Genomic DNA, 95169 nt, shown 5'->3' with positions numbered 1-95169 from the left:
GAGTGACTAGAGGGTTCAAGTTTATAAAAAGTATCTATATATGAGGAGTGAGAAATTAACGATAGCCGACGAATCTCGATTTTCGACTAACGAATAACGCAAACTTTAATCAAAACGCATCGCTTTAACGGGCGAAATTTTTGTAATCAAATAGGACGGAATCAATAACACCACCAAACAGATCACAACAACCCCTCCATTTAACCACAATACATCGGTAAAACGAAGTAAAACAGGAGCTTCTTTGACATAATACAAATTGGGATCCAACTTAATCAATCCGAAGTATTGCTGTATCAAAAGCAGTCCTATACCAAAGAGATTACCCCAAAACAATCCTATTGCTATAAGGTAAGCGGAATTATAAAGAAAAATTTTACGAATCACCCAGTTATTAGCCCCTAAAGCTTTTAAGACACCTATCATCTGTGTACGTTCTAAAATCAACACCAACAAAGCTACAATCATATTGATTGATGCAACAATAACCATGATCACTAAAATAACAGCAATATTAAAATCAAACATCGCTATCCAATTAAATATGTTACCATATTTCTCTACTATGGTCTGACTATTTAAGGTAGAAGGTAGCTCTTCATAAATAGCCATCCCCTTCTCCTCAATTTTATCAAAGTCCGCTAATACCACTTCAAACCCACCCACTTCATCAGCCTTCCATCGATTTAGACGCTGCACCTGTCGCAAGTCACCTATCACAAAATTGGAATCAAATTCCTGCAATCCTGAATTGTAAATCCCGACGATTTGAAATTGTCGGACATTGGGCAGCTTGTTTCCGGTTTCCTTTATAAAATGTGTGGTTATTTTATCTCCTGCTTTCAAATCCAATCTATTGGCAATTAATTCAGATATCAAGACCTCCTGACTCATTGACTCGCCAAACTTAGGTAATCTACCCGCAACTAAATACTCCTGTAATGCCTTCCAATTATAATCAGCACCAACCCCTTTTAGCAAGATTCCCTCAAACGCATTGGCTGTTCTAATGATCCCGGCTTTAACAGCAAAAGGTTCCACTTTCTTTATTCCCGTTATCGTTTTAAACTTCGGATAAAAATCCTGTTTCAACGAAATGGAATTTAAACTCAAGTCCGTTTCATTGGCATCATAATTAGAAATTACCACATGTCCCGAAAAAGCAGAAATTTTATCTCTAATTTTGTATTTTAATCCCAAACCCGTCGCTACAGAAATCAGCATCATAATCAACCCCAATGCAATTGCCGTGATCGCAATTTTAATTATTGGAGCAGATATGCTACTTTTATAGTTTTTAGTAGTAATTAATCTTTTGGCAATAAAATATTCTAATTTCAAGATCTATATGGTATCAAATTCAATGTTCAAAAATACAGTTTTATTCCTATTAGTGCTATTTGTTTCCTGCGGAAATTCGACAAATCTCATCGGTGGACCTATAAATACATCGGCTGTATCCCCTAAAACGACCGTTCCTATTAAAGTTGGAGCTGAAAGAATAGACGAATACGCCCCCTTATTAAAAGGAAAGAAAGTCGGAATACTGACCAATCAAACTGGTGTTGTACAAAACCCGCAAAACAACAACTTCGAGTCAACTGTCGATTTCCTACTAAAAAAACACATTAATATCATCAAGGTATATGCTCCTGAACACGGATTTAGAGGCACTGCCAATGCCGGTGAACTTGTAAAAGACAGCAAGGATCCAAAAACGAATCTTCCTATTATATCGCTATATGGCTCCAGCAAGAAACCGAGTAAAGAACAACTGAAAGACATCGACATCATGTTGTTTGACCTACAAGACGTAGGGGCACGCTTTTATACGTATATTTCTTCGTTACACTATTTAATGGAAGCTTGCGCTGAAAACAATATCCCGGTAATAATATTAGACCGCCCAAACCCTAATGGCTCTACCGTTGATGGCCCTGTATTAGAAATGGCTCACAAGAGTTTTATAGGCATGCATCCCATTCCCGTTTTACACGGTATGACCATTGGCGAATACGGCCAACTGATCAACGGTGAGAAATGGCTCAACAACGGCATTCAATGCAAACTAACTGTAATTCCATGCAGCAACTATACAACGGATATGCCTTACGATCTGCCTGTAGCTCCCTCTCCCAACCTCCCGAATATGCAATCTATTCGACTGTATGCTAGTTTGTGTTTTTTTGAAGGCACCAATGTCAGCTCAGGCAGAGGTACCGATCTACAATTTCAAATATATGGATCCCCATATTTGAAAAACATGCCTTACTCCTTTACTCCACAACCCAATGCTGCATCTAAGGACCCGATGAATAAAGGAAAGTTGTGTTATGGAGAAAACTTAAGCAACTATGCCGTCAAACGCCCTTTAGATTTACAGTGGTTGCTTAAGGCTTATAAAAACAGTGACAAGCAAAGTACTTTTTTTATACCTTTTTTCACAAAACTTGCAGGAAGCACTACTCTGCAAAAACAAATCGAGATGGGATGGAGTGACTTACAGATTAGAGAAAGTTGGGTTGATGGAATTCAAGCATTTGAAGAACTACGAAAACCTTATTTAATCTATAATAAGTAAGTGTAATTTTCCATTTATAATTTAATTATGTTTAAGATTACATCTCAAAAACCGTTACGACGTCGCACTTTACTACTAATTAGCATCCCCATCCTATTAATAACCGTTGGAGCGTTGTTTGTATTGGGGCATCTGATTACAAAAAACAGCGAGGACTTTAATAAAGATATCGCTAAGAAGGCCTTTTATAAAAAGCAAAAGGCCTTACAAAATGAATTTATTCGATTAGATCAACAACTAGACATTGTACACGATTTAATACAGACAGGAACTACTGAAGAAATCAAGGAAAAATTAAACGTTTTAAACAATATCGACAAAAACGCCCAATTAGTTGATAGCAATTGGTTTTTGGATTACGACACCGAAGCACAGCCTGCCTATTCGTATGGCGATCCTAACGAAATCGACCACGCGGATATATTAGAACAACTGAACAGACAAATTAAACGGCCTCAAAAACTTGAACGCATCATCAGTTTTAACGACAGTTTGCTTTGGGTAGTCATGGGGCAAATCCAATTGGAATCAGGCAGAAAGCGACAGTATGGTTTTACTGTAAATCTACAAAAACTTCATCATTACCTTTCAAATATAGACGAGAGCAATACCAATTATGCTTATATATTCACCGCAGATGGAACGTGTATTTTTCATCCAGAAATTGAAAAAATCGGTAAAAATGTATTTGATTTTGCTGGAATAAGTCCGGCAGACACAGTAATGGATCGCACCTTCAACAATCCCCCTATCATTTTATCTCAATATTTAAAGATGGACGTCATTCACTTCGTCAGTCCATTTAAAACCCAGAATTTCGAAGGTTATATCTGCGTCAACTATCCAAAGATTAATAGCGATGAATTAAACAATGAGGTTAAAAAATACACCTCCTTAATATTTATCACCTCCGTTTCTCTGATTCTCTTTGTTTTTTACCTCTTTAGTCAAGCCAACAAAAAAGCATATAGAGAACGAGAACTACTCGCGGTAGAAAACGAAAAATTCAGCAAGGAGAAAGCACTGACACAATTGCAACAATTGAAAAATCAAATCAATCCGCATTTTTTATTCAACTCCCTGAATTCGTTATACATGCTTATTGATTTAAATAAAAAAGATGCCCAAAACTTTACCTTACATCTTTCAAAAATATACCGCTATTTGATTACTCCGCCGGTCGAAAATATTGTACCAGTTCAAGATGAGCTCAACTTTATACAGGAATACATCAGTCTACAACAAAGTCGTTTTTCAGAGGAACTCCGTTTTGAAATCGAGCAAGAATCCGACGATATTTCTCATGCATGCCTACCGTATTTAGCGCTTCAGATCACTGTCGAAAATGCCTTGAAACACAATATTGCCACTTTAGAAACCCCCTTGCTAATTAGAATTATCATCAAGAGCGACAAGGTATTAGTAATTAATAATTTACAAAAAAAGAACACCCCTTCGGACAGTGAAAGTTTCGGACTTAAATACCTACAGACGATATACCAATTTTACGATTGCCATGACTTTAAAGTTAGTATTGAAAACGAGCATTTCATTTGTATTTTACCGTTGATTAAATGTTAAAAAAACCAGTCACTCCGTTATATATTCCACTCACTCCATAAAACTTTTCAGTTTTAAAAATTGCCCCTAGTTTTAAGGCGTATTAACTTTAACTTAACATTGGAATGAGTAAAAACACGGTAAGACTAAAAATCAAAACATTACTACTTTTATTGTTGGTTATGAATGTTACTGTAACCTTTGCACAGAAGAAAGAGAAAAAAGCGAAAGAGGATAAAACAGAAAAAGATTCTACATCAACAAAAGCAAAAAACTATAACGAGCTGATTAAAAAAGCGACTTATAAAAAGGGCATGTTCAATACCATCCAAGTTAAGACTGATGTGTATTTTGAAATCCCTGATAGCTTGTTTGACCGTCAATTCCTGATTGTCAACAAACTCTCGCAAGTTCCCTTACAAGTCAATGAGGCAGGTATCAATAAAGGAATGAATTATGAAAACAAAGTCATTACATTTCACAAAGACACCTTAGCTAATAAGGTATGGGTGAAAACCGTAGTACCTAGAGTATCTTCACCAGAAGGCGATGCCATAACAGAGTCCGTAAAAAACAATTTTGCAGAGTCTATTATAGAGGTTTTTGATATCGAAGCTAAAAACAACGATTCTACATCGGTTGTCATCAAAGTAAATAAGATTTTTGACGGAAATCAAAAGAGTTTTAATGATGTTTTGAGCAATCTTGGATTGGGTGGTTCGGTAAAGGCTAATTTATCCTATATAGAAGCGGTTAAAACCTTTCCTGAAAACATGGTTATCAAGTCACAGTTGACCACATCAGTAAATGAGGGTGGTACGGATTTGGCTGTAACTTTGGGGATTACTACCAATATCGTTTTACTTTCCAAAACACCGATGCAACCGCGATTCTCGGATAAACGCATTGGCTATTTCACTGAAAAGCATTGGTATTTTAATGACCAACAACATGCGATGGAGGAAAAGGAAATCATCACGCGATGGCGCATGGAACCCAAAACATCAGATATTGAAAAATATCTAAAAGGAGAATTGGTCGAACCTAAAAAACCGATTGTTTATTATATAGATCCTGCGACACCAAAACAATGGCGCCAAAAGATTATTGACGGTGTTCACGATTGGCAAGTTGCCTTTGAACAAGCCGGTTTTAAAAATGCGATCATCGCCAAAGAGCCTACGGAAGCAGATTTAGATTTTGATATAGACGATGTACGTTATTCTGTAATTACTTATGCGGCCTCTCCAAAGGCAAATGCTATGGGGCCATCGGTAGTTGATCCGCGAAGTGGAGAAATCATCGAAGCTGATATTATATGGTGGCACAATGTGATGACGTCCTTACAAAGCTGGATGCGCATACAAACGGGTCCTATTGATCCTAAAGCAAGAGGAAATAAATTTAGTGACGAGCACATGGGTGAAGCCATTCGTTTTGTATCTTCCCACGAAGTAGGCCACACCTTTGGACTAAAACACAATATGGGATCTTCTTATGCTTTTGCTGTGGATTCTCTACGATCTAAAGAATTCACTCAAAAAATGGGTGGTACCGCCCCATCTATCATGGATTATGCTCGTTATAATTACGTGGCTCAACCCGAAGATCAGATTACAGCAATAACTCCTAAAATCGGAATTTATGATAAATACGCCATCGATTGGGGATACCGTTGGTATCCACAAGTAGAACAAGAAAAAGCAGCCTTACGTCAATTACTTGTTCAACATCAAAACGATCCTTTATATTTTTATGGTGAACAACAAAGTTTATCTAATACGATCGACCCAAGATCTCAATCTGAAGATTTGGGTGACGACGCGGTTTTAGCTAGCGAATACGGTGTAAAAAACTTACAACGCGTTATTGCAAACTTAAGTAATTGGACTGCCGAAGATGGAGAGTCTTATTATGAAACAGGAAAACTTTATATCGGGACTATCGGTCAATGGCAGATGTACAACAAACACGTTATGGCTAATATCGGTGGTGTTTATTTAAACAATACTGTCTTCGGTGATGGCAAGAAGGCTTATGAAGCCGTACCTGTTGCCATGCAAAAGAAAGCTACCAAATACTTGATTGACCAAGTAATACACTTGCCTAAATGGTTGTTTTTTAATGAAGTTTTGGAAAACACTTATCCGTTAAAAGATTCCCCTGTTGGACCTTTTGAGTATTCTCCATATACTTTGGCTAGAGAATTGCAGTACTCTGTTATTTATGAACTATTTATGGATGATCGTTTATTGCGGATGACAGAAAACGAATTAATACAAACGGAACTCAGCAAAAACGATTTCTACAGTGTAAGCGACTTATTTAGTTCCATTAATGAAGCCGTATTTAGTGTTACACAACGTGGAAAGTCATTGGGAATTTTGGAGCGTATGACGCAAAAAAATTATGTTGATGCCCTGATCATTTCAACGAACAAATTATTTGAAAAAACATCAAAAAGCGCAATACAAATCGATCAAACGTTGAGAATTCCAGCATTGTGTAATCACCTTGAAGGGGATAATATGTTGAGAAACATCAATTATTCATCGATGAAACGCGTTTCGGAAATCACCACTTATAAAAAAGCAGAACTCGCTAAAATTTTAAAGTTGGTTTCTAAAAAACAAAATACTGGCGACACAGCGACTCGCGCTCATTACCGCGATTTAGCCAGCAGAATTACAGAAGCATTAAACTTATAATAGTATAACAACAATGAAAAACACTCTCTTATTATTCACCCTACTCTGTTTCTCCTTGAGTTTTGCTCAAGAAAAACGAGTGATTACAGGATTTGTCCAAGATGCTGCTGACAAGCTAAGTCTTCCTGGTGCTTCTGTGGTTGTAGAAACGCAATCGGTTTCTAATACAACAGATCAAAAAGGTATCATCCAAAGCACTAGTGTTGGTACAGTATCGGATATAGACGGTAATTTTAGTTTAGAAATTCCAAAAAACACTAAAACTATCCGTGTTAGCTATATGGGATACGAGTCTCGACTCATTACACTGACCTCAAAAACGCATTATATCGTTGGCTTATCTACAGATAGCAACATCATGACCGAGGTTGTGGTAACGGGTTATCAGACTATTGAAAAAAGAAAATTAACTTCGGCTGTAGGTCAAGTTAGCATGGAAGACGTTAAGCAAGTTGGTGTAGCCAGTGTGGATCAGATGTTATCCGGTCAAATTGCTGGTGTTGCAGTATCTACACCAACCGGAGCTCCTGGAGCTCCTGCAAAGATTAGAATCCGTGGAACGGCTTCTCTATCGGGTCCTCAAGATCCACTTTGGGTTGTTGATGGTATGCCCTTGGAAGGAAACGATATTCCGGCTTTCAGTGATAAAGACAATATTGATCAATTACAAAACTTCTCTATCGCAGGCTTAAATCCTGATGATATTTTGGATATCACCATATTAAAAGATGCCGCTGCAACAGCGATTTATGGAGCTAGAGCAGCTAATGGTGTTATATCTGTGACAACCAAGCGCGGTAAAAAAGGCGATATGAAAGTCAATTTCACCGCTAATACCTTTATCACCCAAAAGCCGAATTTCTCCAAATTAAACTTGATGAATGCTTCACAAAAAGTAGACCTCGAACTCATGCTAGCGGGACGTTCTGACTTAAATTACAGAAGCGATAAAGGAGAAATTTCAAGAATATTAAACGCTAGTGGTGAATTGGATCTTTTTAGACAAAATGGATTTGATGCTTTAAGTTCAACTACACAACAAAACATCAATCAACTGAGAAACAATCAGACAGACTGGGCGGATGCCATTTATCAAACGGCCATCAACAAACAGTATGGCTTGAGTTTATCTGGTGGTGGGGACCGTTCGGACTATTACTTCTCTTTAGGATACTATGACGAAGAAGGAGCCACTATAGGAACTGGTTTTGAACGTTTCAATTTGACCCTTAAAAACAATTTTCAAGTTAGCGATAAATTTAAAGTAGGTGTTGCCTTATTCGGTACACAAGTGAATAAAAAATCTTATGTAACCGATGCCGATGCAGCTATCAATCCGTCCAATTACTCTAGAAACGTCAATCCATACCTAACGCCATATAATGAGGACGGAAGTTTTAACTACGACAAAGACATTGATGGTTATAGCGATCGTTATATCCCTTTTAATCTATTTGAAGAAAGAGAAAACACTTCATACGACATGAAGAACAACGCCCTTAAAGCTATTATAGATGCTAACTACGATATTACAGATGAGTTGAAAATATCTTCTCAATTCGGATTGCAACTCGATAATAATGCCACTGAAAAATATACGGGTAAAGAGAGTTATTTCACCAGAAAAGAACGTGAAAAAACACGTCGTTATAAAGACGGTTCATATTACTATTTCTTACCAGATGGAGGTATTATTCAAAACTGGCAACAAGATTTCTTGCAATACAACTGGAAAACTCAACTTACTTACAACACCATCATTAAAGATGTCCATGAAATTGACTTGATGGCTGGAACTGAAATCAGAAAAACAGACAACAAGTTGATTGTAACTAAAGGTTTTGGATATGATCCAAAGACTTTGACTACAAAACCGATTATGTTTCCCAACGAAGAAATCTCGCGCGAGAAAGATTATGAGGCCTATAAAAGAAGTCGTTTAGAAAACTCTTTTGCTTCATTTTTCGCTACAGCAGCTTATACATACGATCGTAGATATACGTTTTTTGGTAGTGTGCGTTATGACGGTTCCAACCTATTTGGAGTTGATCCGAAGTATAAATATTTGCCGTTATGGTCTGCCTCTGCTTCGTGGTTGGTAACCAACGAAAAATTTATGGAAGACGTGCATTTCATCTCTAATTTAAGATTGAGAGCATCTTATGGTCTTCAAGGAAACATCGACAAAAACACCTCTCCATTTGTAGTTGGAGAATATAAATATGTTTCGATACTCCCAGGACAGTCGGAATCCAATATTCAAGTAATAAACCCACCTAACAGCAAATTGAGATGGGAAAAAACAACCAACACCAATTTTGGTTTTGACTTAGGAATGTTTCAAAACAGAGTGAGTATTGCCGTTGACGTATATGACAGAAACAGTACGGATTTAATTGGACTTCGAGAATTGCCTTTGGAGAATGGTTTTGAGTTCACCAATATGAACTGGGCACAAATAACCAACAAGGGTTATGAAATTTCGATTTCAACACGAAACATAGATCGTCCAAATTTCAAATGGACAACCAACTTTAATATTGCGCATAACAAAAGTAAAATTGATCGTGTAGAAACCCGAAACTCCAGTTTCCTTCCATCGGGTGAAGGCAATGCAATTAATGCCGTTTATGGGATTAAAACCGCTGGTTTAGACGATAAGGGAAACATCCTTTTCTGGAAAGATGGAGAAAAAGTAGGCGCTAAAGATTTTTTCCAACTATACGATCCGTATTCGGATTTTATGCCGGGTGAGTTTACCAAATCAAATTTGACTAGTGAAGAATTTAGAAATTTGTTTACTGTTATTGGTGATAAAGATCCTAAATTCACTGGAGGTATCATCAATAATTTTGTCATCAACAATTTTGATATTAATATATCTGCTGCCTTTAACATCAAGCAGACCGTAGTTAGAAATCCGCCTTATAATAGTGCATCGATTGACCGCGGACAAAATTATACTACAGATATATTAAACGCTTGGTCTCCTAGCAACCCTAATGGAAACCTTCCAGCAATCAGCAGTCCAACTTCTGGTACTGGCGACGACTGGATGGCACATCAATGGTTTGCCATTGCCGATGTTTCGAATAGTTATAAGTATTTAGACATTTGGGCAAAAGAAATGAGCTATATCAGAATTAGCAGTATTCGTTTGGGGTATACTTTTCCAAAAGCACTGACAGATGCTTTAAAAATACAGAATGCCAGAATTAGCTTAGAAGGTAGAAATCTATTGGTATTTGGAACAGATTATTCCGGATACTTTGACCCTGAAACCTACGGTAGCATTTATGCTCAACCGATTTCAAAATCATTTACAATAGGAGTAAACTTCACATTTTAATCAACAATTTCCACGATCATGAAAAAAATATTCATACTTATTAGTTGTCTAACTCTCAGCCTTGGTGCTGTGAGTTGTGACAGTTTTTTAGACATAGAACCCGAAGGAATCGTCATTCCTAAGACTCAAGAGGATTTTAGAGGATTGATGACGTCCGCTTATTCTACTTATCCAAGACACAAAGCCCTAACAGCCTTGCGTACCGATGAATTAAATCTCGATTCAGAGTCTTACGATTTTCAAACATATAGAGAGATTTTTATGTGGCAAGATCTATCGGAAGATGCCAACACCACTGCTTTTCCTTGGCAGCAATTTTACACTTCTATATTTTATATCAATCATGTAATCAATGAAGGCGGTACCATACTACCAAGCTCTACGCTTAAAGATCAATTAATCGGAGAAGCCTATGCTTTGAGAGCTTATGCCTTTTTTGACCTGGTTAACTTATATGCGAAACCGTATAATCCAATAACTTCTAAAACTGACAAAGCGATTCCTTTGGCTTTAGAACTGGACTTAGAGCAAGTATTACAGCCCGAAACCACACAAAAGGTTTACGATCAAATCCACAGCGATTTGGAAAAAGCGAAGAGTTTATTGCAATTGAACAGTCAAGAGAAGGGATTGAATTACCGTTTTTCAAAGGCAGCTCTATACGCTTTTGAAGCACGAGTTTATTTGTATCAACGCGAATGGGATAAAGCACTACAAAGCACAGAACAAGCCTTGGCTTTTAAAAGTAGTATACAGGATTTGAATGTTACCAATACGCTACCAAATTTATTTACCTCTGTAGAATCTATTCTAGCATTAGAAGATACCTATTACAGCCAAGTTAAAAACACGACTTTTGCCTCTGTTGAATTATTAGCGGCATTTGATACCGATAACGATTTGAGATACCCCCTATTTTTTGAAAAATCAGACAGTAAAATGATGGTTATTAAAACGGGGCAACAAGAGCAAAAAGTAAGCATAAGAACAGCGGAGCTCTATTTTATTAAAGCGGAAGTCCTGTTAAAATTGAATCGCCTTACCGAAGCAAAAAGCGCTCTAAAACAAGTGGTCAAAAATCGATATAAAACAGCTGCATTTTCTCAAATCGAGAGTAATATAGACCAAATGGATGATGTACAGCTTTTCGAGCTTATCCAAGACGAACGCTATAGAGAGTTCGCTTTGGAAGGACAACGTTGGTTTGACCTCAGAAGATTTAATCAAAAACGAATTGTACATACCGTGGAAGGTAAAGAGTATATTTTACAGGACAACGATCCGAGATATACCATACCTTATCCTCGAAATGCACGACTCAATAACCCCAATTTATAGGTAGCCCCTCGAACCGTCTGAGATTTATTTTTAGACGGTTCTTTTTTTTGTACTTTTACCAAAAAATGAAAGTTGCTATTGTAGAAGACGAACTTTTGGCCGCTACTTATCTAAAATCCCTTTTAGAGAAGCAGACTTTTATTCCCATATCTGAAATTGTGGTTTTAAGATCCGTTCAACAATCCTTAGCCTATTTCAGTGAAAATAGCGTTGACTTAATCTTTATGGATATTCATTTGGGCGATGGAAAAAGTTTGGAAATTTTCGAGCAACTCACCATTAGTGCTCCAATTATCTTCATTACCGCTTATGACTCTTATGCTCTAAAAGTCTTCAAACAGTTTACAGTAGATTATATTTTAAAACCATTTGCTGAAGAGGATTTAAATCGAGCACTTAAAAAATTCAATAGTCTCGTTCACCAATTTGAATTGCTCTCTACCTTAGATTCCTTAGCCGAAATGGGCAACGCGACCGATAGTCTGATCAAAAGTCGGTTTCTCGTAACTCATGGTTATAAATTAAAATCGATAATCAGCAATGACATTGCGTATTTTGAAGGATCGGGAAAACATTTGTTTCTTTATACACGCGATGGAAATAGTTACATTTACAACGATACCATTAAAGATATCATCGGCAAACTCGATGATAAAAAGTTTTTTAAAGTCAATAGAAAATTTGTAATTCACATCGACTCCATACAAGAGATCATCAAACACAGCAGTCAAAAAATAGAAATTCTATTGACACCACCTCCGGTGTCTGCTTCACCAATTTTAGTCAGCAAAAGTCAAATCAACGATTTAAAAAGCTGGTTAAACCAATAAAACATAGCAATTAGTACGCTTCCATTTTAAATATGTTAGTTTTATCTTAAATCAAATTATAAGCCATTATATTTATTATATTTGAAAAAAGAATCCAACCAAAATTGCTAAATTATGAAATACGTTGACAGGATAGCTGCCTTTATAGAGAGAATACTCGATCTTTTTGATATGGTAAAAGGCTATATCGAAGATGCTCTCAGCTTTTTTGAGAAGCTAAAAGAATTGGTACTCGAATTATTAGAGTACATCAAAATACAATTTAATCATTTAACGGATAACGAGGAATCCTTAGATCCAGAAATCGAACAACTTTTAGAACAAGAACATTTCTTTATCTAAAAGCTCACTATATAAAATGCCTCTATTACAGAGGCATTTTCTTTTTTAACTCCTCCACTACTTTATAAGCAGCAGGGCAGATCGCAACATTTTGAAGGGTCAAACTAGCGATTTGTTGAAATTTTTTACGATCAGTATGTGGAAACTCTCGACAGGCTTTAGGGCGTACATCATAGATCATACAGTAATTTTCGTGATCCAAAAAAGTACAGGGTACCGATTTTAGAACGTAGTCCTGATCTTCATCTATTCTGAGATACTGTTCGACAAAGCGCTGTGATTTCATTTTTAGGTGTTTTGAAATACGCTCGATGTCTGCATCGGTAAATAGTGGTCCCGTGGTCTTACAACAATTCGCGCAAGACAGACAATCCGTTTTTTTAAAAACAGCCGTATGTATTTCTTGCATTTGCACATCGAGATTTTTTGGTGTTTTCTTTTTTAGCTTATCAAAATACTTTTTATTCTCGATATGTTTATCTTTGGCAAGCTTTGGGAGCTCTATTAAAAACTGTTTCATGCAATTGTATTAGAGTGCAAATTTAAACAATCTCAAAAGCAACAATCACTTTTATATTTAAAATACATGAAAGATTTATTTGGCCGAGCCATTTTGGATTATCAAACGAACAATGCTCCAGAAAACCTCTATACAGAAACTGATATAACCGAAGAAGATGAAATGGAAGTCAGTTATCTCTTTAGAGATTATAAAGCGATGCCTAAAATCGAACAGAAGGCCCTGGATTTAAGTTCAGGAAAAATCCTTGATATTGGGTGTGGCGCAGGAAGTCATAGCTTAGAACTGCTTAAAAAGGGCTTGGACGTCACTGCGATCGATTGGTCAGCAAACGCTATCGAAGCCTGCAAACTGCGAGGCATCCATAAAGCCATTTGTATGGATATGCTTCATTTGGAAGACGAAACCTTCGATACGATTTTACTGTTGATGAATGGGACTGGAATTTTCGGAAAACTCAATCGTATTAGCACCTATTTAAGCAAGCTAAAATCTTTGCTCGAACCCGGAGGTCAAATATTGATAGACAGTACCGATTTGATTTATATGTTTGACGAAGATGAAGATGGTGGCAGATGGATCCCGCAGGACAAAGACTATTATGGTGAACTGGAATTTACCGTAACTTATAAAGGCCAAACTGAGGATACTTTTGACTGGCTTTACCTCGATTATAACACCCTACAAAATGCAGCACATGCTCATGGTTTCCAATGTGAATTGGTATATGAAGGCAAGCACTTTGACTATCTGGCGAAGTTATATATTTAAACTGCATACAAAACAGTACTAAACAAAAAGAGTTGCCCGATTGGACAACTCTTTTTGTTTATACAGCATACAATTACTCCATGTATTTCATCATAATACCTTGTAATCCCATACCCCACTCTTGACCAATTGTCTGTCCTTTTTCAAAAAGTACATTGGTTTTTGAGCTTAATTTTTTTCCAGCAGGCGTTTCGTAGAACTTGATAAACTCTTTTACATCTGCATGAGTAAACTCAGTCATATACATTTCTGCCATCTTTTCCATCAAGCCGTTTAAACTCGTTTTCAATTCTTTTTGAAAATCAGCTTTTTTTGCATCAGGAATATTATCAACGATATCTTTAGTCAACAATTCAAATGTTGATTTTTGACCACTCAATTCCATAAACTTTACCATATCATTTTTAAAAGCAGCATCTTGTGCAAATGAAAATTGCGCTACACATATAAAAACAACGGAGAATAATAACTTTTTCATAAAAATCATTTTATCGATTAAGATGTAAATTTAATTCAATTTACGGAATATCCAAATATTTATGGGTCTGAAGTGAAATTCGCCATTGCGGATTTTCTTTTACATAATCAACAATTAACGGCATCACCTCTTCGTGTTTACTCCACTCGGGTTGTAGGAACAATATCGCTTGATCATTTGTCAGCGCAGCCTGCTCCTCAGCAAAAATAAAATCGTGTTTATTGTAAATCACTACTTTTAACTCGTGTGCGTTATCGTAAACACTTTTTACAGGAAGTTTGGTCTTTTTAGGTGATAGGCAAATCCAATCCCAAGTACCGGATAGTTCATAGGCACCAGAAGTTTCCATATTTACAATCATACCCGCCTTTTTTAAGGCCAAGGTCAAAGCATCCATATTCCATGTCAACGGCTCTCCTCCAGTTACTACAGCCAACTTTGCCTTTTCAGAAGCTCTTACAACAATTTCTTCAATAGCTGTTGGTGGATGAAGTTCTGCGTCCCAACTCTCTTTTACGTCACACCAATGACATCCCACATCACAACCTCCTACTCGTATAAAATAAGCCGCTGTTCCCGTATGAAACCCTTCGCCTTGGATGGTATAAAACTCTTCCATCAAAGGCAGTACAGTTCCATTCTTTACTTCATTTTGTAAATCAACCTTTTGCATTCCTATAAAATTAATGTGCAAAGATAACCTATTCGAGGTTGATAGTTTCTTATAAAAAACAAAAAACTTGCTCCATCGAAATGGAGCAAGTTTGTAATAATCTATATCAACAGTAAATACTATTAATTTAAAGCCTTGATTGTCGACTTAGCAAAATCGTTGCTAGGGTCTAATTGAAGTACTTTATTTAAGTATACTTTTGCTTTATCATTGACATCAATGTTAGCATAGTGTGCACCAATTTGAGTATAAGCTTCAATCAAAAACTCTTTATTCTCAGCTTTTCCTAATTCTCCCTTATCTTCGATAGCTTTGACATATCCCAAATAATCGGTAGTCATTACTTCACGAGATTCCGGTGTATCAATATATCTGTTCGCACGAGCTTTATATAAATAAGGCTCTTTTGTTGCAGGAGCAACAGCGATCATTTTAGCGAAAGCATCGCTAGAATTTTTTAAGGCAACCACATCTGGAGCATCTTTACCTAAGATATAGTAAGAATAACCCAAATAGTAATTATCATACATATAGTTATCCTGTTTGTCCACTTTAGCTGATACTGCGAAGATATCTATCGCTTGTGCATATTGTTTATCTTTAAACAATTTCAAACCTTGTTCGTTGTATTCAAAAGCAATTGCAGGCTCAACCTCTACGGCTTTTACTAAGGATTTTACGCCCTCTTGATATGTTTTTTCATCCTTGATCGAATGATCTGCATTTTTAGCAACAGCCATTTGAGACAAACCTAAATAGAAATAATCTCTACCAATGATGTTTTTCGGATCTGCTTTTACTAGGAATGACTTTAATGCTTCAATACTTTCTGCATAATGTCCGTTTTCGAAAGCGGAATACCCTAAATATCTCAAAATTCTAGGATTTACGTTTTCTTTAGCTTTTAGTTCTTTTGCTACTCGCTCTAGTTCCGTATAGTTTTTAGTTAAGACCAAGAAATCAGCATATCTCAATTGAGATTCCATAGACCCCTCAGAAAGCTCCATATACTTTTTGTAATTAGCTAATGCAAGCCCTAAATACTCATCCGATTTATTGCTGTTATTTGCCCAAAGTTTATACGTTTCAGCCATTTCTCTATAAGCAGGTGCATATTTTGGATCGATTTTAATGATTTCTTGGAAACCTTCAATCGCATCTTTATAAGCTCTAGCTCTTTTAGTGATCACCGCCAATTGCAATTTTGCTTTTAACATAGAAGGATCAAAACTATATGCCTCTCTATAAGCGCTATAAGCGTCACTGAAATTTTTATTTAATACATGTGCATCTCCTAACACCAAATAAGCTTCCGCATTTTTTGGGTCGTTGGCAATCGCTTTGTTCGCATATGCAATCGCTTCTGCAGCATTTGGATTTGAAGAGTTTAGATTGGCCTTAGCAATCAACAACAATTCATCATTATCCTTTTTCTTAATATCTTTTTCTGCTTTTTGGAAGTTGGTCTTTGCTTCTTTAGGATTGTTGTTATCCAAAGCAAGTTGGCCCAGTCCAATAAAATTTAAACTTCCTTTATTTTTAGCTTCGGTTCCCTTTGCAAAATAATATCTTGAGGAATCCACTTGTTGCTCCATCAAAAATAAATCACCTAAATAATAAAAGTTCTTACCTTCATTAGGTTTCGATTTAATCAATGTTTTCAAAATTGATTTTGCTTTATCAAATTGCTCATCGTTGATGGCTTTTTTCGCCTGTTCTAAATCCTGAGCAGACACACCAGCGGCCGTTAACCCAGTTAATAACAAACTAAAAATAGTGTACTTATTCATTTTTTATGGTTTTAAATGTATGTTATTCTAAATTCTTATCCGAGACGATAACCTCTCTCGGCGGCACTTTAAATGGCACTAAACCTGATTTCAAGATGATCCGCTGTCCTTTATAGCCTGCAATATACGCAGCAAATCCCGTACCAAGACCAGATTTACCTTGAAAATCGAGTACATATAACTTTCTAATAATAGGATAAGTTCCCTCAGCGATGTTGTTCTGGCTTGGTTTATAGAACTTTCCGTCTTTTGGATTCTTAACTGCCAACACTTTTATTTGATCCACATGGCTTTTAAGTTCTGGTGTCGGTTGTAGTAACCAATTCAATCCAATAACCCCGACCGCATTGGGGTTTTTCTCTACATATTCAATAACTTCTTGGGTTGTAGGCAAGAAATAAACATTCTCTTTTGGAAATTCGGTAATTCCCGCATCTGTTTTAAACTGACGTACCACACTAGAATTGACATTATCAAATACCAACATCAAATCCTTATCTGACTTTTTGTCTTGAAGTGTCAACAAGGCTTGTTTATAATCGATTAATGAATCTTTATGATTTTTATTCACCACAAACACCACGGCGTCTGACGCGAAGTGTGTGATTTTTGGTGTTACTTTACCTTCAAAACGAGCCAATTCTTCTTGATCTAGAGTTCTCGGTAATACAGCAATCTGTGCACCTGCCTCAAAAATAGATTTTAAAATCTCCGCTTCCGATTTTTTAGTTAAGGTAATCTTTGCTCTATCGTATTCACTTTCAAAAACACGATTGACGTCTTCGACCACAGGAAAGACGGACTCTTCTACTAATATAGTCGCTGCGCCTGAAACTGTAGTTTCCACTACTTCATCCACCACATCCGTTTTTTCTTTTTTACACTGAGTCAGAGCAAATCCTAACAACATTAGAAAAAAAGATTTTTTTGCTAAGGAATAAAAATTAGTCATAAGAGTTTGTTTTTATATTAGTTAATCCATTAATAAAGCCGAAAATCTCCCGTTTTAAAACAGTACAATAGTCGCATTATTCCGTCCTTAAAGATATCAATTTTCAATGAAAGATGCCCTTGTAGTGTAAAATAAATCTTTTTTAAATTTACTATAAAAAGAGAGCAGAGACTACTAATAGTAATCTCTGCTTTAAATCTATTGAACTTGTATGGTAATTGGTAAAGTAAACTGTGAGCGCACCTGTCGGTTATTTTGTATGGCGGGCTTCCATTTTGGCATATTTTGCAAAACCCTTAAGGCTTCTTTTCCTGCGCCATAACCCGGATCGCGTAAGATGCTAATATCAGAAAGTGAACCGTCTTTTTCGACTATGAATTTGACAATCACTTGAATTTTCTTAATATCATTCCCCACTTCTGGCGACCTAAATCTGGAGATAAACATTTTATTAAACACTTCAAAACCTCCAACAGGTGCTGCTTTGACTTGTACAAAGTCAAAAACTTCATTGCCAGAGCTTCCCTCTGTAATACCGCCAATTGCACCGTCATTTCCTTTTCCCTCACCAGTCGAACCTCCCGTATTAATAGCCCCCCCATCAACTCCTACACGAGCAACGGAACCGGGATCTGCATTTACTAAATCGGATGCTTTAGTCGGCTCTTCCGTTATCTTCGTAGGATCGTCAGTCACTTTATAAGCAACATGACGTTTCATATCCACAGCAGATGCGGGAGCTTCTTTAATAGGTTTCGCTTGGCTCTCATCCTTAATCGGTTCGGGTTCCGGAATTTCTTTAACCGGAATAGTAATTGGCTTTGCATCCCAAACCACCGGTATATCACGCTCCATGGGTACTATTCTATTATCTCCTAATCGTCCTTCCAGTCCGCGAATAATTAAAGGAGACGAGATAGCTAAACCAAACAAGGCAAATCCCATAAATAAAGCTACAGTAGTCGTTTTTGGATTTTCCGAGCGCAAAGCATAGGCGCCATACTTTTTGTTGCGGTTTTCAAACACAATGTCTAACCACTCTTTTCGAAAGATATTTAATTTTGACATAAATTATTTTTTTTTTTAATGGTTGTAATTATTTTTTTTCGTTATGCATAGTAAAACCAAAACTACAGCGAAAGCCGTATGTCAAGTTTCATCAAATAATTATTGTAAAACATCTTTTTACAATTCTACCGTCGAAAAATCCTTTGCAGATCAAAACCCTACTAAACTCAAAATAGATTAATCTACCTTAAGAACTAGCTGTCTTTTAAATATAGAACAAAATTTTATTTTTTCAAAATAAAAATCAACAATATTTCAATAAAAAACAAACAAAACAAAGAATATCTCACACATTACGCGTAAAACCAAAGACAACACTAACTAAAAGAGGAAAATAATATATATAAACAAACTCACAATAGGCAAAAAAAACCAAACCTTATAGAAGCAAACAAAAAAAGGCAAACTTATTTCTAAGTTCGCCTTGGCTATAAAGTATGCTATGCATTTTAACTTAACAATCTAAAGAATCTAAATCCCGCATACACGATCAGAACGACTCCAAACAATAATCTATTCGTATATTCGATATCAATGGGCATGGCTTTCCAAACAATAAAAAGCACTCCTAAACACAGATAAAGAAAAAAGAAGAAAAGACCAAAAACAAACAGAAATCGCTGTAAAGGCGATTTCTGTTTAAATTTATCATTCCAATTCATTACTGAACTTGGATTGTAATCGGTAAAGTAAACTGCGATCTTACGTTTTTCCCGTTTTGAACAGCTGGTTTCCACTTTGGCATATTTTGCAATACACGTACAGCTTCTTTACCTGCTCCATAACCAGGATCACGCAAAACAGTAATATCTGTTAATGATCCGTCTTTCTCTACAATGAATTTTACAATAACTTGTATTTTCTTCACACTAGAATCGATATCCGGTGTTCTAAATCTACTGATGAAAGTTTTGTTAAATCCAGCCATACCTCCAGGAGGCGAAGCTGAAACTTGAACAGCGATAAATACTTTGTTTCCATCATCGTCTCCATCTACTGGTTTGGTACCTTTATCGGCATTTCCTGTAGACTCTCCTGTTTTGATATCTCCTTTTTCTTTATCTCCTTTTGCATCTTTAGTACCTGGATCTTTATCTCTAAAGTCTTCTACTTTTGCAATCTCCTCAACTACTTTTTCTTTTTCAACCACTTTAGGTGGTGTGAATTTTTTGGTATCAACAACCGACTTCGTAGCCTCTGGCGGCGGTGGCGGTGCTTCAACTGGTGGTGGAGGTGGAAGTTCAACTGGTGGAGGTGGTGGTGTAGCCAAATCTACCAGCGTAATTTCGGTATCCAAAGGAGCATCTTTTTTATTATTTCCCAAAGAACCTTCAATCGCTTTAATAATAAGAGGAGAAGCTAGTCCAACTCCGAACAACGCAATTCCTGCAAATAAAGCAAAAGTCGTCACTTTAGGATTTTCAGAACGCAATTGATAAGCTCCGTAAGACTTGTTACGTCCTTCAAAAACTATATCAAGCCATTCTTTCCTAAAAATATTTAATTTTGACATGGTCTAAAATTTTAAGTTGATACTAGTTACCTAGTTTTCTCCAAGTATAGCGAGATCTTCTGGTGTCATATCAACAATAGCATAAGCTTTTACATTGGTAATCGCCATCTCATCCAAAATATCCACCAAGTTTCTATAATTAGAATTCTTACTTGGTTTAATAATCACGATCAATCCTTTTTCAGGATCTCCTGTAAGTTGTGGAACGGATTTCACTTTTTTCAAAAGTTCAATTCTAATTCCTTCCTTACCGTAAGTTTGATCGGCTGGTCCTTCTAATGGGGTATCTGTTTTCCCCATATACCATTTCATTTTATTATCCGCACCTATCAAGATCGTCATCGTACGTTCTTCAGAAACCAAAGTTTCTGTATCAACGTCATCTTTCTTATCTTTATCTGGCATAGCCAAATTCATAGACTGCGGTTTATTCATCGAGGTCGTCAACATGAAGAAAGTAATCAATAAGAATGCCAAATCCACCATCGCCGTTAAATCTACTCCGGAGTTTTGTTTTTTACTTCTTACTTTTTTACCCTTACCGTCGCCGCCTCCTGTATTTAATTCTGCCATTTACAGTTTGAAATTTTAATGATTAAAAATCTTCATTTCTCAGTCCTGTAACCAAGAAGAAACGATTTACTTTTTGATCTTGGAGAATATCGATTACTTTTTTAATAGTAGGATATTCTTCTTTTGCATCTCCTTTTATAGCAACATCAAGTACTTTATTATCTAAATCTCTAACCGCTACACGTGCAGATTGAACCCAATCTTTAAGTTGGTTATCCAAAGAATCCGTTGGGATTCCAACTTGAACCGCTTTATTTCTTACATCATGTGGTAAGTTTAAAAACTGTTTCAAAGCTGTGATTGGAGTACCTATACCTTCTAAATTAGAGAATTCTTCTTTTTCCTTTTCAGTGAAATCGATATTGTATTTTTGTCCCATTTGAGAAAGAGTTTCCTTACGGTTCTCTTTTCCTAATACTCCAAAAAATACTTTATGTTCTCCAATAGTAAGCGTAGCTAAATTAGTTTCAGGCAATTTTGTTTGTACTGTCGATGCAGGAGTATCAACAGGCAAAGCTTCAGGAAGTTTTGCTGTCGATGTCAACACGAAGAAAGTTAGAAGTAGGAACGACACATCGCACATAGCGGTCATGTCTACTCTCATACTTTTCTTTGACATTTTAACTTTAGCCATTTTATATTTTCTTTTATAATGCTATGACAAGCATAGCCTTATTGATGATTAAACTCCTAATATTATTTATTGATTCCCGCTTTGAATCTTCTGTAAGATTGCGTGATAGCAAATCCAGCCTCATCAATAGAGTAAGTCAATTTATCAATTTTAGTTGTAAAAGCATTGTACATAACAATCGCTAAAGTAGAAGTACCAATACCTGTAGCAGTACAAACTAACGCCTCAGAAATACCTGTTGCAAGAGCTGATGAATCTGGTGTACCTGTAGTTGCCAAAGCAGAGAACGCTTTGATCATCCCCGTAACCGTACCCAACAAACCTACTAATGTACCAATAGATACTAAAGTTGCCAATACAATCATATTTTTCTCCAACATTGGCATTTCCAATGTAGTAGCTTCTTCGATTTCTTTTTGGATCGTTTCAGTAGCTTTTTCGCTATCTAAACCTTCTCTCTTCACTTGTTGGTATTTAATTAAACCAGCTTTCACTACGTTAGCAACAGAACCTTGCTGTGCATCACATTCTTCGATAGCTTGTTCAATTTTCCCTTGGTTGATAGTCGCTTGTACATTTTGTACGAACTCACCAACATTTCCTTTTCCTGCAGCTCTTCCGATTACGATGAATCTTTCAATAGAAAACACAATTGTCATTGTCAATAAACCAATTAAAGCAGCAACAACGATTCCTCCTTTATATACCATACCTAGTATATTTCCTGGTAGAGGATGTCCATTTGGATCTCCATTTTCAAAATTCGATGAATGTCCTAGTAATAAACTCCAGACTAAATATCCGAAAATAATACAAAGAAAAACTGCTGCACCTGCAAATAATTTGGATGCTTTTGAACTAGATCCTACTTTCTCAACTGATTCGTTTGATACGTTTGTCATTTTTTTAAAATTTTAATTCTTTTTTTTATTCAATTATTATTCAACATTTTCCTCATTTCATTCATATGAGTGTCGCAAATTTATGTTTTTAGATCAAATAAAAAAATTAAAATGGTTTTTTTTACTACCAACTTACTTTCGATTTAATAAAAAAGACATATTTCACTGTTTATGAAGTCCATTTGTTAAGCAAATGTAAATATAATAATTCTAAATTATCACTAAATTGTTTTAGAGATTTTATTTTAATCTACAAAAACTAATTATAACTCAAAAAATGGGTTCAACCAACTATATTTGTATTAGTGAAACCCCAGAAAAAAAATCATATATGAAAAAAGATAATTTTATCGAGCAAATAAAATCTGGTTACACTTTTAAAGAAGATTTTATTATAGTTGGAGGAGCCGTTTACGAAAACGCTGTTATTCCTGATCTTTTTGTGCGTATTCCATTGCGAACTTTAAACCGTCATGGTCTGATTTCTGGTGCTACGGGTACGGGAAAGACCAAAACGATTCAAGTGCTTTCGGAGCAACTTTCCTCCAAGGGAATTCCCGTTTTGATGATGGATGTCAAGGGTGATTTTAGCGGTATAGCAACTAGCGGAACTAGTTCTGCCTTTATTGAAGACCGCCACCGTCAAATGAACCTCCCCTATTCTTCACAAGGATTCCCGGTAGAATTGTTATCCCTATCCGAACAAAAGGGTGTTCGCCTGCGTGCTACGGTATCAGAATTTGGTCCTGTACTGTTTTCTCGTATACTCGAGCTCAATGACACTCAAGCAGGCGTAGTCTCGTTGGTTTTTAAGTATTGTGACGATAATAACTTATTGTTACTCGATCTGAAAGACTTTAAAAAAACACTACAATATCTCACCAATGAAGGGAAAAAGGAGATCGAATCGGAGTATGGAAAAATATCTACCGCCTCTTCGGGTACTATACTGCGGAAAATGGTGGAGTTGGAACAACAAGGTGCTGAACTATTTTTTGGAGAAACATCTTTTGATATTAGCGATTTAATGCGGGTAGATGAAAACGGCCTCGGCTACGTCAACATACTTCGAATCAACGATATACAAGACAAGCCCAAACTTTTTTCTACTTTTATGTTGAGTTTGCTGGCTCAAGTGTACTCACAAATGCCGGAACAAGGCGATAGCGGCCAACCTGAACTCGTTATTTTTATCGATGAAGCCCATTTGATTTTTGACAACGCCAGTAAAACGCTGCTCAATCAAATTGAAACCATTGTAAAATTAATTCGTTCAAAAGGAGTCGGTATATTCTTTATCACACAAAACCCCAACGATATCCCCAATGGAGTTTTGGCACAATTGGGATTAAAAATACAACACGCCTTACGCGCTTTTACGGAAAAAGATCGCAAAGCCATCAAAGCGGCTTCCGAAAACTTCCCTATTTCAGAATTTTACGCCACCTCAGAGCTGCTGAATCAACTTCCAACTGGTGAAGCCTTGGTTACTGCACTCAATGAAAAAGGAGTACCTACTCCATTGGTCCAATGTATGATGCGAGCTCCGATGAGTCGTATGGATATATTGAGTGACTCTGAAATAAGTGCCATTACCGAAAAATCTAGTTTGGTAAAGAAATACAACAACACTATTGATCGAGAAAGCGCCTATGAAATGCTGACTGCACGGGTTGCGCAGATCAATCAACAGCTGGAACAGCAAGCTTCAAGCACAGCAAATAAACCAACTGCATCAACTACGCGTAACACCAAGACAGCCGATCCGTATAAACCCATCGTAAAAGTACTCACTAGTGCTACTTTTATCCGTGGCGCTTTTGGTATTTTGTCTAAAATATTCAGCAGTTCCACTAAAAAATAAATACAAAGATCCGCAGCTTAATTAAGCTGCGGATCTTTCATTACAATTTACTCAATATTAAATTTTCCACTTCTGCAGTTTGCCAGCTCTCAGAAATACCTGGTAGCAACATCACTTCATCCATAATACTTTTTTGATGATCTCCAATTTCCAGAGCTTCGCGATAGGGCTTATGACTAAACGTTACCCGATCATATAACGGCAACCACTTTTGAGGATGACGTGCTGTGAACCATGCCTCAATTTTCTTTCGCAAAAGAAAATCAGGATCTGCTGTTTTGGTACTCATTTCGATAAAATTCCTATAGGACAACTCAGCTATCGCATCGGCATTGGGTTTTCTCAATTGCTCATATTCCTTAAAAATACGCAACCAATCATCGCCGTGTTCCTGGATCAAGTCAAAAAGTTGCGTGATATCTTCAAATCCAGCATTCATACCCTGTCCATAAAAAGGAACTATAGCATGGGCTGCATCACCAATCAGAGCCACTTTATCCTCAAAAGTCCAAGGAAAACATTGCGTAGTTACTAAAGAACTGGTTGGGTTTTTAAAGAAATCCCGAGCCAAATTTGGTATTAACTCTTTGGTGTCTGGAAAAAACTCCTCAAAAAATGCGATGACATCTTTTTCCTCTTTTAGACTTTCGATGGAATATTTACCCTCAAAAGGGATAAACAAAGTACAGGTAAAACTCCCCTCCAAATTCGGTAAGGCAATCAACATAAATTCCCCTCTAGGCCAAATGTGAAAAGAATTTTTATCGATCAGATGTTTTCCCAAGCCATTGGCTTCAATCTTAAGCTCCTTATATCCAATATTCAAAAAATGTTGTTGATAATCAAATCTATTTTGCTTTTGCATGCGATTTCTAACTTTAGAAAAAGCACCATCAGCACCGAATATTTTATCGTATTTCAACTCCTCCCACGGACCTCTTTCCGTCTCTCCTATATATATAATACCCTCTGAAAGTTTGACATCCCAAATTTTCTTCTCGAAGAAAAATTCAACCCCTTCTTTTTCGGTCAAATCGATCATCATACGATTTAATTCTCCTCGAGATATCGAATAGATACTTTCGCCTTCCATTCCATACTTTTGATAGGCGATATCACCTTCAACAGCATGTATGGCTCGTTTATCCATCGGGATAGCAATTTCTCGAATTGCATCACCAATACCCACACCATCCAATGCTTTCCAACCTCGTGTCGACATCGCCAAATTTATGGAACGCCCAGAAAAATCAATTTCCCGGATATCCTCACTGCGGTCAAAAACATGAACCTCATGACCTGCTTTTTTTAAATAAAGGGCCAGTAGACTACCTACTAATCCTGATCCAACTATAGCAATTCTAACTGGTTGTTGCATTTTATCTCGATTAATTATTATTGTTTATTACCTAATTTTAAATACTTTCTAGCGGCTAATTATTAATTAATATTTTTATTAATTGATAATTATTCGTTTTTTCGTCTATTTTTTAATAAATTTACTACTATTACTAATCAAAAAAAATAAGTTATGAAAGATTTAGTTTGGTTAATTGCAGTAATCCTAATTATAGGATGGGCAGTAGGTTATTTTGGTTTTGGAGAGGCTGTGGGTAGTTTTATACACATCTTATTAGTACTGGCAGTTATTGCCATTTTATATCGCCTGATAACAGGGCGCAAATCTTAAAAAAAATCCCCAAACATGGGGATTTTTCTATTTATTGAATAAAATGGGTTGACCTGTTTGCATACCTTGTGATTGCGCAAATGCTCCACACATGTGGAATAAGAGTCGAGCTCCCACATTTCCATCCCAATCGTCATCACCAGGTGCAACTTCCACCAAATCCATTCCAATTATAGTCTTATTTGAACTAGCCAACTTGCTGATAAGGTACGTCGCTTCTTCATAGGACAAGCCTCCTGGTACAGGAGTTCCCGTATTCGGACAATACCAGCGATAAAGCCCATCTATATCAAAACTAATACAAACCTTTTCCGGTAAGGAAGCTATGATTTGATCACATTGATCCTTCCATGATTTCCCCTCAAAAGCAGCAGCCTTTATATCCGAATCTGTATGTACCAATACCCTGTTTCCAGAATTCTTAACCGTTTCTAATTCTTGTTCACAAAAATCGCGTATTCCGACTTGAACAATTTTCGAGACTTGTGGTAATTTTAATGTGTTATACATAATCGACGCATGGGAATAGGTAAAACCTTCATAAGCTTCACGCAAATCCATATGTGCATCAAAATGCAAGATTCCAAAATCTTCGTTTTTAGCCGCTAATGCTTCATAATAACCTAAAGGAGTACTGTGATCCCCTCCTAAGAGTACCACTTTTTTCCCTAAGTTCATCCAATACAGTACGCGATCTTTAACTTGTTCTTTCAGTTGTTTACAAACCTTATTAATCTTGTCAAGATCGGCTTGCAAGGCAGGAAATGTAGAAACATCCTCTCCATTTTCTAAGGCTTCAATAATAGGCTGAGCCATACCCTTATATTCCTCACTATCTGCCGCCCAATTATTAGGAGCATCGTCGTAAAAAATACCTAATTTCCACAATTCCGGATAGGATTGGTGCAACAAATCTACTTGATAAGAAGCCTCTAAAATCGCTTCCGGTCCTTCAGATGCTCCAGCCCCATAACTAACAGTTACTTCCCAAGGCACAGGAATAATAATAATTTCACTTTCTTCAGCAGTAAATGGCAAACCATAAATTGATGCGTCCGCTAATCCTGGCTGTGAAGGATCAAAATTGTCTATTTTGTATTGCTTCGTTGACATTTTATAAAATTGTTTATGCTACAAATTTAGGATTAAATATTGAATTTCATATCAACAAATTCAATACCAAAAGTTGTACTTACTGTAATGGTGAAAATTCGATTTAAAACACTTATGCCTTATTAGCCAGTCCTTTTTTTAATATATTTCCAAAGTGATAAATATCACTGTAAGAAGTGTACAAAGGCACTGGTGCTAAACGGATCACGTTAGGTTCTCTCCAATCTACGATAACCCCTTCTTTCATCAAGTATTCAAACAAAGCTCTTCCTTCTCCATGCAACAACACCGACAATTGACTAGCTCTTTCCAACGGATTCTCTGGTGTGATGATTTCAAAATCACCTCCTACTTCGTCTGCGATATCTTTGAGTACAAATTCCAAATATGCTGTAATACGATCTCTCTTTTCAATGAGTTTCGGCATACCTATTTCATCAAACATCTCAACAGATGCCAAATACGGTGCCAAGGTTAAAACCGGCAAATTACTGATTTGCCAACCGTGTGCACTGCGAATGGGATCGTATTGCGGCTCCATCAAAAAACGACGGTCTTTGTTGTGCCCCCACCAGCCTCCTAAGCGCGGCAAGTCCATATTATTATGGTGTTTTTCGTGGATGAAGCAACCCGAAGCATTACCCGGTCCTGAATTCATGTATTTATAACTACACCAGGCCGCAAAATCAGCTTCCCACTCGTGCAATTTCAATTCTATATTTCCTGCTGCATGTGCCAAATCCCAACCTACATAGGCTTGGTATTTATGCCCTGCTGCGGTAATCGTTTTCATATCTAAAACTTGTCCTGTATAATAGTTAAGCCCACCGATTAATACCAAAGCCAATTCATCACCTACCTCATCGATTTTAGCTAAGATATCTTCCAACCTAAAATTATGCTCCCCTTCTCTACGCTTGACCTCAACGATAGTGTCTTTAGGATCCAAACCGTGAAACTGAACTTGGGTCTGAATTAGATACTGATCACTAGGAAATGCTTTCTCTTCGCAAAGTATTTTATATTTTTTTGCCGTCGGGCGATAAAACGAAGCCATTAACAAATGCAGGTTCACAGTCAAAGTATTCATCACAGTGACCTCTGAAGGTTTTGCTCCAACAATTTTACTTAAGGGCTCACTGAATCTTTCGTGATAATCCCACCACGGTTTGTCCGCATAAAAATGTCCCTCCACCGCTAAATCCGCCCAATCCTTCATTACCTCATCAACATAGGTTACAGCTCGTTTAGGCTGTAATCCCAAAGAGTTTCCCGTAAAATAAATAACTTGTTTACCAGCTACTTTCGGAAAGTTAAACTCCTCTCTATATTTAGCCAAAACATCTTGTTGATCTAAGGCTTCTGCAAATTCAAGCGTATTATCAAATTTCATATCTAGTTTTTTATGGTGTTTTATCCACTGCACTATTATGAAGCCACCAAGGAAATCCACCAAACAGATGGAGCAACCTACTGATTTCATAATAAGCGTTTCAGTTTCGTAAAAATAATGGAGTTTATAGAATTATCAAAGCTAATTCGATTTTAGTTCTAAAAATTAAAAATTAGTAGATCGATGCCTGTCATAATCATAAAGTAGGTCGTGCTTATAAATAAAATAGGGATTGTCTTTTTGAGACAATCCCTATTTTTATACTACCATCAAAGGATTTAGATGATTAACATCGCATCCCCATAAGAGTAGAATTTATATCCTTCTTTTATAGCCTCTTCATAAGCTACTTTCATTAAATCATGTCCACAAAACGCAGAAATCATCATTAACAAGGTTGATTTTGGCATATGAAAGTTAGTTACCATACAATCTGCAATACTAAAATCATATGGAGGAAAGATAAACTTATTGGTCCATCCTTCAAAAGGATTTAAAGTACGGTTTGAAGAAACAGAACTCTCCAAGGCACGCATAGATGTTGTTCCTACGGCACAGATTCTACTTTTTCTTTCCTTAGCAGAGTTGACAATATCACAAGCCTCTTGCGTTACTCTCATCTCTTCAGAATCCATCTTGTGTTTTGACAAATCTTCCACCTCAACCGGATTAAAAGTACCTAATCCAATGTGAAGCGTAACTTCTGCAAACTGAATTCCCTTAATCTCTAATTTTTTCAAAAGGTGTTTTGAAAAGTGTAGACCAGCAGTCGGTGCAGCAACAGCTCCTTCCTCAGATGCATAGATCGTTTGATAACGTTCTGCATCTTCTGGTACCACTTCTCTATTGATGTATTTAGGGATTGGAGTTTCTCCTAATTCCGCTAATTTTTCTCTAAACTCTTCGTAAGAACCGTCATATAAAAAACGCAAGGTTCTTCCTCTTGATGTCGTGTTATCAATTACCTCAGCTACCAACGAATCATCTTCACCGAAATACAATTTATTTCCAATACGAATTTTACGCGCAGGATCTACTAATACATCCCAAAGACGTTGTTCCGCATTTAATTCTCTAAGTAAGAAAACTTCAATTCTAGCACCAGTCTTTTCTTTATTCCCATATAAACGAGCAGGAAAAACTTTGGTATTGTTCAATACCATTACATCCCCTTCGTCAAAATAATCTATTAAATCTTTAAAGAACTTGTGTTCAATTTTTTGAGTTTTACGATTGATTACCATCAGACGTGCTTCATCTCTGTTTTCAGCAGGAAACTCGGCCAATAACTCCTCAGGCAAATTAAAATTAAAATGGGATAACTTCATTCTTATTGAAATTTAATTAAATAATAAAAGATTCCGCTCTTCTATTTTAGTTTGCAAATATACGACCCCAAGATAGGCGTTGTCAAGTGTTTTGCTGTTTATTTTAAATAAGTCGGGTTTGTATCAACAATTGTAGCCTGAAAGCCCAGTGTTTGCAGGTTTTCCCAAAAATCGATAAATGATTTACTAACCACCTCTGCATCCTTAATGGATATTGAAGTTTTTAAGGCTAAAGGAGCAAAAGCCATGGCCATACGATGATCTTGATACGTATCAATAGCAACCCCCGAGATTAATGAACACCCTGCTTCTATTTTTAAACCATCACCATCGATGGAAACTACTGCTCCCAGTTTAGTTAATTCGATTTGTAGGGCAAGCAATCGATCGGTTTCTTTAATTTTCAAAGTATGCAATCCGGATAGTTCACAGCCAATACCCAGTCCGAAACAAGTCACCGCAATGGTTTGAGCCAAATCAGGAGTATCTCTTAAATCTGCTTCAAAGTACTTTACCGATTCCGACTGCTTGATCAAAGTCAAACATTGATCTTGAAACACACTTTTCACACCAAGGGAGCGATAATACGCTACTAATCGAGCATCGCCCTGCAAACTGCGTTCTTGGTAGTTGGATAAGGTGATGGCAGTTCCTACTTCAGCTAAGGCTATGATCGAATAAAAGTAAGAGGCTGAGGACCAATCGGATTCTATTATAATTTCGCTATCAGCTACTTTTGCCTGATAATCAACGCGGACAGTATTATCGACAAACTGATTAGGTATACCCAATTCTGAAAGTACCGATAAGGTCATTTCAATATAGGGTTTAGAGGTGACTTCTCCATTAAAAGTCAGCGTAAGTCCGTTTTCTAACTGAGGAGCAATGAGCAGTAAAGCAGAAATGTATTGACTGCTGATAGCTGGATTTAGGGTGACTTGATTTGCGGTTAATTTTCTACCTGTGATTTTTAGAGGAGGAAAACCCTCTTTCTCCACATATTCAATAGTCGCTCCTAATTGCCTTAATGCTTCTACTAAAATACTGATCGGTCGTTCTTTCATTCTAGAGCTCCCAGTCAACCATACTTGGCGGTTGGGTTGCATAGCGAAATAGGCCGTCAAAAAACGCATAGCCGTACCTGCATGATGAATATCTACTACTTCTTGATCAGCTACTAATCCGTGTTGCATCATCTGACTATCGTCGGAATCCGAAATATTTTGTAAATGAATATTCGGATACAACTTTTGCAAGAGCAAAAGTCGGTTGGTCTGCGACTTACTACCAGACACCCTTATACGCTGATTATTGATGATCGAACTGCGTTGTATATCTACCCTCATAAATCGTTTACTAAGAAAGTATTAAATAAAAAAGAACCTCCAAAAGGTTTACTTTAATTTTTCATTGTTATGATGGCGGTCGTGGTCGCGTTTGGTTTTAAAATCCATTTTTTTATCAAAAGCCTCCTGTAGGTTGACGCCAGTTTGGTTTGCCAAACACAGCACAACAAAAACCACATCAGCCAATTCCTCGCCTAAATCCTTATTTTTGTCGCTTTCTTTTTCAGATTGCTCGCCGTATCTCCTCGCAATAATTCGCGCTACTTCGCCGACTTCCTCTGTCAGTTGAGCCATATTGGTCAATTCATTAAAATAGCGAACTCCGTGTTCTTTGATCCAACGATCTACATCTAACTGTGCGTTTTCTATATTCATTTTGATATTTTATTTTATCGTTTTTTTACCAAATATTTTATTCTTAAAGAACCGATCGTATATCCACATCAACAGGATAAAGATTGCATATTTACCTAGAAAATTAGCGATACAGTAACCATTTAATGCCCATAAACAGGACAAATCATCTGACATAACAGCCGTTAAAATCAAATAGATCAACGTAAATAGCCCATATTTTTTTAAGAAATTCATATTATTCTTTATTTTGGGAGTCTATTAAAATTGTGACCGGCCCGTCATTACATAAATTCACTTTCATATCTGCACCGAAACGACCTGTTTGAACAGTACGTCCCAGATTATCTTGTAATTCTTTGACGAAGGCCTCATAAAGCGGAATAGCAACCTCAGGTCTCGCAGCCTTGATATAGGACGGGCGATTGCCTTTTTTAGTCGCTGCATGTAAAGTAAATTGGCTAACCACCAACAGCTCTCCCTCTATATCTAAAACCGACTTATTCATAACGCCAGCCTCATCATTAAAAATGCGTAAATTGAGAATTTTTGAAGACAACCATTTGACGTCTTCTAAAAGGTCGATTTCTTCAATGCCCACTAAGACTAATAAGCCTGCCTGAATTTCTGCTACTCGCTGTTGATCTATCGTTACACTGGCTTCGGTAACTCGTTGAATGACTACTCTCAATTGGTGAATATTAAATTTTAAACAAAAACTGTATTAAACTTCCCCTTTTCCGTCAGCATAAATATCCGAGCGGTAATGTTCATCATCGCCATCGAGTATTTGGGTATAACTGCGGTATCTGGACCATGCAATCTGATCGTTGTCTAAGGCGTCTTTAACCGCGCAATGCGGTTCTTCGCGATGCAGGCAATTATTAAACTTACAGTCGTTTTTTAAAGCAAAGAATTCCGGAAAGTAATTTCCCACTTCTTGTTTCTCCATATCCACGATACCAAATCCGCGAATACCAGGGGTATCGATGATTTGTGCATCAAAAGACAAGTCAAACATCTCCGCAAAAGTCGTAGTGTGTTGCCCTTGTTGATGCTGTTCGGAAATCACAGCGGTTTTCAGATTTAATGTCGGTTCAATAGCATTGATCAAAGTTGATTTCCCAACTCCAGAATGTCCCGAAAACATAGATACCTTACCAATCATTTTTTCCTTAATAGCATCTAAACCCTTTCTCTCTGAAGCCGATGCTCTTAAACATTCGTAACCGATCTGGGTATAGGTGTGCTGTAAATACAACTGCTCATCTAAAGCTTCGTCATCAAACGTATCGATTTTATTAAATACAATAACCGTTTTAATTCCATAAGCTTCCGCAGTCACTAAAAATCGATCGATAAAACTCGTTGTAGTCACCGGATTATTAATCGTAACCATTAAAAAAACCTGATCGATATTAGATGCAATAATATGTATTTGCTTAGATAGGTTAACTGATTTTCTAACGATATAATTCTTACGTTCAGCGATGGTATGTATCAACCCAGTATGTACATCCGCAGAAGTTTCCAAATCAAATTCCACCAAGTCACCTACCGATATTGGATTGGTACTTTTGATTCCCTTGATTCTAAACTTCCCTTTTATTCTACATTCAATGAATGTTCCATCTTCAGTCTTTACATGATACCAACTTCCCGTCGATTTATAAACAATTCCCTTCATGCAGTTATTTTTTATGGTTAAAACCTGTTAATATAGCCTTTTTATCGTGTTTGTCTTTCTAGCAAAACATTCCTAAACGGTAAATATACAGCAGTTTCCTTTTTTCTATGATTTCACAATCGGTTTACATTACAAATCGGAATTCGATTTTTATAAGCAAACCGCGTTTTATTATTTATTTATAATCTTATCCTGCCTTTGGATGCTCTCTTGATGAATCGCCGCATATACTGCAGTAATAAATTCTTTGGTCAACCCTCTTTGTTCACCTTCTTGTAACATTTTTTCCAAAACGGCAATCCATCTTTGCTGTTGAAAAACGGCCACATTTTTTGTTTTTTTCAAAGCTCCAATCTGATCGGCAATTTGCATTCTCTTTCCCAAGATATTCAAAATTTTGGTATCCATCTCATCGAGTTGCAAACGATGTCGGTTGATCTGCGATAAAAACTCTTCGGTTTCATCGGTTTGATTTCTAACTTTTAAAGCAGCCAATATATGCCCCAATTGTTGTGGCGTCACTTGTTGGGCTGCATCACTCCATGCTTTATCGGGGTCATTATGTGTTTCGATCATCAAGCCATCATAATTCAAATCCAAGGCTTGTTGCGACACTTCTAAAATCCTGTTTCGATCGCCAGTGATATGTGAGGGATCACAGAAAATTGGAATATTGGGCAATTGCGTTTTCAAATCTATAGCGATTTGCCATTCGGGTACATTGCGGTATTTGGTTTTTTCGTAAGTCGAAAAACCTCTATGAACGACGCCAATTTGTGAAATACCGGCATTGATCAAGCGTTCTACTCCTCCTAACCACAATCCCAAATCTGGATTTACTGGATTTTTGATTAATACAATTTTATCCGTTCCCTTTAAACAATCCGCGATCTCTTGCACTGCAAAAGGATTCACCGTTGTTCGAGCACCGATCCAAAGCACATCTATATCGTGTTGCAATGCCAATTCTACGTGTTGTACCGTAGCAATCTCCACCGCAATTTTAAGTCCTGTTTCGCGCTTCACCTCTTGCAACCACTTTAATCCAATGGCTCCAACCCCTTCAAATCCTCCGGGTCTTGTACGAGGTTTCCATATACCAGCCCGAAATACACTGACCTGTTTTGGCAATTGTTTTGCGATGCTCATGACCTGTTCTGGTGTTTCCGCACTACAAGGTCCTGCAATAATCATAGGTTGTCCCGGTTGTTTGAATTCGTCCATCCAGGTTTTTGTGTATGTATCCCTTTCCATAATGCAAATTTAGTATGTATTTCTTTAACAAAGAGCATTTCATCAAATAGTTCTCGCAAAAAGATCGTGGTAAACTGCATTATTTCTTACGAAAAATAGAAACAACATTTTAAAAAGTATTTGATTTTTACGTTTTATTTCTAAAGAATCCTTTAATTTTATTGTTTCTTAAAAAAATTTATCCAAAATGACCCTCTTAACTTTTACATTAATCCTCTTCTTAGGTGCCTTCTTAGCTGGTTTTATAGGCTCGCTATCCGGTTTGGGAGGTGGCATCATCATCATACCGCTGTTGACCGTTTTTTTAAATGTCGATATTCACTACGCCATAGGAACAGCTTTAGTTGCTGTGATTGCCACCTCTTCAGGATCTGCCGCCGCCTATGTCAAAGAGGGGATCACCAATATGCGTTTGGGGATCTTTCTAGAAATTGCAACCACCGCTGGTGCTGTTGTTGGTGCTTTACTTTCAACGGTTGCTCCTACCTCGCTTTTAGCCGTTATATTCGGACTTACCTTAATCTTCACCTCGATCAATTCCCTACGCAAAAAAGAGGAACACTTGGTATTGCAATCTAGTTCCTTAGCCGAGAAACTGCGCTTACCCAGCACCTATCCCGCAGCAGATGGAACAAGAGTAGCCTATGGTACTAAAAATGTTGTCGGTGGATTTAGCATGATGGGTATAGCCGGAATGATGTCGGGATTACTCGGAATTGGTTCCGGTGCTTTTAAAGTCATCGCGATGGATAATATCATGAAAATTCCATTTAAAGTTTCAACCACAACCAGTAATTTTATGATGGGAGTTACGGCAATGGCGAGTTCTGTGATCTATATACAGAAGGGCTATATCGAACCTTCTATTTGTATGCCCGTGGTAGTTGGTGTATTAATTGGAGCGATGACGGGAGCAAAAGTATTGGTTAAAGCAAACACGAAAAAACTGCGTTTGTTCTTTGCTATTCTTATTCTATTTCTAGCTGCCAATATGATTTATAACGGACTAAACGGCAAAATTTAATTTTATGTCACACGAAAAATTTAATGATCAAGATTTTCAATCGATCATCGGAAACTTATTGAGATATGGCGTTTGGATTGCACTAAGTGTTGCCTTAATCGGGGGACTGATCTTTTTGTTAGGCAATCACCAAGAGATGGTTCACTACGACACTTTTACCGAAAACAATCGAAACATCCTAGTCGTTCTACGCGATGTTTTCGAAGGCATAAAGGACGGACAAGGTGAATCGATTATCTTTTTAGGAATATTACTGCTGTTTCTGACACCGGTATTGAGAATCCTCTTATCGCTGATATCCTTTCTCTTAGAAAAAGATTATTTATATGTTTGGATCACACTTATTGTAGTTATTATCATCGGACTGAGTATTTCTTTTGGTTTTTCTCATTAATTGTTGACCAACTGTTTTTTTAAGCCTTCAAAATAATTACATTTGTTTCCAAATCCACGCTAATCATGTCTATAGTAGTTAAGAATATCAGTAAATTTTACGGTGAACAAAAAGCCTTAGATTCCGTTTCATTCTCCATTTCAAGAGGTGAGATTGTTGGTTTTCTAGGTCCCAATGGTGCTGGAAAATCTACCTTAATGAAAATCTTAACCACTTATCTAAACAAGGATGAAGGTTCTGCACAAATCAACGAATATGATTTGGACACGGATACGCGTTCGATACAAAAATCGGTCGGTTATTTGGCTGAACACAACCCCTTGTATCTCGATCTATATGTTAGAGAATATTTAGCCTATAATGCAGACTTGTATAAGGTTGCGACTTCTAGAATTGAAGAGGTCATACAACTAACTGGACTAGAACCGGAATCACATAAAAAGATCGGACAACTCTCCAAGGGATACCGCCAGAGAGTTGGTTTGGCTACAGCTTTATTACACGATCCGGAGGTCTTAATACTCGATGAACCTACAACAGGACTTGACCCCAACCAATTGGTGGAGATCCGCGAACTGATTAAAAACATCGGTAAAGACAAAACCGTTTTTCTTTCCACTCATATTATGCAAGAAGTCGAAGCACTTTGTGAAAGGGTGATCATCATTAAAAAAGGTAAAATTGTCGCTGACGAAAAGCTCGGCAATATGTTGGAACAAAATAGTGAGCAAATTATAGCGGTTGAATTTGACTTTAAAATCGAAGAACAATTCATTCTACGAATCCCGCAATTGGTCCGCGCTAAAAACGTACACGACAATCAGTGGGAACTGACGTTTGAAGCCGGAGAAGACCGAAGATCATTGGTTTATGATTTTGCGCAACAACAGGGCTTGAAAACACTCTCCCTGCATGTGAAAAATAAAAATTTAGAACATTTATTTCGTGAGATAACCCAATAATAGCAAGCTGATTTGCCCATACAGCTATTCGCGGATGGGCAAATAGACTAAAATTGGGTACCAAATTTCTGCTTTTTCCCCTTTCTTATTTGAATTCTATCATAACTCGCCCGCTTTAAAAAATCGGCGCGGGCAATCCCTTGATCAAAAGCAGCTGTTGCCAATTCCAAAGCCCGTTCTACGTCGGCTAAGCTTTTTCCATGATGGTAGATCATGGCAGCATAATATTGATCCAGAGGGTCTATAATAAGCCCCAAACTATCCTTGACTTTTATATGCGACAACCGAATACTATCACGAATCATCACCTGCTCCTGAGCACTGCTAAAAAGGATTTTTTTTAACATCATTCGATCATCCTGATCCGTTTCAAACTGCTCTTTATAAAAGCCGTGTCCAGCTTCTAGTTTCAAATCTGAGAAAGGCCTAATCAAGGCTACTAGAAGTAACAGAAAAGAAATTCCTAGCACTCCATATAAATTAAGATTCCCCTTTCGAATTAGTAGCCTAATGAAGACAATCAGAAAGAAAACAGCAAGAAGTAAAAGAGGCACCGCCCATCCCCAGGCATATTTTAGAACAAAAGAAATTCCAATCAGAAAATAACCGATTAGAAACCAAAATATTTTTAGTTTGTAGTTTCTCATTGTTAGTGTACTATCTATGATTATTTAATTTTTAAACATAAAAAAAATAAAATAAGAATAAAAATAACGACAATAATTTAACATTAAAAAAGTGATAAAAACACCTTTATGGTAGTTCATGATAAAAAACAACCACTGTAAAAAACCAACCTACTGCATCAGTTTTAAAAGTAAGGCACAAGACTAAAATTAGTTCATCTTAACCTTAAGCAGGTTGAGCAAAGAAATTAAAATAGTGCTATCTTTCAAAAAATTAATTTTAACACATTAAAACAATTTCTAACGAATATATGTTTTAAAGATTATTATTCTATAAAATCACAAACACTTAATTACAAAATTTAATCAATTACTGAAAAAGCGACAAAAATCACTTTCTTAAAAAAACTATTACCTTTAATAAAATTATAGGGGATTCATTATCAAGGTATTTTATTGTATTTTTGAAACGAAAACCACCAATTTACAACCAAAAATTTATGACAATACTTGATTCTATTGACAAAAAATTACTTTTTGAGTTACAGATTGACAGCAAGCAATCTATCAAACAACTGGCGGAAAAAGTCAATCTATCCGTAACACCTGTTCATGAGCGTATAAAAAAACTAGAGTCATCCGGCATTATAAAAAACTACTCAGCCATTATTGACCCTACCCTACTGGGAAAGAAGCTGTTGGTATATTGCCAAGTCACATTGGTAAAACATCAAGGAGTTTTATTTGAGGAATTTGAAGAATATGTCGCCAATTTAGAGGAGGTTCTCGAAGCCTCATATATAGCAGGAAGTTATGATTTCCTTTTAAAACTCTTATTAGATGACATGGATGCCTATCAAAACTTTGTGGTAAACAAAATTTCAAAATTAGAGATCATATCACAAATCAGGAGTTCGTTTGTTATCCGCACCATTAAAAACACCTCTATTGTTAATTGCCTATAAAAAAAGAGGGGCTGTCTTCAAAGACAGCCCCTCTTTTTTAGCAATGAACACAACCACTGATTACCGATCGTTGTTTACTGCTTACTCCTATTAAAACAATCCGTTTATTTCAGCATCAATTCGATTGATGATACTACCCAAATCTTCAGGATCATCTACGAAATTTATTTGATCCACATCGATGATTAATAATTTTCCTTTATTATAGGTTTGAATCCACGCTTCATACCGTTCGTTTAAACGATTCAAATATTCAATTGAAATTGAGTTTTCGTAATCACGTCCTCGTTTGTGAATTTGAGCAACTAGATTCGGAATAGAACTCCTAAGGTAAATTAACAGATCTGGCGCTCCAACCAATTCTTCCATCATTTCGAATAGGGAAGTATAGTTTTCATAATCGCGATTTGACATCAAACCCATGGCGTGTAAATTGGGTGCAAAAATATGAGCATCCTCATAAATCGTTCTATCTTGAATGGTTTTGCTACCACTCTGTCTGATTTTTAGAACTTGTCTAAAACGGCTATTTAAAAAGTAGATTTGCAGATTAAAAGACCAACGATCCATTTTGTGATAGAAATCGTCCAAATAAGGGTTATCCACCACATCTTCAAAATGAGGTTCCCACTTATAATGTTTGGCCAATAATTTAGTTAAAGTTGTTTTTCCTGCTCCGATATTTCCAGCGATAGCTATATGCATTTAAGGTAGAGTTATAAGGTAATTTTTAATTTCTAGATCGGTAAAAATACTCAAAATTTGGGTGTTAAAAAAGAATCCTGAAATGCTTTTTTCACCTATTGGCAATTGTTGCTGTACATCGGTTTGTAAATTCAAGTAATAGAGTTGGTTATCGTTTCGATAAATCACCTTGTGTGGGCTGATTATCTGAATGTCTTCGAATGCTGGCAATGGATAGGGCTTGGAGATTTTGCCATAAATATCACTATAATACAGTAGGTTTTCTTCTGAAATCCAATAAAAATAATTTACGTCGGAATGGCGGTATTTAATAGGTTCTGGGAACGGTGTAGTTAGCGAAGTATAGACCAAGCTTTGTACAGCTAGTAATCCCAATTGATTGGTTAACTCATCCCATAGCCACAAGCGATTCTGCGAACTCATACTAACATATCCCGGTTGCAGTTGCGGATGACGCTCTGTAAGCGCAATGGTTTTAATAAGTACCAACTCTTTATCCAACAGCAACACGGTATTAAACCGTTTATAAAAAACACTTAGTTGCATCGGATTGATTGCATCAACCGTAGTTATAGGTCCCAAACTTAAATTTTGAAATTCCTTTTCAGACTCTGCTCTTTTAATCAGAATCACTTGATCTTTGACTAAATAGCTCGATGCAAAAACATCCTTACCCAAAAACAAAGCATCATTTAGTGGCTCGTTGCCCAAATACTGGACTTCGATATTATTCTGTGCCAAAGATGAAAAAGCCAGCAGTAGTGCGAAAAACAATCCCAACTTTTTCATGTTAATTTTTTATTTTCTTACCCAGGTTTGAAAAGTAAATGCCGTGGCGTGTTTTTCATCCTTAGGATGATCAACTTCCGAGAGTAACTGCCAATTTTGCGGATCAATCACAGGAAAAAAAGCGTCTGCCTCATAGGAATCATGAACACGAGTTAATTCAATTTTATCTGCAAAAGGCATGGCTTCATTATAAATCTCCCCGCCACCAATAATATAAACATCCTCTTGAGCTTGGGTCAACCTTAAAGCCGCTTCCATACTATGGACCAAAATACAATCGTCGGGAACCGTATAGTTTGGGTTTCGACTAATGATCACATGTTTTCTATTTGGTAAAGGCTTAGGAAAAGTTTCAAATGTTTTACGTCCCATTATGATATAATGACCCGAAGTTAAACTTTTAAAATGCTTAAAGTCATCTGGTAAATGCCATAGCAAATCCCCGTTTTTCCCTAAAGCATTATTTTCTGCTGCTGCAGCGACCAATATAATCATGATAATACTTTTAGATTTGCGTATCAGAAGAACTCGGGTTCGAAACAGGAAATTGTTTTTCGACTTGACGCTCTAATTCCTCTCTTTTTTTAAGTTGTTTTTCCATCAACTTATCGATCTGAGTACGTTCCCATTTCTTATTCATAAAACGATTGACAATCAACACATTTATGGCATGTAAGACAAAAATCAAAGCCCAAATTGATGTAGCCCATAAGTACCATTTTACCGTGGTATCCTGAACCAAGTATTCATTCGCTATATAAAGAAAAATACTTCCTAGGATAAAAACCACAAAATGAAAAAACAGTTTTTTCTTTTGTTTTACTCGAATACGAGCATCTTCGTACAGTTCGTGTTGTAGTGGATCCATCATGATTTAAAAATTTAAAAATTGTACAATTAAACGGAAACCGCTCCTTTGATCGCAGGATGCGGGTCATAGTTTTCTAAACTGAAATCTTCATATTGAAATGAAAATATATCTTTAACTGCTGGATTGATTCTCATTGTCGGCAAGGCTTTTGGCGTGCGTGACAATTGCAATTCAATTTGTTCGATATGATTGTTATAGATATGTACATCACCAAAAGTATGGATAAAATCGCCATACTGCAGATCACAAACCTGCGCCACCATCATGGCAAACAAAGCATAGGAAGCAATATTAAACGGCACTCCTAAAAAGAGGTCTGCACTGCGTTGATAAAGCTGGCACGATAATTTGCCGTCCGCCACATAAAACTGAAAAAACGAATGACAAGGTGGTAATGCCGCTTTTCCAAGAGCTACGTTTTCAGAAAACGAAAGTGAGGTATCTGGCATTACACTTGGATTCCAAGCTGTAACCATCATTCTTCTGCTGTTGGGATTGGTTTTTAAAGTATCGATTAATTCTTTGATTTGATCAATACCCTCACCATTCCAATTTCTCCACTGATATCCATAAACAGGACCTAGATCTCCATTTTCATCGGCCCATTCATCCCAAATCTTTACGCCATTTTGCTTTAAGTAAGCGATGTTTGTTTCCCCTTTTAGAAACCACAACAACTCGTGAATAATCGATTTTAAATGAACCTTCTTGGTAGTCACTAGTGGAAATCCCTGACTGAGATCAAAGCGCAATTGATGTCCAAAAATACTTTTTGTCCCTGTTCCGGTACGATCACCTTTTTGAGTTCCTCTTTCGACAACTTCTTTAACCAAGTCTAGATATTGTTTCATATGTAGATAATATTTTTACATTTATGATATCCCGGCTGTTTCTAGGGCAAGTTTCAAAAGACAAACCTGACTAGTATAGCCCCATCTTAAATGGATTTCTTTAACTTTAACTGATTTTTAAATCTCTTACTCGATACGAATTCTATTTAAAATGATTCGAAAAAAGCAAACTCCTCTTCGCGTCTAAACTTCCCATTTGACCCTCCCTTACGGGTGATTCACTTGACATTATACCGCCAAAGACAATTGTTTTCTTATAGCTCTCTCTTAGAAACTTCGTCCCTCAATTTTGCTGCCTTTTCATAATCCTCTTTCATCACCGCATTTTCAAGCAACTCATAAAGTTCAGATAAACTATAATGTGCATAGTCACCTTGTTTTACACCTTGTTGCGGTACAGTTTCTTGCTCAAAGTCCGTATCGTCTTCAAGAGGACCGTCGTGTGTCATATCTTCTAATGAGGATGATTTTAATATAATCCCCGCTTTATCTAAAATGTTCTTATAGGTGAAGATAGGAGCAAAAAAGCGAATAGCCAATGCTATGGCATCTGAAGTTCGAGCATCGATAATTTCTTCGATACCATCGCGTTCGCAGATGATACTAGAAAAAAAGATACCATCTACCAATTTATGAATAATGACCTGTTTGACAACGATATCAAATCGATCTGCGAAATTTTTAAACAAATCATGTGTTAAAGGTCGAGGAGGTTTGATCTCTTTCTCGATGGCAATAGCAATCGATTGCGCCTCAAAGGCACCAATAACAATAGGTAATTTACGTTCCCCTTCTACTTCATTTAAGATCAAAGCATATGCTCCATTCTGAGTATGGCTATACGAAATCCCTTTTATACTAAGCTTTACTAAACTCATAGTTATTATTTATAATCACAACAAAGGGCTGTCAAACAAAGATAGTAATTTCTTCATTTAGACAGCCCTTTTATATAAGAGTAAATTGAAAATCTAAGAATTCTTAGCTTTGAATTCTTTTAATTTTTCAATTAATTTTGGTACTATTTCAAAAGCATCACCTACAACACCATAGTCAGCAACTTTAAAGAAAGGCGCTTCAGCGTCAGAGTTAATTACTACTTTCACTTTAGAAGCATTGATTCCTGCAATATGCTGAATCGCTCCAGAAATACCAATTGCAATATACAAATTGGCTGCCACAGGTTTTCCTGTTTGTCCTACGTGTTCTTCGTGAGGTCTCCAATCCAAATCAGAAACTGGTTTAGAACAAGCAGTTGCCGCTCCTAAAACAGAAGCCAACTCTTCGATCATACCCCAGTTTTCCGGTCCTTTTAAACCACGTCCAGCAGATACCACAATATCCGCATCTGCAATAGTTACTTTACCACTCGTTTTCTCAACATGCTCTACTTTTAAAGTAAAATCAGCATTGTTTAAAGACGGAGCAAAATCTTCTGCAACAGCAGGACCGTTACTTTCAACCAATCCAAAAGAGTTTTTACCTAAAGCAATAACTTTAATATCCGAATTGATTTCTGTATGATTAAACGCTTTATTAGAAAAAGCCGTTCTCTTTACAACAAAAGGACTAGTACTCTCTGGTAAAGCAACAACATTAGACGCATAACCCGCATCTAAACCTACTGCTAAAATTGGAGCTAAATACAAACTATCTGTAGTCGATGATAACACCACTAATTTTGTTCCTTCTTTTTGAGCTGCTTGTTTGATCACATCAGCGTAAGCTTTGGCATTAAATGCTTTCAATTGCTCATTCGTAACCTTTAAAACTTTATCTACACCGTAGTTAGCTAATTCACTAACATCTGATATATTTACAGCCACTGCAGTAACGGTAGTTCCCATCGTTTCTGCTACTTTCTTAGCATAAGACGCTAACTCTAAAGCTACTTTTTTAAATTTTCCTTCTGCTGATTCAGCATATATTAAAATAGACATATTCTTAATTTTAATGATGGTATAATTATTTTTTACTTAAATTTAGATTAGATCACTTTTGCTTCGTTGTGCAACAAGTTTACTAGTTCATCTAAATTATCCGGGCTAACCAATTTCACAGCGGATTTTGGAGCTGGTTTTTCAAATCGAATCACTTTAGTCGCAGCAACAGTACCAATTGGCTCAACAATCGTTAAAGCCTTAGTTCTAGCTGTCATAATACCACGCATGTTTGGTATTCTTAAGTCCTTCTCTTCTACTATACCTTTTTGACCACCTACTACCAAAGGTAAGTTTGCAGCAATCGTTTCTTTTCCACCATCGATTTCTCTAATAGCCTTAGCTGATGTACCATCAACCTCTAATCCAATACATGAATTAACAAAATCATATCCTAAAAGTGAAGCCAACATTCCTGGAACCATAGCTCCATTATAATCTAAGGACTCCTTACCAGCAATAACCAAATCAAACGATCCGTTTTTTACTACTTCCGCCAATTGCTTCGCTACAAACAAACCATCTGTAGGAACTGCATTAACACGAATAGCCTCATCTGCTCCTATAGCTAATGCTTTTCTAAGTGTAGCCTCAGTTTCTGGACCACCTACATTCACTACAGTTACTTGTGCACCTTGTTTTTCTTTAAACCAAATTGCACGTGTCAAACCAAACTCATCATTGGGATTCACAACAAATTGAACACCGTTAGTATCAAACTCTGAATCACCATTCACAAAATTAATCTTGGAAGTAGTATCAGGCACATGGCTGATGCAAACTAATATTTTCATTATATATACGTTTATGTGTTTTACAATTTTCTTGGAACGAAAATAATAATTTATTTTTAAATATTTACTATGCAAGCATATAAAATATTTTTAGAACGCCTATTTACAAGAACTGCGAGCTCATCCAATTATTGACTTACCTTAACTTTTCCCTAGAATATTTCGCTAAAAAAGCCATTTAGCAAACCATTTCCTTTTATATAATATACAACATAATATCAAATTAAACAAGAATAATGCGGTGTTTTTGCATTTCAATTTAGCGGAAAAAGAATAAATCAACGTGGAGTCACTGCTTTTAAAATCTATTTATAAAAAAAACATTTTTATTTCACGTATAGTTAACACGAACTCAGCGATAAGGACTGTCATATTTGTAGGATTAATAAATTTATTTATTTATTTTTGTCAACCTTATAAATTACGGAAACAGAAAAATTATGAGAACGATTCAATTTAGAGAAGCGATATGTGAAGCGATGAGCGAAGAAATGCGCCGCGACGAAACGATATATTTAATGGGTGAAGAAGTTGCAGAATACAACGGGGCTTACAAAGCTTCAAAAGGTATGCTTGACGAATTCGGTCCGAAAAGAGTTATTGACACCCCGATTGCTGAATTGGGATTTGCTGGTATAGCTGTAGGATCTGCCATGAATGGTAACCGCCCTATTGTTGAGTTTATGACTTTCAACTTCTCCTTAGTTGGAATCGATCAGATCATCAACAATGCAGCAAAAATGCGTCAGATGTCTGGCGGACAATTTCCAATGCCTATAGTTTTTAGAGGTCCAACTGCTTCAGCAGGACAATTGGGAGCGACACACTCTCAGGCTTTTGAAAACTGGTTTGCAAACACTCCTGGTTTAAAGGTCGTAGTTCCTTCAAACCCTTATGATGCAAAGGGATTATTAAAAGCCGCAATTAGAGATAACGATCCTGTGATCTTTATGGAATCGGAACAAATGTATGGAGACAAGGGAGAAGTTCCTGAAGGCGAGTACATCATTCCATTAGGCGTAGCCGAAATCAAAAGAGAAGGAACCGATGTAACTATCGTTTCATTTGGGAAAATCATCAAGGAAGCCTATATTGCTGCAGAAGCGTTAGCTAAAGACGGCATATCTTGTGAGATCATTGACCTAAGAACGGTTCGTCCTATGGATCACGCTACTATTTTAAAATCTGTCAAAAAAACAAATCGTTTGGTAGTTTTAGAAGAGGCTTGGCCATTCGGAAGTGTTGCTTCTGAAATCACTTATATCGTACAAGAGCAAGCTTTCGATTATTTAGATGCACCAATCCAAAGAATTACAACTGCAGATACTCCTGCGCCTTATTCACCAGAACTTTTAAGAGAATGGTTACCAAACTCTGAAGATGTTATTAAAGCCGTGAAAAAAGTCGCATACAAATAACAAAATTACCTTATCTTTGAAACTCCATCTTTTTGATGGAGTTTTTTTTATTGCTACAACTATGAAAAAGGTAATCATTCTATTGATCATTGCTTTTTGTTGCCCTATTGTATCATTTGCTCAAACAAAAGCCAGTGGACAGATTAAGGATAAAAACAACGAAGCCGTTCCCTACTCTAGCGTTTATTTCAAAAACTCAACTCAAGGCGTAATCGCTAACGAATCGGGGAAATTCTATTTAGAATCTCAGAAGGATTACGATACTTTGGTGATCAGCTTCATCGGTTATAAAACCAAGGAAGTACTATTGCCAAAAAGCACGAATCTGGACTTAAAAGTCACTCTTGAAGAGGACAATCTTTTGGCTGAAGTAAAAATATATACTGGAAAAACCTCCAAAAAAGACAATCCCGCTTTAGACATTCTTCGTAAAATATGGGCTCGAAAAAAACAAAACGGGCTCCATATGTTTAAACAATACGAATATGAGAAGTATGAAAAAGTAGAATTTGACATGAATTCTATCGATAGTGCTTTTACAAAAAAGAGAATTTTTAAAGGCATGGAATTTATTTTTGACCACGTCGACACCTCAAGTATTACGGGTAAAACTTACCTGCCTATTTTCATCAATGAAAAACTTAGCAATGTCTACGGAGACAATGTAAGATCTAAAAGCATTGAAAAAACTTCTGCCAACAAAAATTCGGGTTTTAACACCAATCAGCATATCATCGCCTTTATCAAAGACCTTTATGCCGATTACGATATTTACAACAACTACCTGAAGTTTTTTGATAAGGATTTTATCAGCCCACTGTCGAGAACCGGTATTAACGTATACAATTATATTTTAGCAGACAGTGCGTATATCGATAACAAATGGTGTTATAATATTGTGTACTATCCACGCAGAAAAAACGAGTTGACATTTAAGGGAGACTTTTGGGTCAACGACAGTACTTTTGCCATCAAAAAAATCAACCTTGAAGCTAGTAAAGGTGCCAACATCAACTGGGTAAAAGACATCTATATCGAACAGGAATTTGACGTGTTAAACGACTCGGTTTTTCTATTGACAAAAGATTATATGATGTCTGATTTTAGTCTTTCCAAAAAAGAAAAATCAAAGGGAGTTTACGGAAAACGAACGACCTTATTTAGAAATCACGTCTTCGACAAAGAGAAGGAGGAAAAGTTTTATAAGGAAGAAGTCAACGACTACAACGAATCCATCTATACCAAATCTGATGAATTTTGGCAGGAATATCGCTTTGAACCTTTAAGCAAAGATGAATTAGGTATTTATAAAATGCTCGACACCCTACAAACGGTTCGACGTTTTAAACAGTTATTTTCATTGGGTACCGTTTTAGCCAGCGAATACATACAAGTCGGCAAATTTGATTACGGACCGATCTTCTCTTCTTTTGGATACAATGATGTTGAGGGCATCCGTTTGCGAACAGGCGGACGAACCTATTTTGGACCTAATGACAAATGGCGTCTTGAAGGCTATACCGCCTATGGATTTAAAGACGGTCAATTTAAGTACGGCCTTTCGGGAAAGATATTATTGAATACCCCAAATCGACTTATTCTCTACGGAGGTAATCGTCGCGATATTGAACAGATTGGAGTCAGCCTAACGGAAACCAATAATATATTAGGACGTAGTTTTGCTTCGAGTTCGCTATTTGCCAGTGGAGACAACTCTAAGTTAACCTCGATCAACCTATCGACTTTAGGGCTCGAAATTGAACCGGTTAAAAACTTAAAGTTTTCCTCAACCTTTAGTTTCCGCACACTCAAATCAGCCTCTGAAACCTTTAGTTTAGACTATTATATCGACAAGGACAACGGTATTACCAAAAGCAATGTAACTCAATCTGAAGTTAGCTTATCCATAGACTACACTCCGAATCGACGAACCATAGGCGTTGGGGTTGACAGAACAGATGTTGACGCTAATTATTCTCATTTATTCCTGAATTTCAGTCAGGGATTGCAAGGGGTTTTCAACAGTGATTTTGACTACCAAAGATTGCAATTTTATTATAGACAACCTTTGCTACTCGGTGGATTTGGCCGACTGACTACAACTTTTGAAACAGGTAAAACCTTTGGCGAAGTTCCTTTAGGTTTATTAAACGTAGTACCGGGTAATCAATCGTATTTCTTGATTGATAACGCTTATAGCTTGATGAATTATTACGAATTCGTCACAGACGAATATGTATCATTACACCTCGAACACAACTTTAACGGCCGATTGTTCTCTAGAATACCGTATTTACGAGACCTAAACCTACGCGAAATCGTTGGAATTAGAGGAGTATACGGTCGTATATCCGACGAAAACATCGCTCTTAATGCTTCTAACATCACATATAGAGCTCCCGAGGACGTGTACTGGGAATATCATGTCGGCGTGGGCAACATCTTTAAATTCTTTAGAATCGACTTTTCTTGGAGAGGCAGTTATCTCGATTTACCTGAGGCAAAACGATTTGGAGTTAAAGGATCTTTTGGGTTCTATTTCTAACAATTAACTAATATTGACTTTAAAGCTTGGTATAAAGTAGGATTTAACTTATTTTTGCACTCCAATTATAAGATGAAGAAATAAAGACATTATATATGAATAATAATTTTGAAAGTTTCGACGCTTTTGTCGAAATCCCTACAGGAAGTAGAAATAAATACGAATACGATTTTGACCTTAAAAGATTGCGTTTTGATCGCCTTTTATATTCTGCTATGAGATATCCTGCTGATTATGGTTTTATACCAGAAACCTTGGCTTTAGACGGAGATCCTTTAGACGTATTGGTATTGGTTACAGAACCTACTATCCCAGGATTGGTAGTTGAAGTAAAGCCAGTAGGTATTTTTTATATGGAAGACGACAAAGGACCTGATGAAAAAATTCTTTGTGTACCTGTTTCTGATCCAATCATGAACAAACTGAACGATATTCAGGATGTTAATGAACATTTCAAAAAAGAAGTAGAACACTTCTTCAAAGTATATAAAGACTTGGAAAGCAAAAAAGTAATCACGAACGGATTTGGAGATAAAGCAGCAGCGATTGCTATGATCAAAGAATGCACAGATCGTTTTGACAATCTAGAAAACAAACCGGAAGGCTTATTTAGCATCCGTTTTTAATACAAAAAAAAGAGCTATCCATTCAGATAGCTCTTTTTTTTTACTCCTTAAGATATCGGTCCAGAATTACATCCATATGATGCAAACTGTGACCTCCTATTACAAATCCAATATCACCTACAGAAATCTGGTTTGTCGCGATTACTCCAGTCTTTTGCAAGTCCACTTCTTCAAAACCATCATACATCAAACGAATACTCTCCATTAATAAGATGTATTCATACATCAGTGCTTCACCACTTTTATGAATAACTGTCGCTTGCGCAGCATACGCATTTTCATCAAACCCAAATAAAGGATTTGGATCTTGACGGGCTATATGAAGAGCGCGATAACTAAAAATGCGTTCGCAATCGATACAATGCTGAATGACTTGCTTTATACTCCATTTCTCCTCGGCATATTTGTAATTCCATTTATCCACAGCAGAAACGATTTCCAGTATTTTCTTCACCACATTAATCCGGTCAACCAAAACACTTTGAACGGTTTTATTTTCAAATCTAGAGATATAGTTAACGTATAACGGATTCGTTGTCATCATTTCAGAAGGTTTATTCTATAAATATCCGAGAAAAATATAAAAGAAAAAAACTTTGTTGCAACAATAACCGCAAGCATCTATTCTTTTTAAAACCGACCAACAACTGATCACAGCAAAAAAAGCACTCCAGCTCTAACCCGTATTTCGGTAAAGCAACACTATGCCAAGTCGGTAAAGCAACACTATGCCAAGAACAACGAAGTACAAGCTCTAAAAAATTGCCCTCCTTTTCACTATAGTATACTAAGCAAAAAACGTACTTTTGTGTTTGACAAATATTTTACTCACCTAACATTTAAATCAGATGATAATTAGAGCTGCAAAAATTGAGGATCACGACATCGTTCCAGAAATGATGTTACAAGCCATGGAAGATATTGTTTTTTCCTTTATTGGCAAGAGTGACATCGAGGAAGCCATCCAGTTTTTAACTCATTTTTTTCGATCAGAAAACAACCAATATAGCTATCAAAATACTTTCGTTGCTGTTGATGAGCACGAGGACATCTGGGGTTCTATTACGTGTTATGACGGGGGTAAACTCGAAGAATTGAGAAAGCCGGTATTAGAACACATAAGCAGTCGTTATGGTTTAGAATTGCATCCTGAGAACGAAACCCAAGCCGGGGAATTGTATTTAGATACTCTAGCAGTTGCACCTTCAGCTCAAGGCAAAGGAATTGGCAGTTCATTATTACAGCACATCATCCAATATGCGCGTGAACAGCAGTATAAACAAGTTGGTTTACTAGTGGATTTTGAAAATCCAAATGCTCAAAAACTCTATGAAAGAGTTGGCTTTAAAGCCAAGGAGACTCTGACATTTATGGGCGGTGAATATTACCATATGGTTTACGACCTAAAATAAATTATATTAAGAAATCCGTGTTTGACCGAGGTCTACACGGATTTTTACTTTCTCTTTTGATCTGACAATACGACTCCTTAGCCACTGCTTCGTTTACAAATTATCTCCTCTTAATAGCAACGCCTACTCTTTTGACGATTTATAGCTTTTAAAGGGAATATCGCGATTTGCTCACAACCATATTTACAAAGAATACCTATATTTGTAAAAAATAGAGAAATGTCAAAGAATATCACCCCATATAAAGAATCCGAATTAGGCAAAAAAGAACAAGTGGCACAAATGTTTGACACCATTTCTGGAAAATACGACCGTTTGAACCGTATTATTTCATTGGGAAATGATGTAAAATGGCGTAAAAAAGTTCTTAAACTAGTCGCCGACACCAATCCAAAACGCGTATTAGACATCGCTACAGGAACAGGCGATTTAGCTATTTTAATGGCAGAAACCCAAGCTATACAAATCATCGGATTGGATATTTCTGAAGGTATGCTTGAAGTGGGTAAACAAAAAATAAAAGAAAGAAACCTGAACAGCCGCATTGAGATGGTCTTAGGTGATTCCGAAAATCTTCCCTTTGAGGACAATTATTTTGACGCAATTACCGTTGCCTTTGGAGTACGAAATTTCGAAACCTTAGAAAAAGGGCTTGCCGAAATACTGCGTGTGTTAAAACCAGGAGGAATTTTTGTGATTTTAGAAACTTCTGTGCCTACAAAATTTCCTTTTAAGCAAGGATATGCTATATTTACCAACGGATTGATGCCAATAATTGGAAAAATATTCTCAAAAGACAAAAAAGCATATACTTATTTATCAGAATCGGCAACAAATTTCCCTTATGGAGAAGCGTTAAACAATATTTTGAGAAAAGTTGGGTTTATAGAAGTTAGAGATATGCCACAGACACTTGGTGGAGTAGCTACCATTTATGCCGCATCTAAGTAAAAAAAGATCGTATTTAACGCGAAGTTTACCCATTGGTAGCATCAAATTAAACACGGCGGTGAGCTGTATACTAAAAAACAAAAAAACTCAAATGAAAAAAATATTCTTCATTGCTATTGTACTGTTTAGCTGTCAAAGCTTTTCACAATCTATGTTTGGTAAAAAACCTTTACTCAACATGCAAGATTGGGACAAACAACGCGTGTATTGGGGATATTTCCTAGGGTTTAACTCCTATGACTTTAAATTTGATTACGACCCTACCTATTACGAAAAAAACAACGACTTAGATGTAGAAGTCAGAACGAACATTGGCTTTAATGTCGGATTGGTTGGAAACCTGCGTTTGATGGAGTATCTGGATCTGCGCTTTGAGCCGGGTTTGTACTACTCGCAGCGAAATTTACATTTCCCCAATATAGCTAATCAGGGCTCTGCGAATCGCGAAGTCAATTCGACCTATATACATTTCCCGCTATTATTAAAATTTTCAGCTTTACGAACTGGAAATGTTCGTCCTTTTGTAGTAGGAGGATTTTCTTCTACACTGAATTTGAGCAGTAATTTCAATTCTAAAGACGACAATTACGAAGGGCGATTCAGAATGAAACAATGGACGAACAATTACGAATTGGGGGTTGGAGTTGATTTATATTTTGAATATTTCAAATTTTCCCCATCGATTCGTGGCGTATTCGGTATAGACGACGAGCTGATTCGAGATAATCGCCCAGAGAGTCCTTGGACCGGCGGCATTGAATCGATGAAAACGAGAGGTATCTTTGTTAACTTTACTTTTCACTAGAGTAAAGCCGCAGTCACACCCCCTATCTAATTGGCACGAGAAAATTCACTGAGCACTATAGCTGTGGCCATCGCGACATTTAAGCTTTCGGTTTGTTGTAAATCACCAAATCGCGGTATAGCGATACGTTGATTGACCAAAGATTCTATTTCTGCCGAAATGCCGTTTGCCTCATTCCCCATCACTATAAGTCCTTCCGCAGGCAACTCCTGTTTGTAAATAGATTGCCCATCCATAAAAGTTCCGAATATCGGCAAATGAGCCTTTTCTTTTAAAAATACGGGTAGGTCAAGATAAACGACATCAACTCGAGTGACAGAACCCATCGTTGCTTGAATCACTTTTGGATTGTAAACATCCACCGTTTGGGGCGAACATACCAAATGGCGAATCCCGAACCAATCGCAAAGACGAATGATCGTTCCCATATTCCCCGGATCGCGAACATCGTCTAAAACCAATACCAATCCATTGATTGGCTTCACTTCTGCCTGAGGAATTTCAAATATTGCCAAACAATTATTGGCGGTATTCAAAGCGGTAATCTTGCTTAAATCACTGTCTGATATTAGCACAACCTTACTTGGGTCTACCTTGATATCAACCGCTTCTGTACAAAATAATTGCTGTAATTTTAAATTGGAATTGACCAACTCTTGGATTACTTTTACTCCTTCAGCAAGAAATAATTGATGTTGTTTGCGGTATTTTTTTTGCTGCAAACTTTTTATTAGTTTGATTTGGTTTTTAGTAACCATAAAAAATGTATTTTTGACCTACTATTTATATTGACTTGAAAGATAAAACATCAAAAATAGCACTATTTCTATTAATAAGTGTAAGTTTTTTTTCTTGTACTCTCACTAGGAGAGTTCCTGAGAACCGCTCGTTGCTGATGCAAAACGAGATTTTCGAAAATGGAAAGAAAAATTCAACCGAAGCAGTACACAATCAACTATACCAACAGCCAAACAGCTCTATTCTTGGGTATCGATTGCGCTTGCACTTATACAATTTAGCCAAACCCAATGCCGATTCAAGTTATCAAGCTTGGCTGGACAAACACCCAACAACACACCGCAATTTAACCGCCTTTTTATCGGAAAAACAGGTAGGTCGTTTGGGAAAATCCTTTGCCGTTTCTGGTTTTAGTCAATTTTTAAAGAATACAGGAGAGCCTCCGGTCCTATACGAAGAGAACCGAATGAATCGTTCCGTTATCCGTTTAAAAAATTATTACTTCAATCAGGGTTTTTTTAATACAACTGTACAGACTCAGGTTGACAGTATCGGCGATCAAAAAACAAAAGTCACTTACCAAATCGAAACGGGAAAAGTATATGTGATTGATTCTGTATCCACACGCATCTTTACTCCTGCACTCGATAGTTTGTATAAAAAAAATGCCTCCAAAGCCCTAGTGGTACCAGAGAAAGTGTACAATTCAAAAGACTTTGAAGCCGAGCGAAAACGCATTACCACAAGCTTTAGAAATAATGGTGCCTATTATTTTCAAGAGAGCAACATTCACTACGACGTTGACACGATTAACAACAACCACAAAGCCAATATCGAATTAATCATCGATGATAGAACGGTAAAGTCCGGAGACACCTTAGTACAAGTACCGTTTAAAATTTACAAAATCAGCGATGTTAATATCTTTACCGACAATACTTCTAAAAAGGTAGAAAATATTGCCGACAGCATCAACTTTAACAATTTCAATATTTATAGTGCCAACAAATTAGAATACCGCCCTAAGGCGTTAACCGATGCTATTTTTATTACTAAAGGAAGTACTTTTAGTGATTTCCGTAGGGTACTAACTTCGAGGTCAATCAGTAATTTACGTATTTTCAATTACCCATCTATCGAATATATCGAAGATCAACGAGACAGTACCGGTCAGTCTTTGGTAGCTAATATCTTTTTGACGCCGCGTAAAAAAATGACTTTTAACCCCTCGTTAGACGTTACCCACTCCAATATACAAGATTTTGGTATTGCGGGAAACATGGGGCTTATAATCCGAAATGTATTTAGAGGAGCAGAAATCCTAGATATCGGTTTACGTGGAAGTGTCGGATCATCAAGAGATATGGCCAATCCCAATAACGTCTTTTTAAATGTATCAGAATACGGTATTGACACCAAATTGTCTTTTCCACGTTTGGTTTTCCCGATAAAAACCGAGAGCATTATCCCCAAGAGCATGCTTCCGAGAACCATGATGAGTTTTGGTCTTTTCAGACAACAAAACATCGGATTAGACAAAGAGAATTTCACGGGAATCGTCAACTACAGCTGGTCTCCAAAACGAAATACCAGTTATAGTTTGGACCTATTGAACTTACAATATGTACGAAATACCAACCCATCAAATTACTTTATCGTTTACAAATCCTCTTATAACACCTTAAATGACATAGCACAACGCTATGAAAAAGACGGTGACTATTTCGATTCCAAAGGAGATTTAGCCATACAAGATGGCAGAGCCAATACTTTTATTAATGATGTATTAGCCGGACAAACAAGTGTATTACCCGGTACGTCTGATTACCAAAACGTTCGCAGTATTGAAGAACGTCGATTGAGGTTATCGGAGAACAATCTTATTTTAGCAGCCAATATTTCATTTACCAAGTCGTCTAAAACCGATATTAAGGATAATAATTTTTATACTTTTAAAGCTAAATTTGAATCTGCTGGAGGATTGGTTAGTCTTTTGACAAAAAGCAATAAATCAAATGTCAATGAAAATGGGAATCATACTTTACTCAATGTAGAGTTCTCTCAGTACGTCAAAACAGAAATTGATTTTATCAAATACTGGGATCTAGGTCGCCAACAAGTTCTTGCCTTCCATACTTTTGGAGGTATTGCCATTCCGTATGGCAATTCAAACAGTATTCCTTTTTCTCGAAGCTATTTTGCCGGTGGATCAAATGACAACCGCGCTTGGCATTCATACCGTCTAGGTCCTGGTAGCAGTGGCGCCATCAATGATTTTAATGAAGCAAACATGAAATTATTTGCCAGTGCAGAATACCGATTTAACATTACGGGAAAATGGAATGGAGCCTTATTTTTGGATGCTGGGAATATATGGAATATCTTTGATCACGTAGAAGACGAAGCTTATACCTTTAATGGCGTAAAATCCTTGGGTGATTTGGCCTTAGGAAGCGGTTTTGGACTTCGATATGATTTTAGTTTCTTTGTCTTTCGATTCGATTTAGGATTTAAAACCTACAATCCATCGAAACCAGAAGGAGAAAAATGGTTTAAAGAACTCAATTTTGGAAAGGTGGTAGTAAATGTTGGAATTAATTATCCTTTCTAATCAAATAATAATTATTAATTTTGTCAACTCTTAAACACACAACTAATATGGCACATAATATAAAACCTGGAGTAGCTTTTGGCGACCAAGTACAGGAAATCTTTAGATACGCAAAAGAAAAAGGGTTTGCTTTGCCAGCAATCAATGTAACGAGTTCAAGTACGATTAATGGGGTAATGGAAACAGCTGCCAAGTTAAACGCACCAGTGATTATACAATTTTCAAATGGAGGTTGCTCGTTTATAGCGGGAAAAGGTTTGTCAAACGAAAACCAGAAATCTGCTATTGCAGGTGGAATTGCCGGAGCAAAACACATCCATGCCTTAGCAGAACTATACGGAGCCACCGTAATATTGCATACCGACCATTGCGCAAAAAACTTATTGCCTTGGATTGATGGTTTATTAGATGCCAGTGAAGAAAACATGAAAATCTATGGAAAACCGCTTTTCAGTTCACATATGATTGATTTGTCGGAAGAACCAATTGAAGAAAATATTGAGATTTCTAAAAGATACCTTGAGCGCATGAGCAAAATGGGAATGACCTTGGAAATTGAATTGGGAATTACTGGTGGTGAGGAAGATGGCGTAGACAATTCGCATGTTGATTCTTCAAAACTGTATACGCAACCGGAAGAAGTTGCTTATGCTTACGAAGAACTTTTAAAAGTAAGCCCTCGTTTTACCATCGCAGCAGCCTTTGGGAATGTACATGGTGTTTACAAACCAGGAAATGTCAAATTGACTCCTAAAATTTTAAAGAACTCCCAAGAATTTGTAGCTAAGAAATTCCAAACTACTGACAATCCAGTTGATTTTGTATTTCATGGAGGATCTGGTTCTACTTTAGAAGAAATTAGAGAAGCTATTTCTTATGGAGTAATCAAGATGAATTTAGATACCGATTTGCAATTTGCCTTTACAGAAGGCGTTCGCGATTATATCGTAGAAAACGTTGAATATTTAAAAACCCAAATAGGAAATCCAGAAGGCTCCGAGTTACCGAACAAAAAGTACTACGATCCTAGAAAATGGGTAAGAGAAGGAGAATTGACTTTTAATGCCCGTTTAAAACAGGCTTTTGAAGACTTAAATAATGTGAATACATTATAATTCTTCGCTCTTCACTATATTATAAAATAAAATAAAGAATTTATGGCTTGGTTTAAAAGAACAGAAAAAGGAATACAGACCCCAACAGAAAACAAAAAAGACGTCCCAAAAGGTTTGTGGTACAAATCGCCAACGGGAAAAATTATTGATTCTGATGAGCTAGCGCACAATCTTTGGGTAAGCCCTGAAGACGGATACCACGTTAGAATAGGCAGTAAAGAATATTTCGAGATTCTTTTTGACAACAACGAATATAAAGAAATTGCAAAAAATCTTACTTCAAAGGATCCTTTGAAATTTGAGGATACCAAAAAATACGTTGATCGCTTGAAAGAAGCCATGGACAAGACCCAACTAAAAGATGCGGTTCGCGTTGCTGTTGGAAAATCTAATGGATCTGCTTTAGTTATAGCCGCAATGGACTTCGCATTTATTGGTGGATCTATGGGAGCGGTAGTTGGAGAAAAAATAGCTCGAGGTATCGATTATTCTATCAAACACAAGATTCCATTTATGATGATTTCCAAATCTGGAGGTGCTCGTATGATGGAGGCGGGATATTCTTTAATGCAGATGGCTAAAACCTCTGCAAAACTAGCTCAGCTCGCTGAAGCAAAAATACCTTATATCTCCATGTGTACCGATCCTACAACAGGAGGTATTTCAGCATCGTTCGCTATGTTGGGAGATATCAATATCGCTGAACCAGGAGCCTTAATAGGATTTGCTGGTCCACGTATTGTAAAAGACACTACGGGTAAAGATTTGCCAGAAGGCTTTCAAACCTCTGAATTTTTGTTGGAACACGGTTTCTTAGATTTCATTACTTTGAGAAAAGAACTAAAGAAAAATGTTAATCTCTATTTAGATCTGATTCTAAACAGACCGATTAGCAAATAATCTACAGTATAAAAAAAGGCTCTTAATCTATTTAAGAGCCTTTTTTGTTATCGTTTAATCGGCAATCGACAAATACCTTAATTACCCGTCCGGATGGCTTCTACAGGATCTAACTTGGAAGCGGATACAGCAGGAAGAATTCCAGACAAAAGCCCGATAAACACCGCCAAACCAGTTCCGATTACAATATTGCTAAAGCTCAACACAAACTCGAAATCCAATAATTGAGTCACGATCATGGCAATAATCCAAACCAAAACCATTCCGATCAATCCGCCAAACAAAGACAATATCACGGCTTCAAATAAAAACTGAAACAGTATAAATCTATTTTTCGCACCCAACGACTTTTGAATTCCAATCAAACTGGTTCGTTCTTTCACGGAAACAAACATAATATTGGCAATACCAAACCCACCTACCAATAGTGAAAAGCCACTGATAATCCAGCCTACTATATTCATTTGTCCAATAATATTATCAACCATTTCCAACATACCGGCAATAATATTTACAAAAAAATTATTGTCTTCCGAAGGCTTTATACCTCGATATGCGCGAATTTTCTGAGTGAGCTCATCCTTGAACTCTTCTATATCTACACCTTGCTTCGGTTTTAAAACTATTGCGGGCGTCGCTCTCAAAGTATTGTCTCCAAAAACTTGACGGTAAAAATTCGAACAGATAAATGCCTTAGCGTCTTTACTCATTCCGAAGCTCGTCATCCCCTCTTTCTCTAACACACCTAAAACGGTAAACCGTCTTCCGTATAAACGCACGTATTTTCCAATGGGATCTTCGGTTCCAAATAAATTGACCGCTACTTCATGTCCTAACACAATCACTGCCGCTCCGGAACTGGATTCGGATTCATTGAAAAATCGTCCCTGAGCGATCTTTAGATTATCTAGAGATTCTATTTGCGCAGTACCGGGTTCAATACTAATATCATTAACCGTATTAGCCCCGTATTTAATATTTTCGGAGCTGGTAAATAAGTTGAACGAAATCTTATCGATATCAGCGACATTTCTACGCAAATATTCATATTCATTATAGGTAAACTTCGGGAACTGATTTATTTTCCACTGGGGGATATCAGAGGGTCCAAATGGATGATTGAATAAATAAATCATATTGCGATCAATACCGCTTAGATCTGACTTAATCTTTCGATCCATAGAGTCCACAGCAGATAAAACGGCTATAATCGAAAAAATACCCACCGTCACTCCTAGTAGCGATAAAATGGTCCGCAGTTTGTTGTTTCGCAAAGCATTAATTGCAAAAAAGAAACTTTCGTTAAGTAATCTTAAGTATAACAGCATATTTTTATGGAGTATTACACCGCGTTAAGACGTGCTCTACCCTATTAGTAAACACCGGCGTAATTTTGTTACAAATTACAATAAATAAAAATAAATCCAGTGTATTCTCGATCGGAAACCCGCTTGTAAAATAAGCTTTCAAAAAAAACATTTTTTTTTTAAAATCATGTTCAGAATTCTTTATAAATACGTGAACAATAACTACTTTTGCAGATTAAACCAAAACGCAACATGAACACAACTAAAACAATTCAATCGGCTTTAATTTCCGTTTTTGACAAAGACGGTTTAGAACCAATCGTAAAACAACTTCACGCCAATCAAGTAACGATATATTCTACTGGAGGAACTGAAACATTTATCAAGGATTTAGGTATCCCTGTAGTAGCAGTTGAGGATGTAACTTCGTATCCGTCTATCTTGGGAGGTCGCGTTAAAACGTTACACCCAAAAATTTTCGGAGGGATTTTAAACCGTCAAGATCATGAAGGTGATGTAGCACAAATGAAGGAGTTTGAGATTCCACAGATTGATTTGGTTATTGTGGATCTGTATCCTTTTGAAAAAACAGTAGCTTCAGGAGCTAGCGAAGCTGATATCATTGAAAAGATTGATATTGGTGGTATTTCGTTAATCCGTGCTGCCGCTAAAAACTTTAAAGACACCATCATCGTAGCCTCTGTCAATGAATACGAAGCTTTTTTAGAGATGATCGTTAGCCATAATGGAGCTACAACTTTGGAGCAACGTCGTTGGTTGGCTACAAAAGCTTTCCACGTATCATCTCATTACGACAGCGCTATATTTAATTACTTCAACACTGAAGAAACGATTTTAAAGACCAGTTTAGACAACGGTCAGGAGTTGAGATATGGCGAAAATCCTCATCAAAAAGGTTTTTTCTTCGGAGAATTTGATCAAATATTTGATAAGTTACACGGAAAAGAATTGTCTTACAACAATTTACTAGATGTTGATGCTGCTGTGAACTTAATGGGAGAGTTCAAGGGAGAACAACCTACTTTTGCCATACTCAAACACAACAACGCTTGTGGAGTAGCTCAAATGTCCACGATGAAAGAAGCTTATTTAGCTGCATTAGCAGGAGATCCAACCTCTGCTTTTGGAGGAGTTCTAATAGCGAATGGAAATATTGATGTTGCTACAGCAACGGAAATAAATTCTTTATTCTGTGAAGTGGTTATCGCTCCATCTTATGACGATCAAGCTATTGAGATTTTAAAAGAAAAGAAAAACAGAATTGTTTTAATACAAAAAGATCTTGAGCTTCCTAAGAAACAAGTGAGAACTTGTCTAAACGGAATTTTAGTTCAAGAAAAAGATTTAATTACAGACAATAAAGAACATTTATCAAACGTTACTACTACGGCTCCTTCTCAAGAAGAAATTGAAGACTTGTTGTTCGCTTCGAAAATCTGTAAACACACCAAATCCAATACGATAGTATTGACCAAAAACAGACAGCTATGTGCTTCAGGCACAGGCCAAACATCAAGAGTTGATGCCCTTAAACAAGCCATTGAAAAAGCACAAGCTTTTCAATTTGATTTAAGAGGAGCTGTTATGGCCAGTGATGCTTTTTTCCCTTTTCCAGACTGTGTAGAAATCGCTCATAATGCCGGAATCTCTGCTGTGATTCAGCCGGGGGGTTCTATCAAAGATGAATTGAGTATAGATTACTGCAACAAAAATAATGTTTCCATGGTATTTACTGGAATTCGTCATTTCAAACATTAATTTTATTATTTTTGTAATCTAAAATTTTATAACCTATAAAACCCTTTTAATTGTATGGGATTTTTTGATTTCATGACCGAGGACATCGCTATTGACCTTGGGACTGCTAACACACTGATTATCCACGACGGAAAAGTTGTTGTTGATAATCCTTCTATCGTAGCTCGCGATAGAACAACGGGTAAAATTATTGCTGTTGGTAAAGAAGCTAGTTTAATGCAGGGAAAAACTCATGGTAACATAAAAACAATCCGCCCTTTAAAAGACGGTGTAATTGCTGATTTTGACGCTTCGGAAAAAATGATCAGTATGTTCATTAAAAGTATTCCTGCACTGAGAAAAAAACTTTTCACTCCAGCTCTACGTATGGTAGTTTGTATTCCTTCGGGAATTACCGAAGTAGAAATGAGAGCGGTAAAAGAATCTTGTGAGCGCGTTAATGGAAAAGAGGTATATCTAATCCATGAACCCATGTCAGCAGCTATAGGTATTGGTGTAGATATCATGCAACCAAAGGGAAATATGATTGTGGATATAGGTGGAGGTACCACTGAAATCGCAGTAATAGCTCTTGGAGGTATCGTTTGCGACAAATCTGTAAAAATTGCCGGTGATGTTTTCACCAATGATATTATTTATTATATGCGTACCCAACACAATTTATTTGTTGGAGAAAGTACCGCCGAAAAAATAAAAATTCAAATTGGTGCCGCAACAGAAGATTTAGAAGCACCACCAGATGATCTTTTAGTACAAGGTCGAGATTTATTAACCGGAAAACCAAAACAGGTTACCGTTTCCTATCGTGAAATTGCCAAAGCTTTGGACAAATCAATCCAACGTATCGAAGACGCTGTTATGGAAACCTTATCTCAGACGCCTCCAGAATTAGCAGCAGATATTTACAACACAGGTATCTACTTAGCAGGAGGAGGTTCGATGTTAAGAGGACTGGACAAGCGTATTTCTCAAAAGACCGACCTACCTGTTTATATTGCTGAAGATCCTTTAAGAGCCGTTGTAAGAGGGACTGGACTAGTAATAAAAAACATCAATAAGTTTAAAAGCATACTTATCAAATAATATTTACACATGCAGCAAATAATAAATTTTTTTATAAAAAACAGTACTAAGTTACTGTTTTTGCTGCTTTTGGCAACTTCTTTACTACTTACTATTCAAACGCACTCCTTTCACAGGAGTCGCGTTTTAGGTTCTGCTAATGCCTTCACCGGTTATGTCTATGAAAAGATCAACAATACCAAGATCTATTTTAGCCTCAAACAGCAGAATGACGAATTAGCATTTGAAAATGCAGCGCTTAAAAAAATTCTTTACAACTCCATTAATCCAAGCGATTCACTAGAAATCAACGAGAGTAAACCTATAGAAAATGTTGAGTTTGAAGTTATACTCGGCAAGGTGATTCGCAATTCTTTTAAATCAAAAGAAAACTACCTCACGATAAAAGGGGGAGCAAAAAACGGCATTCGCCCCGACATGGGAGTTATCAACAGCAGAGGTGTTTTAGGAATCATAGAAGTATCGTCAAACAATTACTCTACCGTACAAAGTATCTTGAATGTCAAGTCACAGATCAACGCCAAAATAAAGGGATCTAATCACTTTGGTACTCTAAACTGGGATGGTAAAAATACGGGCTACGTACAACTGATCGACATCCCCCGTTTGGCAGATCTACACAAAGGAGATACCATAGTAACCGGAGGTAAGTCGATTATATTCCCAGAAAACATTCCAATTGGAGCGATAGACAAAGTTTTTGTCGACAAAAGCTCTAATTACTATACAATCAGCGTGCGTCTATTCAATGATATGACCAATTTGGGTTATGTATACATCATCAAAAACAACGACATTGAAGAGATCAACCATTTAGAAGAAGCAACGAAAGATGAATAGCACTGTAACATTAAATATCATTCGATTTATACTGTTGTTCGCCCTTCAAATTTTGGTGTTTAACAATATGGAGCTTTTTAATTTTATTAATCCGTTCCCGTATATCTTATTTATACTGCTTTTCCCTATAAATGGAAATAAAGCTTTTTTAATCATCTGTAGTTTTATCTTAGGCTTAGGTTTGGATATGTTTGAAAACTCTGGAGGTGTTCATGCAGCAGCCTGCGTTATACTCGCCTATTACAGAGAAGACCTGCTTAAATTTTCATACGGTATCAGCTACGAATACCACACCATCAAAATAACGGACAAAATCTCTAAAGAGCTCTTTACTTATTTACTTATAGGAGTACTACTCCATCATACCATTTTATTTGGCCTAGAAATATTTAGATTTAATTTTATTTGGGAAATTCTTTTACGAACTTTACTGACAACATTATTCACCCTAATACTATGCATCTTAATAATTTACTTGATCAAACCATCTAAAAAATGAGAAAATTCCTCTTACCCTTTTTAATTGTATCCGTTGCTATCGCAATATTGGTAAGACTACTTTATTTGCAAGTAATTGACGATTCCTATATTAAGAAGTCTGAAAACAACGCTTTAAAAATTGTTTATGAATACCCAGAACGCGGTTATATTTATGACCGAAACGGCAAATTATTAATTGCCAATCAACCCTCATACGACATTATGGTCATCCCTCAGGAGGTTAAAGAAATCGATACGATAGCGCTTTGCCAAATGTTGGACGTAACCAAGGAAGACTTTATAAAAAAACTAGACAAGGCCCGTGTTTACAGTCCGCGTCTACCCTCTGTATTTTTACCTCAATTAAACAAGGCTGAATATGCTGCTTTTCAAGAAAAGATCAGGCATTTCAACGGTTTCTATATCCAAAAAAGATCACTACGTGACTATCAAGTACATTCAGGAGCCAATATCTTTGGATATATCCGCCAAGTCAACGAACAAAACGTCAAGGGAAGCTCCTACTATCGAAGTGGTGATTTAATCGGAATCCAGGGAGTCGAACAAGAGTACGAAACTGTTTTAAGAGGAACAAAAGGAGTGAAATATATTCAAAGAGATCGTTTTAATAGGGAAATTGGTTCTTTTAAAAACGGTCATTACGATACGATCGCCGTTAAAGGAGAAGACATCACACTAACCCTAGATGTCGACTTACAAGAATACGGTGAACTACTGATGCAAAATAAGCGCGGAGGTATTGTTGCTATTGAACCCAAAACAGGTGAAATCTTAGCTTTAGTCACCGCACCTAGTTATGATCCCAGCTTACTCGTTGGTAGAGATCGATCTAAGAACTATACCGCCTTATTCAATGATTCGATTTCGAAACCTTTATTTAACCGCGTATTGTCTGGTGAATATTCTCCGGGATCCACTTTTAAGATATTAACTGGATTAATTGGTTTACAAGAGGAAGTGATTAATGAACAAACCGCTTTTGTTTGTAATCACGGTTTCTTTTATGGTAGAGGTGCTTTTATGAAATGCCACGATTCAGGAAGCATTTCGTTAAACAGAGCCATCGCCAGTTCTTGCAACACCTACTTCGCTAACGTATATAAAAGAATTATTGAAAAATACAGCAAACCGCGATACGGTATTGATGCTTGGAGCAGCCATCTAAAAAGTTTTGGATTGGGTGAGTTTCTTGGCTATGATTTACCAGACGGACGAAAAGGACATATTCCCTCGTCAAACTATTATGACCGTTGGTATCCCAATGGAGGTTGGCGAAGCACCACTACCATTTCCAACGCCATTGGACAAGGCGAGGTCGTTATGACTCCGATGCAGTTAGCCAACATGATGGCCACTATTGCTAACAGAGGGTATTTTTATACACCACATATTATCAAAAAAATTGAGAAACACGAAATAGATCCGAAATTCACCACCAAAAACATCACTACTATTGACCCACAATATTTCACTCCTGTTATTAATGGTTTGTTTGATGTATATAATTTTGGATCGGGACGCAGTGTTCAACTCGATGGAATTGAAGTTTGCGGAAAGACAGGAACTGTAGAAAATTTCATCAAAGTAGGCACAAAAAGAGTACAATTAGCAGACCACTCTGTATTTGTCGCCTTTGCACCTAAAGACGATCCGAAAATAGCCATTGCCGTATTTATCGAAAACGGAGCTTGGGGAGCTCGATGGGCAGCCCCAATTACCAGCTTGATGATAGAGAAATACCTGCGCAAAGAAATAACGAGAACGGACTTGGAGAAAAGAATGCTAGAGGGCAGTTTAGAAAGTGAATACGCCAAAGTAATCACCTTACAACAACAAGCCAAACTACCACAACAAGCCAAATTACCACAATAGGATGAAAAACCAAAGCGTTAAAAGCACCATTGATTGGATATCAATCCTGCTCTACTTTACTCTCGTTTTTGCTGGCTGGCTCAATATATATTCTGCCTCATTACCCAATGAAGCCACTTCATTTTTTGACTTAAATCAGATCTACGGACGCCAGCTACTATTTATCATGGCTTCGATACCCTTAATAATATTAGTAGTATCGATCGATGCAAAGTTTTATGAAAAATACCCGATGATTTTCTACATTATCGGTATACTCTCGATATTGGGACTGATGGTTTTTGGAAAAACGGTTAAAGGACAAACCAACTGGTACCAATTTGGTGGATTTGGAATTCAACCTTCTGAGTTTGTAAAAACTACTACAGCACTACTACTAGCTAAGTTTATCGCCGACTCTCAAGACAGCTTAAGTACCTTTAAGGATCAAATGATTGCCTTAGCCATCATCGGCATACCGACACTATTAATTTTACAGCACGATACGGGAAGCGCCATGCTTTTCGCCTCACTAATATTTGTGTTGTATCGGGAGGGCTTGCCCTCATGGTATCTGTGGACGGGTTTTATCGTGATTGCTTTATTTGTCATGTCGTTAGTTATCAAGCCCGGTTTTATTATCGGATTAATAGCAGTGGTCAGTATTATTCACTTTATTTTTAACAAAAAGATCAACAGAAATCCCTTTTTATATCTCGGCTTGGCCGTGGTGATGATGACTTTTGTATTTTCTGTCGATTATGTATACGACGAAGTATTGGAGCCCCACCAAAAGGATCGAATCAATGTATTGATTGGCGAAGATGTCAATCTTCAACGAGAGGGCTATAACTTAAACCAATCAAAAATAGCCATTGGTTCAGGAGGTTGGTTTGGAAAAGGATTCTTAGAAGGCACTCAAACCAAAGGAGGATTTGTACCTGAACAACACACCGATTATATTTTCACCACTGTAGGTGAGGAATGGGGATTTGTTGGCGCCTCGGTCATTGTCATTTTATTTGTTTGCTTATTTCTACGGCTGATATACCTGTGTGAACAGCAAAAATCACGATTTACACGAGTCTACGGTTATTGCGTCGTCTGTTTTCTATTTATTCATTTCGGACTAAACATAACTATGCTCGTAGGTTTATTTCCAACAATCGGTGTACCCTTACCTTTTTTCTCTTATGGAGGATCCAGCTTGCTAGCCTTTACTATATTGTTATTTATTTTTCTCAAACTAGATGCAAATAAAGTAAACGAATGGTAAAATTGGCATCTAATTTGCCTTACAATTAAAATCAACAAACAAAAACATCTAACTCAATTTTTACAATGAAAAAAACACTATGGTTTGTAGGTATTCTATTTGCCTCAACTCAATTGATGTCTGCACAAGAAGTTTCTACTATCGAAACTGAAAAAAACAAAGCGATTGAAAAAATACAAGAAATCTCCACGGAAAAAACAGAAGTAAATACAGCTTTAGAGCAAGTTAAAGAAAGTACACAAACCGTTGGTAATGAAACCGAAAAACTACAAGCTAAAGAAGAAGAAATTCGCTTAAAACACCAACAAGATCTACTTAACGCCGAACAAAAGAATCAAGAAAAACTTGTTAAGGATTTAGAACAAAAGGAACTTCAAGCAATTAAGGATCAAAAAGCGCTTGAGAAAGCGCAAAAGAAACTTGAAAAAGAGCAAAAACTTGAAATTAAAAAACAAGATAAGTTAGCGAAATCAACGCGTAAACTCCAAAAAACAAAAAGCAAACTCTACAAACAAGAGGACCGCCTGAGAACGCAAACCGACAAATTTGAAAAAAACCTTCGAAAAGGATCTTTAACCCCTTTAAAAGAACTCAAAGGAAAAGCAGAGCTATTGAAGTTAAAAACAAAAGTTCAAACCTTAAAACTTGATGTGGAACGCATGGAATTAGAAATGAGAACCATTTAATTTTTCAACGGCTAACCACAAATAATATTAATAAAAAAACTGCCTAGGCAGTTTTTTTTTATACCTAAACATTCTCTTTACCATACAATCCAGAAATGCCCTACAAACGCTTAAAACTGCCCCAAATAAGGCACTTCAAGCTGCATTGACACACTCAATTGAAAACCTACAACGCTACCGCGATAAAACAAGAATCAAAAACACCTAGCACGATCAAACCCTTTAGATGCGCCCTGCTCCTTTACTTTTTTAAATTACGAAAAAAAAGTCAAAAAAAAATCCCAATCAATTAAGATCGGGATTTTTTGTGGTGCCTCCAGGAATCGAACCAGGGACACATGGATTTTCAGTCCATTGCTCTACCAACTGAGCTAAGGCACCTTAAAAGTAAACTTTTAAGCGGCTTGTAAATCAAAAGCAAATTTGTGGTGCCTCCAGGAATCGAACCAGGGACACATGGATTTTCAGTCCATTGCTCTACCAACTGAGCTAAGGCACCATTTGGCTTTTGATTTCAACGACATACTGTCCTTGTAAGCGGTTGCAAATATAGAACAGTTTTTTATTTAAACAAACCCTTTTGCAAAAAAATCATTACATATCTTTGCTTGAACCAACTATTCTACCATGCTTTTAACCATTGATATCGGCAACACCAGAACCAAAGTCGCTTTATTTGAGAACAATAGGATTGGAGAAATTCACATTTTGGAGCATGAAAATTTTTTAGAAAATTTTAAAAAAATTTTAAAAAAAATCACTCCCACCCCCAAAATCATCCTTTCTTCTGTTGGAAAATTGGAACCAGCTACTTTAAATTGGCTCCAAGCCCATTCCGAGTTGATCATTATTAGCCATAAAAGTCCTTTTCCGTTTCAAAATGACTACAGCACCCCAACGACACTTGGTATTGACCGCATGGTATTGGCCGCTGGCGCCACTTTGATGTATCCGCAGCAAAATCGTTTAGTAATCGACGCCGGCACTTGCGTAACCTATGATTTTATTTCACAACACAATCACTATCTGGGAGGCGCAATTTCACCGGGAATTGGTTTGCGTTATAAATCCTTACACGATTATACGGCCAAACTCCCGCTATTACAACTACAAGAACCTCTAGACATCATCGGTAATTCGACACAAGAATCGATACACTCCGGTGTTATCAACGGATTGAGCTGCGAAATCGACCAACTAATTGAAACGTATCAGTCTCGTTTTCAAGATTTAACTATAATTTTAACAGGAGGGGATGCAGTTTTTTTGGCAAAAAGACTAAAAAACACCATATTTGCCCATTCAAACTTTTTATTAGAAAGCTTGAATTCCATACATCAATATATAATTGACAATGATAAAAAAAATCTTTCTAGGCCTTAGTTTACTAATTGGATCTACAGCATTAGCACAACAAGGAACTGCATCACCTTATTCCTTTTACGGAATCGGAAACGTGAATTTTAGCGGAACCAACGAATACAAAGCTATGGGGGGGATTAGTACATACTCTGACAGTATACACCTAAACCTGAAAAACCCTGCTTCCTTTTCCAAATTAAAACTAACCACTTTCACTTTAGGAGGAACAAACACTTCATCGACGCTTAAAAGCAACGACATAAAAGAGAAGGCAAATAGTACTTTAGTAGATTATATCGCAGTGGGAATCCCAATAGGACGTTTTGGAGCATCCTTTGGAATCCTACCATTTTCTTCTGTAGGTTACAAAATTCACTCCGACATTGCAGTTGGCGATCAAAAGAGATCAAAAGATTTTGTTGGTGAAGGAGGAATCAATAAAGCCTTTGCAGGACTATCCTATTCGATTTTACCCAATTTACAAATTGGAGCTGACTTCGCTTATAATTTTGGAGACATTGACAAAAGTGCCACCGTTTTTATTTCTGATGATGGGAGTAATTTTTTTATATCCAAAGGATCTAGAGAGCGCGTTAAAACCAACTACAGCGGTTTTACTTTCAATACAGGATTACTCTATAATCGAAAAGTAAAAGGCTACGACTGGCATAGTAGTTTTACCTATGCACCCGAAACCAAAATCAGTGCAGAATCGACTGCCTTTCTAGATATCGTTCAGATCGCAAGTAACGGAACAGTTAACGCCGTTGAAACGCGCGAAATCGAAGCGGCAAATAACGACTTAACCATGCCATCTAAGTTTACCGTTGGAACGGGAATTGGAAAAGCTCAAAAATGGTTTGTAGGCGCCGAATTTACGCAAACACAAAACAGCAAATTAAAAAACAATTATCTAACTTCCGACATGGCGAGTTTTGAAGATTCTCAAAAATATACCGTTGGAGGTTACTACATACCAAAACACAATTCCTTTACGAGTTATTTTGACCGCATTGTTTACCGCGCTGGATTTCGTTTCGAAAACACCGGTTTAGTATTGGACAACCAATCGATAAACGACTATGCGTTTAGCTTAGGAGCAGGATTCCCTGTTGGAAGAAATCTAACCAACATCAACCTGAGTCTAGAATATGGACAAAAAGGAAAAAACACCAATACTTTAATTCAAGAGAATTACTTTAATGTTTCTGTTGGTATTTCGTTAAACGATTTGTGGTTTGTTAAACGTCGTTTCGAATAAAACAAAGCCCATGTCATTAATAAAAACAACGTTATCAACCATCAGCTTAATGACCGTATTGGTCCTTATGGCTTCTTGTGATAGCAATTTTAAAAAAATACAAAAAATAAACTCAGTTCCTTTTTTTGCCTCAGGTGATGCAGAAAACATCAATTTAAAGTACGTCGATTCCGGACGCGTAAAAGCCATCCTATTAAGTCCACGTATGTTAGATTACAGTCAAGTTAAATATCCCTTTACTGAATTTCCAAAAGGTATTGACTTGACACTGATTGATGCCAAAAACCAGAAAAGTTCGGTAGTGATCCTTGCGGATTACGCGATCCAATACACCAAAAAAGAACTGATAGACCTCCGTGGCAATGTTATCATTACCAGCGACGATGGAAAACAGCTGAAAACGGAACAACTGTATTACGATCAAAAAAACGATTGGTTCTTTACAGAAAAATTCTATAGAATTTCTGACATCGACAATAGTTTTACCGAAGGAATTGGAATTGATTTTGACAGTAAATTCCAAACGGTCACTGCTCAAAACAGTTATGCCGAAAGAAACAAAACAGACTAAACGTTAAAACACGCCTTGCCTTATGAAACTTTACAATTTTATCCCATATTTCTATTTATTTATTGCTGCGCTTTTCATTTACGATGGAATAACTAAATATTTGAACAGTCAAGATTATTATTTGAATATTGCCGTAGCTGCCGTAGCGATCTTCATGTTTTTCTTCCGCAAGAAATACGCAAAAAAAATGGAAGACCATCACAAAAACAAGCAACAATAATTGATATCAAAACAGCAAATAAAAAACAGAAGCCAAAACTTCTGTTTTTTTTATAGGCAAAGTTTTGACTCACAAGATTGCTTTTTTTTTAGCAGAGATCACTACAACCTTTAAAATTGCCTTTTTTTAAGGGTTTAAAAAAAAGTCCTTAATTTTCTCAAAAGAGAAGCTTAAAAAAAACAAAAAGGGCCTACTTTGGAGAAATTCGACGAAATAGACCCGAAACATCAATATTATTTATAAAAATAAGGATTGATAACTTTTATTATTAAATAGATAATTGTATTTTCGCTCACTGAAAAAAATTACACATACTAAATACACATGGCAGTTTTATCAAAAATTAGACAGAAATCCGTATTATTAATTGCGGTCGTTGGTATTGCTTTACTAGCATTTGTTGTAGGAGACTTAGTTCGAGGCGGAGGCGTCGGTAAGGGTTCTAGAAATGTTGGAAGTATAAATGGTGTTGAAATCAACACCCAACAATTTATGCAAAAAGTAACCCAAGCAGAACAAAGTGGTCAAGCCGTGGGAGCTCAGGCAAACAATATGGTTTGGAACAATGAAGTCAATTCTGTACTTCTTGGAACAGAGTTCGAAAAAATCGGATTAAAAATCGGTAAAGATCAATTGGTAAATGTTATTAAAACAAATCCAAACTTTGCAAACAACCCACAATTTCAAAACCAATTGGGGAAATTCGACATCAATAAATTCAATGAATTTATTGTAACGATGAAAAAAGGCGGTGCAGAGCAATGGAACTCTTGGTTGGCTTATGAAAAAGAATTGGAGAAATTTGCCTTAGAGCAAATGTATTTCTCTATGATACGTTCTGGTTTAAATACGACAACTGCTGAAGCTAAAAATACGTACCAAGTAGAAAACAGCAAAGCAACATTTGATTATGTTACTGTTCCTTACTCTTCAATCAATGACGATCAAGTAAAAGTTACGGATGCTGAAATTCAAACTTACTTAAAGAAAAACGAAAAGCAATACAAATCAGAACCTACACGTGATATCGAGTATGTTTTTGTAAGTAGTCTTCCTTCTGAGAAAGATAAAGCTGAAGTAAAAGAAAATATTAGCGAGTTATTGAAATCTTCAATTGTTTACAATAATGAAACTAAGAAAAACGATACAGTTGCAGGATTTAAGAATACGTCAAATTTAAAAGAATTTGTAAATCTAAACTCTGACGTAAAATTTGACTCTTTATTCTATTCTAAAAGTGATTTACCTTTAGAGTACCAAGAGGAATTATTCAACTTACAGCCAGGAGAAGTTTTCGGTCCTTACTTATTCAATGACCACTATTGCTTAACTCGTTTGGTTGACAAAAAACCTGGAGAAAAAGTTAAAGCAGCACATATCTTAATCTCTTTTGCTGGATCATCATCTCCGATGCCTGGTATCACAAGAACCAAAGAAGAAGCGAAAGCAAAGGCTGATGAATTATTAAAACAAGCTCTTGCAAATCCGGCTCAATTCGGAGCTTTAGCCATGGAAAACTCAGAAGATCCAGGATCAAAGAACAATGCTGGAGAATATGACAATATCGCTAGAGGACAAATGGTAAAACCGTTTGACGAATTCGTATTCAGCAATGCACCAGGGAAAATCGGTGTTGTTGAAACAGACTTCGGATATCACGTAATTAAAGTATTAGAGAAAAAAGATGCTATTCGCTTAGCTACTATCGCTAGAAAAGTAGAAGTATCAGAAGCAACTGCAGATCAAATTTATACTACAGCTACCAAATTTGAACAAGATGTTGCGACTAAAGATTTTGAAGCTTTGGCAAAACAAATGAACTTACCTATCCAACCTTCGACTACAGTTCGTCCGTTTGATGAGCAGTTACCGTTAGTAGGAAAACAAAGATCCATTGTTACTTGGGCTTTTAACAAAGCTACTAAAGTAGGTGATATCAAAAAATTCGACAATGCAGATGGTCACGTTATCGTTAAAGTAAAATCAGCAAACGAAACTGGATTATTAAGTATTGAGGAAGCTAGAGCAACTGTGGCACCTATTTTAATGAATGAGAAAAAAGCTGCTTTGATCCGTCCTAAAATGGAGGGAAAAACTTTAGCTGAAGTTTCTGCTAAAACAGGAGCTACCTTAACTACAGCTACAGATGTTTCAAGACAAAATCCTTTGATCATCAATGTTGGACCAGAACCTAAGGTTGTTGGAAATGCGTTTGCATTAAAAGCTGGAGCACAGTCTTCATTAATTGACGGTAATAAAGGTGTGTATATAATTCAAACTAAGTCGGTGAACCTAGCTCCTGATTTACCAAGTTACAACAACTACAAAACCAAAACCACTACAACAATCCGTGGAACAGCTCAGTCTAAAGTGATGGAAGCGTTAAAAAACAATGCTAAAATTGAAGACCACAGAATGGATGTGATGTAATAATCTCTTTCTGTTATGCATATAAAAAAGCCACTTTATTTCTAAAGTGGCTTTTTTTATCTGATTATTTTAAATGCAAAAAATATCTTATTTTTGCAGCGCTTCGTGCCCATGTTATCAAGTTTATCTATATAAACGTAGTAACCTCAAAGCACAAACATCAAATGGGATACTACCAATTACGACAGAATTATTTGTATCAGCTACCGCTACCAATTCGTCGCAATCGTATTCAAGTATACAAACACAAAATATTTAAAAAATGAAAGCATACGTTTTTCCTGGTCAAGGTGCCCAATTCTCCGGAATGGGAAAAGAATTATATGAAACTTCAGATGTAGCCAAATCACTTTTTGAGAAAGCTAATGAGATATTAGGTTTCCGCATTACCGATATTATGTTTGAAGGTACGGCAGAACAATTAAAGGAAACCAAGGTAACTCAACCGGCTGTTTTTTTACATTCTGTAATATTAGCAAAAACCCTAGCGGACTTTCAACCTGACATGGTTGCGGGACATTCTTTAGGTGAGTTTTCCGCACTAGTTGTCAACGGTACACTATCCTTTGAAGATGCTTTGTTATTGGTTTCAAAACGCGCTTTAGCCATGCAAAAAGCTTGTGAGATCACTCCATCAACTATGGCAGCTGTTTTGGGTTTAGCCGACGATGTTGTTGAAAACGTTTGCAAAACCATCGACGGTGTTGTTGTAGCTGCAAACTATAATTGCCCGGGACAATTAGTTATCTCTGGCGAAACTACTGCTGTAGAGAAGGCCTGCGAAGCGATGAAAGAAGCCGGTGCAAAACGCGCTTTAATACTTCCGGTTGGTGGTGCTTTCCATTCCCCTATGATGGAACCTGCTAGAGAGGAATTAGCTGCTGCTATCGAAGCTACTCATTTTTCACAACCAACTTGTCCGGTATATCAAAATGTAACCGCTAACGCCGTTTCAGATCCTGCGGAGATTAAGAAAAACTTAATCATCCAATTGACCGCACCAGTACGATGGACACAATCTGTTCAACAAATGATAGCTGATGGAGCGACTTCCTTTACAGAAGTAGGTCCGGGTAAAGTCTTGGCTGGATTAATCCAAAAGATCGACAAAACTGCTGAAACACATTCAGCATAAATACTCCGATATATAAACACTTTAAAAATCCTTGCTATCGCAGGGATTTTTTATAACATAAAGATAAAATTTGAAAAATCTTAGCGCAAAACATTGGTTACTGGTTTTTGTATTAGCGAGTTTAACCGCTCTTGGTCCATTATCCATTGATATGTATCTTCCCGCTTTTCCTACATTAGCCGACGATTTAAACACTTCTATCAGCAACATCCAGATCTCCTTATCCTGCTTCTTAGGAGGCTTAGCGGTGGGACAGTTATTTTGGGGTCCTTTGTCAGATACTTATGGCAGCAGAAAACCCATACTCATCTCCCTCAGCCTTTTTATGATTGCAAGTTACCTGTGTACTACTGTGGAACAAATAGAGTACCTATGGGCATTGCGCTTTTTGCAAGCCTTGGGGAGCAGCGGTGGATTGGTCATCGCTCGAGCCATAGTCAACAAAAGATTTGATCGAGAACAAACTTTGAAAATCTACAGTATACTAGCCTTAATCGGAGGAATTGCCCCTATAGTAGGCCCGATTATTGGCAATGAAATACTAAAGAGTTTTACGTGGAATTATTTGTTCTTAGCCATGCTGTTTTTTGGACTTATCGGTTTTATTATGACTGCGCTTTTTCTTCAAGAACATCCAGAAGCAGTCCGTAGCGAAAATACTAAAACTGCTCATCTCGCCATTTATAGACAATTGTTTCAACATCGAAGTTTTTTGATCTATACCATAATTGGCAGTCTGGCATTCAGTAGTTTGATGCTGTATATCTCTAACGCACCGATATTAATTATGGAAGCAGGAGGACTTAGTGGTGATGCATTTAGCGTGGTATTTGGAATTAATTCAATAGGTCTTATGCTCGGGTCTTTTTTAACCTCAACCGTGCTACAGAAAAGGCTAAGTCCAAAACGAATTATCTTTATAGCAGCGACGATACAAGTGGGTTGTGCTAGCTTGTTAATTCTCTTTTTACAGATGAATTTTTCCATCTATAACCAACTGATCGCGTTGTTCTTCTTTATTGTACCACTAGGCATGTTATTCCCAACAGCTACAGCACTGGCGTTACGTCCATTTAAAGAGACCTCTGGAACAGCATCAGCACTATATGGCGCTTCACAACTCGCCTTTACCTTTTTCACGTCTTTGCTGATCAACCACTTTAGCAACGGTTCCATGATCGTTATGGCGGTAGCCTTATTGGCTTGTGCAACGATTTCCTTTATCGCAAATAAGTTTACCGATCCATCATAAAAAAAAAGCCCCGAAAGATTCACTTTTCGGGGCTTTTTAAAATTTATACTTTATTTTGACCGGATTTTATTTTCCCAAATCCAAGCACTTAACAGTGATTCTTCCAGCGTTTTTGATGCCTTCCACCCTAATTTCTCATAGACTTTATCGGTATTGGCAAAGGCTTCAGTGATATCTCCTTCTCTTCGTGCTACGATTTGATACGGCAATTTTTGTTGAGATACTTTTTCGAAAGCGTTAATGACTTCCAGCACAGAACTCCCCTTACCTGTACCCACGTTATACACCTCAACTTTGTCTTCATTAGCACCCTCTAAAAGTCGTTTTAAAGCCACTACATGTGCTTGCGCTAAATCAACTACATGAATGTAATCTCTGACACAAGTGCCGTCCACAGTATCGTAATCGTTACCAAAAACAGACAACTGCTGACGGATCCCCATAGCGGTTTGCGTGATAAATGGCACTAAATTTTGCGGGATACCTATTGGCAGCTCCCCTATCATATTAGATTCATGTGCCCCAATCGGATTAAAATACCTCAATAAAATAGCATTAATTCCCGATACCTTCGCTACATCTCTAATGATTTCCTCACCGATTTGCTTGGTATTTCCATAAGGAGAAAAGGCTTCTTGTATCGGAGCATTTTCTGTAATAGGCATATATTCGGCTTGGCCATAAACCGTACATGACGAACTAAAAATAAAACTTACTTCAGATTTCTCTTGCAATTGCTGCAAAAGATAAATCAAAGACGATAAATTATTTTCATAATACAACAGCGGATTTTCAATACTTTCTCCTACAGCCTTAGACGCTGCAAAATGAATAACCCCCTTGATGTCGGTATAGGCACTAAAGAATCTTTGTATCGCAGACTTATCTCGCAAATCCACATTTTCAAAAGCAGGTTTAATGCCTGAAATCGCTTCGATGCCCTGCAACACTTCTAAAGTCGAATTGGATAAATTATCCACAACAACAACATCGTATCCTTGAGCCTGTAATTCTACTACGGTATGAGATCCAATAAAACCAAGGCCTCCTGTTACTAGTATTTTCATATTTCGAATATAATTTTATTAAAGATGGCACTCGACTTAACGTCAACAGTATACTTTTTCTAATAAATACTTTTTTCAGCGAAGCGTTGTAGTTCTTTATTTTATATAAAAAGCATAGGCGAAAGATAACTCATTTCGCCTATGCTGTATAATTATTTCTTTAAAAACGCCAAAATGGAACTCGTAATAAATTCAATTTGATCATCATCTAACTCAGAATGCATCGGCAGCGACAACACCTCTTCAACCAACTGATTGGTTATCGGAAAATCCTCTTCTTTATACCTTACATCTATATATGCTTTTTGTTTGTGTAAAGGAATTGGGTAATAGATGGCACATGGAATCTCCAAAGACTGTAAATGCTGCATTAAAGCATTTCTATCAGCATCGACGATTCTTAAGGTATATTGATGAAAAACATGGCTATTTTCTACTTCCGAGAAAACAGGTGTTATAATATTAGAATGATTGGCTAAAGCACTACTATATTTCTTAGCTGCGTTTTTACGAGCCACATTATAGGCATCCAATTTCGGTAATTTCACATTTAACACAGCTGCTTGTATACTATCTAATCTCGAATTCACCCCTACTACATCATGATGATATCTTTCATACATACCGTGATTAACGATCCCTCTAATGGTATGAGCTAGCTCATCATCATTCGTAAAAATTGCTCCACCGTCGCCATAACAACCTAAATTTTTCGAAGGGAAAAATGAAGTTGCAGCAACGTGTCCAATACTACCAGCTTTTTTCACCGTTCCGTCTGAAAATGTGTAATCAGCTCCAATACCCTGCGCATCATCTTCAATCACATATAAACCATGTTCTTTAGCTAAATTCATGATTTCTTCCATAGGGGCTACTTGTCCAAAAAGATGTACAGGAACAATTGCCTTGGTTTTTGGCGTAATCGCCTTTCTAATCGCTTCAACGGAAATATTGAAAGTCGCCGGATCTACATCCACCAATACTGGTGTTAGTTGTAATAAGGCAATAACTTCTACTGTAGCTGCAAAAGTAAAGTCGGCAGTAATTACCTCATCACCGGGTTTAAGCCCAAGAGCCATCATAGCAATCTGCAAAGCATCTGTACCGTTAGCACAAGGGATCACATTTTTAACTCCTAAATATTGTTCTAAATTAGCTTGAAAACGATGAACTTCTGGCCCATTGATATAGGTGGAGTTCTCTAAGATCTCTTGAATCCCCACATTTACCGCATCTTTGATTCCCTCATATTGACTCTTTAAGTCAACCATTTGAATTTTTCTCATGATTTATTGTATTTTTGAAGACCTCTTAACTAGGGTATTTACAAGAAAATACGCTTTAAAAAGTCGTTTCGTTTTACTCTTAATAAGCACTACAAAAGTAATAATTTATTGTGTCTATCTCCTATTCTTAATCAAAAGAAACGTATTTTAGCCTCACAAAAATAGCAACATGTTTTTCATATATAATCTCTTTACACAGCTTGTTAATCTGAGCTTAAAATTTGTTGCGCTCTTCAATAAAAAAATTCATTTTTTTGTAGAAGGACGGAAAAATTCGTTCACCCTATTAAGCCGCGAAATCAAACCCACAGACCGTACCTTTTGGATTCATGCTGCTTCACTAGGCGAATACGAACAAGGACTCCCCCTGATAGAGCGTTTAAAACAATTGTTCCCACAACACAAAATTATCTTGACCTTTTTCTCTCCTTCGGGTTATGAAGTCAAAAAAAACAACACTCCGGCCGATGTCACCCTATATTTACCTATGGACACGATCAGCAATGCGAAACGTTTTTTAACTCTCGCACATCCCGATAAGGTTTTCTTTATAAAATATGAGTATTGGCCGAATTACTTAAACGAATTAAAGAAACAAAACATCGAAACTTATTTAGTTTCTGGAATACTCAGACCCGACCAAGTATTTTTTAAGTGGTATGGATCGTTCTACAGAAAGGCACTAACAGCCTTCACTTATTTTTTTGTTCAAAACGAAGGTTCTAAAGAACTTTTAACGCAATTAGGACATGATGCTATAGTAACTGGTGACACCCGCTTTGACCGAGTAGCCCAGATATTAGAACAGGATAATACCCTGGATTTCGTCGCTGCATTTAAAGCCAACAAAACCTTATTAGTAGCGGGGAGCTCTTGGCCAAAGGATGAAGAACTGCTCGTAGATTTTATCAATCACAAAGCCAGCAAAGACATGAAGTTTATCTTTGCACCACACAATATCAAACCCGATTTGACTGCCAAATTACAACAGCAACTCCAAAAATCAGTAATCCTATATTCTCAAATCACTAATCAAAATCTTGCGGAATATGATGTTTTAATCATTGATGCCTACAGCTTACTGACAAAAACCTATAGCTATGCAGATATTGCCTATATCGGTGGCGGATTTGGTGCTGGAATTCACAATATACTCGAAGCCGCTACCTTTGGAATCCCCGTAGTAATCGGTCCAAATTATAAAAAATTCCAAGAGGCCAAAGACCTTATTGAACGCAAAGGCTGTTTGGTGGTTCACAATGCCACTGAACTGCATGAAACCTTAAATCAACTTTTTTCTCAACCCCAATACAGAAAACAACTCGGCAGCATCAACAGTGCTTTTATATTATCAAATAAAAATGCTACGGAAAAAATAATCCAAGCCGTATTTTCTGTTGAATTATCTGCAAAATAAAAAACCTTTTAAAATTCAAAAGAACTTTAAAAGGTTTTAAAAAGATATAAACTATTTGTGCTATTACTCTTGTTTTTCGTAGGTTATTTCGGTACCATCGGCAGCGACTACACCATTGAAAACCACTAATTTTTTATCATCCAGCAATATACTTAGCTTTTCGTTATCATTTAACACCAAAGCATAGTTTGATTGGCTATTATTAATAGACTCACTTTCGGGAATTAAGCTAAATATCCCCTTATCCACCAACGCCCCATCGGTATGTTTTTCAAAATTTCCATCGTGAAATTTCAGCAAGTTACCATTGCCCGCTTTGAAGTTCGGATCCACTCCTGCCACTTGAATTCCAGCCACATGTCTAATCTCCCACGTGCCCTCTAATTCCGTTGCTTTTGTTTTTTTCGCACAACTAACCAAGGTAAAAATTGCTACCATAGCCACGGTAATTTTAAAATAGTTTTTCATAGGTCTCTAGTATTATTCGTTTGAGTTTATTAGTTATTATTCCTATCTATATTATAGCTCTACGAGACCCTCTTACCAAGCTGGTATCACCATTGGTTCTTTATATGTAAAACGTGTTTTTAAGCCGTTTATTATTTTAGCTCGTGTTTTTTGTTGAGGATGCAGTTTAAAATTAAAGCGAATAGATATAAACCTATTCGCTTTAATTTTGTTTGCGTTTCAAATTATTATTTCGGATTTTCCAACATAACATCTAAGGTTTGACGCGCTAAAAAATGATAATTCGGTCGTGCCTCTTTATAAATATCACGTGCTAAGTCCATTTGATTGGTTTGCTTGAGCGCCAAATACAGAGGTTCGATAAACTTCCGTCTTCCCACCTGTGTCAAAAACGCTTTAGCGTTCGCATTAACTTTCTCATACTTCAATCTAAAAGACTTTTCATACCAGGCACATTGTATCTCAGCATTTTTACTGTCCGTAAAATGATAGCGTTTATCGATCAAAGCCAAATCTTCCTTGGTCAAAACCGCTACATCAATTAAACGGATATAATGCAACCATTCGTTGGTTGACCATTGTGGAAGCTTGTCTGAAATCGCTTGTCTTTTTTGAATTTGAACGATATCTGTTGCATATTGCTTTTCAACCAACTCAAACAATCTTGATGTAGGCACTACCAATCCTTTTGGCCAACCGGTATCATAAACCCAATTTTGCACAAAATCGTCTTCTCCATTGGTTAAATTGTCTTTAAGATAGGTAATAAAATCTTCGGTATTGGTCGTTTTAAACGCATTTTCTTTAAAATACTTTTTAATAAACACGTCAAACTGCGCTCGTCCATATCGATCCTCTAGCATTTTTAAAAACAAATATCCCTTGTCGTAAGGCACATCTGAAAAGGCATCATCAGGATTGATTCCGTCCAGATCAATGTACAGAGAAGTCAAATTTGCAGGCAACATCTCCATACTCGTTTTCAAATCTTGATACCCTATTACAGTAATCATATCTGCATAGTCTTTTCCCTCTAGTGCCTCCATAATGCGACGTTCAAAATAAACGGTAAAACCCTCATTAAGCCAGAAGTCGTTCCAAGTAGCATTAGTTACCAGATTACCAGACCAAGAATGTGCCAATTCATGAGCTATTAGATTCGTTAAGGAACGATCTCCCACCAAAATTGTCGGTGTAGAGAAAGTTAACCGTGGATTCTCCATGCCTCCAAATGGAAAACTAGGTGGTAGTATTAACACATCATATTGTCCCCAAGGGTATTCGCCATAGAGCCCTTCTGCAGCGGTAACCATTTTTCCCATATCTGCCAATTCCCAAGCCGCATCTTTTAGTTGAGTCGGTTCAGCATAAACTCCGGTTCGCTGATCTATAGCCTGATACTCCAAATCACCGATTGCCAAAGCAATTAAATAGGGCGGTAAAGCCTGTGGCATTTTGAAGTGATAAACACCATCCTCGGTTTTTTCCTTGGGGTTTATCGCACTCATCAAAGCCAACAAACCTTTTGGTACCCGTACAGTTGCCTCGTAAGTAATACGAATACTTGGAGTATCTTGAATCGGAATATAAGAACGCGTTAAAATCGCCTGGCCTTGTGTTAGTAAATACGGGTGTTTTTTATCGTGTGTTTGCTCGGGATCCAACCATTGCAAAGCACTGGCCTCTGGTGAAGTTTTGTAATAAATAATTACTTTTTTGTCTTTGGGACTAATATTTACCTTTAAAGACCTGCCTTTTACCGCATCAAGCTCCCCCACTTCGAAAGTAGTCTTTTTTCCATTATTCAATAAAACCGAATCAATAGTAAGCAGACTGGTATCAAAATAGATCTCTTTGGCTTGATGATTTTCAAAATCATAAGCGGCACTCCCCTTAATGATCTTTTGATCAAAATCCGCTTCAACATCCCAAGTAAGATGCGTGATTTTGGCTTTGCTTAAATGCGCATAGGTTTGATAGTCAATGCTTTTACCTTCAGCAACTAAAGGTTGTTGTTGCCCGCATGAAGACATTATAAAACCAATTCCAACAACGGAAAAAAATATTTTATACATGATTTATTCTTTTAATTTTTAAAATAGTGTGAGTTACCTTATAAGCGATCATGATGGTTTTAATGCAAAAACCAATTTCGTTGTCAAATATAAGGATTCACAAACAAAGGACCGCCTCTCATGAGCTAAGAACTCCGTGTACAAAGGCTATCGATTAATAAGTAAATTTATCGATATAAGCTTGCCTTTCACTGTCCGAAATATGTAATGCTTGCTTTATATAGAGGTCCATCGAACCATATTTTACATCGATTTGATCAAAAGCCGCTTGGAGATAAACGGTATTTATCCAAGAAAAGTTCTCCACCACTTCCTGATTTAGGGACGGATATAACAACCGTCCTATAGGGATCCAACGCAATTGCTTTTCAATGCTTTTTTGTCGGTAGTTGTTAGACAATAAATATTCTTGATCAATCGTTTCCCGATCCACTTTTAAGATAGATAAAATCAGTGCGCTTATCATCCCTGTTCGATCTTTTCCCGCTGAACAATGAAACAATACTGCGTGATCTTGATCCAGTAAGGTTTTTATAATTTCACTAATGATTTCGGTGTTTTCCGTTGGATAATATCCGTAAAAAGCCTTTAATAACTCTATTGACTCGTCAGCACTTATAGTTCCCTTAAAAACCGCTTTTCTCGTTTTAATCAATTGATCTTGCTCTTGTTCAAAAGCATTGTAGTTAAAATACCTCGTTGAATCGGGATATCGATCTGGTTTTTTATTAGTTTCTTCGCTCGTTCTCAGGTCTACGATGCTACCGATACCTAGATCTTGAACTTTTTTTATCTCGCCTTTGCTCAATCCATTCAAATGACCGCTTCTAAAAATCTTGCCCCAAACAATCGTTTTTCCTTGCTGTGTTTTAATCCCTCCCATATCTCTAAAGTTAGGAGTCTTTTTTAAGTAAATCCTACGGTTACTCAACTTAATGGTATCCGAATCAGCCACTTGTAATCCGACGAATAACCGACTTTGTTTTTTGGAAAACCTCATTACAAAATCTTCCTTTTGCTGCTGCTGACTCCTAATTGGATTGGTCGAATAAATCAACTGATTTCTATCTTGAGGCTGCTTTAAAATCAGTTCATAATTATTTTTATTTTCAACAATTGAGGGAACTTCCAATAATTTTGAAAACTGCTGCGACTGTGTGGTTTTATAAGCACAAGAAACAGACAAGACCCCCACAACTAATAAGACAAATACACGCTTTAACATAACACCTATATATATACTCAAATTTAAGGATTTTATAATTGATGCCAACAATGGTCAAGGTCCTTATTATTACTAAAATCGCCAGAAGTAAATCGGGTCGACACCTCTTCGATCCAAGCTATAGCAGTCAAAAATGCGTTTTAATTAAAAATCGTATCTTTCCGCTTTGATAAAAACAGTAAAAATTTAAACTATGATTGCAAAGAGTATGAAACTTTTAAAAGTGCTTATCCTTTTATTGGTATGTCCTATTTACGCTCAACAAGGCGGTATGTGGATTCCTTCCTTACTAAAGGGAATGAACGAAACGGAAATGAAGAGTCTCGGAATGAAAATGTCCGTATCTGATATTTACGATGTTAACTCTTCCAGCTTAAAAGACGCTGTACCCCATTTTAATGGAGGATGTACGTCAGAAGTAATTTCTCCACAAGGACTTTTATTGACCAACCACCACTGTGGATACGGACAAATTCAGTCGCACTCGTCGGTTGAAAACGATTATTTAGCCGATGGATTTTGGGCAAAATCACTTCAAGAGGAATTACCAAATAAAAATCTGGTAGTCACTTTTATAGTAAAGATTGAAGATGTGACGACTCAAGTTCTACAAGGGGTTTTAGATACTGATACCGAAGCAAACAAACAGCTCAAAATAGAAAAGAACATTGCAAAAACTACTCTTAGTTTTCCAAAAGAAGCTTGGGAAGAAAACAAAATAAAATCATTTTATGAAGGCAATCAATATATACTGTTTGTAACAGAAACCTTTAAAGATGTTCGTTTGGTAGGTGCACCACCTTCCTCTATTGGGAAATTTGGTTCTGATACGGATAACTGGGTATGGCCGAGACACACTGGTGATTTCTCATTGTTTCGTATCTATGCAGACAAAAACAATCGCCCAGCAGATTATGCTGCTGACAACGTTCCTTATAAACCAAAACATTATTTGCCTATTTCCTTAGATGGAATTCAAGAAGATGATTTTACGTTGGTTTTTGGTTATCCAGGAACGACTCAGGAATACTTACCTTCATTTGCAATCGATCAAATCCTTAAGGAATTAAATCCTGCCAAGATTGAAATCAGAGATGCCTCATTAAAGGTTACCAACGAATTTATGAGAAAGGATGCTGCGATTAAAATCCAATATGCTTCAAAATATGCTGGAATCGCAAATTATTGGAAAAAATGGATTGGTGAAAGTCAAGGTTTGGAGAAATCAAATGCTGTAAGTATTAAAAAAGATTTCGAAAAAGACTTTGTTCAACGTGTTGCCAAGAACAACAAACAAGAAGCGTATGGAGCAATCTTGCCAGAATTCGAAAAATTATATAAAGAGATCACTCCTTATGCAGTAAGTCGCGATTACTTTATGGAAGTGGTTTTGAGAAATACCGAATTATTGACAGCAGGCTTTAAATTATACCAATTAGAACAAGCCTATCTATCAAAAGGGGAACAATCTTTTAATGACAGACGAGCTCCTTTTATTGAGGCACAGGAAAACTTTTATAAAAACTTCAATAAAAATGTAGATCAAAAAGTTTTTGAAGCCATTGTTGCCTTATATAGTCAAAAAGCTCCACAGGCATACTTACCGAATGAATTAAAACAGATCGATGTTCAGAAATTGTCTCAATCCATCTATAAGGATAGTAAACTTTCTAGCTATGACGGATTGAAAGAATTATTAAAAGGAGATGCTAAAGAAGTATTTAAAAAGTTGAATAAAGACAAAGGATATATTTTCACGAAAGCTTTGGCACGTAATTATTTCGATAATATCGCTCCTAAGTATGATGCTTTGAATTTAGAGATCGCCGCGTTGCAACGCCAATTTATGAAAGCGCAATTGGAATTATACCCAGACGCACGCATTTTCCCAGATGCCAATAGTACCTTAAGAGTTACCTATGGAAAAGTAAATGGATATGCACCTAAAGATGCTATCACTTACGATGCGGTAACGTATTTAGATGGTATTATGGAAAAATATGTACCCAACGATTATGAATTTGATGTTCCTCAAAAATTGATTGACTTATATAAGGCAAAAGATTACGGACCTTATGCTGAAAATGGTAAACTACCTGTGAACTTTATCGGTACAAACCATACGACGGGGGGGAATTCTGGGAGTCCAGCTATCGATGCTCACGGTAACTTAATCGGCTTAAATTTCGATCGAGTTTGGGAAGGAACGATGAGTGATATATACTATGATCCTGCAATATGTCGTAATATAATGGTCGACGTTAGATACATTTTATTCGTCATTGACAAATACGCGGGAGCTAAACATTTGATCGAAGAGATGACTTTAGTGCACCCTAAGAAAAAATAATTTTCAATGAGCTTAAAACCAATTGTTTACACGCGATATTTTTTTTTAAAAAAAAATCACTAAATAATTTAGGATATCAAAAAATTCATATCTTTGTCAAGAATTAATAATTAACTTTTATAATTTAGTAAGATGAAAAAAATTGTTTTAAGTGTAGCTTTAGTAGCTATGATGGGTGTTTCTTTTGTATCATGTAAAGACACTGCTAAAGAGCCTGCTGTTGAAGTTGAAGCTACTACAGAAGAAGTTGTTGCTCCAGAAGTTGTAACTGAAGAAGTTGCTCCAGAAGTTGTAACTGAAGAAGTTGTTGCTCCAGAAGCTGCTACTACTACAGAAGAAGTAAAAGAAGTTAAGTAATTAGACCTTTCTTTTATAAAAAAACCTCGCTATGCGAGGTTTTTGCTTTTTATACCCATACCAACTTGCATGGATTTTAGTTCTTCTAGAAATTTACGCTCGTTAGAAAGCCTTGGCACTTTGTGCTGTCCTCCCAATTTATCTTGATTTTTAAGCCAGTCGTAAAATAAGTTATGATGTGCTATATTAAGCACCAACGGATTTAAAGTCATATTGTTGGTTCGTTTAGCCTCGTAATCTGAATTTAAGTCTTGTAAGTTTTTATCGAGTAGTACTGCAAATCGATTGACATCCTCTGGATCTTTTCGAAATTCTATCATCCATTCATGCGCTCCCTTTTCTTTGTCTTTCATAAAAATCGGCGCCACGGTATATTCCGCAACTTCTGCCTGAGTTTGCTCGCAGGTTTTAGCCAAAGCCCTATCGGTATTTTCAACCATTAATTCCTCGCCAAAAACATTGATATGATGTTTGGTTCGGCCCGTAATTCGAATGCGATACGGGGACAATGACGTAAAGCGAACCGTATCCCCTATAATATAGCGCCATAAGCCCGCATTAGTGGTTATTACCAACGCATAGTTCTTATTCAGCTCTACCTCTGCCAATGGAAGCACGCGTTGCTCTAAGGTGCCAAAAGTGGCCATCGGAATAAACTCATAGAATATTCCATAATCCAACATCAACAACAAATCGCTAGAATTATTTAGATCTTGAATTGCGAAGAATCCTTCTGAAGCATTGTAGATTTCATAATATTTAAAATTTGAGCTTGGCAGCAGTTTGTTGTATTGTTCGCGATAGGGTTCAAAACTGACACCTCCATGAAAATACACCTCAGCATTAGGCCAAAGTTCTAATAAATTTTCACGTCCTGTCTCTTCGATAATTCGATTCAACAACACCAACATCCAAGAAGGTACTCCCGCAAAACTCGTTACATTCTCGGCTTTAGTTTCCTTGACAATAGCACTCATCTTGGTTTCCCATTCGCTCATCAATGAAGTTTTATTACTAGGGGTACTGCTGAATTCCGCCCAAAACGGCATATTGTCTATTAAAATAGCCGATAAATCCCCAAATATAGTATTGTTGTCTTCATACAATTGTTTGCTTCCACCTAACCTCAAACTCTTACCCGTAAAAAGTTGAGAGTTTTCATTGTTATTTAAGTATAAACACAACAAGTCCTTGGCCGCTTTATAGTGGCAATTCTCCAAGGCATCATTACTAACTGGTATAAACTTGCTCTTTGCATTGGTAGTCCCGCTTGACTTGGCAAACCACTTAACCGGTTCAAACCACAATATATTCTGCTCACCACGTCGGGTACGCTCAATATAAGGCTCTAATTCTTCATAAGTAAAAAGCGGTACACGCTTTGCAAAGTTATCGTAACTCTTGATCGTCGAGAAATCATACTTTTTTCCAAAAACCGTCTGTTCGTTACTTTTAATTAAATCTAAAAGCAATTCATTTTGTACTTCATTGGGAAATTTGAGAAACAACTCGATTTGATGTATCCGTTGCTTCAGTATCCAAGATGCAATTGAATTGATAATTGTGAAAGCCATATGTTCTTATTTAATTAAAATACCTCGCTTTAAATTGCTAAATCCACTGTCGGATAACCAAAAAAACTTTTCGTATTTTTACCACTTTACCAAAAGTAACAATTTTCTTTATGCAATACGAAGGAGTTCTAAATAAAATGCGCACAGAGTGGGGCAATCCCATCCAATATTTCTTAATATTAAACAAAAGTTTTATTAATGTTAATCAACTCATTGGATTAAATTTAAAGATAAACTTCGAAGGATATCAGTGTTTAAACTGTGGTAAATCCAAAAAAATATTTCGTCAAGGATTTTGTTACGACTGCTTTATCTCAAGCCCAGCCGTAGGAGACTGGATCATGCGGCCCGAATTGAGTACGGCACATTTGGGCATAGAAGATCGCGATTTGGAATACGAATCCAAAGTTCAACTTCAACCTCATGTGGTTTATTTAGCCGTTGCCAGCGATGTAAAAGTAGGTGTTACCAGAAAAACTCAAGTTCCCACCCGATGGATCGATCAAGGCGCTTCTCGAGCTATTGAAATCGTAGAAGTACCCAATCGATACTTAGCCGGTATTACAGAAATCGCATTAAAAGACAAGTTTACCGATAAAACCAATTGGCGCAAAATGCTGCAAAACGACATCGTTGAAGTTGATCTGGCAGCAATCAGAAACTCCTTGGAATTGGTTTTACCCGACGAAGTAAAACCGTATTACTATAATACTCCACACGAAATCCTAGAATTGGATTACCCTGTAGTTCAGTATCCCACTAAATTAAAAAGTTTAAACCTCGAAAAAACACCCTACTTCGAAGGAGTCCTTAAAGGGATTAAAGGACAATACTTACTCTTTGACGACGGAACCGTTTTTAATGTGCGAACCTATGAAGGTTTTGTGGTTACCTTGGGTGTTAGTAACTAGTAACGAGTGATCAGTAATCAGTAATCAGTGATTAGTCGTTAGCGACTTTATGTTTGCAGATGAATCCATTCTACTAATTCTAACCATTAGGTGAGTATAGTAGATGAAAAATCATCTTGTCCTCTTTGTCATAATAAAATAACAAAGCCGCAGTTAACTCAAATGTAAATTGCGGCTTTGTTGTTGAATATAAAATGTATACTTAAACCTTACTGACCTGGATTTTGAACATCAAAAAGCTTATTCCTTTTTCTTTTTACCAAACAAGTCTTTTAAACCCTCACCAATTTTGTTGATGGTTTCTTCCTTTTTAGCCTCTTTTTGAGTTTCCTCTGGGGTTTTAGGCTCGCTATTAGAGTCTTTTTTACCTCCCCCTAGCAAGTTACTCAACGCATTCGTTCCTTGATTGATTAATTTATCTTTTTGGCTAGCAACAATTTGATTGGTCAGATTGGTCACCGCCTGATTTAAGTCCGTCGTGATTTTAGGTTTGCTAAAATCCCCAGTTAATCCCACTTGGATAGGAATATTTTTTAAAGCCGCCATATCTGTAGCCGATAATTTAGATAAAACTCCAGAAACATCATTACCCAAATATTTTGCCGGTACATCAAAATTCAACTTGTAATTGATACTTTGATCCAAACCGTGTTCTCCATCGACAACCACTTTAATATCCTGATATTTAATATCAAACGGATTGACTTTTACCTTACCATCTTTTAATTCCAAATGCATTTTTAGATTGTCTAAATTCAATTTGCTCAAATCGACAAATTTCAAATTATTATCCAAAGCCGTCAACAGTTTTGAGTTATTGGCATCTATTTTAGTCGATAGTAGTTGCCCCAGTAAATCACCGGTCAAACTACTCATGATCGGCGTCAACTCCATACCGTCGAGTTTACCGTTTAACTTGATATTTGAATTGATCTTACCATTGATAACCCCAGCAATAGGCGCTATACTCTTCAACATATCAATTTGACCGAAAGATTTGGCAATATCCAAAGCTTGTAGCCCCAAATTCATATCAAAAGTAGGCACAGCCGTTTTAGTCGATACATTTCCATTAAATGCTATTTGCCCGTCAAAGACATCTGTTTTCATGTTCTGAAAATGTACGGCTTCGTCCTTAATAATCAATTTACCCACTACATTTTTTAAAGTCAAATCGTCATAAACAACCGTTTTAGCATCAGCCGTTATGGTGCAGTCCAAAAAAGAAGGAATCTTTAATGGGTCTTTTTTCGTAGCTATTACTTTTTTATCATTGGTTTCTGTTTTTACCGCCGGAGCATCTGATGCTTTCAAGATATCGGAAACCACAAAATTATTGGAGTGTAAAGCAAAATTCCCCTTTAAGTTTTGTTTGCTAAATAGAAATCCATAAAAATTATCTAGGGTCCCGGTTGCCAACAAATCAGTAGTACCCGTTTTTAATTCCAAACGATTTAAATGAACCTGACTTGGATTGAAAGTCAAAGCGGCTTCTTTTATCTGAAGCGGCTTGGCCATTTCCTCGGTTTCATAATTGAAATTAGACAAGGATAACGTACCTGAATTTTTGATATTTTGATATTGATTGGCTTCAACTGATTTCATATCGAACTGCGTGAGTACATCCGCTTTCAAAATACCCGTCAACGGCTTATCCAATTTTATAGGATAAGCTTTACTCAAATTAGCCAAGTTGACCATTCCGTTTAATTTTGCATTAACCAAGGCATTGTCCATAATGTTCCTAATACTGGCTTCCGCTGTAAAGATATCTTGGTCAATTTGGAAATTTAGTTTATTCAGCAATACATAAGTATCGTTAATCAAACCAGTATCATTAATAACTTTTGCGTCAAGAACAATATTGCGAACCGCTTTTGGCAAGTCGGGATATTGAAAAGAGGCCTTATCCGATGCCATGATAATTTCCATTTTAGGAAAAGCAGTTTCGGTTAATTGTCCGTTTATCTTTCCCGACACCCTAAACTCCCCTTCTGTTTTGACTTTTTGGATATCCCCTGCATAAGCTTCTGGTATCAGTGCTAAGAAGTTTTTAAAAGACGAATCGGGTGTCGCAAAGTCCAAATGATATTCCTCTCCATAATCAAACAATTGCACCGTTCCATTAAACTTTAAGGGCAATTGATTTATCGTAGCTTCATTCTCTTTAAAAGTAAATATTTTTTTATCTAAATCCATTCCTATAACGGCTTTCAACCCTAAGTTGACACCATTCAACAAGCTTGTACCGTCTTTAACAAAAGATACCTTCGCATTAGATTGGGTATCCAAATCCAGAATATTTTGTGCTAAATTTCCACTACCCGAGTGGTTTAATTCCGAAATCACCATTTTCATTTTAGAACTTAAATCAGTATACAACACCGTCACATTATTCAAAGAATACTGATTAAGAGCTAATGAGAAAGGACTGTCGTCGGTTGATTCGGTATCGTCGAGATCCTCATCTTTTATAGCGATATCATAGTTTGTTATTCCAGCCTCATTAACCAATACGTTGAATCGAGCATTATAAACATCAACCCCCTCAATATTCATCGGTTTATCCGCACTATTAAATAACTCCATCACCGACATTTTTAAACCGATAGCCTCCGCAAACAGCAAAGTATCTCCAGCAAAAGGAGCCTGATTTATAATCGTCAAACCACTAATGGATACACTCGCCTTAGGGAAGTTTTTAAACAAACTGATATTCACCTGGTCATAGGCTACCTCTGCGGTTAGATTTTTGTTGATGGTTTCCAATACCATCTTTTCTATTTTACCTCTAAAAATAAAAGGGGCTCCTACTAAAAACAACAACAAAAAACCGACAATCGATGCAACAACGATCCATACTTTCTTCTTCATATCTATTTAAAATTTTCACATTAATGCGCTTAGGCCTCTCTACAAGATGCATTCACCTAAAATAACTTATGACACATACTGTCGCCACAGTACTTGTTTAACAGCAACAACAGCTCTTTTATGCAAAATATAAAAAATCAAATTTAATTCACTTAATAAAACCTTAAATTAGATACAATCACAGCATTTTAACAGCTAATCCATTTAGTTTTTAGCTCAAAACCTATTTCAGCATAATTATACAAAAAAACCACGGCTTCAAAAAGATGAAACCGTGGCTTTTGTTTAAGTTTTAAATCCTATTTATTTAATAGTAAGCTCATAAGGCAACATGGCTTGAATGCCTTCCGCCTTATTGAAATAATTTAATCTTTCAATCATTTCAAAAGCTTCCGCACCAATTTTCTCCTTGATTAGTTCGTCTTGAGTTTTCAACATAGAAACTCCAATAAAACCACGAATCATATCTTCAAACTTGACTTCATATTCTGGGTAATTCACAGTTTTATACTCCGTGATCTCCACTTTCTTAGCCGCATAAGCAATTGCATCGTGCAATCCTCCTAATGCGTCTACAAGTCCATTTTCAACAGCATTTTTACCGGTCCATACGCGTCCTTGAGCAATTTGATCTACTTGATCGAAAGTCATTCTTCGCCCTGCAGCTACACGGGTCACAAAGGTTTTGTATACATTTTCTACTCCTTCTGTAACTACGGCTTTATAATTAGGATCAATATCCGAAAACGGGCTGTATCCACGAGAATTTTTATTCGTCGATACATGCTCAGCATTAATTCCAAATTTATCCGCCACCTTCTTAAAATTAGGCAACATACCGAAAACCCCGATTGATCCAGTAATTGTTCCCGGTTCTGCAAAGATATAATCACCATTACAAGCAATATAATACCCACCAGACGCAGCAACATCACCCATGGATACGATAACGGGTTTTACTTTTTTAGTCAGCTCCACTTCTCTCCAAATCAAATCTGAAGTTAATGCACTTCCCCCTGGACTATTTACTCTCAAGACAATCGCTTTAACCTTGTCGTCTTCACGAGCTTTTTTCAAAGCGCGATTAACCGAAATCTCCCCTACATAATCAACGCCACCTTCTCCATTTAATATCTGTCCTTGTGCGTACACTATAGCAATAACATCTTTAGAAGTATTGGCTTGTTTTCTAGCCGCGATTTCCTTGGCATAAGTCACGACATCAATGGTATTATACTCTTTGTCTTTTTCAACTTGTAACGCTTTTCTAATAGCATTATGGTATTCATCTTCATAGACTACTTTATCTACTAAGTGAGTGGCTTTTGCCATTTCAGGAGTACGCGCACCTAATCTATCGGCAATACTATTCAAGGAGTCCACTGGAATGTTTCTACTTTTAGCAACGTCTTCCAATATGGTTGACCAAATAGACTCCAACAATACAGTGGTTTGCTCTCTATTGGCTTCGCTCATATTTTGTTCCAAATAAGGCTCTACTGCACTTTTGTATTTTCCATGGCGAATTACCTCCATTTTAATACCTGATTTTTCCTGCAAGTCTTTCATATATAAAACCTCAGCAGACAATCCCTTAAAATCCAATTCTCCTACCGGATTCAAATATACCGTATCCGCTACCGAATTCATATAATATTCCGATTGCGAATAAGCATTGGCATAAGCCAAAACAAATTTTCCACTCTTTTTAAATTCTTCTAATTTCTCGCGAACAGAACGTCGTTGCGCCATACCCAGATTAGAATAGTTATTTAAAATAGAGATTCCTTTAATTTTATCATCGGTCTTTGCCGCTTCTATCGCATTTAAGATATCTGAGACTCCATCAGCATTGCTATCAACAAAATTAAAGTCTTTGTAATTAAAACGACCTGCATAGTCATATTTAACCTTAGATAAATCTAAATTGATTACCGTATTATCTTTAATCATGACCTTATCACTACTACCGCCAAAAACAGCTCCTAGCAGGATAATCCCAAAAAAAAGGATGCCAAAAAAAACGAACAATCCTACGATCGTCGCTAATACATTTCTTAAAAATCTCATATAACTTTCTTTTTGTTTATTAGTAGCCTATTCCACAACATTGTTACAAAGTTGAACAAATATTGCACAAAACTAGTTACTTTTATTGTGTTATAAATTAAATTACTTTTAGTTAATTTGCCAAATGTTTATTCAGAATCAAATCATCCTTTCTCTTGGTAGTAACCAAGGCGATCGCACTTCCTTACTTCAACAATCCATCGAACTGATTCACAAATCAGTAGGCACTGTTATTCGAATATCTCCCATATACGAAACGCCGTCGTGGGGATTTGATAGCGATGCTTTTTACAATTGTGCTTTGTTGATCCATACTTCCTTGTCTGCAAAAACTGTGCTAGAAAACACTTTAAAAATTGAAGAACAATTGGGTAGAGTACGTTCGCATTCTGAAAACTATAGTGCTCGCACCATGGATATCGATGTAATTGCTTTCAATGAAGAGCAGATAGTATCTGATTTTCTAACTGTTCCTCATCGCCTGCTTCATGAACGCCGTTTTGTTTTACAACCTATCGTAGATTTACAATTGGAATGGATTCATCCTATTTTCAAAAAGTCCTTTGTAGAACTTTTACGCGAATGCAGCGATCCCTCGGAATGTAAAAAAGTCGGAACACTTAAACATCCCTTGCAGAGCTACCGTTTTCAAGACCTCAATTTTATAGCGATTGAAGGTAATATCGGTGCGGGAAAGACGACCTTAGTTCACAAAATATCTGAAGATTTCAATGCCAAGTTAATCCTCGAAGGATTCGCTGACAATCCGTTTTTACCCAAATTTTACGAGGATGCATCCCGTTATGCTTTTCCCTTAGAAATGTCGTTCCTCGCCGACAGGTATTCTCAATTAGCTGATGATTTAGCTCAATTTGATTTATTTAAAGAATTCATTATTGCCGATTATCACATTTTCAAATCACTGATCTTTGCTCAAATAACCCTGGAAAGCGACGAGTTTCGATTGTATAAACAGGTTTTTGAAATCATGTACAAGGAAACCCCAAAACCGGGAATGTATGTCTACCTTTATCAAAATACCAGTCGCTTACTAGAAAACATTAAAAAACGTGGAAGGTCGTACGAAAGCGAAATCCCCGCTTCTTATTTAGAAAAGGTCAATCAAGGTTATTTTAATTATACCAAAACCCTGCCGCAAGACAAGGTTCTGATTATAGATATTTCCGAAATGGATTTTGTAAATCGTCAAGAAGATTATATTGCGATCTTGGATATTATTCAGCAGAAGATGAACTCGCGTTGATTTTCTGAAACAAATCCCAAACTACAATCCCTGCACTCACCGAAATATTTAACGAATGCTTGGTTCCCAATTGCGGAATTTCTATGACCCCATCACAGTAGTCAATCGCTTTTTGAGAAACACCCTTAACCTCATTTCCAAATACCAAGGCATATTTCTGCTCAGGGATAATTTTAAAATCGTTAAGCATCACACTATGCACTACTTGCTCTACGGCTTGTAAAGAAACTCCTTCAGCTTTTAATTTTTCCAATACCTCCACTACGTCAGTAGCATATTCCCAGGCAACTGTTTCGGTAGCTCCTAAAGCGGTTTTATGTATTTCCTTATTTGGCGGCGTTGCCGTGATGCCACATAAGTAAATCTTCTCAATCAAAAAGGCATCACTGGTTCTAAATACAGAACCAATATTATGTAAACTTCTGATATCATCCAAAACCAATATTAAAGGACTTTTTGTCGCGTCTTTAAATTCGTCCGGGTTTATTCTATTTAATTCGCTATTGGCTAGTTTTCTCATCATATCTGTCATAAACGCAAAATTAATGAATAATTTTTTATTAGCCTATTTCTCTATATGCCTATATTCCCATCTTCTATCTGCCTATATGCCCATTCGCAAATGCGCGTATTCGCCCTAAAACGTAAAGAGGGTTAAGCCTACCAACTATCTGTACCTAAAGCCATGCCCATTCGCAAATGCGCGTATTCGCCCTAACACGTGAAGGGGGTTAAGTCTACCAACTATCTGCATCTAAAGCCTATATGCCCATTCGCAAATGCGCGTATTCGCCCTAAAACGTAAAGAGGATTAAACCTATCGGCATCAACCTATCGGCGTATCAGCGTATAAACATATCGGCATATCAGCACATCAGCACATCAGCACATCAGCACATCAGCACATCAGCACATCAGCACATCAGCACATCAGCACATCAGCACATCAGCACATCAGCACATCAGCACATCAGCACATCAGCACATCAGCACATCAGCACATCAGCACATCAGCACATCAGCA

83 protein-coding genes and 2 tRNA genes are annotated in these 95169 nt (G+C 36.8%); 42 read left to right on the top strand and 43 right to left on the bottom strand.

Annotated elements, in window-relative coordinates:
* Window positions 1-105 precede the first annotated feature (105 nt).
* Entirely contained in the window at window positions 106-1341 is a 1236-nt protein-coding gene (locus tag L1275_RS13420; protein ID WP_253474290.1) for an FtsX-like permease family protein, read from the bottom strand.
* A 7-nt stretch (window positions 1342-1348) separates the two neighbouring features.
* Between L1275_RS13420 and L1275_RS13415 the strand changes: the two genes are divergently transcribed.
* The 7 genes from L1275_RS13415 to L1275_RS13385 all read left to right on the top strand — a co-directional run bounded on the left by L1275_RS13415 (window position 1349) and on the right by L1275_RS13385 (window position 12708).
* On the top strand, window positions 1349-2581 hold the full coding sequence (locus tag L1275_RS13415) for an exo-beta-N-acetylmuramidase NamZ domain-containing protein (RefSeq protein WP_253474287.1): 1233 nt from the start codon (window positions 1349-1351) through the stop codon (window positions 2579-2581).
* Window positions 2582-2608: 27 nt separating this feature from the next.
* On the top strand, window positions 2609-4162 hold the full coding sequence (locus tag L1275_RS13410; RefSeq protein ID WP_253474284.1) for a histidine kinase: 1554 nt from the start codon (window positions 2609-2611) through the stop codon (window positions 4160-4162).
* Window positions 4163-4266: 104 nt separating this feature from the next.
* The gene (locus L1275_RS13405) at window positions 4267-6849 is read left to right on the top strand and encodes a zinc-dependent metalloprotease (protein WP_253474281.1); all 2583 of its coding nucleotides are present in this window, start codon (window positions 4267-4269) and stop codon (window positions 6847-6849) included.
* 13 nt (window positions 6850-6862) lie between these two features.
* Complete coding sequence (locus L1275_RS13400; RefSeq protein ID WP_253474278.1) at window positions 6863-10198, top strand: SusC/RagA family TonB-linked outer membrane protein; 3336 nt, start codon at window positions 6863-6865, stop codon at window positions 10196-10198.
* 18 nt (window positions 10199-10216) lie between these two features.
* Complete coding sequence (locus L1275_RS13395) at window positions 10217-11536, top strand: RagB/SusD family nutrient uptake outer membrane protein (protein ID WP_253474275.1); 1320 nt, start codon at window positions 10217-10219, stop codon at window positions 11534-11536.
* Between the two features lie 65 nt (window positions 11537-11601).
* Window positions 11602-12366, top strand: coding sequence for a LytTR family DNA-binding domain-containing protein (locus tag L1275_RS13390; protein WP_253474272.1), 765 nt, complete (start codon window positions 11602-11604; stop codon window positions 12364-12366).
* Between the two features lie 114 nt (window positions 12367-12480).
* Window positions 12481-12708, top strand: a complete 228-nt coding sequence (locus L1275_RS13385) for a hypothetical protein (RefSeq protein WP_253474269.1) — start codon at window positions 12481-12483, stop codon at window positions 12706-12708.
* Window positions 12709-12733: 25 nt separating this feature from the next.
* Here L1275_RS13385 and L1275_RS13380 read toward each other — a convergent pair whose 3' ends face one another.
* Entirely contained in the window at window positions 12734-13228 is a 495-nt protein-coding gene (locus tag L1275_RS13380; protein WP_253474265.1) for a YkgJ family cysteine cluster protein, read from the bottom strand.
* A gap of 66 nt (window positions 13229-13294) precedes the next feature.
* Between L1275_RS13380 and L1275_RS13375 the strand changes: the two genes are divergently transcribed.
* Entirely contained in the window at window positions 13295-13999 is a 705-nt protein-coding gene (locus L1275_RS13375) for a bifunctional 2-polyprenyl-6-hydroxyphenol methylase/3-demethylubiquinol 3-O-methyltransferase UbiG (RefSeq protein ID WP_253474263.1), read from the top strand.
* Window positions 14000-14072: 73 nt separating this feature from the next.
* Here the strand turns inward: L1275_RS13375 and L1275_RS13370 are convergent, their stop codons facing one another.
* From L1275_RS13370 to L1275_RS13330, 9 genes are all read right to left on the bottom strand, one after another.
* A complete protein-coding gene (locus L1275_RS13370; protein ID WP_253474260.1) occupies window positions 14073-14477 on the bottom strand; it encodes a DUF2059 domain-containing protein in 405 nt (134 codons plus the stop codon).
* Window positions 14478-14517: 40 nt separating this feature from the next.
* Window positions 14518-15150: a 7-carboxy-7-deazaguanine synthase QueE gene (locus L1275_RS13365; protein WP_253474257.1), complete on the bottom strand. Its 633-nt coding sequence runs from the start codon at window positions 15148-15150 to the stop codon at window positions 14518-14520.
* Window positions 15151-15272: 122 nt separating this feature from the next.
* Complete coding sequence (locus tag L1275_RS13360) at window positions 15273-16940, bottom strand: tetratricopeptide repeat protein (RefSeq protein ID WP_253474255.1); 1668 nt, start codon at window positions 16938-16940, stop codon at window positions 15273-15275.
* Window positions 16941-16962: 22 nt separating this feature from the next.
* On the bottom strand, window positions 16963-17892 hold the full coding sequence (locus L1275_RS13355; protein ID WP_253474252.1) for a PstS family phosphate ABC transporter substrate-binding protein: 930 nt from the start codon (window positions 17890-17892) through the stop codon (window positions 16963-16965).
* A 198-nt stretch (window positions 17893-18090) separates the two neighbouring features.
* Window positions 18091-18960: an energy transducer TonB gene (locus L1275_RS13350; RefSeq protein ID WP_253474249.1), complete on the bottom strand. Its 870-nt coding sequence runs from the start codon at window positions 18958-18960 to the stop codon at window positions 18091-18093.
* A gap of 661 nt (window positions 18961-19621) precedes the next feature.
* Window positions 19622-20473, bottom strand: a complete 852-nt coding sequence (locus tag L1275_RS13345) for an energy transducer TonB (protein ID WP_253474246.1) — start codon at window positions 20471-20473, stop codon at window positions 19622-19624.
* Window positions 20474-20503: 30 nt separating this feature from the next.
* Window positions 20504-21046 (bottom strand): biopolymer transporter ExbD, encoded by a 543-nt coding sequence (locus tag L1275_RS13340; protein ID WP_253474243.1) that lies wholly within the window; start codon window positions 21044-21046, stop codon window positions 20504-20506.
* A gap of 22 nt (window positions 21047-21068) precedes the next feature.
* Window positions 21069-21680, bottom strand: a complete 612-nt coding sequence (locus L1275_RS13335; RefSeq protein WP_253474240.1) for a biopolymer transporter ExbD — start codon at window positions 21678-21680, stop codon at window positions 21069-21071.
* 62 nt (window positions 21681-21742) lie between these two features.
* Window positions 21743-22582 (bottom strand): MotA/TolQ/ExbB proton channel family protein, encoded by an 840-nt coding sequence (locus tag L1275_RS13330; RefSeq protein WP_253474237.1) that lies wholly within the window; start codon window positions 22580-22582, stop codon window positions 21743-21745.
* A 331-nt stretch (window positions 22583-22913) separates the two neighbouring features.
* Here L1275_RS13330 and L1275_RS13325 point away from each other — a divergent pair, with 331 nt between their 5' ends.
* Window positions 22914-24446 (top strand): helicase HerA-like domain-containing protein, encoded by a 1533-nt coding sequence (locus tag L1275_RS13325; RefSeq protein ID WP_253474234.1) that lies wholly within the window; start codon window positions 22914-22916, stop codon window positions 24444-24446.
* Window positions 24447-24486: 40 nt separating this feature from the next.
* Here the strand turns inward: L1275_RS13325 and L1275_RS13320 are convergent, their stop codons facing one another.
* Complete coding sequence (locus L1275_RS13320; protein ID WP_253474231.1) at window positions 24487-25824, bottom strand: NAD(P)/FAD-dependent oxidoreductase; 1338 nt, start codon at window positions 25822-25824, stop codon at window positions 24487-24489.
* A 153-nt stretch (window positions 25825-25977) separates the two neighbouring features.
* On the opposite strand from L1275_RS13320, the gene L1275_RS13315 reads away from it, so the two are divergent.
* The gene (locus L1275_RS13315; RefSeq protein WP_253474228.1) at window positions 25978-26136 is read left to right on the top strand and encodes a lmo0937 family membrane protein; all 159 of its coding nucleotides are present in this window, start codon (window positions 25978-25980) and stop codon (window positions 26134-26136) included.
* A 27-nt stretch (window positions 26137-26163) separates the two neighbouring features.
* Here L1275_RS13315 and L1275_RS13310 read toward each other — a convergent pair whose 3' ends face one another.
* The 8 genes from L1275_RS13310 to L1275_RS13275 form a co-directional block, all read right to left on the bottom strand.
* Window positions 26164-27249: an agmatinase family protein gene (locus L1275_RS13310; protein ID WP_253474225.1), complete on the bottom strand. Its 1086-nt coding sequence runs from the start codon at window positions 27247-27249 to the stop codon at window positions 26164-26166.
* A 112-nt stretch (window positions 27250-27361) separates the two neighbouring features.
* Window positions 27362-28642 (bottom strand): kynureninase, encoded by a 1281-nt coding sequence (gene kynU / locus L1275_RS13305; protein WP_253474222.1) that lies wholly within the window; start codon window positions 28640-28642, stop codon window positions 27362-27364.
* 278 nt (window positions 28643-28920) lie between these two features.
* Entirely contained in the window at window positions 28921-29970 is a 1050-nt protein-coding gene (gene queA / locus L1275_RS13300; protein WP_253474219.1) for a tRNA preQ1(34) S-adenosylmethionine ribosyltransferase-isomerase QueA, read from the bottom strand.
* 98 nt (window positions 29971-30068) lie between these two features.
* Window positions 30069-31316 carry a 3-phosphoshikimate 1-carboxyvinyltransferase gene (locus L1275_RS13295; RefSeq protein WP_253474216.1) on the bottom strand — a complete coding sequence of 416 codons (1248 nt, stop codon included), beginning with the start codon at window positions 31314-31316 and terminating at the stop codon, window positions 30069-30071.
* 48 nt (window positions 31317-31364) lie between these two features.
* Complete coding sequence (locus L1275_RS13290) at window positions 31365-31691, bottom strand: nucleotide pyrophosphohydrolase (protein WP_253474212.1); 327 nt, start codon at window positions 31689-31691, stop codon at window positions 31365-31367.
* Between the two features lie 217 nt (window positions 31692-31908).
* Window positions 31909-32361 carry a D-aminoacyl-tRNA deacylase gene (gene dtd, locus L1275_RS13285; RefSeq protein WP_253474209.1) on the bottom strand — a complete coding sequence of 151 codons (453 nt, stop codon included), beginning with the start codon at window positions 32359-32361 and terminating at the stop codon, window positions 31909-31911.
* 33 nt (window positions 32362-32394) lie between these two features.
* Window positions 32395-33357 (bottom strand): ribosome small subunit-dependent GTPase A, encoded by a 963-nt coding sequence (gene rsgA, locus L1275_RS13280; RefSeq protein ID WP_253474207.1) that lies wholly within the window; start codon window positions 33355-33357, stop codon window positions 32395-32397.
* A gap of 171 nt (window positions 33358-33528) precedes the next feature.
* Window positions 33529-34611, bottom strand: a complete 1083-nt coding sequence (locus L1275_RS13275) for a chorismate mutase (protein WP_253474205.1) — start codon at window positions 34609-34611, stop codon at window positions 33529-33531.
* Between the two features lie 187 nt (window positions 34612-34798).
* Between L1275_RS13275 and L1275_RS13270 the strand changes: the two genes are divergently transcribed.
* The 3 genes from L1275_RS13270 (at window position 34799) to gldA (ending at window position 36991) form a co-directional block, all read left to right on the top strand.
* A complete protein-coding gene (locus L1275_RS13270; protein ID WP_253474203.1) occupies window positions 34799-35635 on the top strand; it encodes a sulfite exporter TauE/SafE family protein in 837 nt (278 codons plus the stop codon).
* A 4-nt stretch (window positions 35636-35639) separates the two neighbouring features.
* Window positions 35640-36029, top strand: a complete 390-nt coding sequence (locus tag L1275_RS13265) for a DUF1634 domain-containing protein (protein ID WP_253474201.1) — start codon at window positions 35640-35642, stop codon at window positions 36027-36029.
* A gap of 65 nt (window positions 36030-36094) precedes the next feature.
* Window positions 36095-36991, top strand: a complete 897-nt coding sequence (gldA, locus tag L1275_RS13260; RefSeq protein WP_253474199.1) for a gliding motility-associated ABC transporter ATP-binding subunit GldA — start codon at window positions 36095-36097, stop codon at window positions 36989-36991.
* A gap of 47 nt (window positions 36992-37038) precedes the next feature.
* On the opposite strand, the gene L1275_RS13255 is transcribed toward gldA, so the two are convergent.
* The gene (locus L1275_RS13255; RefSeq protein ID WP_253474198.1) at window positions 37039-37638 is read right to left on the bottom strand and encodes a hypothetical protein; all 600 of its coding nucleotides are present in this window, start codon (window positions 37636-37638) and stop codon (window positions 37039-37041) included.
* Between the two features lie 479 nt (window positions 37639-38117).
* On the opposite strand from L1275_RS13255, the gene L1275_RS13250 reads away from it, so the two are divergent.
* Window positions 38118-38582, top strand: a complete 465-nt coding sequence (locus L1275_RS13250; protein ID WP_253474196.1) for an Lrp/AsnC family transcriptional regulator — start codon at window positions 38118-38120, stop codon at window positions 38580-38582.
* Between the two features lie 90 nt (window positions 38583-38672).
* On the opposite strand, the gene L1275_RS13245 is transcribed toward L1275_RS13250, so the two are convergent.
* From L1275_RS13245 to L1275_RS13210, 8 genes are all read right to left on the bottom strand, one after another.
* A complete protein-coding gene (locus L1275_RS13245; RefSeq protein ID WP_253474194.1) occupies window positions 38673-39287 on the bottom strand; it encodes a deoxynucleoside kinase in 615 nt (204 codons plus the stop codon).
* Window positions 39288-40076: a hypothetical protein gene (locus tag L1275_RS13240; protein ID WP_253474192.1), complete on the bottom strand. Its 789-nt coding sequence runs from the start codon at window positions 40074-40076 to the stop codon at window positions 39288-39290. It abuts the gene before it with no gap.
* A 9-nt stretch (window positions 40077-40085) separates the two neighbouring features.
* Window positions 40086-40571: a dihydrofolate reductase gene (locus L1275_RS13235; protein WP_253474190.1), complete on the bottom strand. Its 486-nt coding sequence runs from the start codon at window positions 40569-40571 to the stop codon at window positions 40086-40088.
* A gap of 10 nt (window positions 40572-40581) precedes the next feature.
* Window positions 40582-40947: a 2TM domain-containing protein gene (locus L1275_RS13230; protein WP_253474188.1), complete on the bottom strand. Its 366-nt coding sequence runs from the start codon at window positions 40945-40947 to the stop codon at window positions 40582-40584.
* A 26-nt stretch (window positions 40948-40973) separates the two neighbouring features.
* Complete coding sequence (locus L1275_RS13225) at window positions 40974-41798, bottom strand: thymidylate synthase (protein ID WP_253474186.1); 825 nt, start codon at window positions 41796-41798, stop codon at window positions 40974-40976.
* Window positions 41799-42052: 254 nt separating this feature from the next.
* Window positions 42053-42676 (bottom strand): bifunctional nuclease family protein, encoded by a 624-nt coding sequence (locus tag L1275_RS13220; RefSeq protein ID WP_253474183.1) that lies wholly within the window; start codon window positions 42674-42676, stop codon window positions 42053-42055.
* 93 nt (window positions 42677-42769) lie between these two features.
* Window positions 42770-43738 carry an electron transfer flavoprotein subunit alpha/FixB family protein gene (locus L1275_RS13215; protein ID WP_253474181.1) on the bottom strand — a complete coding sequence of 323 codons (969 nt, stop codon included), beginning with the start codon at window positions 43736-43738 and terminating at the stop codon, window positions 42770-42772.
* A 47-nt stretch (window positions 43739-43785) separates the two neighbouring features.
* Window positions 43786-44532 (bottom strand): electron transfer flavoprotein subunit beta/FixA family protein, encoded by a 747-nt coding sequence (locus L1275_RS13210; protein ID WP_253474178.1) that lies wholly within the window; start codon window positions 44530-44532, stop codon window positions 43786-43788.
* Between the two features lie 440 nt (window positions 44533-44972).
* Between L1275_RS13210 and L1275_RS13205 the strand changes: the two genes are divergently transcribed.
* From L1275_RS13205 to L1275_RS13195, 3 genes are all read left to right on the top strand, one after another.
* On the top strand, window positions 44973-45950 hold the full coding sequence (locus tag L1275_RS13205) for a pyruvate dehydrogenase complex E1 component subunit beta (RefSeq protein WP_253474175.1): 978 nt from the start codon (window positions 44973-44975) through the stop codon (window positions 45948-45950).
* Window positions 45951-46011: 61 nt separating this feature from the next.
* A complete protein-coding gene (locus L1275_RS13200; protein WP_253474173.1) occupies window positions 46012-48495 on the top strand; it encodes a DUF5686 and carboxypeptidase-like regulatory domain-containing protein in 2484 nt (827 codons plus the stop codon).
* A 95-nt stretch (window positions 48496-48590) separates the two neighbouring features.
* Window positions 48591-49121 carry an inorganic diphosphatase gene (locus tag L1275_RS13195; protein ID WP_253474170.1) on the top strand — a complete coding sequence of 177 codons (531 nt, stop codon included), beginning with the start codon at window positions 48591-48593 and terminating at the stop codon, window positions 49119-49121.
* 40 nt (window positions 49122-49161) lie between these two features.
* On the opposite strand, the gene L1275_RS13190 is transcribed toward L1275_RS13195, so the two are convergent.
* Complete coding sequence (locus L1275_RS13190; protein ID WP_253474167.1) at window positions 49162-49665, bottom strand: DinB family protein; 504 nt, start codon at window positions 49663-49665, stop codon at window positions 49162-49164.
* Window positions 49666-49969: 304 nt separating this feature from the next.
* Here L1275_RS13190 and L1275_RS13185 point away from each other — a divergent pair, with 304 nt between their 5' ends.
* From L1275_RS13185 to L1275_RS13175, 3 genes are all read left to right on the top strand, one after another.
* Window positions 49970-50533: a GNAT family N-acetyltransferase gene (locus L1275_RS13185; protein ID WP_253474164.1), complete on the top strand. Its 564-nt coding sequence runs from the start codon at window positions 49970-49972 to the stop codon at window positions 50531-50533.
* 219 nt (window positions 50534-50752) lie between these two features.
* On the top strand, window positions 50753-51484 hold the full coding sequence (gene ubiE, locus L1275_RS13180) for a bifunctional demethylmenaquinone methyltransferase/2-methoxy-6-polyprenyl-1,4-benzoquinol methylase UbiE (RefSeq protein ID WP_253474161.1): 732 nt from the start codon (window positions 50753-50755) through the stop codon (window positions 51482-51484).
* A 91-nt stretch (window positions 51485-51575) separates the two neighbouring features.
* Window positions 51576-52289, top strand: a complete 714-nt coding sequence (locus tag L1275_RS13175) for a porin family protein (RefSeq protein ID WP_253474158.1) — start codon at window positions 51576-51578, stop codon at window positions 52287-52289.
* Between the two features lie 26 nt (window positions 52290-52315).
* Here L1275_RS13175 and L1275_RS13170 read toward each other — a convergent pair whose 3' ends face one another.
* A complete protein-coding gene (locus L1275_RS13170; RefSeq protein ID WP_253474155.1) occupies window positions 52316-53047 on the bottom strand; it encodes an RNA methyltransferase in 732 nt (243 codons plus the stop codon).
* Between the two features lie 74 nt (window positions 53048-53121).
* Between L1275_RS13170 and L1275_RS13165 the strand changes: the two genes are divergently transcribed.
* Genes L1275_RS13165 through accD form a run of 3 tightly spaced genes read left to right on the top strand, consistent with a single transcriptional unit; the run spans window position 53122 to window position 57653 of the window.
* A complete protein-coding gene (locus tag L1275_RS13165; RefSeq protein WP_253474299.1) occupies window positions 53122-55638 on the top strand; it encodes a BamA/TamA family outer membrane protein in 2517 nt (838 codons plus the stop codon).
* A gap of 47 nt (window positions 55639-55685) precedes the next feature.
* Entirely contained in the window at window positions 55686-56753 is a 1068-nt protein-coding gene (fbaA, locus tag L1275_RS13160; protein WP_253474152.1) for a class II fructose-bisphosphate aldolase, read from the top strand.
* Window positions 56754-56795: 42 nt separating this feature from the next.
* Complete coding sequence (gene accD / locus L1275_RS13155; protein WP_253474149.1) at window positions 56796-57653, top strand: acetyl-CoA carboxylase, carboxyltransferase subunit beta; 858 nt, start codon at window positions 56796-56798, stop codon at window positions 57651-57653.
* Window positions 57654-57730: 77 nt separating this feature from the next.
* Here the strand turns inward: accD and L1275_RS13150 are convergent, their stop codons facing one another.
* Window positions 57731-58981 carry an ABC transporter permease gene (locus L1275_RS13150; RefSeq protein WP_253474146.1) on the bottom strand — a complete coding sequence of 417 codons (1251 nt, stop codon included), beginning with the start codon at window positions 58979-58981 and terminating at the stop codon, window positions 57731-57733.
* Between the two features lie 231 nt (window positions 58982-59212).
* Here L1275_RS13150 and purH point away from each other — a divergent pair, with 231 nt between their 5' ends.
* The 7 genes from purH (at window position 59213) to L1275_RS13115 (ending at window position 66976) form a co-directional block, all read left to right on the top strand.
* Window positions 59213-60739, top strand: coding sequence for a bifunctional phosphoribosylaminoimidazolecarboxamide formyltransferase/IMP cyclohydrolase (gene purH, locus L1275_RS13145; RefSeq protein ID WP_253474144.1), 1527 nt, complete (start codon window positions 59213-59215; stop codon window positions 60737-60739).
* A 54-nt stretch (window positions 60740-60793) separates the two neighbouring features.
* Window positions 60794-61822 (top strand): rod shape-determining protein, encoded by a 1029-nt coding sequence (locus tag L1275_RS13140; protein ID WP_219289889.1) that lies wholly within the window; start codon window positions 60794-60796, stop codon window positions 61820-61822.
* 9 nt (window positions 61823-61831) lie between these two features.
* Window positions 61832-62662, top strand: coding sequence for a rod shape-determining protein MreC (gene mreC / locus L1275_RS13135; RefSeq protein ID WP_253474141.1), 831 nt, complete (start codon window positions 61832-61834; stop codon window positions 62660-62662).
* Window positions 62655-63161, top strand: coding sequence for a rod shape-determining protein MreD (gene mreD / locus L1275_RS13130; protein ID WP_253474138.1), 507 nt, complete (start codon window positions 62655-62657; stop codon window positions 63159-63161). Before mreC ends, mreD begins: the two co-directional genes overlap by 8 nt.
* Complete coding sequence (gene mrdA / locus L1275_RS13125; protein WP_253474136.1) at window positions 63158-65035, top strand: penicillin-binding protein 2; 1878 nt, start codon at window positions 63158-63160, stop codon at window positions 65033-65035. The genes mreD and mrdA overlap by 4 nt, the downstream gene beginning before the upstream one ends.
* 1 nt (window position 65036) lies before the next feature.
* Window positions 65037-66290: a rod shape-determining protein RodA gene (gene rodA, locus L1275_RS13120; RefSeq protein WP_253474134.1), complete on the top strand. Its 1254-nt coding sequence runs from the start codon at window positions 65037-65039 to the stop codon at window positions 66288-66290.
* Window positions 66291-66355: 65 nt separating this feature from the next.
* On the top strand, window positions 66356-66976 hold the full coding sequence (locus tag L1275_RS13115; protein ID WP_253474132.1) for a hypothetical protein: 621 nt from the start codon (window positions 66356-66358) through the stop codon (window positions 66974-66976).
* A gap of 308 nt (window positions 66977-67284) precedes the next feature.
* On the opposite strand, the gene L1275_RS13110 is transcribed toward L1275_RS13115, so the two are convergent.
* Both L1275_RS13110 and L1275_RS13105 read right to left on the bottom strand, forming a co-directional pair.
* Window positions 67285-67357, bottom strand: a tRNA-Phe gene (locus tag L1275_RS13110).
* A 45-nt stretch (window positions 67358-67402) separates the two neighbouring features.
* A tRNA-Phe gene (locus L1275_RS13105) sits at window positions 67403-67475 on the bottom strand.
* Between the two features lie 128 nt (window positions 67476-67603).
* On the opposite strand from L1275_RS13105, the gene L1275_RS13100 reads away from it, so the two are divergent.
* From L1275_RS13100 to L1275_RS13070, 7 genes are all read left to right on the top strand, one after another.
* On the top strand, window positions 67604-68359 hold the full coding sequence (locus L1275_RS13100; RefSeq protein WP_253474130.1) for a type III pantothenate kinase: 756 nt from the start codon (window positions 67604-67606) through the stop codon (window positions 68357-68359).
* A complete protein-coding gene (locus L1275_RS13095; RefSeq protein ID WP_253474128.1) occupies window positions 68331-69599 on the top strand; it encodes a hypothetical protein in 1269 nt (422 codons plus the stop codon). Before L1275_RS13100 ends, L1275_RS13095 begins: the two co-directional genes overlap by 29 nt.
* A gap of 10 nt (window positions 69600-69609) precedes the next feature.
* Window positions 69610-70170 (top strand): LPS export ABC transporter periplasmic protein LptC, encoded by a 561-nt coding sequence (lptC, locus tag L1275_RS13090; protein ID WP_253474126.1) that lies wholly within the window; start codon window positions 69610-69612, stop codon window positions 70168-70170.
* Window positions 70171-70192: 22 nt separating this feature from the next.
* On the top strand, window positions 70193-70390 hold the full coding sequence (locus L1275_RS13085; RefSeq protein WP_253474124.1) for a hypothetical protein: 198 nt from the start codon (window positions 70193-70195) through the stop codon (window positions 70388-70390).
* 324 nt (window positions 70391-70714) lie between these two features.
* Entirely contained in the window at window positions 70715-72820 is a 2106-nt protein-coding gene (locus L1275_RS13080) for a peptidylprolyl isomerase (protein ID WP_253474121.1), read from the top strand.
* Between the two features lie 262 nt (window positions 72821-73082).
* A complete protein-coding gene (gene fabD / locus L1275_RS13075; protein WP_253474118.1) occupies window positions 73083-73955 on the top strand; it encodes an ACP S-malonyltransferase in 873 nt (290 codons plus the stop codon).
* 70 nt (window positions 73956-74025) lie between these two features.
* Window positions 74026-75207: a multidrug effflux MFS transporter gene (locus tag L1275_RS13070; RefSeq protein WP_253474115.1), complete on the top strand. Its 1182-nt coding sequence runs from the start codon at window positions 74026-74028 to the stop codon at window positions 75205-75207.
* A 50-nt stretch (window positions 75208-75257) separates the two neighbouring features.
* Here the strand turns inward: L1275_RS13070 and galE are convergent, their stop codons facing one another.
* Window positions 75258-76274 carry a UDP-glucose 4-epimerase GalE gene (gene galE, locus L1275_RS13065; protein ID WP_253474112.1) on the bottom strand — a complete coding sequence of 339 codons (1017 nt, stop codon included), beginning with the start codon at window positions 76272-76274 and terminating at the stop codon, window positions 75258-75260.
* Window positions 76275-76426: 152 nt separating this feature from the next.
* Entirely contained in the window at window positions 76427-77560 is a 1134-nt protein-coding gene (locus L1275_RS13060) for a DegT/DnrJ/EryC1/StrS aminotransferase family protein (RefSeq protein ID WP_253474109.1), read from the bottom strand.
* 169 nt (window positions 77561-77729) lie between these two features.
* On the opposite strand from L1275_RS13060, the gene L1275_RS13055 reads away from it, so the two are divergent.
* Complete coding sequence (locus L1275_RS13055) at window positions 77730-78977, top strand: 3-deoxy-D-manno-octulosonic acid transferase (RefSeq protein WP_253474106.1); 1248 nt, start codon at window positions 77730-77732, stop codon at window positions 78975-78977.
* A 63-nt stretch (window positions 78978-79040) separates the two neighbouring features.
* Here the strand turns inward: L1275_RS13055 and L1275_RS13050 are convergent, their stop codons facing one another.
* The 3 genes from L1275_RS13050 to L1275_RS13040 form a co-directional block, all read right to left on the bottom strand.
* Window positions 79041-79445, bottom strand: coding sequence for a hypothetical protein (locus tag L1275_RS13050; protein WP_253474103.1), 405 nt, complete (start codon window positions 79443-79445; stop codon window positions 79041-79043).
* 227 nt (window positions 79446-79672) lie between these two features.
* Window positions 79673-81520, bottom strand: a complete 1848-nt coding sequence (locus L1275_RS13045; RefSeq protein WP_253474101.1) for a M1 family metallopeptidase — start codon at window positions 81518-81520, stop codon at window positions 79673-79675.
* 154 nt (window positions 81521-81674) lie between these two features.
* Window positions 81675-82766 carry a tyrosine-protein phosphatase gene (locus tag L1275_RS13040; protein WP_253474098.1) on the bottom strand — a complete coding sequence of 364 codons (1092 nt, stop codon included), beginning with the start codon at window positions 82764-82766 and terminating at the stop codon, window positions 81675-81677.
* A gap of 187 nt (window positions 82767-82953) precedes the next feature.
* Between L1275_RS13040 and L1275_RS13035 the strand changes: the two genes are divergently transcribed.
* Window positions 82954-85095, top strand: a complete 2142-nt coding sequence (locus L1275_RS13035; RefSeq protein WP_253474296.1) for a S46 family peptidase — start codon at window positions 82954-82956, stop codon at window positions 85093-85095.
* Window positions 85096-85227: 132 nt separating this feature from the next.
* On the top strand, window positions 85228-85452 hold the full coding sequence (locus L1275_RS13030) for a hypothetical protein (RefSeq protein WP_253474095.1): 225 nt from the start codon (window positions 85228-85230) through the stop codon (window positions 85450-85452).
* 29 nt (window positions 85453-85481) lie between these two features.
* Here L1275_RS13030 and L1275_RS13025 read toward each other — a convergent pair whose 3' ends face one another.
* A complete protein-coding gene (locus L1275_RS13025; RefSeq protein ID WP_253474092.1) occupies window positions 85482-87026 on the bottom strand; it encodes a GH3 auxin-responsive promoter family protein in 1545 nt (514 codons plus the stop codon).
* Between the two features lie 110 nt (window positions 87027-87136).
* On the opposite strand from L1275_RS13025, the gene L1275_RS13020 reads away from it, so the two are divergent.
* Window positions 87137-87937 (top strand): DUF2797 domain-containing protein, encoded by an 801-nt coding sequence (locus tag L1275_RS13020; RefSeq protein WP_253474089.1) that lies wholly within the window; start codon window positions 87137-87139, stop codon window positions 87935-87937.
* A 240-nt stretch (window positions 87938-88177) separates the two neighbouring features.
* On the opposite strand, the gene L1275_RS13015 is transcribed toward L1275_RS13020, so the two are convergent.
* Both L1275_RS13015 and sppA read right to left on the bottom strand, forming a co-directional pair.
* The gene (locus tag L1275_RS13015) at window positions 88178-90811 is read right to left on the bottom strand and encodes an AsmA-like C-terminal region-containing protein (protein WP_253474086.1); all 2634 of its coding nucleotides are present in this window, start codon (window positions 90809-90811) and stop codon (window positions 88178-88180) included.
* A gap of 303 nt (window positions 90812-91114) precedes the next feature.
* Complete coding sequence (sppA, locus tag L1275_RS13010; protein WP_253474083.1) at window positions 91115-92881, bottom strand: signal peptide peptidase SppA; 1767 nt, start codon at window positions 92879-92881, stop codon at window positions 91115-91117.
* A gap of 124 nt (window positions 92882-93005) precedes the next feature.
* Between sppA and folK the strand changes: the two genes are divergently transcribed.
* Entirely contained in the window at window positions 93006-94145 is a 1140-nt protein-coding gene (folK, locus tag L1275_RS13005) for a 2-amino-4-hydroxy-6-hydroxymethyldihydropteridine diphosphokinase (RefSeq protein WP_253474080.1), read from the top strand.
* Here the strand turns inward: folK and L1275_RS13000 are convergent.
* Entirely contained in the window at window positions 94117-94665 is a 549-nt protein-coding gene (locus tag L1275_RS13000) for an RNA methyltransferase (RefSeq protein ID WP_253474293.1), read from the bottom strand. The two genes, folK and L1275_RS13000, sit on opposite strands and share 29 nt — an antisense overlap.
* Between the last annotated feature and the right edge of the window lie 504 nt (window positions 94666-95169).

Source organism: Flavobacterium sp. HSC-61S13 (assembly GCF_024171535.1).
Lineage (GTDB): Bacteria > Bacteroidota > Bacteroidia > Flavobacteriales > Flavobacteriaceae > Flavobacterium.
Note: the sequence above shows the minus strand (reverse complement) of the source record. Positions and strands in the feature narration are given on the sequence as shown.

Bases quoted from the DNA above. Each gene is read 5' to 3' on its own strand.
- L1275_RS13415 (WP_253474287.1), top strand. From the start codon at position 1,349: ATGGTATCAAATTCAATGTTCAAAAATACAGTTTTATTCCTATTAGTG.
- L1275_RS13410 (WP_253474284.1), top strand. From the start codon at position 2,609: ATGTTTAAGATTACATCTCAAAAACCGTTACGACGTCGCACTTTACTA.
- L1275_RS13405 (WP_253474281.1), top strand. From the start codon at position 4,267: ATGAGTAAAAACACGGTAAGACTAAAAATCAAAACATTACTACTTTTA.
- L1275_RS13400 (WP_253474278.1), top strand. From the start codon at position 6,863: ATGAAAAACACTCTCTTATTATTCACCCTACTCTGTTTCTCCTTGAGT.
- L1275_RS13395 (WP_253474275.1), top strand. From the start codon at position 10,217: ATGAAAAAAATATTCATACTTATTAGTTGTCTAACTCTCAGCCTTGGT.
- L1275_RS13390 (WP_253474272.1), top strand. From the start codon at position 11,602: ATGAAAGTTGCTATTGTAGAAGACGAACTTTTGGCCGCTACTTATCTA.
- L1275_RS13385 (WP_253474269.1), top strand. From the start codon at position 12,481: ATGAAATACGTTGACAGGATAGCTGCCTTTATAGAGAGAATACTCGAT.
- L1275_RS13380 (WP_253474265.1), bottom strand. From the start codon at position 13,228: ATGAAACAGTTTTTAATAGAGCTCCCAAAGCTTGCCAAAGATAAACAT.
- L1275_RS13375 (WP_253474263.1), top strand. From the start codon at position 13,295: ATGAAAGATTTATTTGGCCGAGCCATTTTGGATTATCAAACGAACAAT.
- L1275_RS13370 (WP_253474260.1), bottom strand. From the start codon at position 14,477: ATGAAAAAGTTATTATTCTCCGTTGTTTTTATATGTGTAGCGCAATTT.
- L1275_RS13365 (WP_253474257.1), bottom strand. From the start codon at position 15,150: ATGCAAAAGGTTGATTTACAAAATGAAGTAAAGAATGGAACTGTACTG.
- L1275_RS13360 (WP_253474255.1), bottom strand. From the start codon at position 16,940: ATGAATAAGTACACTATTTTTAGTTTGTTATTAACTGGGTTAACGGCC.
- L1275_RS13355 (WP_253474252.1), bottom strand. From the start codon at position 17,892: ATGACTAATTTTTATTCCTTAGCAAAAAAATCTTTTTTTCTAATGTTG.
- L1275_RS13350 (WP_253474249.1), bottom strand. From the start codon at position 18,960: ATGTCAAAATTAAATATCTTTCGAAAAGAGTGGTTAGACATTGTGTTT.
- L1275_RS13345 (WP_253474246.1), bottom strand. From the start codon at position 20,473: ATGTCAAAATTAAATATTTTTAGGAAAGAATGGCTTGATATAGTTTTT.
- L1275_RS13340 (WP_253474243.1), bottom strand. From the start codon at position 21,046: ATGGCAGAATTAAATACAGGAGGCGGCGACGGTAAGGGTAAAAAAGTA.
- L1275_RS13335 (WP_253474240.1), bottom strand. From the start codon at position 21,680: ATGGCTAAAGTTAAAATGTCAAAGAAAAGTATGAGAGTAGACATGACC.
- L1275_RS13330 (WP_253474237.1), bottom strand. From the start codon at position 22,582: ATGACAAACGTATCAAACGAATCAGTTGAGAAAGTAGGATCTAGTTCA.
- L1275_RS13325 (WP_253474234.1), top strand. From the start codon at position 22,914: ATGAAAAAAGATAATTTTATCGAGCAAATAAAATCTGGTTACACTTTT.
- L1275_RS13320 (WP_253474231.1), bottom strand. From the start codon at position 25,824: ATGCAACAACCAGTTAGAATTGCTATAGTTGGATCAGGATTAGTAGGT.
- L1275_RS13315 (WP_253474228.1), top strand. From the start codon at position 25,978: ATGAAAGATTTAGTTTGGTTAATTGCAGTAATCCTAATTATAGGATGG.
- L1275_RS13310 (WP_253474225.1), bottom strand. From the start codon at position 27,249: ATGTCAACGAAGCAATACAAAATAGACAATTTTGATCCTTCACAGCCA.
- kynU (WP_253474222.1), bottom strand. From the start codon at position 28,642: ATGAAATTTGATAATACGCTTGAATTTGCAGAAGCCTTAGATCAACAA.
- queA (WP_253474219.1), bottom strand. From the start codon at position 29,970: ATGAAGTTATCCCATTTTAATTTTAATTTGCCTGAGGAGTTATTGGCC.
- L1275_RS13295 (WP_253474216.1), bottom strand. From the start codon at position 31,316: ATGAGGGTAGATATACAACGCAGTTCGATCATCAATAATCAGCGTATA.
- L1275_RS13290 (WP_253474212.1), bottom strand. From the start codon at position 31,691: ATGAATATAGAAAACGCACAGTTAGATGTAGATCGTTGGATCAAAGAA.
- rsgA (WP_253474207.1), bottom strand. From the start codon at position 33,357: ATGAAGGGAATTGTTTATAAATCGACGGGAAGTTGGTATCATGTAAAG.
- L1275_RS13275 (WP_253474205.1), bottom strand. From the start codon at position 34,611: ATGGAAAGGGATACATACACAAAAACCTGGATGGACGAATTCAAACAA.
- L1275_RS13270 (WP_253474203.1), top strand. From the start codon at position 34,799: ATGACCCTCTTAACTTTTACATTAATCCTCTTCTTAGGTGCCTTCTTA.
- L1275_RS13265 (WP_253474201.1), top strand. From the start codon at position 35,640: ATGTCACACGAAAAATTTAATGATCAAGATTTTCAATCGATCATCGGA.
- gldA (WP_253474199.1), top strand. From the start codon at position 36,095: ATGTCTATAGTAGTTAAGAATATCAGTAAATTTTACGGTGAACAAAAA.
- L1275_RS13255 (WP_253474198.1), bottom strand. From the start codon at position 37,638: ATGAGAAACTACAAACTAAAAATATTTTGGTTTCTAATCGGTTATTTT.
- L1275_RS13250 (WP_253474196.1), top strand. From the start codon at position 38,118: ATGACAATACTTGATTCTATTGACAAAAAATTACTTTTTGAGTTACAG.
- L1275_RS13245 (WP_253474194.1), bottom strand. From the start codon at position 39,287: ATGCATATAGCTATCGCTGGAAATATCGGAGCAGGAAAAACAACTTTA.
- L1275_RS13240 (WP_253474192.1), bottom strand. From the start codon at position 40,076: ATGAAAAAGTTGGGATTGTTTTTCGCACTACTGCTGGCTTTTTCATCT.
- L1275_RS13235 (WP_253474190.1), bottom strand. From the start codon at position 40,571: ATGATTATATTGGTCGCTGCAGCAGCAGAAAATAATGCTTTAGGGAAA.
- L1275_RS13230 (WP_253474188.1), bottom strand. From the start codon at position 40,947: ATGATGGATCCACTACAACACGAACTGTACGAAGATGCTCGTATTCGA.
- L1275_RS13225 (WP_253474186.1), bottom strand. From the start codon at position 41,798: ATGAAACAATATCTAGACTTGGTTAAAGAAGTTGTCGAAAGAGGAACT.
- L1275_RS13220 (WP_253474183.1), bottom strand. From the start codon at position 42,676: ATGAGTTTAGTAAAGCTTAGTATAAAAGGGATTTCGTATAGCCATACT.
- L1275_RS13215 (WP_253474181.1), bottom strand. From the start codon at position 43,738: ATGTCTATTTTAATATATGCTGAATCAGCAGAAGGAAAATTTAAAAAA.
- L1275_RS13210 (WP_253474178.1), bottom strand. From the start codon at position 44,532: ATGAAAATATTAGTTTGCATCAGCCATGTGCCTGATACTACTTCCAAG.
- L1275_RS13205 (WP_253474175.1), top strand. From the start codon at position 44,973: ATGAGAACGATTCAATTTAGAGAAGCGATATGTGAAGCGATGAGCGAA.
- L1275_RS13200 (WP_253474173.1), top strand. From the start codon at position 46,012: ATGAAAAAGGTAATCATTCTATTGATCATTGCTTTTTGTTGCCCTATT.
- L1275_RS13195 (WP_253474170.1), top strand. From the start codon at position 48,591: ATGAATAATAATTTTGAAAGTTTCGACGCTTTTGTCGAAATCCCTACA.
- L1275_RS13190 (WP_253474167.1), bottom strand. From the start codon at position 49,665: ATGATGACAACGAATCCGTTATACGTTAACTATATCTCTAGATTTGAA.
- L1275_RS13185 (WP_253474164.1), top strand. From the start codon at position 49,970: ATGATAATTAGAGCTGCAAAAATTGAGGATCACGACATCGTTCCAGAA.
- ubiE (WP_253474161.1), top strand. From the start codon at position 50,753: ATGTCAAAGAATATCACCCCATATAAAGAATCCGAATTAGGCAAAAAA.
- L1275_RS13175 (WP_253474158.1), top strand. From the start codon at position 51,576: ATGAAAAAAATATTCTTCATTGCTATTGTACTGTTTAGCTGTCAAAGC.
- L1275_RS13170 (WP_253474155.1), bottom strand. From the start codon at position 53,047: ATGGTTACTAAAAACCAAATCAAACTAATAAAAAGTTTGCAGCAAAAA.
- fbaA (WP_253474152.1), top strand. From the start codon at position 55,686: ATGGCACATAATATAAAACCTGGAGTAGCTTTTGGCGACCAAGTACAG.
- accD (WP_253474149.1), top strand. From the start codon at position 56,796: ATGGCTTGGTTTAAAAGAACAGAAAAAGGAATACAGACCCCAACAGAA.
- L1275_RS13150 (WP_253474146.1), bottom strand. From the start codon at position 58,981: ATGCTGTTATACTTAAGATTACTTAACGAAAGTTTCTTTTTTGCAATT.
- purH (WP_253474144.1), top strand. From the start codon at position 59,213: ATGAACACAACTAAAACAATTCAATCGGCTTTAATTTCCGTTTTTGAC.
- L1275_RS13140 (WP_219289889.1), top strand. From the start codon at position 60,794: ATGGGATTTTTTGATTTCATGACCGAGGACATCGCTATTGACCTTGGG.
- mreC (WP_253474141.1), top strand. From the start codon at position 61,832: ATGCAGCAAATAATAAATTTTTTTATAAAAAACAGTACTAAGTTACTG.
- mreD (WP_253474138.1), top strand. From the start codon at position 62,655: ATGAATAGCACTGTAACATTAAATATCATTCGATTTATACTGTTGTTC.
- mrdA (WP_253474136.1), top strand. From the start codon at position 63,158: ATGAGAAAATTCCTCTTACCCTTTTTAATTGTATCCGTTGCTATCGCA.
- rodA (WP_253474134.1), top strand. From the start codon at position 65,037: ATGAAAAACCAAAGCGTTAAAAGCACCATTGATTGGATATCAATCCTG.
- L1275_RS13115 (WP_253474132.1), top strand. From the start codon at position 66,356: ATGAAAAAAACACTATGGTTTGTAGGTATTCTATTTGCCTCAACTCAA.
- L1275_RS13100 (WP_253474130.1), top strand. From the start codon at position 67,604: ATGCTTTTAACCATTGATATCGGCAACACCAGAACCAAAGTCGCTTTA.
- L1275_RS13095 (WP_253474128.1), top strand. From the start codon at position 68,331: ATGATAAAAAAAATCTTTCTAGGCCTTAGTTTACTAATTGGATCTACA.
- lptC (WP_253474126.1), top strand. From the start codon at position 69,610: ATGTCATTAATAAAAACAACGTTATCAACCATCAGCTTAATGACCGTA.
- L1275_RS13085 (WP_253474124.1), top strand. From the start codon at position 70,193: ATGAAACTTTACAATTTTATCCCATATTTCTATTTATTTATTGCTGCG.
- L1275_RS13080 (WP_253474121.1), top strand. From the start codon at position 70,715: ATGGCAGTTTTATCAAAAATTAGACAGAAATCCGTATTATTAATTGCG.
- fabD (WP_253474118.1), top strand. From the start codon at position 73,083: ATGAAAGCATACGTTTTTCCTGGTCAAGGTGCCCAATTCTCCGGAATG.
- galE (WP_253474112.1), bottom strand. From the start codon at position 76,274: ATGAAAATACTAGTAACAGGAGGCCTTGGTTTTATTGGATCTCATACC.
- L1275_RS13060 (WP_253474109.1), bottom strand. From the start codon at position 77,560: ATGAGAAAAATTCAAATGGTTGACTTAAAGAGTCAATATGAGGGAATC.
- L1275_RS13055 (WP_253474106.1), top strand. From the start codon at position 77,730: ATGTTTTTCATATATAATCTCTTTACACAGCTTGTTAATCTGAGCTTA.
- L1275_RS13050 (WP_253474103.1), bottom strand. From the start codon at position 79,445: ATGAAAAACTATTTTAAAATTACCGTGGCTATGGTAGCAATTTTTACC.
- L1275_RS13045 (WP_253474101.1), bottom strand. From the start codon at position 81,520: ATGTATAAAATATTTTTTTCCGTTGTTGGAATTGGTTTTATAATGTCT.
- L1275_RS13035 (WP_253474296.1), top strand. From the start codon at position 82,954: ATGAAACTTTTAAAAGTGCTTATCCTTTTATTGGTATGTCCTATTTAC.
- L1275_RS13030 (WP_253474095.1), top strand. From the start codon at position 85,228: ATGAAAAAAATTGTTTTAAGTGTAGCTTTAGTAGCTATGATGGGTGTT.
- L1275_RS13025 (WP_253474092.1), bottom strand. From the start codon at position 87,026: ATGGCTTTCACAATTATCAATTCAATTGCATCTTGGATACTGAAGCAA.
- L1275_RS13020 (WP_253474089.1), top strand. From the start codon at position 87,137: ATGCAATACGAAGGAGTTCTAAATAAAATGCGCACAGAGTGGGGCAAT.
- L1275_RS13015 (WP_253474086.1), bottom strand. From the start codon at position 90,811: ATGAAGAAGAAAGTATGGATCGTTGTTGCATCGATTGTCGGTTTTTTG.
- sppA (WP_253474083.1), bottom strand. From the start codon at position 92,881: ATGAGATTTTTAAGAAATGTATTAGCGACGATCGTAGGATTGTTCGTT.
- folK (WP_253474080.1), top strand. From the start codon at position 93,006: ATGTTTATTCAGAATCAAATCATCCTTTCTCTTGGTAGTAACCAAGGC.
- L1275_RS13000 (WP_253474293.1), bottom strand. From the start codon at position 94,665: ATGAGAAAACTAGCCAATAGCGAATTAAATAGAATAAACCCGGACGAA.